Annotated in this window: 101 protein-coding genes, 1 tRNA gene, 4 pseudogenes and 1 riboswitch (1 of these 107 running past the window's edge); of the genes and pseudogenes, 55 read left to right on the forward strand and 51 right to left on the reverse strand. The window is 63.3% G+C overall.

Annotation, left to right across the window (positions count from 1 at the left end):
* Window positions 1–1,125 carry the 3' portion of a succinyl-diaminopimelate desuccinylase gene (gene dapE, locus ABRA89_RS01870; protein WP_349939744.1) on the forward strand. 87 nt of this gene lie to the left of the window's left edge, so only the last 1,125 of its 1,212 coding nucleotides appear in the window; its start codon lies off the left edge, out of view; it ends in the stop codon at window positions 1,123–1,125.
* Window positions 1,126–1,189: 64 nt separating this feature from the next.
* Entirely contained in the window at window positions 1,190–1,705 is a 516-nt protein-coding gene (locus ABRA89_RS01875; RefSeq protein ID WP_349939745.1) for a hypothetical protein, read from the forward strand.
* 22 nt (window positions 1,706–1,727) lie between these two features.
* Here the strand turns inward: ABRA89_RS01875 and greA are convergent, their stop codons facing one another.
* The 5 genes from greA to ABRA89_RS01900 all read right to left on the reverse strand — a co-directional run bounded on the left by greA (window position 1,728) and on the right by ABRA89_RS01900 (window position 6,131).
* Window positions 1,728–2,198, reverse strand: a complete 471-nt coding sequence (gene greA / locus ABRA89_RS01880; RefSeq protein WP_349939746.1) for a transcription elongation factor GreA — start codon at window positions 2,196–2,198, stop codon at window positions 1,728–1,730.
* A 195-nt stretch (window positions 2,199–2,393) separates the two neighbouring features.
* Complete coding sequence (locus ABRA89_RS01885; protein WP_349939747.1) at window positions 2,394–3,668, reverse strand: TRAP transporter large permease; 1,275 nt, start codon at window positions 3,666–3,668, stop codon at window positions 2,394–2,396.
* Window positions 3,665–4,246 carry a TRAP transporter small permease gene (locus ABRA89_RS01890; protein ID WP_349939748.1) on the reverse strand — a complete coding sequence of 194 codons (582 nt, stop codon included), beginning with the start codon at window positions 4,244–4,246 and terminating at the stop codon, window positions 3,665–3,667. The genes ABRA89_RS01885 and ABRA89_RS01890 overlap by 4 nt, the downstream gene beginning before the upstream one ends.
* Before the next feature lie 13 nt (window positions 4,247–4,259).
* Window positions 4,260–5,258, reverse strand: a complete 999-nt coding sequence (gene dctP, locus ABRA89_RS01895; protein WP_349939749.1) for a TRAP transporter substrate-binding protein DctP — start codon at window positions 5,256–5,258, stop codon at window positions 4,260–4,262.
* A gap of 186 nt (window positions 5,259–5,444) precedes the next feature.
* Complete coding sequence (locus ABRA89_RS01900) at window positions 5,445–6,131, reverse strand: GntR family transcriptional regulator (protein ID WP_349939750.1); 687 nt, start codon at window positions 6,129–6,131, stop codon at window positions 5,445–5,447.
* Window positions 6,132–6,209: 78 nt separating this feature from the next.
* Between ABRA89_RS01900 and ABRA89_RS01905 the strand changes: the two genes are divergently transcribed.
* On the forward strand, window positions 6,210–7,100 hold the full coding sequence (locus ABRA89_RS01905; RefSeq protein WP_349939751.1) for an isocitrate lyase/PEP mutase family protein: 891 nt from the start codon (window positions 6,210–6,212) through the stop codon (window positions 7,098–7,100).
* A 186-nt stretch (window positions 7,101–7,286) separates the two neighbouring features.
* Window positions 7,287–7,589: a putative quinol monooxygenase gene (locus ABRA89_RS01910; protein ID WP_349939752.1), complete on the forward strand. Its 303-nt coding sequence runs from the start codon at window positions 7,287–7,289 to the stop codon at window positions 7,587–7,589.
* A 129-nt stretch (window positions 7,590–7,718) separates the two neighbouring features.
* On the opposite strand, the gene ABRA89_RS01915 is transcribed toward ABRA89_RS01910, so the two are convergent.
* From ABRA89_RS01915 to dctP (ABRA89_RS01935), 5 genes are all read right to left on the reverse strand, one after another.
* Window positions 7,719–9,242, reverse strand: a complete 1,524-nt coding sequence (locus ABRA89_RS01915; protein ID WP_349939753.1) for a malonate--CoA ligase — start codon at window positions 9,240–9,242, stop codon at window positions 7,719–7,721.
* On the reverse strand, window positions 9,239–10,612 hold the full coding sequence (locus ABRA89_RS01920; RefSeq protein WP_349939754.1) for a malonyl-CoA decarboxylase: 1,374 nt from the start codon (window positions 10,610–10,612) through the stop codon (window positions 9,239–9,241). The genes ABRA89_RS01915 and ABRA89_RS01920 overlap by 4 nt, the downstream gene beginning before the upstream one ends.
* Window positions 10,609–11,937: a TRAP transporter large permease gene (locus ABRA89_RS01925; RefSeq protein ID WP_349939755.1), complete on the reverse strand. Its 1,329-nt coding sequence runs from the start codon at window positions 11,935–11,937 to the stop codon at window positions 10,609–10,611. The genes ABRA89_RS01920 and ABRA89_RS01925 overlap by 4 nt, the downstream gene beginning before the upstream one ends.
* Entirely contained in the window at window positions 11,937–12,485 is a 549-nt protein-coding gene (locus ABRA89_RS01930; RefSeq protein ID WP_349939756.1) for a TRAP transporter small permease subunit, read from the reverse strand. The genes ABRA89_RS01925 and ABRA89_RS01930 overlap by 1 nt, the downstream gene beginning before the upstream one ends.
* A 324-nt stretch (window positions 12,486–12,809) precedes the next feature.
* Complete coding sequence (dctP, locus tag ABRA89_RS01935; RefSeq protein WP_349939757.1) at window positions 12,810–13,799, reverse strand: TRAP transporter substrate-binding protein DctP; 990 nt, start codon at window positions 13,797–13,799, stop codon at window positions 12,810–12,812.
* A gap of 178 nt (window positions 13,800–13,977) precedes the next feature.
* On the opposite strand from dctP (ABRA89_RS01935), the gene ABRA89_RS01940 reads away from it, so the two are divergent.
* On the forward strand, window positions 13,978–14,652 hold the full coding sequence (locus tag ABRA89_RS01940; protein WP_349939758.1) for a GntR family transcriptional regulator: 675 nt from the start codon (window positions 13,978–13,980) through the stop codon (window positions 14,650–14,652).
* A 53-nt stretch (window positions 14,653–14,705) separates the two neighbouring features.
* Window positions 14,706–15,473: a 2-keto-4-pentenoate hydratase gene (locus tag ABRA89_RS01945; protein ID WP_349939759.1), complete on the forward strand. Its 768-nt coding sequence runs from the start codon at window positions 14,706–14,708 to the stop codon at window positions 15,471–15,473.
* A 3-nt stretch (window positions 15,474–15,476) separates the two neighbouring features.
* On the opposite strand, the gene ABRA89_RS01950 is transcribed toward ABRA89_RS01945, so the two are convergent.
* The gene (locus ABRA89_RS01950; protein ID WP_349939760.1) at window positions 15,477–16,148 is read right to left on the reverse strand and encodes a GntR family transcriptional regulator; all 672 of its coding nucleotides are present in this window, start codon (window positions 16,146–16,148) and stop codon (window positions 15,477–15,479) included.
* Between the two features lie 76 nt (window positions 16,149–16,224).
* Window positions 16,225–19,380 (reverse strand): FAD-binding and (Fe-S)-binding domain-containing protein, encoded by a 3,156-nt coding sequence (locus ABRA89_RS01955; RefSeq protein ID WP_349939761.1) that lies wholly within the window; start codon window positions 19,378–19,380, stop codon window positions 16,225–16,227.
* 163 nt (window positions 19,381–19,543) lie between these two features.
* Between ABRA89_RS01955 and ABRA89_RS01960 the strand changes: the two genes are divergently transcribed.
* The 7 genes from ABRA89_RS01960 (at window position 19,544) to ABRA89_RS01990 (ending at window position 27,043) form a co-directional block, all read left to right on the forward strand.
* Window positions 19,544–20,740, forward strand: coding sequence for a pyridoxal-phosphate-dependent aminotransferase family protein (locus tag ABRA89_RS01960; RefSeq protein ID WP_349939762.1), 1,197 nt, complete (start codon window positions 19,544–19,546; stop codon window positions 20,738–20,740).
* 98 nt (window positions 20,741–20,838) lie between these two features.
* Entirely contained in the window at window positions 20,839–21,810 is a 972-nt protein-coding gene (locus tag ABRA89_RS01965; protein WP_349939763.1) for a TRAP transporter substrate-binding protein, read from the forward strand.
* A 206-nt stretch (window positions 21,811–22,016) separates the two neighbouring features.
* Window positions 22,017–22,493 carry a TRAP transporter small permease gene (locus ABRA89_RS01970; RefSeq protein ID WP_349939764.1) on the forward strand — a complete coding sequence of 159 codons (477 nt, stop codon included), beginning with the start codon at window positions 22,017–22,019 and terminating at the stop codon, window positions 22,491–22,493.
* The gene (locus ABRA89_RS01975; RefSeq protein WP_349939765.1) at window positions 22,490–23,770 is read left to right on the forward strand and encodes a TRAP transporter large permease; all 1,281 of its coding nucleotides are present in this window, start codon (window positions 22,490–22,492) and stop codon (window positions 23,768–23,770) included. The genes ABRA89_RS01970 and ABRA89_RS01975 overlap by 4 nt, the downstream gene beginning before the upstream one ends.
* A 3-nt stretch (window positions 23,771–23,773) precedes the next feature.
* The gene (locus tag ABRA89_RS01980; protein ID WP_349939766.1) at window positions 23,774–24,556 is read left to right on the forward strand and encodes an enoyl-CoA hydratase/isomerase family protein; all 783 of its coding nucleotides are present in this window, start codon (window positions 23,774–23,776) and stop codon (window positions 24,554–24,556) included.
* Window positions 24,556–25,779 carry a CaiB/BaiF CoA transferase family protein gene (locus ABRA89_RS01985; RefSeq protein WP_349939767.1) on the forward strand — a complete coding sequence of 408 codons (1,224 nt, stop codon included), beginning with the start codon at window positions 24,556–24,558 and terminating at the stop codon, window positions 25,777–25,779. Before ABRA89_RS01980 ends, ABRA89_RS01985 begins: the two co-directional genes overlap by 1 nt.
* A 7-nt stretch (window positions 25,780–25,786) precedes the next feature.
* Window positions 25,787–27,043, forward strand: a complete 1,257-nt coding sequence (locus ABRA89_RS01990) for a glycine hydroxymethyltransferase (RefSeq protein WP_349939768.1) — start codon at window positions 25,787–25,789, stop codon at window positions 27,041–27,043.
* 82 nt (window positions 27,044–27,125) lie between these two features.
* Here ABRA89_RS01990 and ABRA89_RS01995 read toward each other — a convergent pair whose 3' ends face one another.
* The 12 genes from ABRA89_RS01995 to ccoN all read right to left on the reverse strand — a co-directional run bounded on the left by ABRA89_RS01995 (window position 27,126) and on the right by ccoN (window position 41,897).
* Entirely contained in the window at window positions 27,126–28,118 is a 993-nt protein-coding gene (locus tag ABRA89_RS01995; RefSeq protein WP_349939769.1) for a dihydrodipicolinate synthase family protein, read from the reverse strand.
* Window positions 28,119–28,653: 535 nt separating this feature from the next.
* Window positions 28,654–30,054, reverse strand: coding sequence for a 3'-5' exonuclease (locus ABRA89_RS02000; protein WP_349939770.1), 1,401 nt, complete (start codon window positions 30,052–30,054; stop codon window positions 28,654–28,656).
* A gap of 48 nt (window positions 30,055–30,102) precedes the next feature.
* Window positions 30,103–31,926 (reverse strand): DUF294 nucleotidyltransferase-like domain-containing protein, encoded by a 1,824-nt coding sequence (locus tag ABRA89_RS02005; RefSeq protein ID WP_349939771.1) that lies wholly within the window; start codon window positions 31,924–31,926, stop codon window positions 30,103–30,105.
* Window positions 31,927–32,050: 124 nt separating this feature from the next.
* On the reverse strand, window positions 32,051–32,191 hold the full coding sequence (gene ccoS / locus ABRA89_RS02010) for a cbb3-type cytochrome oxidase assembly protein CcoS (RefSeq protein WP_349939772.1): 141 nt from the start codon (window positions 32,189–32,191) through the stop codon (window positions 32,051–32,053).
* Complete coding sequence (locus ABRA89_RS02015) at window positions 32,188–34,488, reverse strand: heavy metal translocating P-type ATPase (protein ID WP_349939773.1); 2,301 nt, start codon at window positions 34,486–34,488, stop codon at window positions 32,188–32,190. The genes ccoS and ABRA89_RS02015 overlap by 4 nt, the downstream gene beginning before the upstream one ends.
* Window positions 34,485–34,979, reverse strand: a complete 495-nt coding sequence (locus ABRA89_RS02020; protein ID WP_349939774.1) for a FixH family protein — start codon at window positions 34,977–34,979, stop codon at window positions 34,485–34,487. The genes ABRA89_RS02015 and ABRA89_RS02020 overlap by 4 nt, the downstream gene beginning before the upstream one ends.
* 26 nt (window positions 34,980–35,005) lie before the next feature.
* On the reverse strand, window positions 35,006–36,598 hold the full coding sequence (gene ccoG, locus ABRA89_RS02025; RefSeq protein ID WP_463671235.1) for a cytochrome c oxidase accessory protein CcoG: 1,593 nt from the start codon (window positions 36,596–36,598) through the stop codon (window positions 35,006–35,008).
* Window positions 36,599–36,839: 241 nt separating this feature from the next.
* Window positions 36,840–38,036: a GGDEF domain-containing protein gene (locus ABRA89_RS02030; RefSeq protein WP_349939775.1), complete on the reverse strand. Its 1,197-nt coding sequence runs from the start codon at window positions 38,034–38,036 to the stop codon at window positions 36,840–36,842.
* A 343-nt stretch (window positions 38,037–38,379) separates the two neighbouring features.
* Window positions 38,380–39,255: a cytochrome-c oxidase, cbb3-type subunit III gene (gene ccoP / locus ABRA89_RS02035; RefSeq protein ID WP_349939776.1), complete on the reverse strand. Its 876-nt coding sequence runs from the start codon at window positions 39,253–39,255 to the stop codon at window positions 38,380–38,382.
* Window positions 39,256–39,259: 4 nt separating this feature from the next.
* Entirely contained in the window at window positions 39,260–39,415 is a 156-nt protein-coding gene (locus tag ABRA89_RS02040; RefSeq protein WP_349939777.1) for a cbb3-type cytochrome c oxidase subunit 3, read from the reverse strand.
* Between the two features lie 12 nt (window positions 39,416–39,427).
* Complete coding sequence (gene ccoO / locus ABRA89_RS02045) at window positions 39,428–40,225, reverse strand: cytochrome-c oxidase, cbb3-type subunit II (RefSeq protein ID WP_349939778.1); 798 nt, start codon at window positions 40,223–40,225, stop codon at window positions 39,428–39,430.
* Window positions 40,226–40,238: 13 nt separating this feature from the next.
* Window positions 40,239–41,897, reverse strand: a complete 1,659-nt coding sequence (ccoN, locus tag ABRA89_RS02050) for a cytochrome-c oxidase, cbb3-type subunit I (protein ID WP_349939779.1) — start codon at window positions 41,895–41,897, stop codon at window positions 40,239–40,241.
* A gap of 165 nt (window positions 41,898–42,062) precedes the next feature.
* Here ccoN and ABRA89_RS02055 point away from each other — a divergent pair, with 165 nt between their 5' ends.
* The 8 genes from ABRA89_RS02055 to ABRA89_RS02090 all read left to right on the forward strand — a co-directional run bounded on the left by ABRA89_RS02055 (window position 42,063) and on the right by ABRA89_RS02090 (window position 50,912).
* Window positions 42,063–42,611 carry a hemerythrin domain-containing protein gene (locus ABRA89_RS02055; RefSeq protein ID WP_349939780.1) on the forward strand — a complete coding sequence of 183 codons (549 nt, stop codon included), beginning with the start codon at window positions 42,063–42,065 and terminating at the stop codon, window positions 42,609–42,611.
* The gene (gene hemN, locus ABRA89_RS02060) at window positions 42,604–43,971 is read left to right on the forward strand and encodes an oxygen-independent coproporphyrinogen III oxidase (protein WP_349939781.1); all 1,368 of its coding nucleotides are present in this window, start codon (window positions 42,604–42,606) and stop codon (window positions 43,969–43,971) included. The genes ABRA89_RS02055 and hemN overlap by 8 nt, the downstream gene beginning before the upstream one ends.
* A gap of 514 nt (window positions 43,972–44,485) precedes the next feature.
* Window positions 44,486–45,472 carry a sugar phosphate isomerase/epimerase family protein gene (locus tag ABRA89_RS02065; RefSeq protein ID WP_349939782.1) on the forward strand — a complete coding sequence of 329 codons (987 nt, stop codon included), beginning with the start codon at window positions 44,486–44,488 and terminating at the stop codon, window positions 45,470–45,472.
* Between the two features lie 70 nt (window positions 45,473–45,542).
* A complete protein-coding gene (locus ABRA89_RS02070; RefSeq protein WP_463671244.1) occupies window positions 45,543–46,586 on the forward strand; it encodes a sugar ABC transporter substrate-binding protein in 1,044 nt (347 codons plus the stop codon).
* A gap of 66 nt (window positions 46,587–46,652) precedes the next feature.
* Complete coding sequence (locus tag ABRA89_RS02075) at window positions 46,653–48,203, forward strand: sugar ABC transporter ATP-binding protein (RefSeq protein ID WP_349939784.1); 1,551 nt, start codon at window positions 46,653–46,655, stop codon at window positions 48,201–48,203.
* A 5-nt stretch (window positions 48,204–48,208) separates the two neighbouring features.
* Complete coding sequence (locus tag ABRA89_RS02080; protein ID WP_349939785.1) at window positions 48,209–49,180, forward strand: ABC transporter permease; 972 nt, start codon at window positions 48,209–48,211, stop codon at window positions 49,178–49,180.
* The gene (locus ABRA89_RS02085; protein ID WP_349939786.1) at window positions 49,177–50,046 is read left to right on the forward strand and encodes a MurR/RpiR family transcriptional regulator; all 870 of its coding nucleotides are present in this window, start codon (window positions 49,177–49,179) and stop codon (window positions 50,044–50,046) included. Before ABRA89_RS02080 ends, ABRA89_RS02085 begins: the two co-directional genes overlap by 4 nt.
* Window positions 50,043–50,912 carry a PfkB family carbohydrate kinase gene (locus ABRA89_RS02090; RefSeq protein WP_349939787.1) on the forward strand — a complete coding sequence of 290 codons (870 nt, stop codon included), beginning with the start codon at window positions 50,043–50,045 and terminating at the stop codon, window positions 50,910–50,912. The genes ABRA89_RS02085 and ABRA89_RS02090 overlap by 4 nt, the downstream gene beginning before the upstream one ends.
* A 195-nt stretch (window positions 50,913–51,107) precedes the next feature.
* Here ABRA89_RS02090 and ABRA89_RS02095 read toward each other — a convergent pair whose 3' ends face one another.
* The 8 genes from ABRA89_RS02095 to ABRA89_RS02130 form a co-directional block, all read right to left on the reverse strand.
* Entirely contained in the window at window positions 51,108–51,893 is a 786-nt protein-coding gene (locus ABRA89_RS02095) for a Crp/Fnr family transcriptional regulator (RefSeq protein ID WP_349939788.1), read from the reverse strand.
* A 148-nt stretch (window positions 51,894–52,041) separates the two neighbouring features.
* A complete protein-coding gene (locus ABRA89_RS02100) occupies window positions 52,042–53,196 on the reverse strand; it encodes an iron-containing alcohol dehydrogenase (protein ID WP_349939789.1) in 1,155 nt (384 codons plus the stop codon).
* A gap of 199 nt (window positions 53,197–53,395) precedes the next feature.
* Window positions 53,396–54,439, reverse strand: coding sequence for an L-idonate 5-dehydrogenase (locus tag ABRA89_RS02105; protein ID WP_349939790.1), 1,044 nt, complete (start codon window positions 54,437–54,439; stop codon window positions 53,396–53,398).
* A gap of 8 nt (window positions 54,440–54,447) precedes the next feature.
* The gene (locus tag ABRA89_RS02110; protein WP_349939791.1) at window positions 54,448–55,725 is read right to left on the reverse strand and encodes a TRAP transporter large permease; all 1,278 of its coding nucleotides are present in this window, start codon (window positions 55,723–55,725) and stop codon (window positions 54,448–54,450) included.
* A 15-nt stretch (window positions 55,726–55,740) separates the two neighbouring features.
* Complete coding sequence (locus ABRA89_RS02115; RefSeq protein WP_349939792.1) at window positions 55,741–56,277, reverse strand: TRAP transporter small permease; 537 nt, start codon at window positions 56,275–56,277, stop codon at window positions 55,741–55,743.
* An 11-nt stretch (window positions 56,278–56,288) separates the two neighbouring features.
* Window positions 56,289–56,777, reverse strand: coding sequence for a GNAT family N-acetyltransferase (locus tag ABRA89_RS02120; RefSeq protein WP_349939793.1), 489 nt, complete (start codon window positions 56,775–56,777; stop codon window positions 56,289–56,291).
* Window positions 56,778–56,808: 31 nt separating this feature from the next.
* Window positions 56,809–57,783 carry a TRAP transporter substrate-binding protein gene (locus tag ABRA89_RS02125; RefSeq protein ID WP_349939794.1) on the reverse strand — a complete coding sequence of 325 codons (975 nt, stop codon included), beginning with the start codon at window positions 57,781–57,783 and terminating at the stop codon, window positions 56,809–56,811.
* Between the two features lie 43 nt (window positions 57,784–57,826).
* On the reverse strand, window positions 57,827–58,543 hold the full coding sequence (locus tag ABRA89_RS02130; protein WP_349939795.1) for a GntR family transcriptional regulator: 717 nt from the start codon (window positions 58,541–58,543) through the stop codon (window positions 57,827–57,829).
* A 101-nt stretch (window positions 58,544–58,644) separates the two neighbouring features.
* Here ABRA89_RS02130 and uxuA point away from each other — a divergent pair, with 101 nt between their 5' ends.
* The gene (uxuA, locus tag ABRA89_RS02135; protein ID WP_349939796.1) at window positions 58,645–59,874 is read left to right on the forward strand and encodes a mannonate dehydratase; all 1,230 of its coding nucleotides are present in this window, start codon (window positions 58,645–58,647) and stop codon (window positions 59,872–59,874) included.
* Window positions 59,871–61,352, forward strand: coding sequence for a mannitol dehydrogenase family protein (locus tag ABRA89_RS02140; protein WP_349939797.1), 1,482 nt, complete (start codon window positions 59,871–59,873; stop codon window positions 61,350–61,352). Before uxuA ends, ABRA89_RS02140 begins: the two co-directional genes overlap by 4 nt.
* Before the next feature lie 170 nt (window positions 61,353–61,522).
* On the opposite strand, the gene ABRA89_RS02145 is transcribed toward ABRA89_RS02140, so the two are convergent.
* A complete protein-coding gene (locus tag ABRA89_RS02145; RefSeq protein ID WP_349939798.1) occupies window positions 61,523–62,872 on the reverse strand; it encodes a GntP family permease in 1,350 nt (449 codons plus the stop codon).
* Between the two features lie 528 nt (window positions 62,873–63,400).
* On the opposite strand from ABRA89_RS02145, the gene ABRA89_RS02150 reads away from it, so the two are divergent.
* The 12 genes from ABRA89_RS02150 to ABRA89_RS02205 all read left to right on the forward strand — a co-directional run bounded on the left by ABRA89_RS02150 (window position 63,401) and on the right by ABRA89_RS02205 (window position 76,693).
* The gene (locus ABRA89_RS02150; RefSeq protein ID WP_349939799.1) at window positions 63,401–64,405 is read left to right on the forward strand and encodes a Gfo/Idh/MocA family protein; all 1,005 of its coding nucleotides are present in this window, start codon (window positions 63,401–63,403) and stop codon (window positions 64,403–64,405) included.
* Entirely contained in the window at window positions 64,392–65,984 is a 1,593-nt protein-coding gene (locus tag ABRA89_RS02155) for an acyl CoA:acetate/3-ketoacid CoA transferase (protein WP_349939800.1), read from the forward strand. The genes ABRA89_RS02150 and ABRA89_RS02155 overlap by 14 nt, the downstream gene beginning before the upstream one ends.
* A complete protein-coding gene (locus ABRA89_RS02160; protein WP_349939801.1) occupies window positions 65,981–66,748 on the forward strand; it encodes an enoyl-CoA hydratase/isomerase family protein in 768 nt (255 codons plus the stop codon). The genes ABRA89_RS02155 and ABRA89_RS02160 overlap by 4 nt, the downstream gene beginning before the upstream one ends.
* Window positions 66,749–66,992: 244 nt before the next feature.
* Window positions 66,993–68,273 carry an ABC transporter substrate-binding protein gene (locus ABRA89_RS02165; protein WP_349939802.1) on the forward strand — a complete coding sequence of 427 codons (1,281 nt, stop codon included), beginning with the start codon at window positions 66,993–66,995 and terminating at the stop codon, window positions 68,271–68,273.
* 115 nt (window positions 68,274–68,388) lie between these two features.
* On the forward strand, window positions 68,389–69,291 hold the full coding sequence (locus tag ABRA89_RS02170) for a carbohydrate ABC transporter permease (RefSeq protein WP_349939803.1): 903 nt from the start codon (window positions 68,389–68,391) through the stop codon (window positions 69,289–69,291).
* Window positions 69,291–70,211, forward strand: a complete 921-nt coding sequence (locus ABRA89_RS02175; protein WP_349939804.1) for a carbohydrate ABC transporter permease — start codon at window positions 69,291–69,293, stop codon at window positions 70,209–70,211. Before ABRA89_RS02170 ends, ABRA89_RS02175 begins: the two co-directional genes overlap by 1 nt.
* Window positions 70,212–70,218: 7 nt before the next feature.
* Window positions 70,219–71,328 carry an ABC transporter ATP-binding protein gene (locus ABRA89_RS02180; protein ID WP_349939805.1) on the forward strand — a complete coding sequence of 370 codons (1,110 nt, stop codon included), beginning with the start codon at window positions 70,219–70,221 and terminating at the stop codon, window positions 71,326–71,328.
* Window positions 71,329–71,331: 3 nt separating this feature from the next.
* Window positions 71,332–72,816: a GMC family oxidoreductase gene (locus tag ABRA89_RS02185; RefSeq protein ID WP_349939806.1), complete on the forward strand. Its 1,485-nt coding sequence runs from the start codon at window positions 71,332–71,334 to the stop codon at window positions 72,814–72,816.
* Window positions 72,813–73,571: a 3-ketoacyl-ACP reductase gene (locus ABRA89_RS02190; RefSeq protein ID WP_349939807.1), complete on the forward strand. Its 759-nt coding sequence runs from the start codon at window positions 72,813–72,815 to the stop codon at window positions 73,569–73,571. Before ABRA89_RS02185 ends, ABRA89_RS02190 begins: the two co-directional genes overlap by 4 nt.
* A 39-nt stretch (window positions 73,572–73,610) precedes the next feature.
* Window positions 73,611–75,203 (forward strand): GMC family oxidoreductase, encoded by a 1,593-nt coding sequence (locus tag ABRA89_RS02195; RefSeq protein WP_463671236.1) that lies wholly within the window; start codon window positions 73,611–73,613, stop codon window positions 75,201–75,203.
* Window positions 75,200–75,514 (forward strand): Dabb family protein, encoded by a 315-nt coding sequence (locus ABRA89_RS02200; RefSeq protein ID WP_349939808.1) that lies wholly within the window; start codon window positions 75,200–75,202, stop codon window positions 75,512–75,514. Before ABRA89_RS02195 ends, ABRA89_RS02200 begins: the two co-directional genes overlap by 4 nt.
* A gap of 15 nt (window positions 75,515–75,529) precedes the next feature.
* On the forward strand, window positions 75,530–76,693 hold the full coding sequence (locus ABRA89_RS02205; RefSeq protein ID WP_349939809.1) for a dihydrodipicolinate synthase family protein: 1,164 nt from the start codon (window positions 75,530–75,532) through the stop codon (window positions 76,691–76,693).
* Between the two features lie 10 nt (window positions 76,694–76,703).
* Here ABRA89_RS02205 and ygiD read toward each other — a convergent pair whose 3' ends face one another.
* Together ygiD and ABRA89_RS02215 are read right to left on the reverse strand one after the other, a co-directional pair.
* Window positions 76,704–77,534 (reverse strand): 4,5-DOPA-extradiol-dioxygenase, encoded by an 831-nt coding sequence (gene ygiD / locus ABRA89_RS02210; RefSeq protein ID WP_349939810.1) that lies wholly within the window; start codon window positions 77,532–77,534, stop codon window positions 76,704–76,706.
* 80 nt (window positions 77,535–77,614) lie between these two features.
* Window positions 77,615–78,037, reverse strand: coding sequence for a DoxX family protein (locus ABRA89_RS02215; RefSeq protein ID WP_349939811.1), 423 nt, complete (start codon window positions 78,035–78,037; stop codon window positions 77,615–77,617).
* Window positions 78,038–78,179: 142 nt separating this feature from the next.
* Between ABRA89_RS02215 and ABRA89_RS02220 the strand changes: the two genes are divergently transcribed.
* From ABRA89_RS02220 to ABRA89_RS02240, 5 genes and pseudogenes are all read left to right on the forward strand, one after another.
* Window positions 78,180–79,076, forward strand: coding sequence for a LysR family transcriptional regulator (locus tag ABRA89_RS02220; RefSeq protein WP_349939812.1), 897 nt, complete (start codon window positions 78,180–78,182; stop codon window positions 79,074–79,076).
* Between the two features lie 125 nt (window positions 79,077–79,201).
* Window positions 79,202–79,747, forward strand: a pseudogene (locus ABRA89_RS02225) (IS3 family transposase); the annotation flags it as partial.
* A gap of 141 nt (window positions 79,748–79,888) precedes the next feature.
* Window positions 79,889–79,963 (forward strand) — tRNA-Val (locus ABRA89_RS02230).
* A gap of 549 nt (window positions 79,964–80,512) precedes the next feature.
* Entirely contained in the window at window positions 80,513–80,869 is a 357-nt protein-coding gene (locus ABRA89_RS02235) for a helix-turn-helix domain-containing protein (protein ID WP_349939813.1), read from the forward strand.
* Between the two features lie 51 nt (window positions 80,870–80,920).
* Complete coding sequence (locus tag ABRA89_RS02240) at window positions 80,921–81,343, forward strand: transposase (RefSeq protein WP_349939814.1); 423 nt, start codon at window positions 80,921–80,923, stop codon at window positions 81,341–81,343.
* Window positions 81,344–81,509: 166 nt separating this feature from the next.
* Here ABRA89_RS02240 and yjfF read toward each other — a convergent pair whose 3' ends face one another.
* The 4 genes from yjfF to ytfQ all read right to left on the reverse strand — a co-directional run bounded on the left by yjfF (window position 81,510) and on the right by ytfQ (window position 86,105).
* A complete protein-coding gene (gene yjfF, locus ABRA89_RS02245; RefSeq protein WP_349939815.1) occupies window positions 81,510–82,490 on the reverse strand; it encodes a galactofuranose ABC transporter, permease protein YjfF in 981 nt (326 codons plus the stop codon).
* On the reverse strand, window positions 82,487–83,515 hold the full coding sequence (locus ABRA89_RS02250) for an ABC transporter permease (RefSeq protein WP_349939816.1): 1,029 nt from the start codon (window positions 83,513–83,515) through the stop codon (window positions 82,487–82,489). The genes yjfF and ABRA89_RS02250 overlap by 4 nt, the downstream gene beginning before the upstream one ends.
* Window positions 83,515–85,035: a sugar ABC transporter ATP-binding protein gene (locus ABRA89_RS02255; RefSeq protein ID WP_349939817.1), complete on the reverse strand. Its 1,521-nt coding sequence runs from the start codon at window positions 85,033–85,035 to the stop codon at window positions 83,515–83,517. Before ABRA89_RS02255 ends, ABRA89_RS02250 begins: the two co-directional genes overlap by 1 nt.
* 119 nt (window positions 85,036–85,154) lie before the next feature.
* On the reverse strand, window positions 85,155–86,105 hold the full coding sequence (gene ytfQ, locus ABRA89_RS02260) for a galactofuranose ABC transporter, galactofuranose-binding protein YtfQ (RefSeq protein ID WP_349939818.1): 951 nt from the start codon (window positions 86,103–86,105) through the stop codon (window positions 85,155–85,157).
* Window positions 86,106–86,686: 581 nt separating this feature from the next.
* On the opposite strand from ytfQ, the gene ABRA89_RS02265 reads away from it, so the two are divergent.
* Window positions 86,687–87,664, forward strand: a complete 978-nt coding sequence (locus tag ABRA89_RS02265) for a LysR family transcriptional regulator (protein WP_349939819.1) — start codon at window positions 86,687–86,689, stop codon at window positions 87,662–87,664.
* A 130-nt stretch (window positions 87,665–87,794) separates the two neighbouring features.
* Here the strand turns inward: ABRA89_RS02265 and ABRA89_RS02270 are convergent.
* Window positions 87,795–88,345 (reverse strand): annotated as a pseudogene (locus tag ABRA89_RS02270) (recombinase family protein).
* Between the two features lie 401 nt (window positions 88,346–88,746).
* A riboswitch (FMN riboswitch) is annotated at window positions 88,747–88,878 on the forward strand.
* 75 nt (window positions 88,879–88,953) lie between these two features.
* Between ABRA89_RS02270 and ABRA89_RS20400 the strand changes: the two are divergent.
* Together ABRA89_RS20400 and ABRA89_RS02280 are read left to right on the forward strand one after the other, a co-directional pair.
* A complete protein-coding gene (locus ABRA89_RS20400) occupies window positions 88,954–89,187 on the forward strand; it encodes a 6,7-dimethyl-8-ribityllumazine synthase (protein WP_463671237.1) in 234 nt (77 codons plus the stop codon).
* Window positions 89,118–89,504: pseudogene (locus ABRA89_RS02280) on the forward strand (SDR family oxidoreductase); the annotation flags it as partial. The gene ABRA89_RS20400 and the pseudogene ABRA89_RS02280, both read left to right, overlap by 70 nt.
* Window positions 89,505–90,099: 595 nt before the next feature.
* Here ABRA89_RS02280 and ABRA89_RS02285 read toward each other — a convergent pair.
* The gene (locus ABRA89_RS02285) at window positions 90,100–90,603 is read right to left on the reverse strand and encodes a GNAT family N-acetyltransferase (RefSeq protein WP_349939820.1); all 504 of its coding nucleotides are present in this window, start codon (window positions 90,601–90,603) and stop codon (window positions 90,100–90,102) included.
* A 9-nt stretch (window positions 90,604–90,612) separates the two neighbouring features.
* A pseudogene (locus ABRA89_RS02290) lies at window positions 90,613–90,917 on the reverse strand (DUF3088 family protein); the annotation flags it as partial.
* Window positions 90,918–91,108: 191 nt separating this feature from the next.
* On the opposite strand from ABRA89_RS02290, the gene ABRA89_RS02295 reads away from it, so the two are divergent.
* The gene (locus tag ABRA89_RS02295) at window positions 91,109–92,002 is read left to right on the forward strand and encodes a GGDEF domain-containing protein (protein WP_349939821.1); all 894 of its coding nucleotides are present in this window, start codon (window positions 91,109–91,111) and stop codon (window positions 92,000–92,002) included.
* Between the two features lie 249 nt (window positions 92,003–92,251).
* Here the strand turns inward: ABRA89_RS02295 and ABRA89_RS02300 are convergent, their stop codons facing one another.
* The 9 genes from ABRA89_RS02300 to rhmD form a co-directional block, all read right to left on the reverse strand.
* Window positions 92,252–93,190 (reverse strand): 2-hydroxyacid dehydrogenase, encoded by a 939-nt coding sequence (locus ABRA89_RS02300; RefSeq protein WP_349939822.1) that lies wholly within the window; start codon window positions 93,188–93,190, stop codon window positions 92,252–92,254.
* Window positions 93,187–93,603 (reverse strand): VOC family protein, encoded by a 417-nt coding sequence (locus ABRA89_RS02305; RefSeq protein ID WP_349939823.1) that lies wholly within the window; start codon window positions 93,601–93,603, stop codon window positions 93,187–93,189. Before ABRA89_RS02305 ends, ABRA89_RS02300 begins: the two co-directional genes overlap by 4 nt.
* Before the next feature lie 538 nt (window positions 93,604–94,141).
* Window positions 94,142–95,287: an alpha-hydroxy acid oxidase gene (locus ABRA89_RS02310; RefSeq protein ID WP_349939824.1), complete on the reverse strand. Its 1,146-nt coding sequence runs from the start codon at window positions 95,285–95,287 to the stop codon at window positions 94,142–94,144.
* A 205-nt stretch (window positions 95,288–95,492) separates the two neighbouring features.
* On the reverse strand, window positions 95,493–96,329 hold the full coding sequence (locus ABRA89_RS02315) for a fumarylacetoacetate hydrolase family protein (RefSeq protein WP_349939825.1): 837 nt from the start codon (window positions 96,327–96,329) through the stop codon (window positions 95,493–95,495).
* 30 nt (window positions 96,330–96,359) lie between these two features.
* Complete coding sequence (locus ABRA89_RS02320; protein WP_349939826.1) at window positions 96,360–97,103, reverse strand: SDR family NAD(P)-dependent oxidoreductase; 744 nt, start codon at window positions 97,101–97,103, stop codon at window positions 96,360–96,362.
* Between the two features lie 43 nt (window positions 97,104–97,146).
* A complete protein-coding gene (locus ABRA89_RS02325; protein WP_349939827.1) occupies window positions 97,147–98,433 on the reverse strand; it encodes a TRAP transporter large permease in 1,287 nt (428 codons plus the stop codon).
* Window positions 98,430–98,975: a TRAP transporter small permease gene (locus ABRA89_RS02330; protein WP_349939828.1), complete on the reverse strand. Its 546-nt coding sequence runs from the start codon at window positions 98,973–98,975 to the stop codon at window positions 98,430–98,432. Before ABRA89_RS02330 ends, ABRA89_RS02325 begins: the two co-directional genes overlap by 4 nt.
* The gene (locus ABRA89_RS02335; RefSeq protein ID WP_349939829.1) at window positions 98,972–99,967 is read right to left on the reverse strand and encodes a TRAP transporter substrate-binding protein; all 996 of its coding nucleotides are present in this window, start codon (window positions 99,965–99,967) and stop codon (window positions 98,972–98,974) included. The genes ABRA89_RS02330 and ABRA89_RS02335 overlap by 4 nt, the downstream gene beginning before the upstream one ends.
* A 56-nt stretch (window positions 99,968–100,023) precedes the next feature.
* Complete coding sequence (gene rhmD, locus ABRA89_RS02340) at window positions 100,024–101,208, reverse strand: L-rhamnonate dehydratase (protein WP_349939830.1); 1,185 nt, start codon at window positions 101,206–101,208, stop codon at window positions 100,024–100,026.
* A 73-nt stretch (window positions 101,209–101,281) separates the two neighbouring features.
* Here rhmD and ABRA89_RS02345 point away from each other — a divergent pair, with 73 nt between their 5' ends.
* The 11 genes from ABRA89_RS02345 (at window position 101,282) to ABRA89_RS02395 (ending at window position 113,400) form a co-directional block, all read left to right on the forward strand.
* The gene (locus ABRA89_RS02345; RefSeq protein WP_349939831.1) at window positions 101,282–102,244 is read left to right on the forward strand and encodes a LysR family transcriptional regulator; all 963 of its coding nucleotides are present in this window, start codon (window positions 101,282–101,284) and stop codon (window positions 102,242–102,244) included.
* A 295-nt stretch (window positions 102,245–102,539) separates the two neighbouring features.
* A complete protein-coding gene (gene denD / locus ABRA89_RS02350; RefSeq protein ID WP_349939832.1) occupies window positions 102,540–103,526 on the forward strand; it encodes a D-erythronate dehydrogenase in 987 nt (328 codons plus the stop codon).
* A 36-nt stretch (window positions 103,527–103,562) separates the two neighbouring features.
* Window positions 103,563–104,813 carry a 3-oxo-tetronate kinase gene (otnK, locus tag ABRA89_RS02355; protein ID WP_349939833.1) on the forward strand — a complete coding sequence of 417 codons (1,251 nt, stop codon included), beginning with the start codon at window positions 103,563–103,565 and terminating at the stop codon, window positions 104,811–104,813.
* The gene (otnC, locus tag ABRA89_RS02360; protein ID WP_349939834.1) at window positions 104,810–105,460 is read left to right on the forward strand and encodes a 3-oxo-tetronate 4-phosphate decarboxylase; all 651 of its coding nucleotides are present in this window, start codon (window positions 104,810–104,812) and stop codon (window positions 105,458–105,460) included. Before otnK ends, otnC begins: the two co-directional genes overlap by 4 nt.
* Window positions 105,457–106,236, forward strand: a complete 780-nt coding sequence (locus tag ABRA89_RS02365; protein WP_349939835.1) for a hydroxypyruvate isomerase family protein — start codon at window positions 105,457–105,459, stop codon at window positions 106,234–106,236. The genes otnC and ABRA89_RS02365 overlap by 4 nt, the downstream gene beginning before the upstream one ends.
* A 210-nt stretch (window positions 106,237–106,446) precedes the next feature.
* Entirely contained in the window at window positions 106,447–107,478 is a 1,032-nt protein-coding gene (locus ABRA89_RS02370) for a LacI family DNA-binding transcriptional regulator (RefSeq protein WP_349939836.1), read from the forward strand.
* A gap of 135 nt (window positions 107,479–107,613) precedes the next feature.
* Entirely contained in the window at window positions 107,614–108,672 is a 1,059-nt protein-coding gene (locus ABRA89_RS02375; protein WP_349939837.1) for a sugar phosphate isomerase/epimerase family protein, read from the forward strand.
* Between the two features lie 11 nt (window positions 108,673–108,683).
* Entirely contained in the window at window positions 108,684–109,865 is a 1,182-nt protein-coding gene (locus ABRA89_RS02380; protein ID WP_349939838.1) for a Gfo/Idh/MocA family protein, read from the forward strand.
* 10 nt (window positions 109,866–109,875) lie between these two features.
* Window positions 109,876–111,393 (forward strand): sugar ABC transporter ATP-binding protein, encoded by a 1,518-nt coding sequence (locus ABRA89_RS02385; protein WP_349939839.1) that lies wholly within the window; start codon window positions 109,876–109,878, stop codon window positions 111,391–111,393.
* Window positions 111,394–112,410: an ABC transporter permease gene (locus tag ABRA89_RS02390; RefSeq protein ID WP_349939840.1), complete on the forward strand. Its 1,017-nt coding sequence runs from the start codon at window positions 111,394–111,396 to the stop codon at window positions 112,408–112,410.
* Between the two features lie 27 nt (window positions 112,411–112,437).
* Window positions 112,438–113,400: an ABC transporter substrate-binding protein gene (locus ABRA89_RS02395; RefSeq protein ID WP_349939841.1), complete on the forward strand. Its 963-nt coding sequence runs from the start codon at window positions 112,438–112,440 to the stop codon at window positions 113,398–113,400.
* Window positions 113,401–113,452: the final 52 nt, after the last annotated feature.

Genomic DNA, 113,452 nt, shown 5'->3' on the forward strand with positions numbered 1-113,452 from the left:
GCCTTGTCGACGCTCGACGCGATGCTGACCGAACTCGGCTTCGATGTCGCGCGGCCTGTGTTCTCCGATGACGATACGCCGGATATCGAGAACCTCTTCGCGGCGAGGGGTGCAGGGCCGCATCTCTGCTTTGCAGGGCATACGGATGTCGTGCCAACTGGCGACGAGAGCGACTGGAGCCTGCCGCCGTTTTCCGCCGAAATCCGTAGCGGCGAGCTTTATGGCCGCGGTGCGGTGGATATGAAGGGTGGGATCGCCGCCTTTGTCTCGGCCCTTGCGCGGCGCAGAGCGCGCGGCGAGGCCTCCGACGGACGTCTCTCCCTGCTGATCACCGGCGACGAGGAAGGCCCGGCGATCAACGGCACGATCAAGCTGCTCGATTGGGTCGCGCAACGCGGCGAAAAGCTGGACGCCTGCATTGTCGGCGAGCCTACGAATCCCGAAAAGCTGGGCGACATGATCAAGATCGGGCGGCGTGGCTCACTTTCGGCCAATGTCGTCGTCACTGGGCGGCAGGGGCATGTCGCTTACCCGCATCTCGCCGACAACCCGCTGCGAACGGTCACCGCGATCGCGGAGGTCCTGCTTGAAAAGCCGTTCGACGAGGGCACGGAGGCTTTTCCGCCGACCAATCTGGAGATCACCTCTATCGACACCGGAAACGACGCGACGAACGTCATTCCTGGCCGGGCGCGGCTGTCGTTCAATGTCCGCTTCTGCGATCTCTGGACGCCCGACACGCTCAAGGCCGAGCTTATTGCCCGCGTCGAAACGGCGCGAACAGGACTGAAATATCGAGCCGGCAAAGAACCCGCGGAGGTCTCGGTCGAGTGGCGCGGGCGGCCTTCGGATGCGTTCCAGACGCGCTCGGAAGACCTGATTGTGGCGCTTTCCGGTGCGGTTGCAGCGGTGACCGGGAGAACGCCACAGCTTTCGACGACGGGCGGAACCTCAGATGCCCGCTTTATCAAGGACTTCTGCCCGGTTGTGGAGTTCGGTTTAGTAGGTCAAACTATGCATATGACCGACGAGCGTGTGGCCTTGGCCGACCTAGAAGCTTTGACCGAGATCTATGACCGATTCATATCCCGCTGGTTCTCCGCAAACCCCGCGTCCCGCGCCTGATTTGAGCGAAGTCCTCAACAATTTCTCTGGCGTATGGGCGCTCATGATGGGCCGCAGGGAGGGGATGTCACGCCTCGATGTCTCGGCCGACGGTTTTTATCGCTCCTTCTCGGCAATTCTCGTCGCCCTGCCGGCGCTGATCCTTTCGTGGGTCGAATTCGAGGCGGGTAGCCGGAGCGATCAGACTGGCAATGTCGGAACGGCCCAGGCCTTCGGGGCGCACCTGCTCGCCGATCTGCTCGCCTGGATGCTGCCGATCGTCATCCTCATCCTCGTCGCCAAGCGCATCGGCTGGAGCCGCAAGGTCTCGCCGCTGGTCGTTGCGACAAACTGGGGCGCGGCCCTCGTTACATGGCTGTTCGCACCTTACCTCGCGCTCGTCCTGCTGGTTGGCATGGGACCGAATCTCGCCCTGATCGGCGCAGTCCTCTCTCTCGGCTCGCTCGTGCTCACCGCCCGGCTGTGCCGCACGATTCTCGACGACTGGCCGACGGCGATCTTCCTGACCGCCGCGATGCTGGCGACCGGCCTGTTAAGCTATGGCGTGGTGATGGACCTGACCGGCGTTCCGCTGATCTGACGTCCGCCCGAGCTTCGCTGTCTCAGCCGACGGCGATCGAGACGATCTCCGCGTTACTTGTTCCGGCCTTGATCTCATCCCCGACGCTCTTGCCGACGAGGTTTCTGGCGAGCGGAGACAGATAGGAGAGATAGCCCTCGCGCGGATCGGCCTCGTCGATGCCGACGATGGTGAAGGTCTGCTCCCGGCCGTCCTCGCGTTCGATCGTCACGCGCGTTCCGAACTGGACGGTCTGCGGATTCTTGTCGGGCTGAACGAGTTCGGCCGTGGCGCGGCGGGCGCTCCAGTAGCGCAGATCGCGATGGATCGTCGCCAAAGCAACCTTGTCGTTCGCCTCACGCGCGGCTGTGCGCTGTTCGTTGAGCGCCTGAAGTTCGGCGTCGATTTTCTTGAGACCGCGCGCTGTGACGATGTTCGGATCATTGCCAAGATCGCGGTCGGGCAGGACCTCGACCTGATCTTCGTTCGGTTCCTTGACGAAGGCGACACTCATAAAAAACCCTTTCGCCATGAACTGGCGATCATACGCCCGATTGAAGACCCGGCGTCTGAACCCGCGCCGTGCTTTGGCGTTCAGCCTATCCCGTTACGATCGAAAGTAAAAGAATCGGCGGATTCGGCTTTGCCCTGTTCAATGGAGACCGGAGAGCAAATGCCTTTCGCCCGAAAGGCTTTCTGGCGATGATGATCAGAGACTCGCCGGAATGAATGTGACGATCGCCGGGAACTGCCAGAGCAAGTAAATCGAGAGAAACATCAGCCCGATGAACGGAAGAACGCCGCGCACGACTTCGCCCAGCGTCGATCGCGCGACGGCCTGAATGACGAAGAGGTTGAGGCCGACCGGGGGCGTGATCAGCGCCACCTCGATCAGGATAACGAAATACATCGCGAACCAGATCGGATCGATGCCGAGTGCGAGGACCGTCGGAAACAGCACCGGCATCATGATCAGGAGCATCGAAAGGCTCTCGAGGAAGAGACCAATGAAGAGAAGGATCAGCCCTACGATGACGAGGAAGCCGGTTGCCGTCTGCGCGCCGGTATCGAAGAGTTGCGAGATCTGCGCGGGCACCTGATAGAGCGTCACCGCCTTGCCGAAGATCTTGGCGCCGATGACGATGAGAAAGAGGACGATCGTCGTCGACACCGTCTCGCGAACGGCTGTTACGAAGCCTTCCCGCGTCAGCGTGCGCAGGAGGAACGCGGTGATCAGAAACGCGAAAACGGCTCCGACGGCGGAGGCCTCTGTCGGCGTAAAGATGCCGGTGTAGATACCGCCGATCATCAGCACCGCGAGCCCGCCGGTCGGCAGGGCGCGGATGGTCGCGCTGCGGCGGCGCTCGGCATCGACCTTTTCGGATGGCACGTAGGCCGTCGAGAACCGCGAATAGGCGACGCAGAAGATGCCGAACAACACCAGGAGCAGAATGCCGGGCCCGATGCCGGCGAGGAACAGTTTGCCGATGCTCTCCTCGGTGATGACGCCATAGACGATCAGCGGAATCGAGGGCGGGATCAGGATGCCGAGCGTACCGCCGGCGGCAAGCAGGCCGAGCGTGAAGGAGCGGCCATAGCCCCGCGCCGTCATCTCCGGCACGGCGACGGTCGCAACAGTTGCAGCGGTCGCGACCGAGCTGCCCGAGATCGCCGAGAAGATGCCGCAGGAGGCGAGCGCGGCGATGCCGAGGCCGCCGGGCCAATGGCCGACCCAGCTCTGCAGCGCGTCGAAGAGATCGCGCCCGACACCACCCTTCAGGAGGATGTTCGACATCAACAGGAAGAGCGGCACTGAAAGGAGAATGAAGTTGTCGACTGCGCCGTGAAGGTTCTGCGCCACCATCACGAGCGGCAGACCCTTCAGATAGAGCATCACGGTGCCGAGCCCGGCAAGCGCGAAGGCGACGGGAAGGCCGACGAAAAGAAGGACCAGAAGCGCGAGAACGACGACGACGAGCGTCATTGGGTCAAATGTCCATCACTCGAGGGCGCATGTTCTCCGCCTGACGAAAATTCAGGGGCCGGTCCGAAGGGCAGCCGGATCAGGTCGGCTAGCGCCTGGATGCCGAGCAGAAGGAAGCCAAAGACGACCGGGACTTCGACGATCCAGTTCGGCATTTCCAGCATGGTCGGCTGCCGGCGTCCGAGCCGGATGGAATCGACGACCACGTCGATGCCGTAGACCACCGCGACGATGCAGAAGGCGAGGATCACGAGGAGCGCGAAGCCTTCTACGAGGCGGCGGAGAAACGGGCCTGCAAGCCCGACAAGGGCTGTGATCCTGATCAGCTGGCGCTGCCTCAGGACATAGGCCATGCCGATATAGGTGAACCAGACCTGACAGGCGATCGCCACATCCTGGGCCCAGATCGTGGGGGCATTGAACAGGTATCGCGCGGCGACTTCGAAGAAGAGCATCAGCGCGATGGCGACCACCAGCATATCACCGAGCCGGGCGCAGAGCGCGCCGGCACGGTCGATCCATCTCAGGACGGCGGGACCGGCCGATTTCTCGGCCGGTGCACGGGCTGGAAGCGCCATCGGACTGTCTGGCTCAGTTCAGCGACTTGACGGCTTCGACGAGCTCTTCGCCTTCTTCGCCAGCCGACTCGATATAGGCGTCGACCGCGGGTGCCGCGGCTTCCTGCCAGGCCGCAAGCTGCTCGGGCGTCAGTTCCTGAACCTGCATCTCGGTTTCGTCAGCGATGAACTTCTGCGAGGCGAGATTGTCTTCCTTTGTTTCGGCACGCATCTTTTCTTCAGCCGCGAGCGCCGCCTCCTGCATCCACCCTTTTTCCTCTTCGCTCATGGAATCGAAGGTGGAGTCGTTCATGACGACGAGGAATTCTGTCTGGGCGTGATTGGTGATCGTGACCCAGTCCATCACCTCGAACAGCTTGCGGGACTGGATCGCGGTCGTGCCCGTCATACCCACATCCACGGTGCCGCGCTGATAGGCGAGGAACTGCTCGGAGCCGCCGATCTTCACCGGGACGCCGCCGACCGCCTCGATGAAGTCGCCGGACGGCTTGCCGAGGACGCGGACCTTCTTGCCCTCCATCTCGTCGGGCGTGACGAGCGGTGCGTCTTTCGAGAGAAGCTGGACCGGGCCGTAGTCCTGCCACCACATCACGCGCGTGCCGGTCTCGCGGATCATCTCGTCGATCTTCTTGCGCACTGGGCTGTCAGGACCGGCCGCCTTCGCGAGAACGTCGTAGTCGGGGAACATGAAGGCGACGGAAAAAAGCCCGGTGGCCGGGATCGTGCCGGTATATTCGTCGATCAGGACAAGACCCATGTCGATGGCCCCCGACGAGACCGCCTGGGGCACTTCGCTGCCCTTGTAGAGCTGTGCAGAGTCGTAGACTTCGATCGTGATCTCGCCGCCGGAAACTTCCTCGACCTTCTCCTTGAAGAATACGATGTTCTGCCCGACGGGGTGGTTGGTCGGCACCTGAAGCGTCAGGCGCAAGGTGCGCTCCGCATGGGATTGCCCGACGCCGGCGCCGAGCGCAGCCAGAGCGATTACGGCTGTTGCAGCCCAATGTTTCATCTGTCTTCCTCCCAAATTCTCGATCGCCGCCCGGTGGTTCGCAAGCGGTGCATAATCTTGTCCGCATCGCCTCCCAGAGATGCGGGTAAGCGGAAGTCGTATACAATCGAGGGCCGCTGTCAAGAAGAGCAGTTTGGCCGTGCCCGGATTTTTCAGTCTGGTCGATGAGGCCGTCACCGTTGCGAGCTAGAGGCCGGCGTCACGCATCATCGCGACGTAGCCGGCATGGATGTGCGAGCGCATGACCGCGCCGGCCCAATCGACATTTCCGCTGCTCAGTGCTGCGACGAGTTCGCGATGATGGCCCATGCTGCGCAAGACCTCTTCTTCGCGATAGCGCCGGAAAGTTCTGAGAACCATCGGTGCTGAGGTGACACTGGCGAGCAGTGGGGTCAGCCTGTCGTTTCGTGCGGCCTCGACGATGACCGTGTGAAAACGGTCGTTCAACGGGGTCAGTTCGTCCCGCAGTTCCGGTGAACCGAGGCTTTGCTGGACGATAGAGTCCATGGCGTCGCATAGCTCGGCAAGCCGGTCGATCTCGGTCCGATCGATGCGCGAGGCCGCGCGGCGCGCAGCATAGGTTTCGAGCTCGATCCTGAGATCGAAGATCGAATCGATATCGTCCCGGCTCCAGCCGCGCACGCGGCAGCCGACATTGGCGGCGTATTCGAGAAAGCCCTCGTTGACGAGGCGGCGAAGCGCGTCGCGGATTGGCGTGCGACTGACGCCGATACGTTGGGCGAGCTCGTTTTCCAGAAGTCGTGTACCTGCTGGCCATTCGTCCATTAGCAATGCGCTGCGAATGATCGAATAGGCGCGCTCGGCGGAGTGGCCGTGCCCGGCGTTTCCGTTCTCGCTTTGTCGGCTTGCCATAACGACTCCGGTCAAGATTGTGTACAATATGACCCTATGCTAGCCGATGCAATGAAGAATGATTGCGGGAGGCAGAGGATGACACGGACCAGCGAACTCACGGCAGGCGAAAAGCGGCGTATTCTGCGCACGCGTCTTCAGGAAAAACCGATCGTCTCGGCGCCCGGCGTTTTCGAGATGATCTCTGCGAAGATCGCCGACGGGATGGGCTTCGACGTCCTCTACATGACCGGATACGGCGCTGTCGGATCGGCACTTGGGCTGCCCGATGCCGGTCTTGCGACCTATACCGATATGCTCGGGCGGGCCGCGACCATCGCCAAAGGCACGGTGACGCCGCTGATCGCTGACGGCGACACGGGCTATGGCGGGCTTCTCAACGTCGCTCACACGGTGCGTGGCTACGAAGACGCTGGCGTCGCAGGCATCCAGCTCGAAGATCAGGAGTTTCCAAAGAAGTGCGGACATACGCCGGGTCGCCGCGTCATCGAAAGCGCCGACATGGTCAAGAAGATCGAAGTCGCCGTGGATGCCCGCAAGGACGATAACTTCCTGATCGTTGCGCGTACCGACTCGCTTGCCTCAAAGGGCATGGACGAGGCTCTGCGCCGGGCGCAGAGTTATGCGGATGCCGGCGCCGACCTGATCTTCGTCGAAGCACTTGAGTCAGTTGAGCAGATGAAGCGGATCTGCGGGACGATCGAAAAGCCGCTCGTCGCCAACATGGTCGAGGGCGGTACCACGCCGGTCCTGCCGCGCCGCCATCTCGAGGACCTGGGCTATAGTCTCGCGATCTATCCAGCCACCGGTTTTCTGGCGATGGCAAAGACGCTCACGAAGGTCTACGGCGCCATTCGGGACGAAGGGTCCTCGCTCCCCGTCGCGGACGATCTCTACGAGTTCCGCGAATTCAGCAAATTGATGGGTTTCGAGGACATTTGGGCGTTCGATGCCAGGTGGGCCGATTGATGCTCCGGCGTCATTATTCGCCGGCGGTCGGATCACGCCCGAATGACGGATGGCGTTTGATCGTTCTATGACGGTGAAAGTCCGCCTGTTGATTTGCCCGGATTGATCTGGGCGCATGTCTTGCGCCGCCGCTTGTTGACGGGACAATCGCTGAGCACCAGCCAACGAACAAGGACAAACACTCTCATGATCATCGTATCGGGCATCTTGAAGTTAACGCCGGAAGATCTTGCGAGAGTGCGGAGCGCTGCGCAGGCCGTGATCGCGGCGACCCGTGCCGAGCCGGGATGTCTCGTCTACTCCTTCGCCGACGATCTGATGGAGCCGGGCCTCGTTCGCATCTACGAGGAATGGGAGAGCCGCGAAGACCTCAGCCGCCATGGAAAGTCGGATCATGTCGCAGAATGGCATCGGGCGCTGGAAGGCGTCACGGTTCTGGAGCGCAGGCTGGAGATCATCGACGTCGCATCGCGGGAGCCGCTGGACTGACGAGCCGCTGAAAGCCGTGCCTCGGCCAGAGAAGAACTCAGGCGCGGGTCGAGCTGCCAACGGTCATCTGAAAGCGATGCTTGCAAATGGCCGTTGGTAGTAGATTTGCCGACCCACGCGTACGCGCGATCAGCCTTTGAACAGGTCCGAATAGGTGTCGCGCAGGATGTTCTTCTGCACCTTGCCCATGGTGTTGCGCGGAATCTCATCGACGAAGATGATGCGCTTGGGCTGCTTGTATTTGGCGAGCTTTTCCTTGAGCGGCGCGATGACTTCCGCTTCTTCCAGCGGTTTTTCCGCCACCACTACGCCGACCACACCCTCGCCGAAATCGGGATGTGGCACGCCGATCACCGCGCTTTCGACCACGCCGTCGAGTTCGTCGATCGCAAGCTCCACTTCCTTCGGATAGACGTTGTAGCCGCCCGAGATGACGAGGTCCTTGTCGCGGCCGACGATGGAAACGTAGCCGTCCTTATCGATCTGGCCGAGATCGCCGGTGATGAAGAAGCCGTCGTCACGGAATTCCGACTTGGTCTTCTCCGGCATTTGCCAATAGCCCTTGAAGACGTTGAGCCCCCGCACCTCGATCGAGCCGATTTCCCCTTGTGGAAGTTCCTTCCCATCCTCGCCGACGATGCGCAGCTCGGTGCCCTTCAACGGGAAACCGACGGTGCCCGCACGGCGCTCGGCGTCGTAGGGGTTCGAGGTGCTCATATTCGTCTCGGTCATGCCGTAACGCTCCAGAATGCGCTGGCCCGTGCGCTTTTCGAAAGCGCGGTGGGTTTCGGCAAGGAGCGGCGCGGAACCCGAGGTGAAGAGGCGGATATGTCCTGCGGTGTCCTTGTTGAGGCGCTCGTCGTCCAGCATGCGGGTGTAGAAAGTCGGTACGCCCATCATCGAAGTCGCATCGCCTAGATATTCGAAGACTGTGTCGAGATCGAACTTCTCGAGGAAGATCACAGAGCCGCCGGCGATCAGAACAGTGTTCGTCGCGACGAAAAGGCCGTGCGTGTGGAAGATCGGCAGGGCGTGGAGCAGCACGTCGTCGCTGGTGAAGGCCCAGGTCTCCTCCAGAACCTGTGCATTCGACAACAGGTTGTCGTGGGTGAGCATCGCGCCCTTGGAGCGGCCCGTCGTGCCGGACGTATAGAGAATAGCGGCGAGGTCGTCGGCCTCGCGTGAGACTGGTTCGAAGCCCGCATCGGCTTCCGCGCTCTTTTCGGCGATCGAGCCCGCGGGCGGTTCGCCCTTGCGGCTGACGCCGAGGGTTTCGAGCTTGGCACCGGCCTTATCGGCGACGGGCGTCAGCGCATCCTTCTTCTTCGGCGCGCAGACGAAGACCCGCGGCTTGGCGTCTCCGAGGAAATATTCGATCTCGTTCGGCGTATAGCCGGTGTTGAGCGGCAGGAAGACGCCGCCGGCGCGGACTGTCGCGAGGTAGAGGAAGAAGGCCTCGATCGATTTTTCCACCTGCACGGCCACCCGGTCGCCCGGTTCGACGCCGAGGCCGATGAGGACATTGGCCATCCGGGCCGTCGCGGCGTCGAGATCATCAAAGGTGAAGACGCGCCCGTCGGTGAGTGTCGCGAAGGTTTTCTCGCGGGATCTCAGCCCCTTCTTCAGGAGACCTTCGAAAAGATGGTTCGTCATGCTGCTTGGCCCTTGGTATTGTCCCGCTTGGATGCCCGCTCCGCGCTCGACGGCAGGAGAGACGTCACCTGCCGGCTCGCCGCCACCGTGCTGGCATCGGCATAGGCTTCGTGGCGTTCTTCGACGCGGGGAAGATCGTAGAGATAGTTGACCATAAGGCCGGACGCCCGTGACAGCCCGCTCTGGGAAATGTCACCGCGATGCATGATGCGGTTCAGCATGGCGCCGTTGCCGAGATGGAACCGCGCCACCGGATCGACGGGCTGGCCGTCGCCGCGCTTGGCGAGGAGGAAATAACGGGCCGCGAGGGAGAGAAGGCCGGGTCTGGCTGCTTCCGCCTTGGCCTCGTCGAAGGCCCAGCCGTCTTCCTCGATGATCGCGAGCGCCCGCTTCTCACTCGCCTCCAGTCGGTCCTTCTGGGCCTCGTCGAGCTGGTTCAGCCAGGCCGTGAAGGTCGGGACGGGAGAGAGCGTGACAAAGGTTTTCAGGCTAGGCACGCTTTCCTTGAGGTCCTCGGCCACCTGCTTGATCAGGAAGGAACCAAAGGTGACACCGGCGAGCCCTTTGTGGCAATTCGAGATCGAATAGAAGGTCGCGGTCTCGGCCTCGTTCGCGGCGAGCACGACGCGGTCGTCGGCCAGCACCTCGCCAATCGAGGCGGGGATTTCGCGGGTCAGCGCCACCTCGACGAAGATCAGCGGATCGTCGGGGATCGATGGGTGGAAGAAGGCGAAGCACCGCCGATCGCTCGGTGCGAGCCGTGAGCGCAGCGCGTCCCAGTCGCTGATCGCGTGGACCGCTTCGTATTCGATGATCTTTTCGAGAATACGCGCCGAGGTATCCCAGTCGATGGGCTTGAGGACGAGAAAGCCCCGGTTGAACCAAGAGCCGAAGAGATGGCGCAGGTCCATGTCGACGGGTTTGAAGGTTTCCCGGTCCTTGGCGACGAGGGGAAGCAGCTTTTCGCGCAGCTTCACGAGTTCGGCCGTACCGCCCGGCGCGAGATTGAGCCGCCGGAAGAGCTCCTGCCGCGGCGGCTCGGCTTCGTCCTGAAGGCGGGCGAGAGTGCTTGGGCCGGGATCGGCGGCGAAGGCCTTCGCGGTCTCGACGAGCGCCTTCGGATCGGGCGCGAAGTCTTCGGCGAGCATGCGGAAGAAGCCTTCGCAGCGGGCCTCGTCCAGCGCACGCACGCCGGCGAGAATGTCTGCCGCTATCCGCACTCCCGTCGCTTCGCCGCGCGAGCGGACCAGTTTTCGGCAGAGCGTCTTCAGTTCCTCGACGCTCAGAGTGCGATCCGAGTCCCGGTCCGTGAACCAGGATCGCGGGGCGAAGGAGCCGAGAAGGTCGGAGAGAAGCGAAACGCGGCTCATGTGGCAGGTCCCATGATCAGGTCTGGCAGGAAGAGCGCGATCTCCGGAAAGATGCAGAGCGTCACGATACCGAGAACCATGCAGAGGACATAGGGGATCGATCCGCGGAGAATCTGGCCGAGCGTGATGTCCGGCGCGATCCCGTTGATCACGTATAGGTTGAGCCCGACCGGCGGCGTGATGAGCCCGATCTCCATGTTGATCGTCAGGATGACGGCGAACCAGTACGGGTCGAAGCCGGCTCCGGTGATGATCGGCAAGAGGATCGGCGCGGTCATCAGGATGACGCCCACCGGCGGCAGGAAGAAGCCCGCGACCAGTAGAAAGACATTGATCACGCCCATCAGCACCCAGCGATTGACGTCCATGTCGGCGATCGTCTGGGCGATCGTCTGCGTGATGAACATGGAGGACAGCGCGAATGCGAAGATTTCCGCCGCACCGATGATCAGCATGATCATCACGCTCTCCCGCAGGGTGTCGCGGAAGATGATCGGCATCTGGTTGAATTTCCAGCTCTTGGAGAAGATGCCGTAGACGATCGCGACGAGGAGGATGCAGAAGAGCGCGCCGACGCCCGCTGCCTCGGATGGCGTCGCGATGCCGCCGTAGAGGACGTAGAGCACCGCAACGATGATCGCGAGGAAGGGTAGCACTCGCGGGAGCGCGGCGAAGCGCTCGCGCATTGTGAAGCTCTCGGTCAGGTCCGACAGCCCGAGACCCTGGCGTTTGCAGGCGATGATCGTCCAGATCATGAAGTAGATGGTCAGCATCAGCCCCGGCAGGAGGCCGGCGAGGAAGAGCCGCCCGATCGAAGTTTCTGTTGCGATGCCGTAGACGATCATCGTCACCGATGGCGGGATGAGGATGCCGAGCGTGCCGCCGGCGGCGATGGAGCCGGCCGCGATCTCGGCCGGATAGCCGCGCTGGCGCATCTCCGGAATGCCCATCTTGCCGATCGCCGCGCAGGTTGCGGGCGAGGAGCCGGAGAGAGCGGCGAAGATGGAGCACGCCCCGAGATTGGAGAGGACCAGCCCGCCCGGCACGCGATTGAGCCAGCGGTCCAGCGCCTCGTAGAGATCCTTGCCGGCGGGCGAGGAGGCGACGGCCGCGCCCATTAGGATGAACATCGGGATCGAGACGAGACCGAAGGAGGCGATCGAGGAGAAGAACTGTTCGCCGAGCGTCTCGAGGAAGAACGGCCCGTAGCTGACGAAGAGCGCGCCGAGCGCGACGAGGCCGAGGGCGAAGGCGATTGGCGTTCCGACCGCGAGAAGCGCGAACAGAACCAGCATCATTACGAGGCCAGAGGCGAGCGGACCCATCAGGAGTTCTCCGTGGTGTCGGCGAACAGTTTCGTCTGTTCGGCCACGATGCCCTGGCTTTCCTTGGGTCCGTCGAGGACAAGGCGCAGGATTTCGGCGATGTATTGAACGGCGAGCCAGACGAGACCGACCACCATGGGCAGGGTCGGCATCCAGAGCGGCACCGCCCAGACAGTTTCAGATCGCCATCCGAAGGCGATCGTCTCGTGCAGGTAGAAATAGGCCGCATAGGCAACGAGCACCGCGAAGGTGAGCGAGGCGAGGCCGGAGATGATTTCGAGGATCATTCGGACGCGGGGTCCGGCCGCGATCTGCAGGAGATCGACGTTCACGTGGCCCTTCACGAGAAGGGTCCAGGGCGCGCCCAGGAAGGTGGCGCCGACGATGGCGTAAATGGTGTATTCCGTCTGCCAGACTGTGGAGGCGTTCAGCACATAGCGAACGAAGACCATATGCGTGACCGACAGGACCGCCGAGAACAGGAGCAGGCCAGCGATGACGCCGAGCACGCGCGAAATGGCGGACACTCCGGAAATGAAGGCGCGCATGGGGTGAAGGGTCTCCTTGCAGGCAGGCGGAGGTCTGGTGCGATCGGATCAGACGCGAGGCGGAATTCCGGAGGTCTTCGCTTGAGACGACAGAACTCTCCCGAGAGTTCGAAGCCATAGGCCCCGGACCGAAAAATCCACCAGAAACGGTCCCGCTTCGGACGTCATCGGGCGCCGAGGCGAAAATCGAAGGTTATCACCCTGATTGCCGTTCAGAGGTTGCGATTGCTTTGAGTGCGAGGTCCGCAACCCCTGAAGGGCATCCGGTATTCCTGAATGGCAGAGGGGCCGGCTCTATAAGAACCGGCACCGTTCCAAGTCTGATTATTCGACGGCGAGCGCCTGATCGATCAGTTCCTGACCGTTCGGCACCTTCTCGGCGAAGTTCTTGTAGGACGTCTCCTTGGCGATCGCGAGCCAGGCGTCGTAGTTCTCCTTGGTCATCTCGACCACTTCGACATCAGCTTCCTTATAGGCCTCGACGAGCTGGTCATCGAGCTTGGCGGCCTCTTCGGCGAAGAAATCCTCGGCGACTTGACCGGCGTCCATGATCGCCTTCTGCTGCTCTTCATTGAGGTTATCGAAGGAACGCTTCGACATGAGGATCGGCTCGTACATGAACCAGAGAGCGTTCTCACCCGGCTGGGTGAGGCAATTGGCGACCTCGTAGATGCGATAGGAGACGAGCGAGCCCGACGAGGTGTTCGCACCCGTCAGAACGTTCTGCTGCATCGCCGTGTAGATTTCCGAGGACGGCATGGAGGAGATCGATGCGCCCGCGCCGACGAGCATTTCCTCGAAAGCGGGACCTGCTGCGCGCAGAACCTGACCCTTGGCAGATTCAGGCGTCGTGATGCAGGTCTCGTTGGAGACGAAACCACCGGCGAGCCAGGCATCGGAGATGACCATCGCGCCCGCTTCGTCAATGATCGCCTTGATCGATTCCATGAATTCGGAATCGTTGAGGCGCTGGGCCCGCTCATGGCTACCGACGAGGCCGGGCATCAGCGTCGCTGAGAATTCCGGATGACGGCCCGAGGCATAGTCGAGCGGGAAGGCGGTCACGTCCACCTGTCCGCGGGTCACCGCCCCCCACTGGTCACGCGGCTTGAACAGCGACCCACCCGGGAAAATCTGCATGGCGACGCCGACATCGGCCTTTTCGAGCTCGTCAGCAATGATCTGAACCATTTCGTCGCGCACGTCGCCACCGCCGCCGGGCCACTGGTGCGAGGCGCGGAGCGTCACGTCCTGGGCGAGCGCGGAACCGGTGAGCGCAAACGCGCAGACGGCCGAAAGCAATGCAGTCTTCATGATATTCCTCCCGTTGAAATGTCGCGCCTCCCAGCGCGTTCGGAAGCAACACATCAAATATTGCATGCGATGTCAAATCGATTGTATACGAAATTGAACGATTGAACCAAAACGAGGCGCGTGCCGTCCGCTCTGGGTGTGATAGACACGCCTGTGCCGGACCGGGAGGAACAGCTTGGTGAAGGGATCTGGGACACGCATTCGCACCGGTGATATCCGCGACTGTCTCGAGCACGAAATTCTCACCGGGGAGCGGTTGCCGGGCCAGCGGCTCGACGAACAGGCGATCGCCCGGCGGTTCGCGGTATCGCGCACGCCTGTGCGCGAGGCGCTGCAGCAGCTGGTCGCGACCGGCCTCGTCGAGCTCCAGCCCTATCGCGGAGCCTTCGTGAAGGAGGTCTCGCTCAGCGAGCTCGTTCAGATGCTGGAGGTGATGGCCGAGCTCGAAGGCATGGCGGGCAGGCTTGCCGCCAAACGTGCCGAAAAGACTGCGATCGAGAAGCTGAAGGCGAGCCTTTCTGCCTGCGAGGATGCCGCGCGATCGGGTGATCCGGACACTTATTACGCTGAGAACAGCGTCTTCCACGAGGCGATCTATGACGGCTGCGGAAATGATTTCCTCGCCGCGGAGGCCAAACGCCTGCACCAGCGCCTCAAGGCCTATCGCCGGCTTCAGCTGCGCGTGCCGAAGCGAATTGGGCAGAGCCTCGAAGAGCATCGCCGCATCGTGGATGCGATCGAAAACGGCAAGGCGCGCGCTGCCGAGCTGGAACTGAAGAAGCATATCAGCGTCCAGGGCGAGCGCTTCACTGAATTCGTCAACACTATGAGCCGGTCCGACGCCGCCGAGTGATTTCCAAGTGGGCCCAAAATGGCGATACGCCACCAACAGACGAGGATGACATCGTGACAGGACCGACGAATGAGAGAGCGGCGCAGCTCGCCGAGAAGCTGATCGAAGCGCGGCGGAGCGGGGCACGCCTCTCGCGCGCCGAAGCCGATGCTGTGGGTGCGGGCTTTGAAACGGCCGATGCCTATGCGGTTCAGTCGCTCGTCTGTGAGACGTTCGGCCCGGCGGGCGGCTTCAAGACCGGGCGCAAGGTCGAGGGCGCTCCGGTGCTGGTCGCACCGGTCTATGCGGATGTTCTGCGGCCCTCAGGCGCGGAGTTCACCACGAGCGACGTGAAGAGCTGCGGAATCGAACTCGAAATCGCATTCCGCCTTGATCGGCCCCTGCCGAATTTCGACGTCGAGGACTTCGCTGAGAAGGCCCGCGCCTGCGTCACCGCGCTGCCGATCATCGAGATCGTCGACGGGCGGATCGAGGATTTCCCGACGCTGCCGGACGCCGTCAAGCTTGCCGACAATCAGTTGAATGGCGGGCTCGTCTGGGGCGAGCCGGAAGCCGGGAGCGGGCCGGATTTCGTCGAGCCGACGGTGACCCTGCGCTTCAATGGAGAGACGGTCGTCTCAGGCCTGCAGAAGGTGCCGGGCGGCGATGCCTTCCAGACCTTCCTCGCCTTCGCGAAGACGATAGGCACCCATCTCGGCGGCTTCAATCCGGGGCAGATCGTGACGACCGGCACGCTGACGGGGATGCTGTTCGTCGAGCCTGGCACGGTGGTCGAGGGGCATATCGAGGGTCTCGGCTCGGTCTCGACGACCTATCGCTGAGGCTTACTCCGCCGCCATCACCCGCGTCAGCGCGTTCAGCTTGTGCATGAGATGTTCGCGCATCAGCTCGCCCAGAAGTTTTCCGTCGCGGGCTTCGAGCGCGGCCTGGATCGCTTCGTGCTCCTCGGTCGCGGCGAGCCAGCGGTCGGCGGAGAGATTGGCCTGATAGCGCGCCCGGAAGACACGGCTTGCGAGAAGCTCGTGATGCCGGGCGAGCGTCTGGTTGCCGGCCGCTTCCAGAATGCCGCCATGGATCTTCTGGTTGATCTCGAAATAGGCCGGCCGATCCGCCATCTCGTAGGCCTGCCGCAGCCGGACCACGAGATCGGCGAGCGCCGCGACCTGTTCCGCGCTCGCATTCTCCGCCGCCATCTCGCCGGCTGCACCTTCGAGAGCGGCGATCACCGGGAAGAGCTCACGCAATTCGGCGCTCGTCTGAAGCGCGACGATCGCGCCGCGGTTCTGGACGAGTTCGACGAAGCCCTCGTGGGCCAAAATCTTCACCGCCTCGCGCACCGGAGTTCGCGACACGCCGAAGCGCTCGGTCAGTGCCTTTTCCGGCACCTTCTCGCCCGGCTTCAGCTCGCCTTCCATGATCATGCGGCGCATGCGATTGCTGATCTCGGCCGAAAGCGCCGGGCGCACGAGGGGCTTTTCGAGGTCGAGAAGGCTCATCGGTGGGTCCTGCCAGTGCTCATGTCTATACGCCGGTCTTTATCCCGTCTTTGCCGAAGCTGGACGCGCGGGTCCATCACTTTTGTTGCGAAATGATTCTCGCGGGCTCCTCTAGAGCCATTGCGAGCACTTCCGCCACATGGATCGCCTTCCGCCCGGCTCCGTCATGGATCTGATGCCGGCAGGAGGTCCCGTCGGCGACGATCAACGCGCCCTCCGGTGCCTCGCGCACCGCCGGCAGAAGCGAGAGTTCGCCCATGGCGAGCGAGACGTCGATCGTCTCCGCATCATAGCCGAACGCGCCCGCCATGCCGCAGCACGAGCTTTCGATCACCGTCAGATCGAGACCGGGAATGAGCCGCATCGCCTTTTCGACAGCGGGCATCGCGCCGAACGCCTTCTGGTGACAGTGGCCGTGCAGATAGGCCTTCTGGCCGAGAGATTTGAGCGGCAGGGACAGCCCGCCTGCGCTGGCTTCCTTCGCGAGAAACTCCTCCAGAAGTAGCGCGCTTGCGGCGAGATCGTCGGCGTCCTTGCCGGGGACCAGCGCCGGAAACTCGTCACGCAGGGTTAGGAGGCAGGAGGGCTCCAGCCCGACGATCATGCGTCCGGCCCGCACATGGGGGATCAGCGCTGCAATCGTGCGCTCGGCCTCTTCCTTCGCCCGATCGGCCATTCCGCTCGCGATATAGGTCCGCCCGCAGCAGAGCGGCTGCTTGCCCGAGGAGGGGCGGGCGGTCTCGACGGAATAGCCAGCGGCAGAGAGCACCTTCACTGCTGCCCGAAGTGTCTGCGGATCGAACCACCGCCCGAAGGTATCGGCGAAGAGCACGACGCCCGGCTTGGCCGAAGCGATGTCCGCGCCGTTCGCGACTGACCCCGCCGTTTCCGTGTGCTCGACGCCGCGAGTGCTGGGCGCGTTGACCGGCGATCCGGTCGCCGTATCTGCGCCGGCTCCCTCCGGATTGAGCGGAACTCCGCCATTGGCTTCACTGGTATACGGTGTCGCACCGTTTGCGGCAAAGTTCGTCCGGCCAGTCGGGCGACCGTTATCCATCGCGCCGCCGACATCCCCTTCTTCGTCCCGGAAGAAGTCCCTGCGAAACACCGGAAGCGTTCGCCGCGACGAGAAGCCGAGAAGCTTTTCCGACAGAGCCGCCAACGGCGAAATCCTGTCGCGCAGGCCGAGGAGTCCGCCCATTCTTGCCGCATAGGGCGCCATGCGCGGAAGATCCGCGATCAGCCTGTCTTTGCGCGAATAGCCATCACGCTTACCGCGCTGATAGAGTATCTCGGCTTTCATCTTGGCCATGTCGACGCCGGTCGGGCATTCGCGGCGGCAGGCTTTACAGGAGACGCAAAGCTTAAGCGTCTCGGCCATCTCGTCGGAATGCAGCGCGTCCGGGCCGAGCTGCCCAGAGATCGCGAGGCGCAGCGAGTTCGCACGGCCGCGCGTCACGTCCCGCTCGTTTCGGCTGACGCGGTAGCTCGGGCACATCACGGCACCGGCCGATTTCCGGCAGGCTCCGTTGTTGTTGCACATCTCGACCGCGCCCTGGAAACCGCCCGCCGAGCCTGTCCAGGCCGACCAGTCGAACGCTGTCTGGAAATCCTCCACCGCGTAGCCCGGCGGATAGCGCATCAGGTCGCGGTCATCCATTTTCGGCGGGTTCACGATCTTGCCGGGGTTCAGCAGGCCGGAAGGATCGAAGGCGGTCTTCACCTCCTTGAAGGCCCCGGAGATGCGCGGGCCGAACATCGCTTCGTGGAATTCCGAGCGCACGATGCCGTCGCCGTGCTCGCCCGAATGGGAGCCCTTGTACTCGCGAACCATTGCGAAGGCCTCCTCGGCGATCGCCCGCATGGTCGCGACGTCCTTTTCCAGTTTCACGTTCAGAACGGGGCGCACGTGCAGGCAGCCTTCGGAGGCGTGGGCGTACCAGGTGCCGCGCGTGCCGTGCGCCGTAAAGATCGCGGTCAGCCGGTCGGTGTAGTCCGCGAGATGTTCGAGCGGTACCGCGCAGTCCTCGACGAAGGAAACGGGCTTCCCCGCCTCCTTCATGGACATCATGATGTTGAGGCCCGCCGCGCGCAGTTCGGCGATGGCGCTCTGAAGTTTCGCGTCGCTCACCGTGACGACGCCGCCTTCGTGTTCGCCGCCCCGGCCGAAGCCGTAGCCGAGGTCGCTCATCACGTCTTCGAGCCTGGCGATGCTCGCGGCGTTCTCGTCAGGATCATCGGCGAATTCGGTGAGGAGGAGGGCGGCCGGCTTGCCCTCGACGAAGGCCTCCAGCGTCGGCCTGAACATCGGAATGTCGCCGGCGAGCTTCAGCATCGTCTCGTCGACGAGTTCGACCGATGTCGGCTTCAGCGCGACGATGTGCTGGGCCGCTTCCATGGCCGCGCGGAAGGTCGGGAAGTGGCAGACGCCGAGGCGCTTGTTCGCCTTCGGCAGCGGCGAGAGCTTGATCTCGATCGCCGTCGAAATACCGAGCGTGCCCTCCGAGCCAACGAGCAGATGGGCGAGATTGACCGGCATGTCGCCCTGGACGAGCGCATCGAGATTATAGCCCCCGACCCGCCGCTGAACGTCTGGAAACCGCTTGGAAATCTCGTCCGCCTCGCGTCGGCCGAGCGCCAGCATGGAAGCGATCAGATCGCGAGGCGGCTCACCGGACGCCTCCTGATCGAGCCGCGCGAAGCGGCCATTCGTGCCGTCGGCGAGAATGGCGTCGATGGCGATGACGTTGTCCCGCATCGTGCCATAGCGCAGGGAGCGCGAGCCGCAGGAATTGTTGCCCGCCATGCCGCCGATCGTCGCCCGAGAGGCGGTCGAGACGTCCACCGGAAACCACAGCCCGTGCGGCTTCAGCAGCCGATTCAGATCGTCGAGCACGATGCCCGGTTCAACGAGCGCGCGCCGGCCCTCGACGTCGAGCTCGATGATCCTGTTCATGTATTTCGACGTGTCGACGATCAGTCCGGAATTGACCGTCTGCCCGCATTGCGAGGTTCCGCCGCCGCGCATGGTGAGCGCGATCCTGTCCTCGCGCGCCGCATCGAGCGCCGCAGCAACGTCATCGGCCGTCTTGGCGACGACGACGCCGGCCGGCATCATCTGGTAGATCGAGGCATCGGTCGCATAGCGGCCGCGCGAGAAGCGATCGAAAAAGACGTCGCCGGCGGTTTCCTTGCGCAGGCGGCGTTCGAGGCCCGGTCGAAGAATTTCCATGTTCGGGTTCGGCCCTCCCTCGGCACTTTTTTCATTTCGCCGCTTGACTGAATAATGAATTCATAATCCAATCTACCCCGAAAGAACAGCGCGTCAAAGAGCGTGTGTCGATAAGTGGAGCCGCTCATTACGAAGCGGTTCGGATGCCTCGGGAGGCGCACTCGTGTCCTATCAAGCCGGCCGTCATTTCCTTCAGATTCCCGGTCCCACCAATGTGCCGGACCGTGTCCTGCGTGCAATCGACATGCCGACGATGGATCATCGCGGCCCGGAATTCCAAGCGCTGGGAAAACGGGTTCTCGCCGGCATCCGCACGATCTTCCAGACGAAGAATCCTGTGGTGATCTATCCGGCCTCGGGGACGGGGGCATGGGAAGCCGCGCTCGTCAACACGCTCTCGCCGGGCGATCTCTGCCTGATGTACGAGACCGGCCACTTCGCTACCCTGTGGAAGAAGCTCGCCGAGCGGCTGGGTCTGCGCACGGAGTTCATCGAGGGCGACTGGCGGCACGGGGCAGACGCCGCCGCGATCGGCGAGCGGCTGAAGGCCGACATCCAACACGAGATCAAGGCGGTCTGCGTCGTCCATAACGAGACCTCGACGGGCTGTGTCTCGCCGATCAAGGCTGTGCGCGATGCGATCGATGCGGCGGGTCATCCGGCGCTGCTCCTCGTCGATACGATCTCATCGCTCGCTTCCATCGACTACCGGCACGACGAATGGGGCGTCGACGTCACGGTCGGCGGTTCCCAGAAGGGGCTGATGCTGCCGCCGGGCCTCTCCTTCAACGCGGTCTCCGACAAGGCGCTGGAAGCGCAGAAAAACGCGAAGCTGCCGCGCTCCTACTGGGCGTGGGACGAGATGCTGGCAGCCAACGAGAACGGCTTCTTCACCTATACGCCGGCGACGAACCTCCTCTACGGCCTCGATGCTGCGATCGAGATGCTGCACGAGGAGGGTCTCGACAACGTCTTCGCTCGCCATCGGCGCCATGGTGCGGCGGCCCGCGCGGCCGTCGATGCCTGGGGCCTCGAAGTCCTCTGCGCAGAGCCCGCCCATCATTCCGGGTCGCTGACCGCGGTGCTGATGCCGGAGCGCAAGGGCGCGGACGCCTTGCGCAAGGTCATCCTCGATCGCTTCGACATGTCGCTCGGGGCAGGGCTCTCCAAGGTCGCCGACCAGATCTTCCGGATCGGCCATCTCGGTGATTTCAACGATCTCACGCTCATCGGCACGCTGGGGGGCGTGGAGATGGGTCTGAAGGCGGCAGGTGTCGCCCATAAATCCGGGGGCGTGGACGCTGCGATGGCGGTTCTCGGGGAGACCGAGACCGCCCGCTATCGCCAGGCTGCGGAATAAAACGGGACCAAGAAGAAGACCCGAAAAGGGGCTGTCACGGCGGCGGGAGGAGCTGCCTCTACCGTACTCGAACTAATTATCCTTGGGAGGAAAACCAGATGAAGCTCAAGTCCATCCTACTCGGCACCACCGTCGCGGCCTTCTGCGCGGGCAGCGTGCAGGCGCAGGAAAGCCTCGATCTCGGCCATGTCGGCGATCCGGGTTCGCTTTATGAAGCGACCACCAACAACTTCGCCGAATGCGTGAACGAGACCGGCCTTGCCGAGGTCAACGTCTACGGGTCCTCGCAGCTCGGCAATGACGAGGAGATGCTCCAGAAGCTGAAGCTCGGCCAGATCGGCTTCTCGCTTCCCTCCTCGGTGATGAGCTCGGTCTCGCCGACCTTCGGCGTCTTCGAGATGCCCTACATCATCCAGAACCGCGACCATATGCGAAACGTTCGCGATAACATGCGCGACACATTCGTTAGCGCGGCTGAAGAGCGCGGTTACCGCATTCTCGGCTTCTGGGAGAATGGCTTCCGCAACATCACCAACAATGTTCGGGCGATCAACACGCCGTCGGATCTCGAAGGCATCAAGCTGAGGACGCCCAAGGGCGAATGGCGCGTGAAGATGTTCCAGAGCTACGGCGCGAACCCGACGCCGATGGCCTTCTCGGAGGTCTTCACCGCCCTCCAGACCGGCGTGATCGACGGGCAGGAAAACCCGCTGGCACAGATCTATTCGGGCCGCTTCCAGGAGGTGCAGGACTACCTCTCCATGACCGGCCACGTCTATTCGCCGGCCTACCTCACCACCTCGACCCGCAACTGGGACAGCTGGGACGAGGAGCTGCAGACCGCCGTTCAGGACTGCGCCACCAAAGCCAGTGACTTCGCCTATGAAACCTCGGCCCAGATGGACGAGGACCTCATCGGCGAGATCGAGAAGGCCGGCACCAAGGTGAACGAGGCCGACAAGGAGGCCTTCATCGAAGCTTCCAAGCCGATCTACGAGGAATTCGGCAGTCAGGTCGAAGGTGGCCAGAAGCTGATCGAGGACATCCAGGCTCTAGCCTCGGGTTCCTGACCTGAAAAGTGGGATTCGGCACGGCCTCTCGACGGCCGTGCCGGCATCTCGCTTCTTCTGTCAGGGCGGGACTTGGCTACCGAGCCCCGCCCTCTCTCCACAGAATGGTAACGGCGGGCGCTTTCCGTGTGGAGGGCGTGGGAGGAACGGTGCGCCAAGCGTCAAAAATCTTAGGTGAGATCCTGACCTGGGTGGTCATCTCCCTGATGGTCGGTCTCACGGTCATCGTCGTCGCCGCCGTTGTCTGGCGAAAGCTCGGTGCGTCGCTCTCTTGGTACGACGAAGTCGCCGGGATCATGCTCGCCTGGATCACCTATTACGGAGCATCGCTGGCCGCCCTGAAGCGCAGCCATATCGGCTTCGACGACGTGCTTCTCGCCTTGCCGCACAATGCGCGGCGCGTGGCGATCATCGTCGCCGAAGTGCTCGTCATCGGCTTTTTCGCTACCCTCGCCTGGTCCGGCCTTCAGGTGCTGATGATCCTGCAGGGCGAAAACCTCGTCAGCCTGCCCTGGGTGCCGATCGCGGTCACCCAGTCGATCATCCCGATCGGCGCGATCCTCTTCATCATCGCCGAACTCCTGAGCCTTCCCGACTACTGGCGCGCTGTCATGGCCGGACGGTCGACCGAACATCAGCCGCTCGCCCACGGCGAGACCCCCGAGAAAGGTGACCGGTCATGATCGTCCTTCTCATGTTCCTCGCTTTGGTCGCGATGGTCTGCATCAACGTGCCGATCGCGGTCGCCCTCTGCCTTTCGGCGGTTCTTGCCATCATCATCGACGACGGCACGGGCGCACTCGTGACCATTGCGCTCGACATGTACAACGGCGCGCGGTCCTTTTCGCTGATCGCGATTCCGATGTTCGTGCTCGCTGGCGCGATCATGAACGCGACGGGTATCACCCGCCGCCTCATCGCCTTCGTTTCGGCCGTGATCGGCTTCGTGCGCGGCGGCCTTGCCATGGTGAACGTCGCCGTCTCGCTGTTCTTTGCGGAAATCTCGGGCTCTGCGGTCGCCGACGTCGCGGCCATGGGCTCGATCATCATCCCGGAGATGAAGAAGCGCGGCTATGGCGCGCCATTCTCGGCCGCCATCACCTCGTCCTCGGCCTCGCTCGCTATCATCATCCCGCCGTCGATCCCGATGATCCTCTATGCGGTGTCGGCCGGCACCTCGATCGAGCAGCTGTTCATCGCCGGTATCGTGCCGGGCCTCATCGGCGCGGCCGGCCTGATGAGCGTCGCCTATTACTACGCCGCCAAATACAACCTGCCGACGGAAGAAGCCTTCAACCTCAAGCAGCTGCGCAAGACCTTCCTCGAAGCCCTGCCGACCTTCTCTCTGCCGGTCATCATTCTCGGCGGTATCTTCGGCGGCTACGTCACGGCGACGGAAGGCGCGGGAGTCGCCGTCGTCGCGGCCATCCTCGTCGGCGCATGGTATCGCGAGATCGACTGGAAGCAGCTGCGGCTCGCCATGCTGGAAGGTGGCATCCAGACTGCCGTCGTCATGCTGCTCGTCGCGGCCTCGGTGCTGATGGGCTCCTACCTCACCCAGGCGCGTATCCCGCAGCAGCTGGCCGCGGGCATTCTAGACATTACGACCAATCAGGCGTTGATCTTCCTCATCCTCAACGTCTTCTTCCTGGTGATCGGCCTCTTCCTCCACTCGGCCGCCGCGATCATCCTCGTCGTGCCGATCATCGTGCCGCTGATCAATCAGGCGGGCATCGACCCGGTCCATTTCGGTCTCGTCGTGACGCTCAACCTTGCGATCGGCCAGCAGACGCCGCCGGTCGCCTCGGTTCTCATCACGGCCTGCTCCATCGCAAAAGCGAATATCTGGGAAGTGTCGAAGGCGAACCTGCCCTTTGTGGGCGTGCTCCTCTTCGTCCTGATGCTCTGCACCTATGTGCCGTCGATCCCGATGTTCCTCGTCGAAACATTCTACAGGTAAGCCATGTCCGACAACGAACTCCTCTACGAGATCCGCGACGGCGTCGGCTGGGTGACGCTCAACCGCCCGCAGGCCCGCAACGCGCTCACCTTCGCCATGTATGAAGGCCTTGCGGATATCTGCCGCAACGTGCCGACCGACGGCTCGGTCAAATGCCTCGTCGTGATCGGTGCCGGCGAAAAGGCGTTTGCGGCGGGTACGGACATGACCCAGTTTCGCGGCTTTTCGACCGAGCAGGACGCGCTCGACTACGAGCACAGGATGGATGTGGTGCTCGGCGCGGTCGAAGCCTGCCCGGTGCCGATCATCGCCGCCATCTGCCGCGCCTGCACCGGTGGTGGTGCGGGCATCGCCGCGGCCTGTGACATCCGCATCGCGACCGCCGATCTCAAGTTCGGCTTTCCGATCGCCCGCACGCTCGGCAATTGCCTGTCGATCGCCAATCTGTCGCGGCTCTCGGAACTGATGGGCGCAGGTCGCGTCAAGGAGATCATCTTCACGGCACGCCTCGTCGGCGCCGAGGAAGCCAAATCCGCCGGGCTCATCTCCGAGATCGTCGAGGATTACGATGCTCTGGTCGCCCGCGCGGCCGAACTCGCCGAGACCCTCAAGAGCCACGCCCCGATCACGCTCCGCACCACCAAAGAGGCGCTCCGCCGCCTGCGCACCGAAGGCGCTGCTGCCGACGACCGCGACCTCGTCGTCCAGGCCTATATGAGCGAGGACTTCAAGGAAGGCATGGAAGCCTTTCTCGGCAAGCGCAAACCCGAATGGAAGGGCAAGTGATGGCCGAGAATTTCGGGCCGCTCGCCGGCATGAAGGTGGTCGAGCTGGCGCATATCATGGCCGGCCCGGTCTGCGGCATGATGCTGGCCGATATGGGAGCCGATGTCGTGAAGGTGGAAAAGCCCACCGGCGACGACACCCGCCGTTTCCTGCCGCCGGACATCGAGGGCGAGTCCGCCGCCTTCATGATGATGAACCGCAACAAGCGCGGCGTCGTCCTCGACCTGAAGAGCGAGGACGGCAAGGCGGTGCTGCGGCGCATGCTGGAAAAGGCCGACGTCGTCATCGAGAACTATCGCATGGGGACGATGGAGAAGCTCGGCCTCGGTTATGACGAGCTGAAAAAGGTCAATCCGGGTCTCATCTATTGCGAGATTTCCGGCTTTGGCCGGACCGGGCCTTATGCCTCGCGCGGCGGCTTCGATCTCATAGCGCAGGGGATGAGCGGCCTCATGTCGATCACGGGGGAGGGGCCGGGGCGACCGCCGGTGAAATCGGGTGCTCCGGTCTCCGATATCACCGCCGGCATTCTCGGCGCACTCGGCTGCGCGGCGGCTTACGCCCGCAAGCTGCAGACCGGCGAGGGCCAGAAGGTCGACACATCGCTCTTCGAGGCCGGCATCACCCATACCTACTGGCAGTCCGCGATCACTTTCGCGACCGGTAAATCGCCCGGTCCCCTCGGCTCGGCCCATCCGCTGAATGCGCCGTATCAGGCATTCGAGACGCAAGATGGCTGGATCACGCTCGGCGCGGCGAACCAGAAGAACTGGGAGCGGATGCTGACCGTCATCGGCGCTGAGGATCTGGCGAGCGACGAGCGCTTCGCCAGCAATTCCGGCCGCATGGGCAATCTGTCGGTACTGGAGGAAATCCTGAACGAATATTTCAGGACGGACACCTCCGAAGCCTGGCTGCAACGCCTCGAAGATGCCGGCGTGCCAGCCGGCCCTGTCCTCGGGATCGGCGAGATGCACGAAGACCCTCAGGCCCGAGCACGCGACATGATCGTCACGACGAACCATCCGAATGCCGGCGAGGTGAAGGCGATTGGCCTGCCGATCAAGTTCTCCGAAACGCCGGGCCAAGTGGTCCGACCCGCACCGCTCCTCGGCCAGCACAACCGCGAGATCCTCGCCGAGACCGGCTATTCGGAGGATGAGATCGATAAGCTGATCGACAGCGGCGCGGTGATCGAGCCTTCTGCCTCTTCCGGACGATAACCGCGATATGACCCGGCCTGACCGGTTCGACGATCTCGACGGCTGGGGCGCCGATGCCGTCAAGGCCGCTCTGACCGAGCGCGTGGCCGGTCACGCCCGTGCGCTGCATGAGGATTATCTCGTGCTCTATGCCGGGGCGAATATCCTCACGCCGTCTCTCAAGGCTTCCTTCGATCCGACTCTCAGCCTGATGCCGGCCATGGGCCCGCTCCGTGACAAGGAACAACCGGGCAGCGACTTCGTCGCCTCGCTTGAAACCCTCGCGGCGCGTCTCGCGGGACAAGTCTTCGGCGCGGCTTGGGCGGATTGCCGGCTGCCGAGCTGCACGATCGCGAATCTCGCGGTCATTTCCGCTTTCGCCTCGGCCGGCGACATTCTTCTCGCCCCGGCTGGCAGCCATGGAGGGCATCTCAGCCAGCGGCGCGGCGGAACGCCATCGATGCGTGGTCTCGAAGTTCGGGATCTGCCTTTCGACGCGCAGCGTCAATGCCTCGACAGCGAAGCGGCTGCCGACCAGATCCGGCGCGAGAAGCCGGCCATGGTCATGCTGGGGCGCAGCGTCGTCCTCGGGCCCGACGATCTCGAACCGGTCGTCACAGCCTGCCGCGAGACCGGTGCGCTTTCGGTCTACGACGCTTCCCACGTCGCGGGCCTGATCGCCGGAGGTGTCTTTCCGAACCCGCTTGAAGCAGGCGTCGACCTGATCACCACCTCTACCTACAAGACACTCGCCGGCCCCACCGGCGCCATCGTCATGGGCCGCGAGCCCGGCAACGGCGCCCGTTTCGCCGACTTCCTCGACGCCAATCTTCTCGCCAACCAAAACGCCGCGCGGCTTCCGCCGCTCTGCGGTGTCCTTGCCGAATTTGCCGAGACTGGCGCCTATGCGGAAGCGACAGTGCAGCTCGCCACTTGCCTGAAACACTGCCTTGTCGAGGCCGGACTGCCTGTTCTCCTGGAAGACCGCCCTGCCGAAACCCATCAGGTGGTCGTCCCGATCGGCGATCTTGCTGCGTCGAAGACCGTCATGGCGGAACTTGAAGCCGCGAATATCCTCGTAGGTCGCTGTCCCGTACCCGGCCGCCCGGGTGAGCATGGCTTGCGCTTCGGCAGCCAGCTCATTGCCCGGATGCTTTATGACGAGCCCGATCGCGAACTGGTCATGCCGTTGCAAGCCAAGAGTGCATCGAAAAGTGCGATCACCGAACAGCTGCTTGCCGCGATCGAGCGATTTGTCGAGGACGTAAACTCACCTAGCGATTGAACAATTCGGCATCTCGGCACCTGCGGTTCAACACATCATGGTCGAGTGACCTGCCTCAGCAAATCCGTACAGGCATTGTCGGCTACGAGGTCCGATAGCCAGTGTCGCTGATCTCAAGGAAGTCAGCGGCATGGGTTTCGACCTCCGCGACAAGTTCGGCCGAAAGCGCCGAGCCGTCCACCTTGAGAGCAGCAGGTGCGTCGCGCCAGCTCCGGCCGTACGCGCGCAGGTGGTCCATGGCGCGATTGGCGTTGGAAAAAGCGTTCGCACCGCCTTCGTTTGCGGCGGCGGCGAAGACGCTTTCGACGGCTTTTGAGATCGCCCCGGAGAGCTTGGCTGCGCCCGCCCCGTCCCCGGTTCCGTTCAGCTGAAGCACCCGGCGCAATGGACCGGCAAGCGCGTTGCCGGTGCTGAGGAGCCAGCCGTGGTATGGCCCTTTCGGTTTCAATGCTTCGAGATAGCCGCCTTCCGCGCCGCGCACCATGACGACGCCGTCATAGCCGTCCCGATCATTGGCGACGACATCTTCGCCGCTGCTGTCCTTGAACATGATAACGCGGGGATTTTCGGCGAGGGCGGCGAGCGTATCCGGCGCGATCGCGCACTGGGTCACCTGCGGCAGTTGGTAGACCGCGACGGGGAGGGTGCTTGCGGCGATGACGTCCTCGAAGTGCTTGCGGATTGCGTCCTGATTGGCGTTCGGATCGACGGGTGGGCAGATGGCGACACCCCGCACGCGGGTTTTCAGGCGCGGATGTGCATCGAGGCGGCTTTCGAGATGCTGGAGCCGGGCGAGGACCTCCTCGGTCGACGGCCTCAGAATGCCGAACAGAAGAGCTGCGCCTTCCGGCAGATCGGGTGAATCGCCGAGATCGATCAGCGCATCGAAGCGCTCGTCGTCCAGCTCCCAGCCGTCGCCGGTCGAGCCGGCCAGCATCACCTGTCGAACGTTCGGCGAAAGGCTGTGCCAGTGCTGAAGCATCCGCGAAGCATCGACCTCGCCGCCCGGCGTGTAATGCGTCAGAATCGGGACCCAGAGCGGGTCGGCGATGTCGGTGCGAAGGTCGAGGCTCATGTGGGGAGCTCCTGTCGTCAGCGGATGGAATCGTTCGCCTACAGCTAGCCTGTTCCTGCAGATTCACAAGACGGAGAACCACGGTGTCATCGCCCTATCGTGGCGGCCACCTGGGCCTTCAGCCAGCCCACGCGTCACAATTAGCCTTGCTCTTCAGACTGTCTCCGGGGTCGCCCGTTTCTTGGGAGAAGGCAAGCGCGAAAGCTTGTCGATCTTGTGCCTCGAGCCACTGAGGGCTGCACGGCCCCCAGCCAGCTTCTGGTCATCGGCGGACTCAACCGGCCGCCCCCACCGTCGCCATGATGGCCACGATTGCAATGCCGAGCGCCCTGGCTGGCTTGCAAGGCCACGGCTTCGGTAAGTTCATCATCTTCAAATCGTGCCATCTGCACAAGAAGAAGGTCTTCGCCGGCTACAACCAAGTGGGGCCACGAGATCTTCAAGTGCAGGTTTGTGAAGCTCCGCCACCGAGCCAATGCAGACATATCGGAGAAAGGTCCCGGTCGCATCGGCGCGGGGCTCTTTTCGTGTGCGCTCAATTCAGGTCAGCGACGAGCCGGCCGTGCTTGCGCGTTTCGGTGAGGAGCTTGCCGAAGGTGTCGATGCCGCGGGCTTCGAGGAGCGGGATCATCCGCTTCATGGCTTCGGCGGTGACACGCGCATCGCCGAGGGCGGTGTGGCGATCCTTCTTCTCGATCGAAATGCCCAGCCGTTCGCAGACGGCATCGAGCATGTGGCTCTCTGTCATACCGAAGACGACGGCGGAGACGAGCACCGTGTCGACGATCGGATGGTCGAAACTGACGCCGATATTCTTTTCGTGCCGGCGCAGGAAGCTCATGTCGAAGGGCGCATTGTGGGCGACGAGCACCGAGTCCTTCGCAAATTCGAAAAACCGGCGTCCGGCCTCGGCGATCTTCGGCTGACCCGCCACCATCTCGTCTGAGATGCCATGGATCTTCGAGGAGGCCCGGGGGATCGGGCCTCCGGGATCGACGAGCATGTCGAAGGTTTCGCCTTCGACGAGCTTGCCGTCGACGATCCGGATTGCGCCCATCTGAACGATCTCGTCGCGATGGGGGATCAGCCCGGTCGTTTCCGTGTCGAAGACGCAATAGACGAGATCGCGCAAAGGCGCCTCGATGAGGGTTGGCGGGGGCGCCCGTTCGAGCAGTGAAAAATCGTAGACGAGGGGGCGAGCGGCGTCCGGCGCGAGCTGAATATCCGCGTTCTGAAAGGCGAGAAGATAACCGCCGTCGGCGAAGGCGCGCATCACCGCCGAATGGGTCACGCTTCGCGCGGCATTGGAAACCTCGAAATTGATCTTGTTGCCGTTCGGTGCAAGAGCCTGCTTGGCGCTGGTAATGGCATCACCATCGAGATAGTCCGCAATCGGGGCATTGAGACGGGGTGTCGCGGTCTGAGCGAGGATTTCGGCGGCCTGTCCATCATAGAGGACAATCTTATCCGTTGCGCTGACGACGATCGTCGCCACCGGAATTTCGGTCAGGCACGCGGTGAGGCGCTGGCGTTCGGCCTCCAGCCGGGCGGTTTCGCGGGCGACCGTGCCCGCCGTTTCGAAGGTCGCTTCGCCGAGCCGCCGCGTGACCGCGTCGGCCGCATGGGCGAAATCGCCGAGATAGTGCGTTTCGGCAAGGTCGAGTTCGTGGGAGGTGCCGCAATGGGCGCGTACCCGCATCTCCGCCGCGAGGCGATCGATCGGCCGGGCGATGTATTTGTCGAATGCGAACCATGCCGACATGACGAGACCAAGCAGAAGAAAGCCGGCGATGATGAAGGGGCCGATTGCGCTGTCGAATGGCACATCGCCGCGATAGACGCCCGAGTAGAGCGCGATCGCGGTCGCGCCGATGCATCCGACAGCGAGCGTCAGAAAAATCAAAAAGACGCGCAGGCGCAGGGAGAGAACCATCATCGGCTGCCTCCCTTTCTGCGGCAATGGTTCCTCCCTCCCATCGCCGGCCTATCCCAATGGTCCGAGCCGGTAGCCCATCGCCGACTGCAACCTTTTGATCACCACGAAGGCGTTGCGCAGGTGCGATCGGTCGAAATCCGACAATCGCCAAGGCTCCATGAAATTGTCCGGATCGCCGCCCGCCTTCACCCGCCGCATCTGGTGTTCGAGCCGCGTCTGGGCGATCAGGTCGTAGGCATCGAGCAGTGCCTGCCCGTCGCGCTGGACCACGATCTTTGAGGCGCTTGCCGCCTCCAGCCGCGCGCGGGTGTTCACCGGCGAAAGGCGGCCCCGGATCGCATATAGTCGGGCGAGATCGATCACCGGAACGACGCCGTTGTGCTTGAGATCGAGCGTGTTCTTGTGCTCGCCGGAGCGGATCGTCGCAAAGCCGCGGAAGAGCCCGAGCGGCGGTTGGTGCTTCAACGCGTTCGCCGTCATGTGCTTGACGAAGATCGAATTCTTCGAGGCGGCTTCCAGTGTGTCGTGCTGAAGAGCGTCGAACAGTTCGGGATCGCCGCCGATCGGGCGGAGGTCGAACATCACCGAAGCGAGCATCTGGGCCATCGGGTCGGGCCGGGCGATCCACTTGTCGAAATAGCCGCGCCAGACGCTGACTGTCTGTCGCCACTGCGGATTGGTCGCCATCATGTCGCCGGGGCAGTAGACATAGCCGCAGGCGTTCAGCCCATCGCAGACGAAGCGCGCGAAATCCTCGAACCATTTCATCGCTTCCGGGCCGGCATCGTCGGCAATGATCAGGCAGTTGTCCTGATCGGAGACGCCGGTCTGTTCCTGCCGGCCCTGGCTGCCGCAGGCAGCCCAGCAATAGGCGGTTGGCGCCTCGCCGAGTTCTTCCTGCGCCAGCTTGATGAGGCGCCGGGTGATGGCATCGGCGACGTCCGTGATCAGGCGTGTCGTGACCTCGTGCCGGTTGCCGGCCGCGACGAGGCTGACGAGGAGGCTTGGGATCTTCTGCGCGATCTCCGCCATCCGCTCGACATTCGGGGCGCTCGCGACCGCTGAGACGAAATCGGCGGAGGTGTCGGCCTGCCAACGTGTGAGGTTGGTCTGGGTGACGATGCCGACGAGTTCGCCGTGCTCGCAGATCGGCAGATGTCCGATGCCGCGCTCGACCATGGTGTGGAGGACGTCCGAGCCCAGCATCGAGGGTTTGAGCGTCACCGGTTTCGAAGTCATCACCTCGGAGACCGGCGTTGTCGGAGGAAGACCTTCGGCGACCACCTTGCCGGAGAGATCGCGCATGGTGACGATGCCGGAGAGCTTGCCGTTCTCGGTCACGCAGAGCGAGGAAATGCGGTGCTCGCGCATCCGTCGGGCGGCTTCCTGGACTGTCTCTTCCGGCAAACAGGTCACCGGGCCGCGCACCATCAGCTCCTCGATCCGGGTGGTTGCGAGAGTTCGCTGGGTCGGCCGGTCGCGCGGGGAACGGGCGAAGAACGCGCGGAAGGGCTCGTGATCGGCGACGAGCTGAGCGAATATCGGCGCGGGAAGGACGAGGAGCACCGTTTCGGCAATGGCCTTCGCGCGGGTCAGCGCCCGGCCATCCCCGACGAGACCGCGTTCGCCGAATGTATTGCGCCGTCCGAGAAGGGAGACCGGTGCGCCGTGCTCATCGACGATCTCCACTTCGCCGGACCAGACGACAAACAGGCCTTCGAGCTGGTCGCCCAGCGAATAGACCGTCGCGCCCTCGGGGACGGTCTTCACGCCCATGCCGCTGGCGATGACCTTGCGGACCTCGGTACTGAGGTCGGCGTAAGGGTGAAGCCCTTCGAGAAACTGCACGATCGCTTCGGTTGAGACTGTCATCCGTGCCCTTCGTCGTTCGGTCTGTGCCACGAAGTTATAGCGTGGATCGCACGGGATATCGAACCGCCTGGCTGCGATGGCGGGTGTTCGAGCAATTGCGGCGCAGGATTGCTTCTGGGCGTCCTCAGTCGTCCTCCATCAGAACCCGCTCCGCCGCACCTTCGAGATCGCCGTACTGACCGCTCCTCAGGCTCCAGAAAAAGGCCGCAAGACCGAGGCCGCCCAGGAAGAGCGCGAGTGGGATGAGGAAGAGGAGCAGGTTCATGCGGGCGCTCCGAATTCGCCGAGACCTCGTTCCGATCTGCTCACTTTTTCGCGGCCGTTCGCCCTGACGATTTGGCGATGGCCTGGAGCCGCGAGACGCAGGCTGTTGGCGACGACGAGGATCGAGGAGAGTGACATGGCGATGGCGGCCAGAAGCGGCGTCAGGAAGCCGGCCATTGCCAGCGGCACGGCGATGACGTTGTAGGCGAAGGCGAGGCCGAAGTTCTGGTTGACAAGGCGGCGCGAGCGGCGGGCGATGCGGAGCGCGATGGCGACGCTCGACAGGCCTTCGCGGGTGAAGACGAAATCAGCGGCAAGCCGCCCGACATCGCAGGCCGAGGCCGGGGCCATGGAGACGTCGCCGGCGGCGAGACTCGGCGCGTCGTTCAGGCCGTCGCCCACCATGAGCACGCGTTCTCCCTTCGCCTGCCGTGCGGCGATCGCGGCCATCTTGTCCTGGGGTGTCTGGCCTGCGGTGGAGGGGAGTGCGAGGTTGGCAGCGATGCGTGCGACCTGCGGCTCCGCATCGCCGGAAAGGATCTCGCAGGCGATGCCCTCGGCCTGAAGCGCCGCAATGGTTTCGCGGGCTTCGGGACGAAGTTGCTCGGTCAGTGTGATCGGCCGCAGAGGCTTGCCCTCGAAGGCAAAGGCGAGGCCCGATGTCGGTCGATCGGATTGACAGATGGCAATCCCGGAAACCCAGTCCGCTTGTCCGAGACGGATGCGCTGATCGTTAAAACGGCCCTCCAACCCGAGGCCCGGCAGCTCGCGGATGTCCTTGGCGTTAGCTGGCGAGACGCCACGCAGGTGGTATGCCAGAGCTTTCGATGCCGGATGGCTGGAGGCTCTCGCGAGCGACAACGCTAGCCCGGTTTCCTCTTCCGCGATCTCGCATCGGGCGACGGCCGGCTGGCCTGTCGTCAGCGTTCCGGTCTTGTCGAAGATCGCGCGAGTGACGCCGGCGAGTTTTTCGAGGCCGCCGCCATCCTTCATCAGGATGCCGTTCTCGAAGAGCCGGCTTGCCGCCACCACGTGGACCACCGGAACGGCAAGGCCGAGGGCGCAGGGGCAGGTGACGATGAGCACCGAAATCGCGGCATATGTCGCGGCGTAACAGCCATATCCGGCGATCATCCAGCCAAGAAAAGTGACGGCTGCCACAATGTGGACGGCGGGCGCATAGATGCGCGCCACCTCATCGGCGATCCGGCTGCGCCGGCCCCGGCCGGCTTCCGCGGCGGTCATCATCCGCTGGATTTCGGCAAAGAAGGAGGCGTCGGCGCGCTTGGTCGCCGTGACCTCGATCGGACCGCCGAGATTGACGACGCCGGCTTCGAGCGCCGTACCGGCTTCCGCCGCGACCGGATCGCTTTCGCCGGTGACCAGGGAGCGGTCGAGCGAGGCGGTTGTGGAGACGAGGATGCCATCGACGGCGAGGCGCTCCCCGGCGGTGAGCGAAAGTCGCATGCCGGGTTCGATCTCGTCGAGCGGCATATATCTGGCCTCGCCCTCTTCGAGCACTGTTGCGCCTTTGGCGGAGAGGCGGGCAAGGGTCGTGACGGCGCTTCTCGCCCGCTCGCGCATGCGCTCGTCGAGGGTGCGGCCGATGAGGAGGAAGAAGGTGAGCGTCAGCGCCGCGTCGAAATAGGCGCTCTCGCCATGGGTGAGCGTCTCGCCGAGGCTCATGCCGGTGGCGAGCAGAATGGCGAGCGAGATGGGGACGTCCATGTTGAGCCGCCCGGCGCGCAGGGCCGTGAGCGCGGAGCGGAAGAAGATGCGCCCCGAATAGCCGATGGCGGGCACGGCGATGAGCGCCGAAACGAGATGGAAGATATCCCGCGTCGCGGCATCCGCGCCGGACCAGACGGAAACCGAAAGAAGCATAACATTGGCGCTGGCAAAGCCCGCGACGGCAAGCGCCTTCAGGAGTTCGGACGAGCGGCGGTGGGTGGCAAGATCGTTGAGATCGCCGAGGTCGAGGACGGTCGCGGGATAGCCGAGCGCATCGAGCCGCTCCGCGATTGTAACAGGGTCGGTCTCGGGCGCGAGACGGACCGTGATCCGCTTCAGCGTGAGGTTGACGCGGACGTTTTGGACGCCCTCCTGCTGCGAGAGCGCGTCTTCGATCGCCGCCATGCAGGCTCCGCAATGGATGGCGGGCGCGGAGAAGACAACTTCGCTATCGCCGCCTTCCAGTTTTCGTGCGGCGTGGGTGAGCTCCTCGCGGCGGCGCTGGCGGTCCGGATCGGCATGGGCGAGGGCGACGTCGACCGTCGCAAGATCGGCGCAGCAACTCATTTCCCGGGTTCCTCGTCCTCCGGCACTTCGAAGCGGATAATCCGTTCGAGGCGTTCTCCGTCGGCGAGAACGGCCGAGACGTCGGCTTCCCATGCGCCGGGTGCGAGGGCAATATCGGCGGTGCGGGCGCTGCGGCCTGTGCCGTGGAGCGCGAGCGTTTCGACGGCGCCAACCGGGCGGCCGAGCTCGACCTTCACGCTTTCGATGGTCTTCGGTTCGCCGGCCTGTAGCGCCTTCAGCGAGAATACCCCGTTCTCGTAGCGCGCCGCCAGCTTGTAGCCGAGCGCGTTCTCACGGCGGCGCTCGGCGGCGTCCGTGTCGAAGTGCTGGCTTGCTACATAGCTGTTCTCGACGACGAGGCCGCTCCATGTGGATGAGGCGTAGATCGCCATCGTCACATTGACGCCGATGACCGTGCCGAAGAAGGCGAGCATCACAGCCAGCATGTGCCAGCCAGTGAATTCGCGGCGGGCGAGGATCGTGTCGAGCATTGATCAGGTCTCCTTCATGGCTGCCATCAAGGCCGGTCCGGCGCTTCGAAGATCGCGTCGTAGACATCGCGCTCGTCGGAGCCCGTGTCCTCGGCGATGATTTCGAAGTCGCTCGCACCAGCTTCGACACTCTCGGCCGGTTGGGATACAAAGACCTTGATCTGGCGCAAAAGATCGGGGTCCACGTCGACATCGGCGCTTTCGACGTTTTCGAGCCGCAGATCGGGGATTGCCATGGTCGCGCCGGGGAGGCCGTCGATCGAAAGCGCGATCGTGCGCGGCTCGGGCACCATGTTGAGGAGCTTCACCGTATACCCGTTGCGGATCGAGCCGTCTTTAAGCGTCACGAAGACCGGATTGCGGTCGTGCTGGACGTTGAGATCGAGCCGGTCGCGCAAGGAGAGCGCTGTGAGCAGTGCAAGGCCGATCGCGCACCAGGCGGCGAAGTAGATGAGCGTTCGCGGGCGCAGAATGATGCGCCAGTCGAAATGCCTCAGGCCTTCGACGAAGCGACCCGCGCCGTCGCGCACTTGGGCGGGCTCGATCCGGCCGGTCGCGCCGTTCGTCGCCATCGCCATGTTGTGGTTGTAGTCGTTGAAGGTCGCGTAGGCGATCAGGCCGCGTTCCTTGCCGATCTTGTCCATCACGCCGTCGCAGGCGTCGATGCAGAGCGCGCAGGTGATGCAGCCGAGCTGCTGGCCGTCGCGGATGTCGATGCCCGTCGGGCAGACCGCGACGCAGGCATTGCAATCGACACAGTCGCCGACAGGCTCGCCCCGCGCGATCGCCTTCTTCTGATGGCGCGAGCGGGGCTCGCCGCGCCAGTCGTTGTAGGTCACCGTCAGCGAATGCTCGTCGAGCATCGCCGCCTGAATGCGCGGCCAGGGGCACATATAGATGCACACCTGCTCGCGCATCAGCCCGCCGAGGGAATAGGTGGTGAAGGTGAGAACGCCGATCGTGCCATAGGCGACGAAGGGCGCGTTCAGCGTGACGACGTCGCGCAGAAGCGTCGGCGCGTCGGCGAAATAGAAAATCCATGCGCCGCCGGTGGCGACCGCGATCAGCAGCCAGATGCCATGCTTGATGGCGCGCTTGGCAATCTTGTTCGCGTCGTAAGGGGCCTTGTCCAGCTTCATGCGCTGGTTGCGATCGCCCTCGACCGCGCGCTCGACCCACAGAAACAGATCGGTCCAGACGGTCTGCGGGCAGGCATAGCCGCACCAGGCGCGGCCGACGACCGAGGTGACGAGGAAAAGACCGACCCCTGCCATGACGAGAAGGCCCGCGACGAAGAAGAATTCCTGCGGCCAGATCTCGATGAAGAAGAAGTAGAAGCGGCGGTTCGCGAGATCGACCAGCACGGCCTGATCCGGCGCATAGGGTCCACGGTCCCACCTGATCCATGGCGTCAGATAGTAGATGCCCAGCGTCACCGCCATGACGATCCACTTCAGTCGCCGGAACCGTCCCTCCGCGCGTTTGGGAAAGATCTTCTCCCGTTTGGCATAGAGAGGTGCGGACGAGCCGAGCGTATGCGTGGCGCTGTCGGCGAAGGTGTGGATCTTGTCGCTCGGTTCGGCGTCAGGGCGGTCTATGGTGTCGGGGCGCTGGTTCACGGGATGCGGCTCCGGGCTTTCGGCCCAAGGTTTCTCACATCCGCTCCATAGGCGGGGGCGAGGCAAGCCACATTGACCCAGATCAAGCTATCAAGAGACCGGTGGTCCTGTGTCGTTGGCGACCTTCAGCGCGCACGAGATCATCTGGCCCGAAGGCCAGCACGTGCATTTGTGAATACATGCGGAGATCGAGTTCTGGCGCGTCCCTGCTTGCGCCGCTGAAAAAGAAGCGGTGCGTGTTCTATCCCATCTGGAGAGCGGCTGCCGGTGGGAGCGTGGCGCGTAGTTCGTCGCCGGAGCGCCGCTTCGGCGTCCTTTCCGGGATATCCAGCAGATATCCATTCCGTCCGCTGTGTTTGACCCGGTAGAGTGCACGATCCGCATTAATCAGAAGATCGCCGAGGGATTGCGCCTTCCCATTAGCAGTAAACGCCACCCCGATGCTGGCGGTGACGATGTCGAGCGAGTCTGGCCGGGACGGATGGAAAATGCGGAGAGTCGAGATCGCCTGCACGAGCGATCGCGCCGCGCGCGCGGCTTCGACCTTGCCGGAGCAGGGAGTTACAAATGTGAACTCTTCGCCGCCGAAACGGGCGCAGAACGCGCCCTCCTGATCTGATGCGGCACTGGCCAGGGCATTCGCCACGCGTTGAAGGCACGCATCACCCGCGGGATGGCCCAGCGCGTCGTTATAGGCCTTGAAGTGGTCGATATCGATCATCATCAGAGCGAGAGATCGACCTTCCGACAGTCTTTCCTCAACAGCCTCGGCCATATGCCGCCGGTTGGGCAATTGGGTCAGTTCATCGGTTTGCGCCAGTGTCTGGAATTCTCGGCGGGCAGCGACCGCATGATCCGTCTGAAGCGTAGCTGCGAGCTTTTCCAGATAATCTGAACAGCGACGTCTTTCGATACGGTAGTTTGCAACGAGGCCGAAAGCGCAGGCGGTCGTAAATTGTGTGGCAAAGACCAATCCGAGCGAGGTCTCCAGTCCGTCCTTCGACGCGAGCACGAGAAACGTCAGGACCAGAGCGGTCAGGGTAACGACGATCGCGTTTGGGAAGCGCAATCCCAGGATAACGCAAGCGAAGATGATCGTCAGCGGGAGTTCGCCGAATGTGAAGAGGCCCAGCGGTTCATTTGTTGCCCAGAAGAGATAGGCAGGCGCCAGAAACGCAGCGATGACCCCGCCCGTGACAATCCACTCGGTCCAATATGATGGAGTGCGCCCGATCAACCAAGCGAGACCGAGCGAGAGCGGTGTGATGACTGCAAGCCTGAGGATGGCCGAGAACGTGAGAAGGTCGGCAATAAGGACAATGCTTGTCAAATTGTAGACGTTGTAAATCAACAGCCCGATCAGAATGCCGAATTGCAACTCTACTGTTCGGGAGGAACCATTCTCCGCGTCATATCTCTGCTGCAGGGGCGCGGCCATCCGAAGCCACCGATCGAGAGGTGGTCGTCCCCCAAGATCTACTGAGCCTTGAATGATTTGGGCGGCGCGGAACATCGATCTTCTCCACTTCGATCCCAAAATCATGGCAGCGAAAGATGAGTTCGATCTGAATGTGTCGGAAAGAGCGGGCCGCCGACGCCGGATACTTCATGCCTTGGTCAAAGAAAACTTCGCGGGAAGTCTAAAAATGTAAGGAACCGGTACCGGTGGGCTTCGTCGGAAAGGACGTTTCCGCGACAAATATACTTGAGCTGGGAGACCAACCCCGAAGCTTGCTATCCGGGATCGGTCGTTCTTCGTTTTTGGATGCGGCTGGGAGGGCCTATTCGCCTCCTCCCAGCGAGTGCACGTAGACGGCGAGTTCCTTCACCGTCGTTTCTCCGAGGCGATCGACCCAGCCGGGCATGACGCCGTGGCGAGGATCGTGGATCTGAGAGGTGATCTCCTTCACCGATCCGCCGTAGAGCCAGATCGCGTCGTTGAGGGCCGGGGCACCGACCTCCTGTCCGCCGCCGCCGTTTTCGCCATGGCAGGCCGCGCAGTTGTCCGCGAAGAGCGTTGCACCGCGTTTGGCTTCTTTGGTGTCACCCTCCTGACCGGAAAGCTGGCGGACATAGTGGGCGATGTCGGTGATCTCCTCGCGTTCGAGGATGCCGTCGCGGCCGAAGGCCGGCATTTCGGAGATGCGGGCGTCGTCGTCGGCTTCGTAACGGATGCCGTGCATGATCGTCTTGTAGATCGCATCCACCGAACCACCCCAGATCCAGTCGTCGTCGTTGAGGTTCGGATATCCGCCTCCGCCCGCCGCGCCGGAGCCGTGGCACTGGACGCAGTTGACCTTGAAGGCGGCCTTGCCGGCGGCGATCGCGTGAACGCGAAGCTTCTCGTCGGCGGCGACCTCCGCGGGCTCCAGCGCCGCAATTTTTTGAACAATCGCCTGCTTGCCGGCCTCGGCCTCGCTAAGCGATTTTTCGACGTTCACCCGGCTCGACCAGCCAAGGATGCCGGCGGTTGCCTGATTGACGAGCGGCCAGGCCGGGTAGAGCAGCGTATAGAGCGCCGCAAAGGCGATGGTCGCGTAGAATATCCAGAGCCACCAGCGGGGCAGGGGATTGTTCAGCTCCTGAATGCCGTCCCATGAGTGCCCGGTCGTCTCGACTCCGGTCACGTCGTCGACGGGCTTTTCGTGCTCCGCCATGGCTTTAGTCCTCCTTGAAGGGAATATCGGCCGCTTCGTTCGCGGAATGCCGCGAACCGGGGCGCAGAGTGATGACGAGGACGGCGAGGAAGATCGCCATCATGTAGAGGAGGCCCCAGCTATCCGCGAAGGTGCGGAGCGCCTGATAGTCGAAGTCCATCTTGTGTCCTCCTCAGCGACCGGCGGTTTCGGGTTCGAAAGTCGAGAAATCGACCAGAGTGCCGAGCATCTGCAGATAGGCGATGAGGGCGTCCATCTCGGTTACGGCGGAATTGCCGTCGAAGTCGCGCACGACAGCCTTCGGATAGCGGGCGAGAAGTTCGTCCGCGTCGGCGTTCGCACTCGCCTGGAGGAGGAGATCGGAGCTCGCGGCCTCGATCATCTCGTCGGTATAGGGCACGCCCACCGCGCGGTTGGCCCTCAGATGGCCTTCCGGGTCCTCGACGTTGAGTTCCGTCTCGGCGAGGAAGGCGTAGCTCGGCATGATGGACTCAGGCACGACCGAGCGCGGCTCGATCAGGTGCTCCACGTGCCATTCGTCCGAATAGCGGCCGCCGACGCGGGCAAGATCGGGCCCGGTGCGCTTGGAACCCCACTGGAAGGAATGGTCGTACATGGATTCGGCCGCCAGCGAATAATGGCCATAGCGTTCCACCTCGTCCCGGAAGGGCCGGATCATCTGGCTATGACAAACATAGCAGCCCTCGCGGATGTAGATGTTGCGGCCGGCTAGCTCGAGCGGCGAATAGGGCCGCATGCCCTCCACCTTCTCGATCGTGTTCTTCAGGTAGAAGAGCGGTGCGATCTCCACGATACCGCCGATGATGACGGTGATCAGCGAGAGGACGAGAAGAAGCGTGACGTTCTTCTCGATCTTCGCGTGGCGGGACAGCAGCGGCTTGGCGACCGGGTCTTTCTTCAGTTCTGGACGCGCTCCCTTCAGCGCGTCCTTTTCGGTATTGTCGGACATCGGTTTCGCCTCCTTACTCGGCCGGCTGGAGGGCGGTGCGGCCGCCCATCGGTTCCTCGACCCGCAGCTCACCGCGGATCGTCTTGTAGATGTTGAAGAGCATGATCAGCGCGCCGGAGAGGAAGACCACACCGGCGAAGGCGCGCATTACGTAGTAGGGATGCATGGCCTCGACGGTCTCCGCGAAGGAGTAGACGAGGTATCCGTCCGGGCCGTATTCGCGCCACATCAGGCCCTGCATGATGCCGGAGACCCACATTACCGCGGCGTAGATCACGATGGCGAGGGTGGAGAGCCAGAAGTGCCAGTTGACGAGGCGCAGCGAATAGAGCCGCTCCCGGTTCCAGAGCTTCGGAACGAGATAGTAGATCGCGCCGAAGGTGATCATGCCGTTCCAGCCGAGTGCACCCGAATGCACATGGCCGATCGTCCAGTCCGTATAGTGGCTGAGCGAGTTGACCGACTTGATGGAGAGCATCGGGCCCTCGAAGGTCGCCATGCCGTAGAAGGCGACGGACATGGCCAGCATGCGCAGGATCGGATCGGTGCGGAGCTTGTCCCAGGCCCCCGAGAGGGTCATCAGGCCGTTGATCATGCCGCCCCAGGAGGGCATCCAGAGCATGATCGAGAATACCATGCCGAGGGTCTGCGCCCAGTCGGGAAGGGCCGTGTAGTGCAGGTGATGCGGGCCGGCCCAGATGTAGAGGAAGATCAGGCTCCAGAAGTGGATGATCGACAGCCGGTATGAGTAGACCGGACGGTTCGCCTGCTTCGGAATGAAGTAATACATCATGCCGAGGAAGCCGGCGGTGAGGAAGAAGCCGACCGCGTTATGGCCGTACCACCACTGGGTGAGCGCGTCCTGAACGCCGGCGAAGGCCGAATAGCTCTTGGCACCCAGGAAGGAGACCGGCACGGCCAAATTATTGACGACGTGCAGCATCGCGATCGTCACGATGAAGGCGAGGAAGAACCAGTTCGCCACGTAGATGTGCGGCTCTTTGCGCTTCACCAGCGTGCCGACGAAGACCGCGAGATAGGCGACCCAGACGATGGTGAGCCAGAGATCGACATACCATTCGGGCTCGGCATATTCGCGGCTCTGGGTGATGCCGAGGAGATAGCCGGTCGCGGCGAGCACGATGAAGAGCTGGTAGCCCCAGAAGACGAACCACGGCAGATTGCCGCCCCACAGCCGCGCCCGCGTCGTGCGCTGCACGATGTAGAACGAGGTCGCGATCAGCGCATTGCCGCCGAAGGCGAAGATGACCGCAGACGTGTGCAGCGGGCGAACGCGCCCGAAATTGAACCACGGCTCTATATTGAAGTCCGGGTAGGCGAGCTGCAGCGCGGCTATGGTGCCGACGAGAAAGCCGACGACACCCCAGAGCGAGGTCGCGATCACGCCGTAGCGGACCACGTCGTCCTGATAGGCTGTGGCGGCGTGGGCGACTGCCGCGCCGGACCCGTCATCGGACGCGTTCGCGCGAACCGGAAGGGCTTTTTCGTCGGTGAACGAGACGCGGTTCAGCATCACGACGGATGCGGCCGCGAAGATGAAGAACAGGACCCAGGCATGGGCGGCAAAGCCGGCATCCTGTGCGAAGCCGGCCGCGACGAAGGCGGCTAGCGTCGCGACGAGCAGCGCGATCGCCTCTGTCGAATGTTTCATGGGGATCTCTCCGTAGCATCGGCACCGGTCCGTTCCCCCGCAAAGACACGGCAAGGGATTCGTCCGGCGTCGGTGCGTTTTGTGCATCGCGGCGGAGAGAGCCGCCTTGATCCAGGTCAAGGCGGCGCGTTCGACCTTTGGCGAGACTGGCGCTCAATCGAACCCATGAACGGAGCTTGGACCCCCCTCATGCACGGCGACGTCGTCATCCTCCATCGCAAGCCCGGCATGACCCAGCTGGCGCTGAAGCCGGTTCCAACCGGCACCGATCTCGCGGGCACCTTTCGCGAGGTTCTCGATCAACAGGAAAAGCTCTGCGCTCAGCTCGAAGCTTTCGCTGACGGGCTGCCCGGCAAGGTCTGCTTGCTGACCTGCCAACGGCTCTCGCAAACGCTCTCCACGCTCGTCAGAAAGGCTCATCGCTTCGAGGAGGAGCGCGTTTTTCCGCTCATCGCGCAGGGGCAGGACGCAGACGGCGTCAGGTTCCAGTCGCTGTTGCGCCTTGCCTGGGAGCATATCGAAGACGAAGGCTATGCCGATGAAGTGGCCGAGGCGCTGGCCGATCTCTCCGAGAACCCTGAGGCGGAGAAGGCGGAAAGCCTCGGCTACATGCTGCGCGGCTTCTTCGGCGCCATGCGCCGGCACATCGCCTTCGAGCGCGAATACATCCTGCCGATGATCGGCGCTGCAGAGGAAGGAGGCCTCCATGCCTGACCGCACGCTCGATCCCGCCGCTGTCACCAGTCGTTACGGCGAGCAAGTTCCCCGCTACACCAGCTATCCCACCGCGCCGCACTTCGCCGAGATCGGCGAGGACGATCTGCCGGCGCGCTTTCTTTGCGAAATCGACAGGCGCGAGCCGGTCTCGGTCTATCTCCACATTCCCTATTGCGACCGTCTCTGCTGGTTCTGCGGCTGCCACACCAAGATGACCAAGCGCTACGAGCCGGTGGCGCGCTATGTCGACAGTCTGGTTCAGGAAATCTCCGGTTTTCGAAAGAGGGCGGATGGACCCCTGACGCTCGATCGCCTGCATCTCGGCGGTGGATCGCCAAGCATCCTGAGGTCGGAGGATTTTCAGCGCATTCGCGAGGCTCTGGAGTCTAGCTTCGACATTTCGCCGGATGCTGAAATTGCCGTCGAAATCGATCCGTCGGATGTCACCGAGGACACGCTCGCCGGGCTGCGGCTGCTCGACGTGAACCGCATCTCCATCGGCGTTCAGGATTTCGATCCGGACGTGCAGGCCGCGATCAACCGGCCCCAGAGCTTCGAGGTGACGCGGGACGTGATCGAGGCCTGCCGGGCGGATGGGCTGACGGCGATCAATATCGACGCGCTCTATGGCCTGCCGCGCCAGACACCGGAACGGCTGATGAAGACGATCGAGAAGGTGATCCGGCTGCGGCCCGAGCGCATCGCGCTGTTCGGCTACGCTCACGTGCCGTGGATGAAGACCCATCAGAGGATGATCGACGAGGCCGATCTGCCGGACCAGCGCCAGAGGTTAGAGGATTGCGAACGGGCGGCGGGGTGCATCGCGGCCGCTGGCTACGATCCCGTCGGGATCGACCATTTCGCGCTGCATGGCGATCCGCTCGCCAAGGCGGCGCGCGCCGGCCGGCTGCACCGCAATTTTCAAGGCTACACGCCGGATGCCTGCGAGACCCTGATCGGCTTCGGAGCCTCGGCAATCAGCCGTTATCCGAGCGGCTTCGTTCAGAATGTCGCGCCTATCGAGACCTATCGGCGGGCGGTCGCGGCGGGAGAGACGCCGGCCTTTCGCGGTTATGAGACAACCGAGGACGATCGCATCCGCGCCCATGCGATCGAGCGGCTGATGTGCGATTTTTCGCTCGATCTCGGCGACCTCGACGCTCGTTTCGGTGCTGCGGCCCGGCCAGCGGTGCGCGGCGCGCTTGCGACGATGGCGGTCGATCCTTTCGGTCTGGTGGCCGTCGAGGACGGCGTTTTCCGGGTGACCGAGGCAGGGCGGCCCTTCGTCAGAACCGTCGCCTCCTGGTTCGACGCCTATCTCGACAGAGGAGCGGCACGGTATTCCAAGGCGGTCTAGGCGGCGCTCTTCGATCTGCGAACAGGGTGAGATGCCTTACCAGAAGATGAAATGCGATGGGTTCGAAGTCCCTCTTGAGATATTGGCTCTTTGTTAGTCGGCAGGTGTCGACCCTTCTGCGACCTTCACACTGTCGAGGTTGTGACCAAGAAGCAGACGCTCACATCGCCGAACACCTTTGGGGTCCGCTCGAAGCGGGAGATGGCGACCCATGCACCCGAATCGAACCTGCCTAGCTCTATCGCGCCTGTGCGCTACGCCGAACACACGCGTGTGCTCGCGACTGAACTGTGAGGCGCTGGCGTAGCCACCCGCACACGCGGCAGTCCTCAGGGTGTAGCTGTTCAAGACGGTGCGCTGCGGGCGACCAGAAGGCGAAGATTGCGCAGGTAGGCCAAGGGGCTAGCTTCAGAGCCTCTCCAGCCTACCGTCGCGGACACACCCCCCGCACCGAAAGCCTGCTTGACGACTATACGTAAAACCGTAAAGTAGAAAAAAAATTGATGGTACCCTCATGACCCTTACTAGATTCGCCACACGCCTGAACTCATTCGGCTCCGCGCCGCACCTCTTCTGGCCGGACCTTTCGGGCAAGCCTAGCTTCATGCAGATGGCCGAGCGCGCTGCGACGGCGAAAGGGTTGACGGACGTTGATCTGAACTACCCGGACCACGTGACGGACGACGCCGCGAGCGTAGGGCGGCGGATCGGCGACCTTGGTCTGACGGTCAACGGCCTTGCAATGCGCTACTATACAAACCCGGCGTTCAAGCTCGGCGCGTTCACAAATCCGGATAAAACCGTGAGGCGTGAGGCGATCGATATGACCAAGCGGGGCATCGACGCCGTACGTGCCATGGGCGCCGGCCTGATGACGCTCTGGCTCGGTCAGGACGGCTTCGACTACAATTTCCAGCTCGATTATGCAGAGGCGTGGGACCTCGAGATCGCCGGCATCCGCGAGGTCGCCGAGCACGATCCGAACTGCCACATTTCGATCGAGTACAAGCCGGACGAGCCTCGTGCTCATGCGCTTCTGCGCGACTGCGCGACGACACTTCTGGCCATCGACGAGATCGGCGCGCCCAACCTCGGTGTCACCCTCGATTTCGCTCACTCTCTCTATGCAGGCGAGCAGCCGGCCTATGCCGCCCACCTCATCCACCGGAGGTCGCAGCTTCTCGGCGTTCACCTGAACGATGGATACGCCAAGCGCGACGACGGGCTGATGGTGGGCGCAGTCCATCTGCGGTCCACGCTTGAACTACTGCGTCAGATCCGACGCGATGGCTATGGCGGCGCGCTTTACTTCGACACCTTTCCCGATGCGTCCGGACTCGACCCCGTCGCCGAGTGCGAAACAAACATCCAGACCGTCGATCGGCTCCTGGCCGTCGCCGACCGCCTCGACCGGGACAACCGTCTAGGCGAAGCGCAGGCCCGCCAGGACAGCGTTGCCAGCCAATCCATCGTCAACGCCGCGCTGATCGCAGCCCACTGACGATGCGTCTCAGCGGGCCGGACCGCTCGTTCCATCCGGCATTTCCATAGGAGGAAACTTGATGTTCCGCATGACCTCACTCCTGGCCGGCTGCGCCCTTTCGCTCTGCGCGACTGCCGCCTTCGCGCAGGAACTTGCGCCCCTCAACTCCGACACCGAGACTGACCGCATCGACTGGTCCGCCCTCTCGGACGAGTTCGGGGAGGTTCCGGCCGCGCCTGAAGACACGGCCGTCGGCGGCGTGTCCAAGACGCTGACCAACGAATACTGGCGCTCGCTTGGCGAGGGCTACGCAGCCTACGCCGAAGCCGCAGGCGTCGAGTTTGTCTATCAGGCGGCACAGAGCGAGGGCGATCAGCTCGGCCAGCTCTCGATCGCCGAGAACCTCATCAGCCAGGGCTTCGACGCGCTTCTCTTCTCCCCCCAGACCGACTCTAATCTCCAGCCAGCGCTCGAAAGCGCCGAGGCGCAGGATATTCCCGTCGTCAACGTCAACGACGCGGTGATCCCGGGTGCGCGGCACTATGTCGGCAACGTCCAGCGTGACAACGGCGTTCGGATTGCACAGTGGTTCGTCGAGAACCGTCCCGACGGCGGCAAGGTCGCCGTGATTGAGGGGCAGGCAGGGGTATTCGCCGCTGGTCAGCGCACCGATGGCTTCACCGCCACGATCGAGGAGGCCGGCAATTTCGATGTGGTCGCTTCAGTGCCCGGCAACTGGGATCGCCAGCTTTCCTACGACGCGGCTGCGACGATCCTTCAGCAGCATCCAGACCTTGTGGGCTTCTATGCCAACAATGACGGCATGGCGCTCGGCGTCGTCGAGGCTGTGAAGGCAGCCGGCCTTCAGGATCAGGTCGCGGTGTTCGGCACAGATGGCATCTCCGACGCTTACGATTCCATCCGGGCAGGTGAACTGACCGGTACGGTCGACTCGTTCCCCGTGCTCACCGGCGAAGTGGCGATGGAGGTCGCGCTTCGTCTCGTCGGCGGCCAAGACCTGCCGCGTGTCATCGCGACACCGCAGGCGCTGATCACGGCCGACAACGTCGAGGACTTCGCCGTCACGAGCGATGCGCTGCGCGAACGCCTGCTCGAAGACGCCGGCAACTGACGTGGGCGACGGGCGCGCGGCGGCCCGCCGCCCCGCGCCCGTCGCCGTCCAGGGAGGAACGGATTCATGCAGGACGCATCAGATCGTCTGACACTTTCGGGAATCGGCAAACGCTTCGGAACGCTTCAGGCGCTCGACGGCGTCGAGATGCGCGTACGCCCCGGCTCCGTCCACGGGCTCCTCGGTGAGAACGGGGCGGGCAAGTCGACGATCCTTCGAATCCTGTCGGGGGTTTTCGAGCCATCCGAAGGTCACGTCGAGATCGACGGCGTTCGCCTTTCCGGTCGCGGACCCGTGGCGGCTCGCAAGGCCGGCATCGCGATGATCCACCAGGAGCTTCAGCACGTGCCGGAGCTCACGGTGGCACAGAACATGTTCCTTGGCAGGCCGCTGAAGGCCGCGGGCGGGCTCTTCGTGGCGCGTCGGGTGCAGGAGCGCGCCGCCGCCGCCGCCCTTGCCCCGCTTGATGCGACCATCGATCCGGCTGCGCCGATCAAGACGTTGAAGGTCGCGCAGCGCCAGATCGTGGAGATCGCGCGCGCGATGATGGAGGACGCCAAGGTTCTCGCCATGGACGAGCCCACCTCCAGCCTGACGCCGGCGGAGTTCGACCGCCTTGCGGGCCTCATCGGCGAGCTGGCGGCCAAGGGCGTGTCGATCATTTATGTCAGCCACAAGATGGACGAGGTGTTCCGCGTCTGCGACGCCGCGACCATCCTTCGTGACGGGCGCAAGGTCGCCGACGTCGAGATGGCGTCCACAAGCGAGTCGGAGGTCATCTCGCGCATGGTCGGGCGTGAACTCGCCCATGCCGCGCATGCCGGCTTCGCGCAGAGCGAGACGGTCCTTGAGGTGACAGACCTGTCACGCGGCAAAGCCGTCCACGGTGCGAGCTTCACGCTTCGGCGTGGCGAGGTGCTGGGCATTTCCGGCCTCGTCGGGGCCGGGCGCACGGAGCTTCTCCGCCTGATTGCCGGTGTCGACAAACCTGACGGCGGAACCGTGTGGATCGAGGGCAAGGCGTTGCCGCTCGGCAGTCCGCGCGCGGCCATCCGCGCCGGGCTCGGCCTTCTGCCCGAGGAGCGCAAGCGAGACGGCATCGTCGCGCGCCGCTCCGTGCGCTCCAATATCGGCCTCTCCTCCATGCGCCGGTTCTCGCAGTTCGGCTTTGTGCGACGCCGGGCGCTGAAGCACGAAAGCGAGACGCTGATGCGCGAACTCAATCTGCGCCCCCTCGATGTCGAGCGACCGATCGGCCAGTTCTCCGGCGGCAACCAGCAGAAGGCGATCATCGGCCGCTGGATCGCGGCGGGCGCGCGTATCCTCCTGTTCGATGAGCCGACGCGCGGCATTGACGTCGGGGCGAAGGCTGAAATTTACGCGCTCATTGAACGGCTCGCGTCGGAGGGACGGTCCATGATCGTCGTCTCCTCCGAGCTGCCGGAAATCATGCGGGTCTCCGACCGCGTCCTCGTAATGCGTGAGGGCCGTGTCGCCGGCATCCTCGACCGGGCGGACGTCAGCGAGGAGGCGATCGTCGCCCTCGCCGTACCGCGCTCTGAACAGTCGACCTCTTCGACCGCGCCTGCGGCCCCCCACCTCTCTTCAGGAGCATGATCCTCATGTCGAGCCAAGCCTCTGCCGCCCCGACACACCGCGGCCTCTCCTTCGGCTTCGGCCTGCGCGACGCCGGAACGCTGATCGGGCTGGTCCTGATCGTCGTCGTATTCGCGATCCTGACGCCGAATTTCCTGACCGAGCGCAACCTTCTCAACATCCTTCAGCAATCGTCGATCAACGCCTGCATCGCACTCGGCATGACGTTAGTCATCATTTCCGGCGGCATCGACCTGTCGGTCGGCCCGACCGCGGCGATCGCGGCGGTTGCCGCGGCCGCCATGATGGTAGGCGGGGCGCCGATCGTTCTGGCAATCCCAGCCGCGCTTCTGTTCGGCATGGCCTGCGGAGCGGTGAACGGCATCCTCGTCGCCTATGGCGGGCTCCAGCCCTTCATCGTGACGCTCGGCACGCTCTCGCTCTACCGCGCCTCCGCGCTGATCTACACTGGCGGCAACCCGATCCTCGGCGTGCCGCCGGAGTTCCGGGCGATCTTCAACACGGCCATCTTCGGCGTACCGAGCCCGGTCGTGATCGTCGCGGCGCTGGCGTTTCTCGTCTGGGTGCTTCTGAACAAGACGCCGCTCGGCGAGTATCTCCTCGCGGTCGGCGGCAACGAAGAGGCCTCACACATCGCCGGCGTCCCCGTCGCACAAACCAAGATCGCGGCCTACGTCATCTCTGGAGGCCTCGCCGCGACGGGCGGACTGATCCTCGTCGGGCGCCTTGGTGGTGCGGACCCGACGCTCGGCAATCTTTGGGAACTCGACGCCATCGCCGCCGCCGCGATCGGCGGCGCCTCACTCATGGGTGGCAAGGGATCGGTGGTCGGCACCATCCTCGGGGCCATCATTCTCGGCGCGCTACGCAACGGTTTGACGTTGATGAACGTCCAGGCCTTCTATCAACTTCTCGCCACCGGCCTTATCATTCTGGCGGCGATGTTGGTGGATCGGGTGACGAGGGGCCGGGGATGAACATGAGTTTGGCGGACCCGCGGACTGTCGGACCGCGTATCCGAATGATGATGCCGCTCCTGACGCCCCTTGAGGCGCGGGTCGTCGACAACATCCTCGGGCGAAGCGACTTCGACGAGACGACGGCACTGAAGACGGTTGCCGAAGATGCGGCTGTCTCCGAGGCAATGATCGTCAAGGTCGCCAAGAAGCTGGGCTTCTCAGGTTTCAAGGATTTTCGCTCCGGCATCGCCGACTACAACCGCCTTCCAACCGCCGAACTGCACCAGGAGCTCTCGCCTGACGACACGGGGCCGCTGATCGCGCAGAAAGTGTTCCGCACCTCCATTCATGCGCTCGAGGAGACGCTCTCCATACTCGATCCGGAGGCCTTCGAGCGGGCCGCGGACCTCATCTTCGCGGCGCGCCAACGCGACCTCTACGGCATCGGGGGATCGGCGCAGATCGCACGGGACGTGGCGCACAAGTTCCTGCGCATCGGCGTGCGCACCAGCGTCTTCGACGATTCCCACATGATGTTGATGTCGGCTTCGCTCCTCGGCGACGGCGACGTCGCCATCGCCTTCTCCCATTCAGGGACGACCAGCGCAGTGATCGAGCCGTTGGAACTTGCCCGAAAGAGGGGAGCGCGGACCATTGCGCTGACCAACTACTCGACCTCGCCGCTCGCGGGCGTGGCCGATGTCGTGCTCTGCTCTACGGCGCAGGGCTCGCCACTCCTCGGCGAGAACGCCGCCGCGCGCATCGCCCAGCTCATCATCTTCGACGCGGTCTTCGCCGCCGTCGCCCAGCGCGACCTCGGGGCCGCTGAACGCAATCTTGCCGCCACGATGGGCGCCGTGAAGGAAAAGCGACGGATCTCATGACCGAACAGCCCGTCATCGTCGTCGTCGGCAGCCTACACTACGACATCATGGTCGACGCGCCGGACCGGCCGCGCAAGGGCGAGACGGTCACCGGTCACGCATGGCGGCCGAAGTTCGGCGGCAAGGGCGGCAATCAAGCGGTTTCAGCGGCTCAGGCCGGCACCCGGGTCCGCATGGTTGGCGCGGTCGGCGACGACGCGTTCGGTAGTTTCCTTCTCTCCATGCTAGTTGATTCGAACGTCGACGCCAGGCGGGTCAGGCGCCTGTCCGGTTCCAACTCGGGAATGAGCGTCGCGATCTCTGATGCCGAGGGCGATTATGGTGCCGTGATCGTATCAGGTGCCAATCTAGCTATCGACATAGCAGCCCTCTCGAGTGAGAACCTCTGGAGAGACGCGAAGGCGTTGATCCTCCAGAACGAGGTTCCGGATGCCGTAAACCTGGTCGCCGCCGGAGCTGCGCGCGAAGCAGGCGCGACGGTCTGCCTGAACGCGGCACCTTTCCGAGCGCTCCCGAGCGAGCTTGCTTCGTTGGTGGACGTCCTCATCGTCAACGCGATCGAGGCCGAAGAACTTTGCGGACTTCAGGTCGAGGACCTGAAGTCCGCCGCTGCCGCGGCGAAGGAACTCGCAACACGCTTTCCGCGTGTGGTCGTGACCGCCGGAGGGGCAGGTGTCGCGGGCGCCCGATCCGGCGATGCTCCCGTAGCGCTGGAGGCCCTGCCCGTACGCCTCGTCAGCACCCACGGTGCAGGCGATGCATTCGTCGGGGCTCTCGTCGCTTCGCTCGCCAACGGCGCGCCATTCGCCAAGAGCCTGTCTGATGCGAACGAAGCGGCTGCACGGCATGTTTCCGCTCGGTCATGATGGGCGTACCCCATCACTGCTGACAAGCCTTAAGCGGCGGCATATGCGATGCCAAATGGTACGATAAGCAGCCAAGGGTCTGCTTCCTTTGTCGGATGACCGAAACCGGACAGTCGCCTTCCCACCCCTTCCAGCCATTCGCCCATGCGATTTTGAAAAAAAGGTCGCCGAGGCTTTGTCCGGGCGTGAAGAGGACTATTCCTCGTCTACCGCGCAGGCCGCTTCCAGCCGGCGGAGGTTCGGGACGGTCACCGTGCGGTTCGCTTCGATCGAGATGATGCCCGCCTTGCGCAGCTTGGTAAGCTGGCGCGACACGGTTTCGATCGTCAGGCCCAGAAAGTCGGCGATATCGGCGCGCTTGAGCGGCAGGTCGAAGCGGATGCCGCCATTGGCGGGGTCGATCTCCGGATCGATATGGGTGGCGATGAGATAAAGGAAACTCGCCACCTTTTCGGCGGCCGTCTTGCGGCCAAGGGTCAGCATCCAGTCGCGCGCTTCGTCCAGTTCTTTCAGCGACTGTTCGTGCAAGCGATGGCCGAGTTCGGGTGACTCCTGGACCATATCTTCCAGCGCCTTGCGCGGGAAGGCACAGACTTCGAGTTCCGTCGCAGCTTCCGCGGCGATCTCGTTCGTCGACTTGAACGGCCTGCCGAGGAAATCCGGTGCGAATTGGAGGCCGACGATCTGCTGACGCCCGTCCGGCATGAGCTTGGTGAGCTTCACGACGCCGGCGAGAATATTGGCATAGGTCGCCACCGGCTCATCCGGCGCGACGACCTCGGCGTTGGGGTCGTATCTGTGCTTGGTGGTATGCCGGCTGAGGCGCGACAACTGGTCGGGATCGAGCGCGCCGCAGATGCCGCGATGGCGCGCCTCACAGGCGCGGCAGATTTTCGGAATGGCGGAGTTGTGGATGTCCAGGCGATCGTCGTCGTCCGGAAGCGCCGCCGCGTCGAGGGGTGCCGCTGTCGCCTTGCTCATGGTCTCTCCCTGTCGCTGCCGATCACATAACCGATTGGCGCGATTGGAAAAAGTGTTGCGTGGGTGCGAAGGGCACAAACCTGCTTCGCACGCCGCAGTGGGGGCGTGTGAGGCTTTGAGATAAAACGGCTTTTCCCGTTTGCCCCTCTCAAAGCGCCTTTTCGTAAATGGCGAGCGCGGCGTCGTAGGTCATGGTGCGCGGATTGTTGACCAGCAGACGCTCCTGCTTCATCGCGTCCTCGGCGAGCTTGGGCAGATTGTTATGGCTGACGCCCACATCCCGCAGCTGCGTCTTCATGCCGAGTTCGGGCCCAAGCGCGCGAAAGCCTTCGACGAAGCCGTTTGCGGCGTCGGCCTGCGATTTTCCTGCAAGCTCGGGAAAAACGATCGGCGCGAGTTCGGCATAATGCGCCTCGGCTTCCGGCATGTTGAATTCGAGGACATGCGGAAGGACGAGTGCGTTCGAGAGGCCATGCGGGACATGAAAATGTCCGCCCAGCGGATAGGCAAGCGCATGGACGGCCGCGACGGGCGCATTGGCGAAGGCCATGCCGGCGAGCATCGAGCCGAGCAGCATGTCGCCGCGCGCCTTGCGATCCCCCGGCTGTTTGCAGGCCGTGCGGATATTGCCGCCTAGAAGGGCGAGCGCCTCGCGGGCGAGGCAGTCCGAAACCGGGTTCTTCTTGTGCGCCGAGGTATAGGCCTCGATGGCGTGCACCATGGCGTCGATGCCGGTCGCTGCCGTCACCGGCGCGGGCAGGCCTATGGTGAGTTCGGCATCGAGGATCGCCCAGTCGGGCAGAAGCTGGGGCGAGACCACGCCCTTTTTCTCCGCCTCGCCAGTGGTGACGATCGCGATCGGCGTCACCTCCGAGCCGGTGCCTGCGGTCGTCGGCGCGAGAACAAGCGGCAGCCGCTCGCCCGTCACCTGTCCGACGCCGTAGATTTCATCGATCGCCTGTTCGCCGGCGAGAAGCACCGCGATGAGCTTTGCCGTATCGAGCGAGGAGCCGCCGCCGACCGAGGCGACGCCGTCACAACTGGCCGCGCGGGCCTTGTCGACAGCGGAGAGAACCATCGATTCCGGTGGATCGGCCTCGACCTCCGAAAAAATGACGGTCTCGACGCCCGCCTTCTTGAAACCGGAAAGCGCTGCTTCCGCGAGGCCGAGATCGAGTATGCCCTTGTCGGTGACGAAGAAGACCGCCTTGCAGCCCTTCTTCGCCATGATCTCGCCCATCCGCGCGGTCGAGCCGACTTCGGAGAGAATGGACGGTGTGGTTTGGAAGACGAAGCTGCTCAACGGGTTCCTCCTCGCGCAGGGCGTTCGGTCACCCTGGCTTTCTGGTTCGTCTCCCGCAAGCGATTGGACGCGCCGGAAGAGCCGGAGCATCGGCACATTGCGTGAAGATTCGTGCCCGTCATGAAATCATCTTTGGCGCGGCGTGTCATGGCCGCGCGCCTCTTCGCGTTGCGCCGCTATCCAGGGTGAGAGAGGATCCTCAGACGTTGAGGACGATCTGCGCCTTCACCGCCTGGCTGCGATCGCCTGCGATCTGGAAGGCCTCTTCGAGCTGGTCGAGGCCGAAGCTGTGGGTGACCATATGCGCGACCGGGATGACCCCCCGATTGATCGCGTCCACGGCTTCGGCGAACTCCTCATAGAAGCGGTGCGTTCCGACGAGTTCGATCTCCTTGCCGACGAGGACGTTGATTGGCAGGGCCAGATCGCCCGTGACGCCGACCTGCACGATCCGTCCACGGGGGCGGACGGCGTGGATGGCGGAGGCGAGTGCAGGGGCAGCCGCGGAGCATTCGAAGGCGATGTCGAAATGGCCTTTGTCGGCGGCATAGCCAGCCATGGCCTCGCGATCCTCGGCGACGTTGATCGTGCGTGTTGCGCCCATCTTGGCGGCGACGGCAAGCGCGGCGTGCTGAAGGTCGGTGACGACGATTTCGGTCGCGCCTGCGGCCTTCGCAACCGCCGCGCAGAGGACGCCGATCGGGCCGGCTCCGGTGACGAGGACGCGTTTGCCCGAGAGGTCGCCGGCGCGTTTGCCCGCGTGAAGGCAAACCGCGAGGGGTTCGGCGCAGGCTCCTTCCGACAGGCTGCGTTCGCCGGCGAGCGGCACGCATTGTGCCGCCGGGGCGACCAGCCATTCACGGAAGAGGCCCTGTTCGTGCGGAAAGCGCAGGGCCGATCCCGAAAAGCGCATGGCGAGGCAATGGATCGGCATCCCCTCGGCGCAGTATTTACATTCACCGCAGGGGCGGCTCGGATTGACGGCGACCTTTTGGCCGACCGTGAGCCCGGAGACCCCGTCGCCCAGTGCCTCGATCGTGCCTGCAGCCTCGTGGCCGAGAATGATCGGCTCCTTCACGCGGATCGGGCCGAAGCCGCCGTCGTGAAAATAGTGAAGGTCCGAGCCGCAGATTCCGCCGGCTCCCATGCGCAGGAGCACCTCGCCCGCGCCGGGCCGGGCGGTGTCGAGCTCTTCCAGCCGGATGTCGTGCTTGGCGTGAAGGCGGGCGATGCGGGTTCGCATGGGTGATCTCAGTTGTAGAACAGGGAGGGAAGCCAGGTCGCCAGCGGCGGAATGTAGGTGACCAGCATGAGGATGATAATGTTGGTGATGATGAAGGGCGTGATTGCCCGGATCACCGGCGCGAGCGGCAATCGTGCGATGCCCGCGCACACGAAGAGGCAGACGCCGACTGGAGGCGTCGTCAGGCCGATCATCAGGTTGAGGACGGCGATCACGGCAAAGTGTAAGGGATCGACGCCGACGCTCGTCACCAGCGTGAGCAGCGGCACGAAGAGCACGATGAGCGCTGCGATCGTCTCCATGAACATGCCGATGAAGAGCAGGAAGAGGTTGACCAGCAGGAGGACGATGATCGGATTGTCGGTCACCGAAAGGACGGCAGAGGCGATCGCCTGCGGAATGCGCTCGGAGACGAGGATCCAGCCGAAGACGTTAGCGAATCCGACAAGAGCGAGGATCGCGGCCGAGGCGACGGCGGACTCGATCAGGACACGCGGCACCTTCTTGAGCGGCAGATCGCGGTAGACGAAGGCTCCGACGATGAAGGCATAGAGGCTGGCAACGACGGCGGTCTCGGTCGGCGTTACTTGCCCCGTCAGCAGGCTGCCGACGATGAGCCCGGTCATGAAGAGCGCCCAGAAGGCATCGAGGAAGGAGCGACCGAGCTCACCGACGCCCTGCCAGGGCTGGCGCGGGAAGTTCTTTCTGACGGCGATGATGTAGGTGGTCACCATCATGGCGAGACCGAGCAGGATTCCCGGCACTGCGCCTGCGATGAACATCTGGCCAACAGAGATGCCGGAGAGCGAGCCGACGATGATCATCGGAACGGACGGCGGGATGATCGGTCCGACGGTGGAAGAGGCGGCGGTGACGGCGGCGGAGAAATCGCCCGGATACCCGGCCTTCTTCATACCCGGGATCATGACGCCGCCGATCGAGGCGGAATCGGCGACGGCGGTGCCCGAAATTCCGCCGAAGAGCATGGAAGCCGCGACGTTCGAGAGACCCAGCCCGCCGCGCAGCCAGCCGACGAGGGCGTTGGCGAAGCGCACGATCCTCTCGGTGATGCCGCCATGGTTCATCAGATTGCCGGCGAGGATGAAGCCGGGGATGGACAGCAGCACGAAGCTGTCCATGCCGGCATACATCTTCTGCGGGATGACGACGAGCGGAATGCCGGCGACCAGAAGATAGGCCATCGAGGCGACGCCGAGCGTGACGGCGACCGGCAGGCCGATGACGAGGCCGAGAATGAACGTGCCGAGAAGGATAGCGAGGTCCATGGGGTGTCGTCCTCGCTATTCGATGTCTGGGAGGGCGTTCGCCCGGCCGTCACTTGCCCCCGTCAGCATCAGGACGACGCGCATGGCGGCGAAGATGCCGAGAAGAACGAGCAGGCCGAGAACGCTCATATGGATGAAGTTCATGGGGATCTTCAGGACGGGCGAGGTCTGCATCGCGCCGATCGAGGTGAAGCGCCAGGCCGAGGTGACGAGGGCGGCGCAGAAGCCCACCGTGATGATCGCGGAGGCGAAGCGCAGCACCCACGGTCCTTTGCCGGGCAAGGCCTCGGAGATGATGTCGACATTCACGAGATCGCCGGTCTTCAGCGAAAGCCCGGTGCCGAAGGCGACGAGCCAGAGAAGGGCGTAACGCGTCAGCTCCTCCGTCCATGCCGGCGAGTCGCTCAGGATCGAGCGGCCGACCACCTGGGTGAGAACGGCATAGATGAGAACGGCGAAGGAGAGGAGGACACCGGTCCGGCAAACGAATGTCAGCGCGCGGTCGATGAGGGTCAGCGGCGTTCGGTTCGTGATCGAGGAGCTGTCAGTCATAAGCTTACCGTTCAAAGCGCCTTAGCGAGAAACAAGCATGGATTGGGCGGCTCTCGCCAGAGTGTCATGAATTCTTCGAGCGGCGTGAATCCGAACGCCAGATAGAAAGACAGAGTCGCTGCGTAGGCGGGGTCCTGCTTGCTCGGTCCCAGCGTCTTCACAGTGAGAAACTTCGCTCCATTCACCCTCGCGTATCCCTCGGCAGTCGCGAGGAGACGTCGGCCATGGCCCTGCCGGTGATATTCCCGAAGAAGACCGAGAGAATGAAGTTCGACAGTCTCCAAGCCGTGCCATTTCAAGACGACGAATCCGACTTCGTTTTCGTCATCGACAAGCGCGATCGATGGCGAGTTCCGGGCCTCTAACGCGTATCTCTCGATGGCCGAAGGGTCCCCAAACCACTCGGGGAGCCCTTCGAGAACTTTTCTGCAGACCGCCGCAGGATCGGTTGGCCCGATGACGATCGCAAGGCCGGGCTCCGGCAGTCGATCATTGATCATCGCACACTTCTCCTGCGACGGTCCGCTTGTCTCAGCGGTTGAAGAGCTCTTCGACCGTCGGCTTGATCTCGTCGTTGACGTTGGAGAGAACGGCGTCCTTGGCCTTTTCGGCGAAGGCGGCGTTGTCGACCTCGACGAACTCCATGCCCTTGTCTTCAAGGGTTTTGACGAGTTCCTCCTCGGCGGCGAGGAAGAGTTCGCGCTCATATTCCTGCGCGGCCTGTCCGGCTTCCATCACGGCCTGCTGGTCTTCTTCCGAGAGCTCGTTCCAGGTCATCTCGGAAATCGTGAGGTAGATCCAGGAGCGGACGTGCTCGGTGCGGTTCACATAGTCCTGCACCTCGGCGAAGTTGGCCGAGTCGATCAGCGCCAGCGGGTTTTCCTGGGCATCGATCGTGCCGTTCTGGAGCGAGGTGAAGACCTCGGAGAAAGCCATCGGGGTCGGTTGCGCGCCCAGCGACTGCCAGGTGTCGACGAAGAGCGGCACATTCGGCACACGCAGCTTCAAGCCGTTGAGATCGTCCGGCGTCTTGATCGGGCGGTTGGAGGTGAGGTTGCGCGGTCCGCGTGCGAAATAGGCGACTGGACGGATCTGTGCCTTCTCGATGATCTGGGCCTCGATCTCGTCGCCGGTCTCGCCGCCCGCGATCTGGTCCATGTCTTCGAGCGAGCGATAGGCGTAAGGCACGGCGAGAAGCGCGGCCATGGGTGCCCAATTCTGCAGGGATTCACCCGTGATCGTCATGTCGGCAGTGCCAAGCTGCATGCCGTTGATGACATCCATCTCCGCCCCGAGGGATTCGTTCGGATAGACCTCGACGGCGATGCGGCCGTCGGTACGGGCGGAGAGCTCCTCGCCGAACTTCACGGCGGCCTTGTGCCAGGTGTTGTCCTCGTTCGCGAGATGGCCGAGCTTCAGCGTGCGCTCCTGGGCGAGCGCGGAGCCCGAGACGAGGAGCGCGGCGAAGCTCGCCGCGACGGTGGTCTTGATCAGTGTCTTCAGCATGGTGGTTCCTCCCGTTTTGCTGATGGTCGTTTGTCTCTGGTGTTCAGGAAACGGCGACTTTCGCTCCCGCCGTCTCGAAGAAGAGGGGATGAGCCGCGTGGATCGTAGGCAGATCGTCGAGGATCTTGCGTAGATGGCCGCGCATAGCGGCCTCGGCCGCGTCGGCATCGCCCTTTTCGATGGCCCTTGCGATCGCCTCGTGTTGGGCGATCAGCTTGGCCTTCGGGAATTCTGCCGCCGTCAGATAGCGGACCCGGTCCATCTGCGCCTTGATTTGCTGGAGCACGCTCCAGGCGCGGCCGTGGCCGCCAGCCTCGGCGATCGCCCGGTGGAAGGCTTCGTCGAGAGGCATGAAGGCTTCCGCGTCACCTTCTGCGACGTCGCTTTGCAGCGCGATCAGCCGGCGGAGTTCTCTCACGAGGCTTTCGTCCAGACGTTCCGCCGCGAGCCGCACGATGTCGGCCTCGATCGCCTCGCGAATGAAGCGGGCATCCTTCACCTCATCCGCGGAAATGCGCCGAACGAAGGTGCCGCGCTGGGGGCGGATTTCGAGAAAGCCCTCTTCGGCAAGGCGGATAAAAGCTTCGCGCACCGGCTGGCGGGACAGGCCGTAATGGACCGCGATATCCTTTTCGGAAAGTCTGAGGCCGGGTGCCAGTTCGGTGCGCACGATGCGCCCGCGCAGGCTTTTGAGGAGCTGCGGTCCGATCGGTGCCGCGGCATCCAGCATGTCGTCGATGGGCCTGACGGCGACGGACATCCATGTTCCTCCTCGCTTGCATCATGAACGGAACTACCATACTAGTCAACGATAATTTTGTCTGCTATCCCTTCGGCGAGCGAATGAAGGGGAGGAATGGCATGCGGCAGACTTGGCGATGGTTCGGACCGAACGATCTGGTGTCGGTCGACGACATGCTCCAGGCCGGCGTCGAGGGTGTCGTCTCGGCCCTCCACCACGTGCCGACCGGGGCCGTCTGGAGCCTCGAAGAGATCGAGCGCCGCAAAGCCGAGATCGGCACGCGGCGCGACGGCACGCCGTCCGGCATCGGCTGGGAAGTGGTGGAGAGCCTGCCGGTCTCGGAAGACATCAAGAAGCAGCGCGGAAACTGGCGCGAGCACGTCGCGAACTACAAGGCGAGCCTTCGGAACCTGAGGGCGGCCGGCATCGAGACCATCTGCTACAACTTCATGCCGGTGCTCGACTGGACGCGGACCGATCTTACCTATCGCGTCGCCCATGGCGGGACCGCGATGCGCTTCGACATCTATGATTTCGCCGCCTTCGACATTTTCATCCTGGAGCGAAAAGGCGCGCGCGAGAGCTTTCCGGAGGAGATCGCAGCGAGCGCCGAAGAGCGTTTCCGGGCCATGGACGAGGCGCGCAAGGAACAGCTCGCCGGCAATGTCGTCTTCGGCCTTCCGGGGGCAGCCGAGCGGTTTAGCCTCGCCGATGTGCGCGAGCATCTCGCCGAATATGCCGAGATCGGCGAGGACCGGTTGCGCTCGCATTTCGTCGGGTTTCTGGAAGAGGTCGCGCCGGTCGCGGAAGAGCTCGGCATGCGGCTTTGTTGCCATCCGGACGATCCGCCGTTTCCCCTTCTAGGCCTGCCGCGCATCATGTCGACGGAGGCGCAGTACAAGGCGATGATGGACGCGGTGGATCTGCGCGCCAACGGAATCACGCTCTGTTCGGGCTCGCTCGGCGCGCGGGCCGACAACGATCTGCCGGGCATGATGCGCCGGCTCGGAGACCGGGTGCATTTCCTTCATTTGCGCAACACGAAACGCGAGATGGAGGGGCTCTATGCCTCCTTCCACGAGGCGGAGCATCTCGCTGGCGACACAGACATGGTTGCCCTGGTTGCGGCCTCGCTCGCTGAGGAAGCCCGACGGCGAGGCGAGGGGCGGGCGGATGCCCAAATTCCCTTCCGGCCCGACCACGGACAGGATATCCTCGACGATCTTTCCCGTAAGGCTCAGCCCGGCTATCCAGCGATCGGCCGGCTGAAGGGCCTCGCCGAACTGCGCGGCCTCGCTGCCGCGCTCTCGCACCGGGAAGCGCGCGCCTTCGCGGAGGCCGCCCGGTGACGCGGCTCGATCGCGAGAGCCTGGGGCATCTGAAGGCGGGCGCTGTCGGTCCCGCCTATGATTCTGCGGCGCATGGTACCGGCATCGTCCATCTCGGCTGCGGCAATTTTCACCGCGCCCATCAGGCGGTCTACACCGATGACGCGCTGGCGAAGAGCGGTGGCGACTGGCGCATCGCTTCCGTCAGCCTGCGATCGACGGACATCGCCGATGCAATGAATCCGCAGGACGGGCTCTTCACGCTGGTCGAGGCCGGCCCGGAGGGGCCGAAGGCGAGGGTGATCGGCTCGATCGCCAAGGTGATCGCCGCCGCCCGCGAATCTTGCGCGGTGGTCGAGGCGCTGAGCGATCCGGCCATTCGCATCGTGACGATCACGGTCACGGAAAAGGCCTATGGCATCGACCGCGCGGTGATGGATATCGACGAGGGCCATTCGGCGATTGCGGCCGATCTCGAAAACCCTCGCGAGCCGTCCGGCGTCATCGGTCTCCTTGTCGAAGGCCTGCGGCGTCGGTTCGACGCCGGCCTCGAACCCTTTACCGTCCTCTGCTGTGACAACCTCCCAGAAAACGGCCAGATCCTCCGCGCGGGCGTCGCCGGCTTTGCCCGCCGCGTCGATCCCGCGCTGGCCGAGAGGATCGCGGAGGAGGTCGCCTTTCCCTCCTCCATGGTCGACCGGATCACGCCGGCTTCGACCGACGAAACTTTCTCGACCGCCGAACGCCTCACCGGCCTCGAAGACAAGGCCGCCGTCGAGACGGAGCCCTTCCTCCAATGGGTGATCGAGGATCATTTTCCGCAAGGCCGCCCCGACTGGGAGGCCGGTGGCGCGCTCTTCGTCGATGACGTCGCGCCCTATGAGGCGATGAAGCTGCGCATGCTGAACGGCGCGCATTCCATGCTCGCCTATGCCGGTTTCCTCGCCGGCCATACTTTTGTGCGCGACGTGATGGCGGATGCCGATCTCGCATCGCTCGTGCGCCGCCACCTCTCCGCGGCCGCGGGTACCCTCGACCCGCTCCCCGGCATCGACCTCGATCAATACGCCGACGATCTCGCCGCGCGCTTCGCCAACCCCGCTATTGGCCACCGGACCTATCAGATCGCGATGGACGGCAGCGAAAAGCTGCCCCAGCGCATCGTCGCCCCGGCCCTCGACGCACTCGATCGTGGCCAATCCATCCGCCCCTTCGCCTTCGCAATCGCCGCATGGATGCGCTACTGCCTTGGCCGGACTGAAGAGGGCGACGCCTACGAACTCCGCGATCCGCGCGACGTTGAGATCGTGCGCAGGGTCGAGCAGTCCGGCGATGCCGCACAGGCGCTCGTGGTCAATCTTCTGGCATTGCCGGGGGTGTTCGATCGCCGGTTTGCCGCAAACGCGTCCGTGCGGAGCACGATCGAAGAAATCATCTCTACGATGATCGAAGAGGGAATTGGCGAGGCCATTCGGCGCGAAGTGTCAGCGGGCCCCTGATTCTCGAAGCCAGGTTCGCACGCAGACCAAGGGTCAGTGTCTTCGACGGATGCCATACCCGAAAGGTTTTCCTTCGTGCCTCATGAAGGTGGTCGGGAGACCCCCGTCAGTCGCTCTATCGGGTTGCGTCATGGCTCGGGCGGTTCGGTGCCGCGCTCACCGCCTTCCAATCAGAGGATCAGGCTGAGGAGAAGCACCGTGATGATCCCGGTAATACCCGCGATGAGGGTGGCGGTGGTGTAGAACTTGTAGCCTTCCGAAACACTCATGCCCGAAAACTGAGTGACCACCCAGAAACCGCTGTCGTTCGCATGGGCGACGACGGCAGAGCCGGAACCGATGGCAAGCGTCGCCAGCGCGAGATCGGTGCTGGATTCAAGGCCGAGCGAGCCGGCGAGCGGCGCGATGATCGAGGCCGTTGTCACGATGGCGACGGTCGATGACCCCTGCGCCGTCTTCAGAGCCGCAGCGAGCAGGAAGGGCAGGCCGAGTCCGAGTCCCGAAAGGGCCAGATTGTTCGCAAGGAAATCGGTGATCGGCGTCGCCTGAAGCACTCCGCCCAGAGCTCCGCCGGCCCCCGTGATGAGGATGATCGGACCTGCCACGCGCAGGGCGTCCATAACCGCATCCTGGGTGATCGACTTCCCGCCGCCGCTTACGGTGACGTAGAGCGCTGTGAAGGCGCCGATGAGAAGAGCCGTGTTCGGATCGCCGATGAAGGTCAGGATGCTGTAGACGAGGCCTTCGCCCAGCGGACTGCCTTCGAAGGTCGCGATCGAGTTGAGGCTGATGAGGACGATCGGCAGCAGGATCGGCAGGAACGCGCGGAAGGGGGAGGGCGCCGGGCCGGTCTTCTCGCTCTCGACGTCGGGAGCGTTGGTGACGGAGATCGATTCAGGATCGATATAGTACCGGTTGCCCATGAAGATCGCGTAGAAATAGGAGACAGCGACCACGGGCACCGTCACGACGAGACCGAGCAGAATGACGATGCCGAGATCCGCTCCGAGAGAGCCGGCGGCGGCGACGGGACCCGGTGTCGGCGGCACGAAGATGTGTGTCGCCATCAGTCCCATGGAGAGCGCCAGCGCATAGGTTACCATGGACGTGCCCGATTTCGCCGCCAGCGAGCGCGCGAGCGGTGAGAGGATCACATAGCCTGAGTCGAAGAAGACCGGGATCGAGACCACCGAGCCCGTGATGCTCATGGAGAGGACCGTTCGCGCCTTGCCGACGGCACGCACCACGGTGTCGGCCATCACCTGCGCCCCGCCGGTTCGCTCCAGCGCGACACCGATTATGGTGCCGGCTGCGATGATGATGCCGATCTCGCCGATGGTCTCTCCGAAGCCCGCCACCAGCGCCTCGATCGTATCCGCCGGCGAGATGCCGGCGAAAAGTCCCAGGCCGTATGATGCGACGAGAAGAATGAGGAAGGGATGGATGTGAAACTTGGCCGTGCCGACGACGATGAATGCGATCGCAAGCACGAGGAGAAGGATCAGAAAAATGCCGGACAAGTGCTTCCCTCCCAGTCCAGGCGCACCTCAGCGGTGCGGGGCCGGTCACCAAGGAGGGCGGCCCTCATGGGCCGAAGAGATCCGGCACAGGCACCCGCCGAGCAGGCCATCTAATGGCAAAGAAATGGGCGCGGCTGCTGAATGGTTCCGCTGGAGTATGTATTTAAACAAGAATTGTTTTTCTAGCTTAGGTTTCGATCGGAATTTCTTCCTTTAATTTGAGGAAGTTTTCACTTGAGACTGCTGCCTTCAAGCATCGTTAGATCTGTTGCCTGTCCAGCTTATGGTAATATTGCATTACGATGCGTCGCGCCGCGATTTCGTCGGCCCCGAAGACATGGGCTCCAACGCCTGAAGCTCGGCACGCATCGCCGACTGCCTCCTGCCGTCATATGCATCTGGGCCAAAGCGTTTCAGGTGCCGCGCTTGACTGTTTTGGAACGTTCCAGTAGCCTTCCTAGCAAGCAAACTTGAATGAGCAGGACCCGAAGAACCGGTCGGGAAAGATCGGCGGGTCCGATGGGAGGAATGATGCGCTGGGCACTGATAGGTGCGAGCCGGATTGCGGCCAATTACATGATCGGTGCGATCCGTTCGGTGGAGGGATCGGAGATCACGGCGGTGCTCAGCTCGGACGAGACGCGCGGGGCGGATTACGCCAAGACGCATGGGATTGCGCAGAGCTATACCGAACTCGACCGACTGCTCGGCGAGGCCGAGGTGGATGCGGTCTATATCTCGACGACGAACGAGAAGCATCACGCGCAGGCGCTGGCGGCGATCGCGGCGGGCAAGCACGTGATGTGCGAGAAGCCGTTGGCGATGACGGTGTCGGATGCGGCCGACATGGTGCGCAAAGCCACTAATGCCGGCGTCGTGTTCGGCACGAACCATCATCTGCGCAATGCTGGCAGCCATCTGGCGATCCGCGATCTGCTCCAGAGCGGTGCGATCGGGGATGTCCTGAGTGTTCGGGTGTTCCACGCGGTCTCGCTGCCGCAAGTGCTTCGCGGCTGGCGGATCGACAATCCCGGCGCGGGCGGCGGGGTTATCCCTGATATCGTGGTGCATGACGCCGATACGGTGCGCTTCCATCTGGGTGAGGACCCGGTGGACGTGGTCGCCAAGCAGGCAGCCTCCGGTCTCGGGCAGGGCGTCGAGGATAGCGCAATGTCGCTCTGGTCGATGCCGTCGGGCACGATGGTCCAGACCCATGAGAGCTTCACGCATAAGTTTGCCGAGACGGGGATCGAATTCCACGGCTCGAAGGGCTCCCTCGTGGCAAAGGGCGTGATGACGCAGAATCCGGTCGGCGAGGTCTGGCTCACCGACGAGAGCGGCCGCCGGGCGGTGGAATACGACACGCACGGGCTCTACGAGCGTTCCATGGGTCTGTTCGATGCCGCGACGCGCGGCGAAGGGCGGCCCTCGGCCGATGGCGTCGACGGGGTGAAGTCGCTGGCCGTCGCAATGGCCGTGAAGGTCGCCGCAGACAGCGGGCAAACGGTCGCCGTCGACTATGCGGGGTTCTGAGGCCGTGGCATCGAAGCTCGTCAGCGCCGAGCAGGCTGTTGCGCGGATAGCTGACGGGGCGGTGGTGACCGTCTCGTCGTCCTCCGGCCTTGGTTGTCCGGACAAGGTGCTGGCGGCGCTCGGCAAGCGCTTCGACGGCGAGGGCCATCCGCGCGATCTCACCATGCTGCATCCGATCGCGGCGGGCGACATGTACGGGATCAAGGGAATCGACCACATTGCCAAGGACGGGCTGATCAAGCGCGTCCTGGCGGGGTCCTATCCGTCGGGGCCGTCGTCACTGCCGATGCCCGAAATCTGGAAAATGCTGACGGAGAACCGGGTCGCGGCCTATAACGTGCCCTCCGGCATTCTCTTCGACATGCATGCCGATGTGGCCGCGCGGCGACCGGGCGTCATCACCAAGGTCGGGCTCGACACCTTCGTCGATCCGATCCGCGAAGGCTGTGCGATGAACGAGAAGGCGGCCGAAAGCCCGATCGTCTCGCGCGTGGAATTCGGCGGCGAGACCTGGCTGCATTTCCCCAACATCGTGCCCGATGTCGCCGTGATCCGCGCGACGACGGCGGACGAGCGCGGCAATCTCACATACGAGCATGAGGGGGCTTATCTCGGCGCGCTGGAACAGGCGATCGCGGTGCGCAATCACGGCGGACTCGTCATCGCGCAGGTGAAGCGCGTGACGGCGTCGGGCTCGCTCCGGCCGCACGACGTGCGCGTGCCGGGCCATCTGGTGGACCTGATCGTCACCGATCCCGACCAGCTGCAGACGACCGGTACGCCCTACGATCCGGCGATTTCCGGCGAGATCATCCGACCATGGGACAGTTTCTCGACGCCCGAGTTCGGCGTCGAGAAGATCATCGCGCGGCGGGCGGCGATGGAGCTGAAGGCTGGGCAGACGGCCAATCTTGGCTTCGGCATCTCGGCCATGGTGCCGCGTATTCTGGTGGAGGCTGGGCATCATCAGGCGGTGACCTGGGCGATCGAACAGGGCGCGACGGGCGGCGTGCCGCTTCTGGGCTTTGCCTTCGGCTGCGCCTCCAATGCGGATGCAATCATGCCAAGCCCGCAGCAGTTCACATACTTTCAGGGCGGCGGGTTCGATATGTCGTTCCTCTCGTTCCTGGAGGTGGATGCCGAGGGGAATGTGAACGTCTCCAAGCTCGGCAAGAAGCCCTATCTGACCGCCGGCTGCGGCGGGTTCGTGGACATCACGGCGCACGCGAAGAAGATCGTCTTCTCCGGCTTCTTCGAGGCCGGGGCGGAGTTCGATGTCTCGGCCGATGGTTTGCGGATTTCCAAGCCCGGCAAGTTCACAAAGATGGTGGATCAGGTCGAGCACGTAACCTTCTCGGGCAAACGCGCGCGGGAGATCGGGCAGGACGTTCTCTACGTGACCGAGCGCTGCGTGATCCGGCTTCTGGAGGACGGGCTGACGGCGACCGAGATCATGCCCGGCATCGAGCCGGAGCGCGATATCGTCGATGCCTCCAAGGGTAGAGTGAAGGTCGCGGCAGATGCGATGACCATGCCGACATCGATCCTCGGCGAAGGTCCGATGGAGCTGTCCCTATGAGCACGGTCCATCTCAAGCGGCATGGGACGATCGCCGAGCTTCGGCTGGACAACCCTGAAAAACTCAACGCCTTCACCGTGCCGATGCTCGAAGCGCTGGAGGCCCATTGCGCCGAGATCGACCGGGACGCCTCGGTGACGGCCGTCGTGCTGACGGCGGAAAGGGCGAAAGCGTTCTGCGCGGGGGCTGATATCGTTGCCTGGGGGGCGCTCTCGCCGGCGGAGTTCGCGCGGGAATGGGTGCGCGACGGACATCGCATCTTCGATCGGCTGGCCCGGCTTTCCAAGCCGGTGATCGGTGCGATCGGTGCTCACGCCTTCGGCGGCGGGCTGGAGCTTGCGGCGGCCTGCGATCTGCGGGTCATGGCTCCGCGAGCGACGCTCGCCCTACCGGAGGCCGGGGTCGGCATCGTGCCCGGCTGGTCCGGAACGCAGCGGCTGGTTCGGCTTCTGGGTGAGCCGGTGGTGAAGGAAATGGCGCTCTTTGGGCGGCGGATCGATGCGGAACGTGCGGCGGCCTGCGGCTTTGCGGCGATGATCGCGGAAGATGCCGATGCTGCGGCCTTCGAGATCGCCGAGGCCCAGTCCCAGCGCTCGCCGCGTGCCGTGGAGGTGGCGAAATACATGATTCATGCAGCGGTGGATGAGGATCGCGCCGCGATGGTCGAAACTCTAGGGGCGGGGATGATCTCGGCGACTGCCGATCGGGAGGAAGGTGTCGCGGCTTTTCGGGAAAAACGAAAACCTGTGTTTTCAGGTGCATGAAGGTGAATATTGGATTATTCAGCCCCGCCACGCCGGAAGTGCAGGGCAGACGCGCATCCTTGAGGGTCGCACCGCAATAAGCCTACTTTTGTGAAATATGGAGGCAAAGGACTAGACGGCACGGTTTTAGTCGATACGCTGCGAATTCGGGAGGGAGATTCCAGAGTAACGGAATTTGAGGTCCGTGCTTCAAGGAGCCTCACCGCGACCGACATTTTTTGACACGCATTCCGGGAGGAAATTCATGCGTTATCTTGCGACTACAATGACGGCGGCTGCCGCGCTCCTGAGCGCCTATGCCGCAAATGCCCAGGACGCCGAAAAGGCCGAAGGCCAGGCATCGGGCTCGAACGTCGAGGTCCTGCACTGGTGGACCGCTGGCGGCGAGGCTGCTGCGCTCAACGTTCTGAAGGAAGACCTTCAGAAGCAGGACATCGGCTGGCAGGACATGCCGGTCGCAGGCGGCGGCGGCACCCAGGCCATGACCGTGCTGCGCGCCCGCGTCACCGCCGGCAACGCGCCGACCGCCGTGCAGATGCTTGGCTTCGACATCACTGACTGGGCCCAGCAGGGCGCGCTCGCCAACCTCAACGACATCGCGTCGGAAGGAAACTGGGACGAGGTCATTCCGGCCGCGCTCCAGAAGTTCTCCAAATACGAGGACCAGTGGGTCGCAGCTCCCGTCAACGTCCACTCGACCAACTGGGTCTGGGCCGACAAGTCCCTGATGGACGAGCTCGAGATTCAGCAGCCGGAAAGCTGGGAAGACCTCATCGCCGCCATGCAGAAGGCCAAGGACGCCGGCTACACGGCGCTCGCCCATGGCGGACAGCCCTGGCAGGACGCGACGATCTTCGATTCCGTCGCGCTCGTGACCGGCGGTCCCGAGTTCTACCGCAAGGCTCTGATCGATCTCGACGAAGAGGCTCTGACCTCCGACACGATGAAGCAGGTCTTCGATCGCATGACCGAGGTCCGCGGCTTCGTCGACGACAACTTCTCCGGCCGCGACTGGAATCTCGCGACGGCGATGGTCATCGAAGACAAGGCGCTGTTCCAGATCATGGGTGACTGGGCGAAGGGCGAGTTCCTGAACGCCGACCAGACACCGGGCGAGGATTTCGTTTGCTTCCGCTTCCCCGGAACCAGCGAACAGGTGCTGTTCAACTCCGACCAGTTCGCCTTGTTCGATCAGGGCGGCGAGGTCTCGTCGCAGCAGGCCGCGCTCGCCGAGGCGATCGTCAGCCCCGAATTCCAGATCGCCTTCAACAAGGTGAAGGGTTCGGTTCCGGCTCGCACGGACATCGATGTGTCGTCCTTCGACGCGTGCGGACAGCAGGCCTATGAGGACTTCAAGAATGCTGCTTCGAGCGACAATCTGATGGGGTCCTTCGCCCATGGCCACGCCAACAAGGCAGCCGTGAAGAACGCGATGTACGACGTGATCACGGCGCACTTCAATGGCGAGTACGATAGCGACACCGCCATGGACGAGCTGCTGACGGCCGTTCAGATCAACATGTAAGACCGCTTTTGCATTGAGGGCCGGCAGCAGGCCGGCCCTCAGTCTTTAGCCGTCGTGACCACCGGCCATTCGTGCCGGAGAGACTTTATCGACAGGCTCGATCGGGAGGATCGACATGGCCATTTCCGAGACCGCACGCCAGCGGGGCGTCGCGGACCGGCTGCGCGATTTCCTGCCGAAGATCGTGCTCAGCCCGTCGGTCGCACTCGTGGGCATTTTCGTCTACGGCTTCATTCTCTTCACGCTCTACCTGTCCTTCACCGACAGCCGCATCCTGCCGACCTACGGATGGGTGGGCTTCAGGAATTACGAGCTGCTCTTCCGTATCCGCGCCTGGGATACGGCGCTGACGAACCTCGTCATCTTCGGCACGCTCTACATCGTCATCTGCTGCGTGCTCGGCCTTCTGCTCGCGATCCTGCTCGATCAGCGCATCCGCGCGGAAGGCTTCATCCGGACCATCTACCTCTATCCGATGGCGCTCTCCTTCATCGTGACGGGTGTTGCCTGGAAGTGGTTTCTCGATCCCGGCATTGGCGTCGAGGCGATCGTGCGGGGCTGGGGCTTTTCGAGCTTCGAATTCAACTGGATCAAGGACTCCGACATGGCGATCTACACGATCGTCATCGCCGCGGTCTGGCAGACCTCCGGCTTCGTCATGGCGATGTTCCTCGCCGGCTTGCGCGGCATCGACAGCGAGATGATGCGGGCGGCCGAGATCGACGGGGCGTCCACCTTCGCGCTCTATCGCCGGATCGTCATTCCGCAGCTCAGGCCCGCCTTCATGTCCGCCTTCGTCGTGCTCGCACACATGGCGATCAAGTCCTACGACCTCGTCATCGCGCTGACGAACGGCGGGCCCGGCAGCGCGACGGAAGTGCCGGCGACCTTCATGTATTCCTACACCTTCACCCGCAACCAGATGGGCATCGGCGCCTCTTCCGCGGTGATCATGCTTATGACCATCGCCGCGATCATCGTTCCCTATCTCTGGTCCGAACTCCGGGAGAAGAAATAATGGCCGCTCCCACCGCGAATGCCGTAACGGCCGGAACCGGAGAGCCGAGCGCGACGGGTGCGACCCGCGCCGGGATCAACTGGCCGCGCATCGTCCTCTACGTGATCCTCGCGCTCTTCTGCATCTACTATCTCCTGCCGCTCTACGTGATGCTGGTGAACTCGCTGAAGCCGCTGCGCGAGATCACCGCCGGCGGCATGATGGCACTTCCCGAGGACTGGACCACCGCCCCCTGGCGGAGCGCCTGGTCGACGGCGCAGGTGGGCGTCGAGGCGACGGGCCTCAAACCCTATTTCCTCAACTCGCTGCTGATGGTGATCCCGGCCGTCGCGATCACCACGGTGATCGGCGCGCTGAACGGCTACGTCCTGACGAAGTGGAGCTTCAGAGGCGCGACACTGCTCTTCGGGCTTCTCCTCTTCGGCTGCTTCATTCCCTTCCAGATGGTGCTGATCCCGATGGCGCGGATGCTGGGTCTGATGGGAATCGCGGGAACCGTGAGCGGGCTCGTCTTCGTCCACATGGTCTACGGCATCGGCTTCTCGACGCTCTATTTCCGCAACTACTACGCCGCCTTCCCGAACGAGCTGGTGCGCGCCGCGCAGATCGACGGGGCGGGCTTCTTCACCATCTTCTGGCGCATTCTTTTGCCGTCCTCGGGTCCGATCGCGGTGGTCTGCGTGATCTGGCTGTTCACGAATATCTGGAACGACTTCCTGTTCGGGGCGTCCTTCTCCGATTTCGACAGCCAGCCGATGACGGTCGCGCTCAACAATCTCGTCCAGTCGTCAACCGGCGTGAAGGAATACAATGTTCACTTCGCCGGGGCGATCATGGCCGCCCTTCCCACTCTCTTCGTCTACATCGTCGCGGGCCGATATTTCGTGCGCGGCCTGATGTCAGGCTCCGTGAAAGGATAACGAACCGATGGGTTTTCTCGACATCGACGGCGTCACGAAATCCTACGGCGCGCTCAAGGTTCTGCACGACACCAACATCTCGGTCGAGGAGGGCGAGTTTCTCGTTCTCGTCGGGCCATCCGGCTGCGGAAAGTCGACGCTTCTCAACATGATCGCCGGGCTGGAGGAGGTCTCCAGCGGAGATATCGTCATCAACGGGCGATCCATGAACGGAGTGAAGCCGGCAGACCGGAACATCGCCATGGTCTTCCAGTCCTACGCGCTCTATCCGAACATGACGGTGCGCGGGAACATCTCCTTCGGCATGGAAATGCACGGCATTCCGAAGAAGGAGCGCGAGGAGAAGATCGCGCAGGTGGCCGAGCTCCTGCAGATCACCCCGCTTCTCGACCGTAAGCCCGGCCAGCTCTCCGGGGGGCAGCGCCAGCGCGTCGCCATGGGCCGTGCGCTGACGCGCGATCCGGACGTCTTCCTCTTCGACGAACCGCTGTCGAACCTCGACGCCAAGCTGCGCGTCGACATGCGCACCGAAATCAAGAAGCTGCACCAGAAGCTGGGAACGACGATCGTCTATGTGACGCACGACCAGATCGAGGCGCTGACGCTCTCGACGCGGATCGCGGTGATGTATGGCGGGCATGTGCAGCAGATCGGCACGCCCAAGGAGATCTATGACAATCCGGCGAACCTCTTCGTCGCCGGCTTCATGGGCTCGCCCTCGATGAACCTCTTCCCGGCGAAGATCGTCTCGGCGAACGGCTCGCCGGCGGCCGAGGTGACGCTGTCGGACGGGCGCAGCACGATCCTGCCCTTTGCCGGACGCGACGGGGCCGGCGAGGAAGGGCGCGAGATCACGCTCGGCATCAGGCCGGAGTCGATCACCGAGCCGGACGGGGCGGACCGCAATTCGCGCGCGGTGCATGTGGTGGAGTCGCGCGTCGAGATCACCGAGCCGGCGGGCTCCGACATCTTCGTCGTGACCCAGATGGGCGGCAAGGACATCACCGCGCGCTTCAGCTCGGACGTGCCGGTGAAGGCGGGCGAGGACTTTCCCTTCGCGATCAACATGGAAAAGGCCGTCGCCTTCGATCCGAAGAGCGAAGCCCGGATCATCTAAGCCATGGGCAGTCGGCCGGACATCGTGATCATCGGCTCCGGCATGGGCGGCGCGACGCTGGCCGCCGGGCTCGCGCCGTCGGGTGCCCGGATCGTGATCCTGGAGCGGGGTGAGCAAATCCCGGACGATGCGCCAGCGCGTGATCCGGCGCGGATCTATACCAACAGCGCATTCCGGGACGCGGAAACGTGGACCGATGCGGACGGCGAGCGGTTCTCGCCGGGCAATTACTATAACGTGGGCGGCAATTCGAAGTTCTACGGGGCGGTTCTCTTCCGCTACCGGGCCGAGGATTTCGAGGCGATGGAACACGAGGGCGGCGTCTCGCCGGCCTGGCCGATACGCTATGACGAGATCGCGCCGTGGTACGAGAAGGCCGAAGCGCTCTATCAGGTGAGGGGCGAGGCCGGGGGCGACCCGACGGAGCCGCCGCGCGTGGGGGGCTATCCGCATCCCGCCGTGCCCGAGGAGCCTGCGATCGCCGTGGTGCGGGCGCGGCTCGAACGGGTCGGGCTGAAGCCGTTCAGCCTGCCGCTGGGGGTCGATCTCGAGCGCTGGCTGAAGGCGGGCAAGACCGGCTGGGACGGCTATCCGGACCTTCGCTGCGGCAAGATGGATGCCGAGACCTGCGGGCTCGCCGAGGCGTTATCGTATGAGAATGTGGAGCTCGTCACCGGCGCGCGAGTTCGGTGGCTGAAGGCCGATAGCGAACGGGGGCGCATCTCGGAGGTCGTCTACGAGAAGAACGGCGAGACGGTGAGCCTCTCGCCCAAGGTGGTGGCGCTTGCTGCGGGAGCGGTGCAGTCGGCAGCGCTGCTGCTTGCCTCGGGGGTGGCGAATGCCAACGATCAGGTCGGCCGCTGTTTCATGAACCACAATGCGACGGCGGTGATCGCGATCGATCCGCGCTACAAGAATGATGCTGTCTACCAGAAGACCTTCGGGCTCAACGACTGGTATCTCTCCGATGGCAAGGGCGGATATCCGCTCGGCAATGTGCAGCTTCTGGGGCGCGTGACGCCGGAAATCCTCAAGATACAGGTGCCAAGTCTGCCCAAATTCGCCGCGCGCTGGATCTCGCACCACGCGATCGATCTCTACCTGATGACCGAGGACCTGCCCGATCCCGAAAGCCGCATCCGGCTGAACGATGGCGAGATCCAGCTGGTCTGGCGGCGCTCCAACTTGAAAGCGCACGAGAAGCTGCTCGCGGCTACGAAGTCGGCGATGCGCGCGGCGGAATTTCCGGTCGTACTCTCGCGGCTTTTCGACGGGCGGGTGCCCTCGCACCAGTGCGGCACTCTGCGGATGGGGGACGATCCGGCGAGCTCGGTGGTCGATCCGGAAAGCCGGTCCTGGCAGCATGAGAACCTCTTCGTCGTGGATGCGGGGGCCCTGCCAACCTCCGCGGCGGTCAATCCGGCGTTGACGGTGGCTGCGCTCGCCTTGAGGGCTGCGCCGACGGTCGAGAAGGCGCTTTCGGCATGAGCCGGGTCGCACTCATCACCGGCGGCCAGCGCGGTATCGGCTACGCCGTCGCGAAGGCTTTGACGGAGGCCGGATGGCAGGTGGCGATCGCAGCGCCGGTGCCGGGCGACGATGCAGACATCGTCGCGGCGCTCGACGGGCTTGGGGAGACCGCGCGGCATTACCGGCATGATGTGACGGATATTGCCGGGCATTCCGGACTTCTCGACCGGATTGCCGCCGATCTCGGACCTGTGACGACGTTCGTCTCCAATGCCGGCGTCTCGGCAAAGATACGCGGCGACATGCTGGACATGGCACCGGACAGCTTCGATGCGGTGATGGATGTCAATTTGCGCGGAGCGTTCTTCCTCGCGCAGGAAGCGGCGAAGCGGATGATCGATCTGCCGACGGAGCCCTATCGCTCGATCGCCTTCATCACCTCGGTGAGCGCCACCATGGTCTCGATCGAGCGGGCAGAATACTGCATCTCAAAGGCCGGCGCGGCGATGATGGCGCAGCTCTTCGCTGCGCGGCTCGCGCCCCACGGCATCGGCGTCTTCGAACTGCGGCCCGGCATCATCGAGACCGCGATGACCGCCGGCGTGAAGGATAAATACACCCCCCGGATCGAGGGCGGCCTCGTGCCCGCCGCGCGCTGGGGCCAGCCTGCCGACATCGCTTCGGTGGTCGTGCCGCTGGCGGAAGGGCGTCTCGCCTTTTCCACCGGAGCGACGATCCCGGTGGATGGCGGGCTATCGATCCCGAGGCTTTGAGGTTTCCTCGGCCCCGGACAACAAAGCTCTGAGGACAAGATGAGCGAGATGTTCGACTTCATCATCGTCGGCGGCGGAAGCGCCGGCTGCGCGCTGGCCGCGAGGCTTTCGGAAGACGAGGCCGTGAACGTGCTGCTGCTCGAAGCCGGCGGGCGCGATCGCAATCCGTTCTATCATATACCCGCAGGCTTCGCGAAGATGACCAAGGGCATGGGCTCCTGGGGCTGGTCGTCCGTGCCGCAGAAGCACATGCGGAACCGGGTTTTCAACTATACCCAGGCCAAGGTGATCGGCGGCGGCTCGGCGATCAACGCCCAGATCTACACGCGCGGCAACGCGCAGGATTACGACGAGTGGCGGCAGAAGGGGTGCGAGGGCTGGAGCTACGAGGACGTGCTCCCCTATTTCAAGCGCGCCGAGGACAACGACACCTACGAGAACGAATATCACGGCACGGGCGGGCCGCTCGGCGTCTCCCAGCCGCAGGCGCCGCTGCCGATCTGCGAGGCCTATTTCGAGGCCGCCGCCGCGCTCGGCATTCCGCGTAATCATGATGTCACCGGGGCGGAGCAGGCGGGTGTCGGCTACTACCAGTTGACCCAGCGCAATGCTCGGCGCTCGTCCGCCGCCATGGCCTATATCGCGCCAAACGAGGGCCGGCCCAATCTCACGGTGAGGACCGGGGTTCAAGTGCGGCGGCTAATCGTCGAGAACGGGCGGGCGCGGGGCGTGGCACTGGTCGACGGGACACGGCTTCTGGCGGGCAAGGAGACGATCCTCTCCTGCGGTGCGATCGGGACGCCGCGCCTGTTGCAGCTTTCGGGCATCGGGCCCGCTGAGCATCTGGAGCGCCTCGGCATCGATGTGGTGTTCGATGCGCCGGAGGTGGGTTCGAACCTGCAGGACCATCTCGACCTCTACTGCATCTGCGAGGTCACCGGCCCGCACACCTATGACCGCTATGCCAAGCCGCTGAACTCTCTGTTGGCGGGCCTGCGCTACATCTTCACGCGCAAGGGACCGGTGGCCTCCAGCCTCTTCGAGACGGGCGGGTTCTGGACGGTGGACGAGACTGCGCGCTCGCCGGATATCCAGTTTCATCTCGGCCTCGGCACCGGCATCGAGAAGGGCGTCGCGGCGATGCCCGATGGCGGCGTGACGCTCAACTCCTGCTATCTGCGGCCGCGCTCGCGCGGCTCGGTGCGGCTTCAGAGTGCGGATCCGAAGGATGCGCCGCTGATCGATCCGAATTATCTCTCCGACCCGCATGACCGGGAGATGTCGATAAGGGGGCTGAAGCTGACCCAGGAAATTCTCTCCCAGAAGCCGCTGGAGCCCTATATCCGCCGCGAGCAGCTTCCCGGGCCGGATGTGAAGACGGACGAGGACTATTTCGCCTTCATCTGCGACCACTCGAAGACCTCGCATCATTGCGCCAGCACCTGCCGTATGGGGCCGGATGAGCGCGCGGTGGTGGACCCGCGTCTGCGCTTCAACGGGATCGAGGCGCTGCGCGTGGTCGACAATGCGATCATGCCGAACGTGATTTCCTCGAACACCAATGCCGCCGCGATCATGATCGGGGAGAAAGCCTCCGACATGATCCGCGCCGATCATGGAATCCGGTCATGATCCGGCATATCGTTTTGGTTCGGTTTCGGCACGACGTCACCGAGGCGGGCATCGCCGAGTTCTGGCGTGACCTGCATGCAATCAAGCCCAAAGTGCCGGGCTTCCGCACTGTCGCCGCCGGGCGAAGCGAGAGCCCGGAGAAGATCGAGCGGGGGTACGTCCACGGCTTCGTCGCCGAGTTCGAAGACTGGGCGGCGCTCGCCGCCTATCAAGATCATCCCGACCACAAGGCCTTCGGTGCACGGCTCGTCGAACACGCTGTCGGAGGGTTGGACGGGATCCTCGTCTTCGACCTCGAAACGCCCGCCTGAGAGGAGGTTTCCAAGATGCTCACCCTGCCCACCTATGACGGGACGCTTGAACGCCATACGCTTTCGGGCGAGCCACTGGTGCCGCGTGCGCCGTCGGTGGAGCTGACGCGGACGGCGTTTGCGGCTGCCCATGTCGTCTCTGATCCGCTGACCGAGCGCGATCCCTGGGTGGGCTCGCCTTCCGTGGATTGGGAGAACACGCTCAAGTTTCGCCACTGGCTCTGGGATCAGGGACTGGGGCTCGCCGAGGCGATGGACACGGCGCAGCGGGGGATGGGCGTCGATTGGCCGACCGCGAAGGAACTGATCGAGCGCACCATGGCCGAGGCGAAGGCGCATCCGCTCAAGCCGCGGGTCGCCTGCGGGGCGGGGACGGACCAGTTTCCGCCCGAGGAATTGAAAACGCTCGACGCGATCAGGGCCGCTTATTCCGAGCAGATGGAGGCGATCGAGGCGGCGGGCGGTCAGGTGATCCTGATGGCCTCGCGCGCGCTCACCGCGATCGGTGCGAGCGGCGACGACTACGCGAAGCTCTATGGCGAGCTTCTGTCAAAGGCCTCGGGTCCGGTGGTGCTCCACTGGCTGGGCGACATGTTCGATCCCGCGCTCGCCGGCTATTGGGGCTCGTCGGATGTGGCGACGGCGAGCGATACGGTGCTCGCGATCATCGCGGCCAATGAGGACAAGGTGGACGGGATCAAGATCTCGCTTCTCGACAAGGAGCACGAGATCGCCTTCCGCGCCCGGTTGCCGGAAAGCGTACGGCTCTATACGGGCGACGACTTCAACTATGCCGACCTGATTTTAGGCGATGGCCAACGCCACAGCCATGCCCTCCTCGGGGCTTTCGCGGCCATCGCACCGGCAGCGAGCCAGGCGCTGGAGGCGCTGGCGAAGGGTGATGTCGACACCTATCACGCGCTATTCGAGCCGACCGTTCCGCTGAGCCGGGAAATCTTCAAGGCCCCGACGCGGTTCTACAAGGCCGGCGTCGCCTTTCTCGCTTGGCTGAACGGGGCCCAAAGCCATTTCATCATGCCGGGCGGTTTCCAGTCCTCCCGCGAGATCACACATTATGCTGAACTCTTCCGGATGGCGGACAAGGCCCGGCTTCTCTCGAAACCGGACCTTGCCGAAGAGCGCATGCGGCTTCTTCTTCGCCTCCACGGCCTCGGTTGACGAGTTACCCCTATCGGGCGTGGAAAACGAAGGAGCGCATTGAGATCGACGCCAGATCGATGGCGTCGGTCATGTAGGTGAGATCGTCGCTCTGGTCGGAGGCTCCGGCGATCGTCAACGCCGGCATGTAGTGGTCGACGGTCGGGTGGGCCATGGAAATCAGTGAGCCGAGTCCGTCGCGGTTGGCGAGCGTCCCAAAGTCCCGGTCGTTCAGGCGATCGGCGAAGAGGGCATCGAATTCCAGCGCGAAGTCGTGCGGCTGGCTGTTCTTCTCCCGCTTCAGCGCGCGCAGATTGTGCACCACATTGCCCGAGCCGAGGATGAGGACGCCCCGGTCGCGCAGGGCCGATAGCGTCCGCCCGATCTCCAACTGGTGGTCGAGCCCGCGGGACATATCGATCGAAACCTGGAACACCGGCACGTCTGCGCCGGGATAGAGGAATTTCAGCACCGTCCACGCGCCGTGGTCGAGGCCCCAGGTGTCGTCCTCCGCGGCATGGTGGCTGGAAAGGAGCGAGACCACCTCGCGCGCCAGGGTCGGCTCCCCCTCGGCCGGATACTGCTCGGCATAGAGCGCGTCCGGAAAGCCGTAGAAATCGTGGATCGTTTTCGGCATCGCCGAGACGTCGACCAGCGTCGTGCCGCGGGTCATCCAGTGGGCAGAGACGACGAGGATCGCCTTGGGTCGGGGGAGGGCACGGCCGAGCTCGCTCCAGGCGCGGCTAAATTCTGTGTCCTCGATGGCGTTCATCGGGCTGCCATGGCCGAGGAAGACCAGCGGCATCCGCTCGGAAGGAGAAAGGCTGGACTTCAGATCGTCCAGCGTACGGGTCACGGACATGGATCGGGTCTTTCGGTGTTGAGGATAGAACCGGGGGCGCTGAGACCCTTCGGAAGAATATCGCAGAATTTGCGTTTCGCTCAGGCGAACTGGCCGAGCCTGCGCTCGATCGCCGGGATGCGCACCGCATGGGCGCCTGCGCCGAGGAGCGCGATGGAGAACTGGACAACCGTCCAGAACAGCGGGAATTCCCAGCCGCCACCCTCGTTCGAGAACGTCCAGCCGTTACCGGAATGGGCCCAGGTCGCGCCGAGGAGAACCGGGATGAGCGCGAGCGAGACAAGGCGAACGCCCGTGCCGAGGATGAGCGCCAGCCCGCCGCCGAGTTCGGCTGCGATCGTCAGGTAGGCAATGAAGCCTGGCAGGCCGAGGCTCTCGAAAAAACCGACCGTGCCGGGAATCGTGAAGACCATCACCTTCATCAGCCCGTGGGCGAGAAAGAGGACGCCGCTCGAAACGCGCAGCAGCGTGGCGGCGTAGTCGGTGGTCGAGGTGGTGGTCATCGCATGTCTCCGTTCAGATGCTTCTTCCGTCTGTGGGCTGGAAGTCTCGTTGATCTGCGACAGAGATTAGCGTTTGCAGTTCATCCACAAAATGGCGATATCTGAGAATGACTTTCTCTAATTTGTTCGCAATAGGTGGCGCATGGATCTCGTCGACGAACTGAAGGCTTTCGTGACGACGGCCAAGACCGGCTCGTTCACCGCAGCTGCCGACCAAATCGGTGTCTCCAACCGGCTTACTTCCAAATATGTCGCCGAACTGGAGCGCCGTCTCGGCGTGCGCCTCCTTCAGCGCACCACCCGAAAGGTTGGGCTGACCCCTGCGGGCGAAGACCTGCTCGCCAGGGCTCCCGCACTTCTGGACGATCTAGATGAGCTGCTTGCCGAAGTCTCGGAAGGGTCGCGCGGCTTTACTGGCCTCATTCGGATATCCGCACCCGTAACCTTCGGCGAAGTCTATGTCGGCGACATGCTCGCCCGCTTTGCGGACGTAAATCCGGGCCTGATGTTCGATCTGCGCCTGCACGACGGCTTCGTTGATCTGGCGAGCGACGGGATCGATGTCGCCTTTCGGGTCGGCCAAGCCGACATGCTGTCGCTGAAAGCTCGGAAGCTGGGTGAGATGCGCTCGATCGCGGTCGCGAGCCCTGCCTATGTCGCGGAACATGGCGCACCGACGATGCCCGAAGACCTGAAGGACCATGCCTGCATCCTCGATACGAACCGCCGCATGCCGCGCCGCTGGGTGTTCCTGAAAGAGGGAGAAGAGCGCGCCGTCGAAGTGCGTGGCCGGTTTCACGTCAATTCGGCGCGGGCTGCGGCGAAGCTTGCCGCAGCCGGTCTTGGCATCGCCTACGCCCCCCGATTCGCGGTCCGCGACGGGCTGGAGAGCGGAAGGCTGGTACCGCTGATGGATGCATTCGAGAGCCCCGCGGCGCAGGTCAGCGCCGTCTATCTGGAAGGCCGCTTGCTCTCGCGCAAAATTCGCGCCCTGATCGACTTTGCCGTCGAGGACATCCGTCAGGCCGGCGTGTTGTGACCTTCTCCTGACGGAGCCGCGGAATTGGGAGAAAGTGTCGTGAGGAAGGGCCTGTCAGCGTTTGGGCATGAGCCTATTTCGGACGGAAAAGCGGCAGGCGACGGTGATTTTCGTCCCGCCGCCCCGCGCACGTTCGATCGGCGTTCGCCTTGTCTAACGAGGCGTGCGGGAGCCCGCGCATGGTACACGAACTGCGAGCTGACGGTCATACGGTCGGCCGCCGGCGTGTCGCCCGGATTATGTGTGAGAACGGAATGAAAGCTCGGCAAAAACGGAGCTTCAAACGCACGACCGACAGTCATCATGCGTTTCCGATCGCTCCGCGCCTCCTCGATCAGAACTTCGCAGCGACCGGACCGAACCAGAAGTGGGATGTCGACATCTGCTGTATCTGGATCTGAAAGGGATGGCTGTATCTCGCCGTCGTGATCGACCTGTCTGCCCGGCGTGTCGTTGGGTGGGCGACGAGTGATCGACTGAAAAAGGACCTGGCTCTGTCGGCGCTTCGCCGAGCCATTGCCGTACCCTCAAATCAGAGCTTGTCTGGCAGACCCGCTTTCGAGGCTGCCGCCGCGGTCGTTCGATACATCGACGGCTTCTACAATCCCATCCGTCTCCATTCGGCGCTCAACTTCATCAGTGCCCGTCAGTTCGAGAAACTGGCAGCTTAAAAATCGAAATGCTTTCTACTTTCGCGAAGCAAGTCCAATCAGTGGACAAATCCCGATCGCGCAGAGCCAAACAAGAGCCTGGAACATACAGCGAAACCGGTCTTGACGAGGAATAGCGGAAAGCCCTATGGCACGGGCACAGGGCGCGTAGCTCAGCGGGAGAGCACCTCGTTCACACCGAGGGGGTCACTGGTTCGATCCCAGTCGTGCCCACCATTTAAAATTCTGCAATCATTGATCTTTTTACTCATGCGCACGCCTCGCCAAGCCTGTGCGGGTCGGCCTAGAAACTCCCCAACAACAGAAAAATCGCCGTGCGACGATGCAAAGTCGCTCAACCCACCACTGGATCTCATCTCGAAAATAGTTGTCGCTTAAGTCGCGCGGGTACCGATTGCCCCCATGCGATGTTCGGCGATCTCTAGCTTGGGCTCCCTAACGCAGCGGTCCGCGCACGCGGCGCTTGACATGGGAAAATTTCCCTGTTCGCTGATGGCGCGGTTTGGCCCACACCCCGCCCATCGGCGGGTATTCACGGCACAAACTGGCAAGAGGAGGCCCGAGAATCGATGCGACCGGTTTAACGCCAGCTCCCGGCGTGCCGCAGCGCGGGCCGACGGTTGCAAAAACAAGTCTCACCTCACAGGGCCCCACCGGGGTCCTTTTTCATATCAGGAGCTCATGCCATCGGCCGCGATTTCTGACTCGGCATGGTTTCCCTTTCTGCTGGGCAGCTGACTCACTGCCATCGTATCATGGGAGGGTTTGATAGCGGTTGAGATCACTCGGACGAACTCTTCGCCGGCGGCGCTTCGCGCGGCTGCGGCGAAGAGTTCGGATGCGAAGGCGGCTCGGCGGATGCTGGCGATCGCGCTGGTTCTGGACGGCGTTGATCGCCGTTCGGCCGCGCAGACATGCGGCATGGACCGGCAGACGCTGAGGGACTGGGTGCACCGCTACAACAAAGAAGGTCTCGCTGGCCTTTCGAACCGGTTCCATGCCGGTCCGACCTCGCGGCTTGGTCCCGAACAGAAGGCGGAACTGGTCAAGATGGTCCGCGAGGGACCCGAAGTCCGATCCTGCGGCGCAAGAGACGTTCAAAAAACTTCGCCGCAACGGTAGCTGCCGCACTGCCTGAAGCAGCGCGCGGCAAACCTCTGGAAGTCTGGTTCCATGAGTGAGACGGTGAATGAAAACAGGCCGGTGACTGTTTTCCCGTCGAACGCGAGAATAGGGCAACAGGGAACGCTGACCCGCATTCGGGCTGAGCGCGGAAGCCGCCGCCGGGCACCGCGCGGCACCCGGTACGAGTGGGACTACATCTTCGGCGCCGTCTGCCCCGGTCGGGCCAAGACCGCGGCGCTGCACGTGCCGGACAACATCACGATCCTGACCCTGCCGCCCTACGCACCGGAGCTCAATCCGGTCGAGAACATCTGGGCCTACCTGCGATCGAACAAGCTCGCCATCAGCGTCTTCGACAGCTACGACGACATCGTCGATTGTTGCTGCGAAGCCTGGAACTTCTTCGCCAACGACCCAGACCGCATTCCATCAATCGCCGACCGACAGTACGCCAAAGCGGTCATCGGTTAGGGCCGTTGGTATCAGGACCCACAAGTGCTGCATGAACGACATCGCCAATTCACAAAAGATCGGTTGGCGAATCCTTCAACAAGAAGATCGTCGGTTTCGACACGGACGGTATCATCGAATCCGAGCCGTAAGGTTCCGGGCGCCAGCCGCCCTCTGCAAGCATCGGTTATGCGTGGCGGACGGATTGATTGGCGGAGGAGAGCCTCAAGAGTGCCTTCTGAAGCACGATGAAGAGGAGCAGGAGGAGGCCGATGACGATCTTCGTCCACCAGCTCGACAGCGTGCCGTCGAAGACGATGTAAGTCTGGATCAGCCCCATGGTGAGCACGCCAAAGAGAGTGCCGACCACATAGCCCGCGCCACCAGTGAGGATCGTCCCGCCGATGACGACAGCGGCGATCGCGGTCAGCTCCGTGCCGACGGTCGCCAGCGGATAGCCCGAGCCCGTGTAGATCGAGAAGACGATTCCGGAGAGGCCGGCCATGAAGCCGGAGAACGCGTAGATCAGAACCGTCGAGCGTCCGATCCGGACACCCATCAGTCGCGCCGTCTGCTCACCGCCGCCGAGGGCGAAGACGCTCGCGCCGAAGCGTGTGCGATGCGCGACGAGGGCGCCGACGAGAACCGTCAGCAGCATTACCCCCGCGATGACGGTGAGCCGGCCTTTGCCAGGCATGAGATAGTAGGACGACTTGATGAGGTCGTAGAACGGGTCGGAAATCGGCACCGAATCGATCGTCAGCATGTAGGCGGCCCCGCGCGCGAGAAACATGCCGGCGAGCGTGACGATGAAGGCCGGCATGGCGAGCGCATGGATGATCAGCCCCATCAGGGCTCCGAATGCCGTCGTCACCGCGAGCAGGAGGACGAAGACGGCCAGCGGGTGAAGTGAAGTCTCGCGCAGGACGACCGCGATGAATACGCCAGAGAAGGCGATCACCGAGCCGACAGACAGGTCGATGCCGCCCGAGAGGATCACTACCGTCATGCCGACCGCGACGATGCCGAGATAGGCGTTGTCGGTCAGAAGATTGCCGACGACCCGCGTCGAAAGCATGTTGGGAAACTGGATCCAGCAGACCGTATAGGCGACGAGGAAGATCGCAATGGTTGCGAACAGCGGATAGAAGCGCGGATTGACGGTCACGAGCTCAGCTCCTTTCGAGCCTCGTAGCTTCGTTCTCTCCTTCGGCGAATCTCGTCCTTTATGAAGCCCCAGCTCTGCGCGAGATTCGGCGACTGGACGACGAGGATGATCAGCACCAGCCCGGCCTTGATGACGAGATTGTATTCCGACGGGAAACCGGCGAGCAGGATGCCGGTGTCGATGGTTTGGATGATGATCGCGCCGATCACCGAGGCGGCGATCGAGAAGCGGCCGCCGAGCAGCGAATTGCCGCCGATGACCACCGCGAGGATCGCGTCGAGTTCGAGCCAGAGGCCGGTGTTGTTGGCGTCGGCCCCGCGGATGTCGGCGGTCGCAACGATGCCGGCGAACGCGGCGCAGAGACCGGCCGCCATATAGACGGCGATCAGGAGCACTCGCGCATTGACGCCAGCGAGCGCCGATGCCGAGCGGTTGACGCCGATCGCCTCGACCAGGATGCCGAGCGCCGTGCGCCGCATCAGAAGCGTCATCGCGATCGCGAGCAGCACCCAGAGCACCGCTGGAAACGGAATGCCGAGAAGCGTTCCGGAGCCGAAGAAGGCGAATGACGGATCGTTGAAGGTGAGGATGCGCCCTTCGGTGATGAGCTGGGCGATCCCGCGTCCGGAGGTCATCAGGATCAGCGTCGCGACGATCGGCTGGATGCCGATGATCGCGACGAGACAGCCGTTCCAGAGCCCGCAGAGAAGTCCGGCCCCGATCGCCAGAAGCAGCGCCGGCACGAGACCGAGCCCGGACGCAATCGCCCATGCGCCGACCGCGCCGGAGATCGCCATCACCGTGCCGACCGACAGGTCGATGCCCCGGGTCGCGATGACGAGGGTCATTCCGACAGCGAGAATCGCTACCGGTGCTCCGCGCTTCAGGACATCGATGATCGGGCCGACCAGACGTCCCCGTTCGTAGCCGATCTGGACGAAATCCGGAAAGAACGCTGTGACCAGAAGGATGATGGCACCGAGGGTGATCAGTTGCGGTGCGACCCGTGAGAGGGAGCGCAACATCAGGCGGCCCTTTCCGATTTCTTGCCGTTGTCGTCGGCGATGGCGCGGACGATCGGACCGGTGGCAATGTCATCGCCCGTGAGTTCGGCGACATGCCGTCGATCGCGCACAACAACGATCCGGTCGGAGACGGCGATGAGTTCGTCGAGCTCGGAGGAGATGACGAGGATGGACATGCCTTCGTCGGTGAGTTGGTGGATGAGGTTGAGGATTTCCGCGTGAGCGCCGACGTCGATGCCGCGCGTCGGCTCGTCGAGAATGAGGAAACGCGGGTTCATCGCCAGCCAGCGGGCGAGCACCACCTTCTGTTGATTGCCGCCGGAGAGCTGGCCGATCGGTTTTTCCGGGCCGCTGGTGCGGATGTCGAGTTTCCTGATGTAGTCGGCGGCGAGCCGGTCCTGCTCGGGCCGCGGAATCGGTTTTGCCCAGCCGCGCCGCGCCTGCATGGCGAGAATGATGTTTTCGCGGACGGAGAGCTCGGCGATGATGCCGTCGCTCTTGCGGTCCTCAGGCGCGAAACCGAAACCGGACGCGATCGCCTCGCGCGGATTGGCATGGGCGATTTTGCCGGTCTCGTCGCGCGCTTCGCCGGAAGCCGCCGTCTGCACCCCGAACATCAGCTCGGCGGTCTCGGTGCGTCCCGAGCCGAGGAGGCCCGCGAGCCCGATGACCTCGCCACGATGCACGGTAAGATCGAAGGGTTCGACGACGCCGGCACGCCCGAAGTTCAGGAAGCGCACGACTTCGAGCCGCGCGGCGGCATTCGGGTCGGTCTTCTTGCGCGCGGTTTCTTCGGTCTCGGACAGTTCTCGGCCAAGCATATGTTCGATGAGCCTGACCCGGTCGAGGCTCGCGGTCTCCTCTGTCACGATCTTCTGGCCGTTCCGGAGAACCGTCAGGCGGTCGGTCAGTTCGAACACCTGATCGAGAAAGTGGGAGACGAAGACGATGCCGAGGCCCTTCTCGCGCAAGGAGCGGATCACGTCGAACAGCATGCGCGTCTCGTCGGCATCGAGGCTGGCGGTTGGTTCGTCGAGGATCAGCACTTTGCCGGAGAGTTCGACGGCGCGGGCGATGGCGACGATCTGCTGGATGGCAACAGAATAGGCGCCTAGATCTCGGCCGACATCGATGTCGAGTCCGTAGCCTGAAAGCATGCGTTGGGCCTCGGCCCGCTGGGCGGTACGGTCGACGAAGCCGAAGCGGCGCGGCTCGCGCCCGAAGGTGAGGTTCTGCGCGACGGTGAGGTTCGGCAGGAGGTTGACCTCCTGGTAGACCGTGCCGATGCCGAGCGCCTGCGCCTCGGAGGTCGAGCTTGGCGAGATCGCCTCGCCATTCAGCGTGATGTCGCCAGCATCGCGACGGTAGGCGCCTGTGAGACACTTGATGAGGGTCGACTTGCCCGCGCCGTTCTCGCCGAGCAGGGCGTGGACCTCACCCGCCCGCAGGTCGAAATCGACACGGTCGAGCGCCTTGGCTCCGGGAAACGACTTGCTGAGGGATCGGATCGTCAGAAGCATCGGGGACCTTTTCGGCGCATCGGAGACCATCGGGAGAGGATCGTCGGGCGCGTCGTTTGGCGTTGAGCCCGCAATGGACCGGGGCATTGGGAGGCCCACCCCGGTCCGCTCGGGTCGGATCAGTAACCGAGGTCCTTGCGGGCCTCGTACTCCGCCTGAGGATCATCGCTCTGGGTGTAGAGCTTCGATTCGGTCTGGATGAACTTCTCCGGTTCGGTCCCGTCGTTCATGTAGGTTTCGAGCGCATCGAAGGCCGGACCCGCCATGTTCGGCGTCAGTTCCACCGTGGCGTTGGCTTCACCGGCCGCCATCGCCTGGAAGATGTCGGGGACGGCGTCGATCGAGACGATCTTGATGTCCTCGCCCGGCTTCAGGCCGGCTTCTTTAATGGCCTGGATCGCGCCGATCGCCATGTCGTCGTTGTGGGCGTAGAGCGCGCAGATGTCCTGACCGCCGTTCTCGGCCTGCAGGAAGCTCTCCATCACTTCCTTGCCGCCGGTGCGGGTGAAATCGCCGGTCTGGCTTCTGACGATCTCCAGATTTTCGTTGCCTTCGATGGCGTTGCGGAAGCCCTGGGCGCGGTCGATCGCTGGCGAGGAGCCGGTCGTGCCCTGAAGCTCGACGACGCGGCATTCGCCTTCGCCGGCATTTTCGACCAGCCACTGGCCGGCGACTTCGCCCTCATGGACGAGGTCCGAGCCGACCGCGGTCAGATAGAGGCTCTCGTCGGAATCGACCTTGCGGTCGAGGAGCACCACGGGGATCTCGGCTTCCTGGGCTTCCTGGAGCACGCTGTCCCAGCCGGTCGCAACGACAGGCGCAAGAAGAATCGCATCCACGCCCTGGGCGACGAAAGAGCGTAGCGCCGCGATCTGGTTCTCCTGCTTCTGCTGGGCGTCGGAGAACTTCAGATCGATCCCGCGCTCTTCGGCCTGTTGCCGGGTGATCGTCGTCTCGGCGGCGCGCCAGCCGGACTCCGAGCCGATTTGCGAGAAGCCTACGGTCTGGGCCGCGGCAAGTGTCGTCGCGCCAACGGAAATCGCGGCGGTCATCATCAGGGTCTTGATCATGCTTCACTCCTCCTTTGAAAAAACGCGGGAGCCAGCTCCAGCCGGCAGACATGCGTCTTTTGTTTCCCGGACCACCTCATCGGTGATCGCGGCATGGTTTTCACGGGCATCGCTCGATCTGAGCGAAAGGGCCCGGGAAATTTCGACTGATCAGAGAGTGCGCTTGGCGCGGGGCGGGTCTCGAACCGAGCGGTGCTCGGCTGCGTGCAGGCGACGGCGCGTTCGCGCCGATCGTTCGATCCGACCATCATTCCTCCCAAGGCCCTGCACGGACTGCGACCGACCCGGAGACGTGCGTCTCGACGCCAAACGCGGGCCGGCTCCTTCCTCCGATCCCACGTCGTCTTTTCCGGGCACTGCATGCGTGTTCGCCGCGCTTCGCCTTGAGTCATTCTTAGCCAAGCAGGATATATTTGAAAAATAGACTTTTGAGATTGCGATATACCAATCAAGGTATATCATCGTTGTGGCGATCGGAGCGAGGGGTCGATGCCGCTTACCCGACCGACAGCGCCATATGTTGCCGATCGTTCCGTCTGGGTCCGCTGAGGAGCCGGCCCACCTTCGATAGGAGGTCGGCAATGTCCGAGAAATACAAGTCGAAACAGGCCGACCATCTGGTTCGAAAGGGGCTCAAGTTCTCGCAGCTTCGGCTGCTCAATGCCTTGCGCGACTTCGAACAGATCGGAGCCGCCGCCCAGCACATAGGAATGACCCAGCCGGCCGCATCCCGTCTCTTGTCGCAACTCGAGGAGATGGTCGGCGTCCCGCTCTATACCCGTCATGTTCGGGGCATCTCGCTGACGGAAGCCGGCACGCTTCTGGCGAACCAGGCCGCGAGCGCTTTGCACGGCTTCGATCTCGTTCAGGAGCGCATCGGCCAGATGGCCGTCGGGGCGCGGGGTTTGGTCCGCATCGGAGCGGTCACCGGCCCCTCGCTTGAAATCTTGTTGCCTGCGGTGCGCGAGGCGCGTGCCGCCTATCCCGACGTCGATCTCTCGGTCCTGATCGATACGTCGGACAAGCTCTCGGAAGCGCTGCTCAACCGCGATCTCGACTTCTATATCGGGCGCATTCCGGCGGAGGCGGACGCCCGCGCATTTCGGATCGAAACCATCGGGCTCGAACCCGTGGCGCTGATCGTGCGCTTCGACCATCCGCTAACCCGGGGCCGGGACATCGCTCTCAAGGATTGTCTCGATTATGACTGGGTCACGCAGCCGCCGGGCGGACTCTTGCGGCGGACCCATGAGGAATATCTCCTCAAGCACGGTCTGGAACTTCCACGGCGCGTGGTCGGCACGACCTCGGTCCTCTTCACGCTGGCGCTCGTTAAGGAAACCGATGCGATCGCGCCAATGGCCCGGGCGGTCGCCGATCTCTTCATCGAGCGCGGTGCCCTCGCAAGCCGCCTCGGCCGCCTCCCGCTTGCCGACGACATGCGCGTCGCAAGCTACGGCCTCGTCACCCGCGCAGGAGATCCGCTGGGTCCAGCCGCAGAGCGACTCTTCGAGATCGTACAAAGCGTTGTGAAAGCGGACACGCGGAAAGTGCTGTAAGGTCTTATACTCGCCGCCAATTCTGCGTGGTGTCTTATTCCACCAGTTGGGACAGTCCCTCGGGGCGCGAATGTCAGCAATTAGGAACGGCTGCAAGAGGATCGGAACCGAAGAAAACGGCGCTAAGCCGTCATTTCTTGGGCTCGCCCAGAACTCGATAAATTTGCATTCGCGAACAGCCGACAGCCTTTGCGATAGCTGTTGAACCCAAGCCTGACGCACTGATCGCATCAATTTGCGCTCGGTCAAGGCGGCGCTTGCCGCCCTTGTATACGCCGTCGGCTTTTGCGCGCTCTATGCCTTCGCGCTGTCGCTCTTTTGTAAAGCGGTGTTCCATCTGCGCCTTTATACCACGCACCGTCAGTATGAGGTGGCCCATTCCGGCTCGATTCGAAACATTTGGTCGAGCACGGTGGCGAATGCACCGCGCTGCTCGCAGTCTTAGATGAGGTTCAACACGTCGCATGAGTCGCGACCGAGCCGATCGAGGTGCGTCACCAACAGTTCGTCCGCGGGGCGGATAAATTCGATGATGGCCGCCAGTTCGGCTCGACCATCACGGCTTGCTCCCGCCAATTTTTCAGATCGAATGATCTCGCACCCTTCGGCTTTCAGCTGCGAAGGCTGTAGGTCGAGGTCTTGATCGACGGTGCTGACGCGACCGCGATCAATGCGTGCCATATATCACCTCAAGCTTTAGGCATGAGGCTACACTATCACAAAATGCTGCCGTCAAGGACGATGTGACACCGAAATCAATAGGGTTCAGTGTTCGCCCCGTGTGTCGCTTTAGGGTGTTCCCTGAGGTTACAGCGGCTTCAGTCGGCTCTACGCCCAACTCAGCTACCCTTAGCGCCTTTGAACATTCCCGAAAGCGTACGGGCAGCGTATGCTCGCCAGGTCCTTACAGCGCGATATAAATAGACCTGTAAGGCGTTTCGCTATTTTCTGCTTTTCAGGTTCCAGTTATTTTGCCTGCGCTCCGTTAATGATAGCGTTCAACAAGAGAGGCAGCCATCCGCGTCCTTCATCGAAGCTATGCCGCGAATGATTGACAATCCTTCGCTATCGCTTCAGGAACGCCTGGTTCTCAGGGCGGGGTGAAATTCCCCACCGGCGGTGAAAGCCCGCGAGCGCCGTCTTTACGGGACGGGTCAGCAGATCCGGTGAAATTCCGGGGCCGACGGTTACAGTCCGGATGAGAGAGAACGAAGCTTTCGATCCCCAAGCGGATCGGGTGCTTTCGTGCGCTCTGGAATCCTGTCGTGTTTCAAGGGCCCGGAGCATTCATGTCGATCCCCCTAAAATTCGCCTTCATTCAGGCTGGCTGGCATCGTGATATCGTCGGTCAGGCCCATCTCGGCTTCATGCAGCGGCTAATTGAGCGGGAGGCCGGCATCGCGGTCGACCTCTACGATGTTCCAGGGGCGTTCGAGATGCCGCTTCTTGCCCAGAAGCGCGCGCCATGCTCGCCCATGGCAAGGGCGGTTCGATCGTCAACATCGCGTCCATGTCCGGCGTGATCGTCAACCGGGGCCTCAATCAGGTCCACTACAACGCCTCCAAAGCCGGCGTCATCCACATGTCGAAGTCGATGGCAATGGAATGGGTCGAACGCGGCATCCGCGTGAACTCCATCAGCCCCGGCTACACCGCGACGCCGATGAACACGCGGCCCGAAATGGTGCACCAGACCAAGGAGTTCGAGAGCCAGACCCCGATGCAGCGCATGGCGAGCGTCGACGAGATGGTCGGCCCCGCGATCTTTCTCCTGTCCGACGCCGCATCCTATTGCACCGGCGTCGATCTCCTTGTCGACGGCGGCTTCTGCTGCTGGTGAAACGAGCTTAGAGTATTGTGCATGAACAGTGCATGATACTTTTGCTATATATCGTGAGATAGGGAAAATTAGAGCAAGAGCCTAATTTCGACTGGGCCGATAGACGTTTTCTTGCGTTCGATTCTTCTGTAAACATAGTGGATCATTTTCTCGCGCCTGCCGATAGGGAGCGATGCCAGGATCCCGAAAGCGACCACCGAAAAGCGGAGACGGTAATTGGTGGGGAAATTGGGCCTCTCGCAAACTTTTCCGCTTAACTGTCTGCTGACGATGCTCGCTGATTTCAGGGCTCTCGATGATGCCGCTACCACATCACGGGTTGCCTTCGACCAACAGGGCAAACGGGCAATGATGCTCCAGCGCCAAATGCAAGGCTGCTTGCGCGCAGGCGACATGTAAGTCCGTCACGTCAGGTGCGGTCGCCTCCATGACATGAGCATCATTCGCAAGAGCCGCTTAACCTGATCGCCCTCCTCCGATCTCCGCCGGAGGGCGCGGCACGCTGAAACCGGCTGTCAGTTCAAGACAGATCGAGACGAGCCGCTCTTAAGGCTGCCATTGCTGAAGGGCCGGGTGCGCATCGTGCTTGGGCGAACTACTGTAACGGACCGGACGGCCGAAAACATAGGCGCTGACCATGATCCTCTCCGTCATCGTCCGGCCGCTTCCGTTGAAAGCTCGAGCCGATACACGTCGGTTTCTCGCCGCTCGAACCCGAGCCATTGGTAGAGCTGTTGGCGGCTTCCCGGGACGGCTGAGACGTCAGGTGGATCTTTTGAACACCAAGGGAAGCGGCCAGCTCGATCGCCGCCCGTACCAGCTTTTCCGCCAAACCTTTGCTCCTGTGAGCACCCCAAACGACCACATCGTCGATGAAGGCCCGAACACCTGTCACGACACGGAATGTAACGAGTGGCGTGATGCCGACGATCCCGCCTCCGGCGCCAACCGCCAAAATTTTGGTGCCAGGATCGGCAACCGTTGCCTCCAGCTCGGCGCGCGTGAAACGTGGCTCGCTGGATGATAGCTGTGCTAGCAGGGACGCGATGGCATCGGCGGAAGTCGCAATCTGGATGGATGCGGGATCGACATTGCGCATTGCGGCAAACTAAGGGTGGAGCAGGGGGATTCCATGCCTGTCGGATAACGCCGTGAGAATGTTGTTTTTATCTGAGATAAAGGCCCGCCCCTCATCGATCCCGGTTTGATGGGGGGATTTTTCCTCCTCGGCCAGAACGAACAAGGGCAGCGATTGATTGTTCTCGCCAACACTTCGATCGCTTCGCGGCGTGGCCGGGACCAGGCAATCCTTTCAACTTCGATACGTCTGGCAAGTTCGGGAAAAGAAGTCAGCAGACCTTCCATCATAACACAGTGCCAGCAATAAAATTTTTGACCAGGATAGGCGGGGTCTTCGAATCCCGGCTACAAGATGGTGAGCTTGTCGCGTTGCAAGTTTCATCCTTTCAGGGTTGGCAAATCAGCGCCAACCTTGCCGCCGCAATAGACCCTCAACCCGCGACACGACGGTTGTCGCACCATGTCCGGTTCGGACAGCCTCGATCGAGTTGCTGGACGGCTGATACGCGTCGAAACCGTAACCTTTGCTTTCCGGCTTTTGTGCTTGGTGGCAGTCGAAGGGCTTTCTAGATTTTTTTAGGCGGATCGTCACCAAAGCCCCGATACCCGCAGAATTTAACGCCTTTGTAGCGGAATACCGGCAAAATAAGACGATGTTCGGAACGCTACAACTTTTCAGCAATCTCAGAGTGCTGCTTTCGTTCACCTTTCTAGTGATGATCGGAGCGATCGGTTCTTCGATACTGCTCACCGGTCACATGAATGTGGCGATGCCCGAACCTTGGAGTCAGCAAAGCTTTGTGACGTCTTGGGTCGTTCCCTGCGTAATCGGCTTGCCGATTTGGATCATTATGGCAACGATACTTATTCGCAACGACCGTTTGCTTCGTAAGGTCGAAAACCTGTCCCGCTACGACGCCTTGACCGGGCTCCTCAATCGTCGAGCTTTTTTCGAGATCGGGTGTCAGGAGCTCAAGTTCGCGAGAAACAGGGGAAACCCGCTTATCGTCGTCGCGATGCTCGATCTCGATTGTTTCAAGGTGATCAACGACACCCACGGTCATCCTACCGGCGACGCTGCTCTTGTGGCGATGGCGCGGCTCTTTGGTCACTGCGACCTGCCGCAGACAGTCAATGCGCGCCTTGGCGGAGATGAATTTGTCGTTCTCTTCGCAGGCGCCTCCGCGCGTGCGGCCGAGGCGCATATGGAGCGGTACAGAGAACTGGTTTCGTCCCTCTCGATCGACAGTCCGTCCGGTGCATGTGTGAAGGTTTCTACCAGCATCGGACTTTCTAGCGTGCTGCTCGACGAGGGTAGCGATCCTAGAACAGAACTCGAAAAACTGCTCGCTGACGCGGATGGTGCGCTCTACGAAGCAAAGGTCGGCGGTCGAAACCGCGTCGCAACAGCAGCCTGATCTGCCGAGCCACATACGACTGACCGCGAAATTTCACTACTACCGCTTTTTCTCGCACTCGGCTTCGTCTATCGACCGACGCGGACGGCGCAAGCGTTCCGTGACAGGCACGAACCAGAATTGTGGCAAGCGAGCTGCGCTCACTTCCCCATAATCAGAAGTCAGCGACGTATAGCTTGAATGAGTCGAAAGCCGATCGGCAGCTTTTGCCGTCAAGGTGTTCAGAAGCCGGCAGTCTCCCTCCGGGGGCTAATAGCCAACGGTCCGATCGACAAACTCGGGTAAGTCGCCCCGCTCAAAGTAATCTCGGACGTTCTTGGCTGCGATCGCGCTTGCGCTCTTCTTGTTCGTCGGCGCCGCGACGTGGGGCATGACGGTGACTGAGGTATGCGTCCAGAAGGCGTGGCCAGGCGGAAGCGGCTCCTGATCGAAAACGTCGAGGACGGCGTGTTTCACGCCTCCGCCATCGAGGGCGGCAAGTAGAGCAGCGGTTTCGATGATCGGTCCGCGCCCGACATTGATAAGCGAAATACCGGGTGAACAATTGGCGAGAATTTTCGCGTCTATCAGACCCGCTGTCGCTTGGGTCAGCGGCAGGAGAACGACGACGATCTCCGTTGTTTCCAACACGCTGCTAAGCGAGGTATCGCCGGCATAGGTCTCCACGCCATCGATGTTTCGGGGCGAGCGCGACCAGCCGAGCACCCGAAATCCCGACGCCAACAGGCGCTGGCACGTCAAAGTGCCGAGTTCTCCCAGCCCAAGGACCGCTACCGTCCGCTCACTCGCAAGCGGCTGATCGAGCGGACGCCAGATCCCGGCCCGCTGCTGCGCAAGATATTCCGGCATGCGCCGATGAAGATAGAAGACATGGCTGAGGACCGCCTCGGCCATGGTCTCAGCGAGTACAGGATCGACCAAGCGGACGATGCCGATCTCAGTCGGAAGCGCAGTCACCAGACGCTCCACGCCGGCCCAGAGGCTTTGAACCCACCGAAGAGCAGGAAACCCTGCAAGATCTGCTGGGTGCGGGTTCGCGACGATTGCGACCTCGACGCTCTCCGCTTCTGAAGGGGAAAGCGAAACAGGGTCCGTCACGCGATGGTCCGGAAGGGCCGACTGCAGCTCTGCGCGCCATGCCTCGGCTTCGTTGCTTTCCATCGTGGTGACGAACGGTACTACGGTCATGCTGCCCACACCGCTTCTTCGTTGGCGAAACCTTTCAGCTCGATCGGATTGCCGGCGGGGTCGCGGAAGAACATCGTCCATTGCTCGCCGGGCTGGCCCTCGAACCTCACGGTCGGTTCGATGACGAATTCGAGTTCGGTTGCAGTCAGCCTGTCCGCAATCTCTCGCCAGATCTCCAGAGGAAGGACCGCGCCCAGATGAGGCATCGGCACCATATGATCGCCGACCTTGCCGGATTCGGCCGTCGCGAAGGGCTTGCCGAGGTGAAGCGAGATCTGATGGCCGAAGAAGTCGAAATCGATCCAGGTCTCGGTACTGCGACCTCTTCTGCAGCCAAGAAGGTGGCCATAGAAGTGGGCGGCGGCTTTGAGGTCGTCCACGTGGTAGGCGAGATGAAACAGCGGCTTGAACATGCGACGGTCTCCTTCATGACGTGCTGCAGGCCCTCGCTTTGGGCCGCCTAGCCCTTTCACGATCGTTCTCTTCGCAAAGCCTATCAAGCGCTTCGCGACCAGACGAGGAGATCGAGAAGCAGGTGCGAAGCTGTCGACATCCCGACGTCGCAGTGCGGCTCCATCGCGATGCAAGTGTGTTGGCAGCAAGCGGTTCGCTCGATACCACCACCGACATCATTCGATGCAGCGCGCTTAACCGTCAATTCCGAACGGCATTTCGCCCTCAGCTGGCAACAAGCATGACGGTGAATTGCCCGAACGGAAAGGGGGTGATGGGTAATGGAAGCCCCAGGAAGTATGGGTTACGAGTGTTTCTGGTAACCTCGTAGATGCCCAAGTACGTCGTTCACACCGAGGGGTCACTGCTTCGATCCCAGTCGTGCCCACCATTTCACGAAAATGCAATGTCGACAGCGATCGGTTCGCCGTGCGTGACGCTGGTCCTGATCGCTCTGCGCGTATCGTTCGAAACCTTCGTTTCGTGGCAATGCTCGCCTCAGCGGAAACGGAGTTTGTCTCTGGAGAGCTGGTCGATGCGGGTGCAGCCCATGAGGCGCATGTCGCGGACGAGCTCGTCGCGCATCAGGGTGAGGGCGCGTTCGACGCCGGGCTGGCCGGCGGCGGCGAGCGGGAAAAGGTAGTAGCGGCCGAGGCCGACGGCCTTTGCGCCGAGCGCCAGCGCTTTGAGCACATGCGTGCCGCGCGTGACACCGGAATCGAGGATTACGTCGAGCCGGTCGCCGGCGGCCTGCACGATCTCCTCCAGCTGGTCGAAGGACGAGCGAGAGCCGTCGAGCTGGCGTCCGCCATGGTTGGAGATGACGATGCCCTTGCAGCCGATTTCGGCGGCGCGAACGGCGTCTTCGGGGGCCATCACGCCCTTCATGCAGAAGGTGCCGCCCCAGAATTCGACCATTTCGGCTACATCGTCCCAGGTCATGCCGGGATCGAGCATTTCGGTGAAGTATTGGCCGATCGAGGCCGTGCCGCCGCCCATGTTCACATGCTGGTCAAGCTGCGGCAAAGAGAAGTTTTCATGGGTGAGATAGTTGATCGCCCAGGCCGGCTTGATGGCGAACTGGGCGATACCCTTCGCGTTCAGCCGGAATGGGATGGAAAAGCCCGTACGCTTGTCGCGCTCGCGATTGCCGCCGGTGATACTGTCCACCGTCAGCATCATCACCTCGACGCCCGCCTCCTTGGCGCGTTCCATCATGGCTCGGTTGAGGCCGCGATCCTTGTGGAAATAGAACTGATAGACCTGCGGGTTCTTGTGCTTCTTGCGCAGCTCTTCGAGGCTTACCGTGCCCAAAGAAGACACGCCGAACATGGTGCCGAACTTCTCGGCCGCGGCACCGACTGCCCGCTCGCCATCGTGATGGAAGAGCCGCTGGAGCGCCGTCGGCGAGCAGTAGACCGGCAGGTCGAGCTTCTGGCCGAGCACGGTGACCGAGAGATCGACATCGGCCACGCCGCGCAGGATGTTCGGCACGAGATCGACCTCTTCGAAGGCCGCCGTGTTGCGCCGATAGGTGGTCTCGTCGTCCGCCGCCCCGTCGATATAGTTGAAGATCGGGCCGGGAAGCCTGCGCTTCGCCAGTTTCCGGAAATCATCGAAGTTGTGGCAGTCGGTGAGGCGCATGTCGGCGGGGCCTTGAAGCTTGCGTTCGCGTTCGGGCTTAAGCGTCAGACGAACGTTGGCATTCGTCTGACGCTCCCGACTTATCTGATCGGCGCCGGTTCGTTGAAAAGCCCGCGCCCGCTTTTCGCCCGGAGCTCTAACGCTTCGTCCGCCGGCGGGAGGAGGACCGGGGACGAAGCGGCCAGCGGGGGTCGACCGGTGACGGTCAGGCCCGGCCGACCCTCTGGGTCTGCTCGCCGAGCCCCTCGATGCCGAGGCGCATGGTCTCGCCGCCCTTCAGATAGACCTGCGGTTTCTGGCCCATGCCGACGCCGGGAGGCGTGCCGGTGGAGATGACGTCACCCGGCTGCAGCGACATGAACTGGCTGACATAGTGGACGAGATGGGCGACGCCGAAGACCATGGTCTCGGTGGTGCCGTCCTGATAGCGGTGCCCGTCTACCTCCAGCCAGAGAGCCAGCTTCTGCGGGTCGGCGACTTCGTCCTTCGTGACGAGCCAGGGGCCGATGGGCCCGAAGGTGTCGGCGCTCTTGCCCTTGATCCACTGACCGCTGCGCTCCGTCTGGAAGCCGCGCTCCGAGACGTCGTTGATGACGCAATAGCCGGCGACATGGTCCATCGCCGCGTCCTTCTCGATATAGACGCCGCCCTTGCCGATGACGACGCCGAGCTCGACCTCCCAGTCGCACTTCTCGGAGCCGCGTGGCACGAGAACCGTGTCGTTCGGCCCACAGACCGCCGAGGTCGCCTTGCCGAAGATCACCGGCTCCTTGGGCAGATCCATGCCGCTCTCGGCCGCGTGGTCGGCGTAGTTGAGGCCGATGCACAGAAACTTGCCCACATGACCGACGCAGGCACCGATCCGGCCTTCGAGGACGGGCAGGCTCGAAAGATCGGCCGCGCGAATGCGCTCCAGACCCTCGGGCGTCAGCGCCTCTCCGGAAATATCGGTGACGATGCCGGAGAGGTCGCGCGCCTTGCCGTCGCCGTCGAGAATTGCGGGCTTTTCGGCTCCGGGTTCGCCGATGCGCAGTAGTTTCATGGGTTCAAAGGTCCTCTTGTCCTGTCGTGATCAGTATGTTGCGCGCCCGCCCGAAAGGTCGAACACGGCGCCCGTCGTAAACGAATTTTCCGCGCTCGCCAGCCAGGCGATCATGTTGGCCGCCTCGTGAACTTCGAGGAAGCGGCCGCGGGGGATCTTGGAGAGCATATAGTCGATATGCTCCTGGCTCATCTGGTCGAAGATGCGCGTGCGGGCGGCGGCGGGCGTCACGCAGTTCACCGCGACGTCCACATCGGCGGTCTCCTTGCCGAGGGACTTCGTCAGCGCGATCACACCGGCCTTGGAGGCGGAGTAGGCGCAGGCGTTCGGATTGCCTTCCTTGCCTGCGATCGAGGCGGTGTTGACGATGCGGCCATAGCCGCGCTCCACCATGCCGCGCACGATGGTGCGATTGAGATGGAAGACACCGTTGAGATTGATATCGACCACCCGGCGGAATTCCTCCGGATCGTAATCCATCACCTTGGCGTTGGCGCCCGCGATCCCCGCATTGGCGATGAGGATGTCCGGCGCGCCGAACTCGGCCTCCATGGTCTTCGCAGTTGCTTCCACGGCCGAAAGATCGGTCTGGTCCACCTGACGGAATTCGACCTTGTCGCCGAGTTCGCTGGCGGCCTCACGCCCGAGATCGCCGTCACGGTCCCAGATGGAAACGCCGCGCGCGCCCGCTTCGAGCATGCGCTCGACGACGGCGCGGCCTATCCCTTGCGCGCCCCCGGTAACAATGGCGATGCGGCCTGAAAGATCGGTCATGGTCGGGTCCTGTATGACAGTGTGTGTTGGGTGGGCAGGCGGCTCAGCCGCCATATCCGCCGAAGTATCGAGGGACGAACAGCGTCACCTGCGGCACGAAAGCGATGACGAGAAGCCCGACGAGGAGAATGAGGAAATAGGGCATGAAGGGCCGGATCGCCTTCGCATAGGCCACTTCCCCGATATTGCACGCAAGGATCAGGATGATCGCCACCGGCGGGGTGATGGAGCCGAGCAGCACGCAGACGATGATGACGGTTGCGAAATGGATCGGGTCGAGACCGTAGATCTGGGCGATCGGCGCAAGCATCGGCGTGACGAGGATCAGTGCCGAGATCGTCTCGACGAACATGCCGAGGACGAGCAGCGCGGCGATGATGAGGAGCAGCGCCAGATACCTGTCTTCGGTCAGCGACTGAAGCCCCTGGGCGAGCTGGGCCGGGAAGCCCTCGCGGGCGATGATCCATGAAAACAGCGCAGCGCCGCCGAGGATGATCAGGATCGAGGACGTCGAGATCATCGCCTCCTTGAAGAAGCGGAAGGTGTTCCTGAACTTCAGTTCGCCCGCGAAAATCCCGAAGAGAAGGGCGTAGACCACGGCAAGAACGCCGGCCTCGGTGGGCGTGAAGAAGCCCGACTGGATGCCGCCGATGATAAGGACCGGCAGGAAGAGCGCCGGCAGCGCAACGAGGAAGCTCTTGCCGACCTCGCCCATGCCGGAGCGCGGATGCTGGGTGCCGCCGATCCGGTCCGCCGTGAACCAGACCCAGGCCATCAGCATGGCTGCCAGCGTCAGGCCCGGCAGGATGCCGGCGAGGAAGAGCGTGCCGATGGAGAGGCCGGTCATCGCGCCGTAGAGCACCATCAGGAGGCTCGGCGGGATGATCGGCCCGAGCATGGCGGAGGCGGCGGTGATCGCGACGGAATGTTCCGGCTTGTAGCCCTCGCGGCGCATGCCCGGGAGGAGCATGGAGCCGACGGCGGCGACATCCGCCGCGGCCGAGCCGGAAATCCCGGAAAACAAGACCGAGGTCATGATGTTCACCTGACCGAGGCCACCGCGCACATGGCCGATCGCGGCCCGCGCGAAGCGCACGATCGCGGTCGTGATGCCCGACACGTTCATCAGGGAGCCCGCGAGGATGAAGAGCGGAATCGCCATCAGCGGGAAGCTGTCCAGCGAGGAAAAGAAGCGCTGGGGAAGAACGAGAAGTGGCACGGTCGACGTCGTCACGAGGATGACTACCGCCGAGAGCCCCATGGCGAAAGCGATCGGCACGCCGATGACCAGGAGGATCGTGAAGAGCAGGAAGAGGAGCGCGACCGTCATTTCATGAGGCTTTCGGAGCTTTGATCGGTCGCGGTCGTGCCGGTGTCCTCCGTTTCGTCCTCATCCGGCCAGGCGGCCGCGCGGTCCTCCGCGCGAAGCAGGAGGGCGAGGCAGCCGAGGGCGGCACCGAGCGGGATGGAGGCATAGATCCAGGCGCGGGAGACCCCGAGCGTGGGGGATGTGAAGGCCCCGTTGCGGGCCGTGAAGGTCCAGCCCTGCCAGGCGAGGATGGCAAGGAAGATGAGGCTGAGCACCATTGCCAGCCGCAACCGCCAGCGCGCGGCGACCGGGGGCACGGAGAGGATGTCCACCAGGATCTCATCGTGCCGGTAGAGCACCACCGGCAGGCCGATCATCACGCACCAGACGAGGAGCGTGCGCACGACTTCTTCGGTCCAGAACCAGCCGATGCCGACGAAGCGGTCGACCACCTGGATGAAGACGAGCGTCACCATCGACGCAAATGCCAGGACCACCGCCGCGGCAAGCACGGCGAAGGCCCTGTCGATGAGCTGTCTCGCTTGGGACGGGACGCGGATCATTCGCCGGAGGCGGACCGGATCTCACCGATCAGATCGGTCGCGCCGGCCTGTTCGGCGAACTTGTCCTGAAGGTCGCTGAGGGCCTCGCGGAAGGGTTCGAGATCCATTTCGTGGATTTCGATGCCCGTCTCGGCGAGCTTGGAATCCCACTCGTCCTGACGACCGGCCCATTCGTCGCGCTGCTGCTGGGCGACTTCGAGAGCGGCCTCGGTGACGATCGTCTGCTGGTCCTCGGTGAGCGTGTCGAGGAACTGGCGGCTCGTGACGAAGCTGCCGTCGAAGAAGATGTGGCGCGTCTTGTTGTAGTGCTTTGCCACTTCGTAGATGTTGTTGGTGTAGGCCGCTTCCGGCGTTCCCTCCATCGCACCGACGACGCCCGTCTGCATGGCGGTATAGACCTCCGGGAACGGGATCGGCGTCGGCTGGGCGTTCAGGGTCGAGAAGGTCTCGACGAAGACCGGGCTTTCCGGAACGCGGATCTTCAGGCCCTCGAAGTCGGACGGCTGCTGGATGACCTTTTCGGTGGTGAAGGTGTCGCGATAGCCGGCCTGGATCCAGTTGAGGACGACAAGGCCCGTCGCCTCTTCGAGCTGCTCGTTGAGGCCGTTGCCGATGTCGCCGGTGACGACGTTCTGCCAGTGGGCCGGATCGTCATAGAGGTAGGGCAGGGTCAGGATGCCGTAGGCCGGCACGTAGTTGGCGTAGAGCCCGCTCTCGCCATAGCCCATTTCGAGCGTGCCGAGCTGGACGGATTCGATGATCTCGCGCTGCCCGCCCAGCTGCCCGCCGGGCAGGACCTCGACCGAAATGCTGCCACCGGACTTGTCCTCGACGATCTCGGCGAAGCGCTCGGCCGCGATGTGCTGCTCGGAGCTTTCCGGCAGGTGGTGAGCGAAACGCATCGTCACGTCCTGCGCGAAGGCCGTGCCCGAAAGCATGGTCGCGCCGAGGGCGAGTGCCACGATGGTCTTGAGTTTACTAATGTTGGTCATGTCTTTCCTCCCAATAGCGGAGCGGGGACTTACAGGCACCCGCCCCAGTCATGAATTCAGTGGTCGTAGGGACGGTTGAGGGCGAGATCCTCGGAGAGGGTCACGCCGAAGCCCGGCTTTTCGAGATCGGACGCCTTGATGCGCCCGTTCTGAGGCACCGGCTCGCCGAGCAGCATCGGCGCGAACATCGGCTGGATGCGGTCGGCCTTGGGGGCCATCATCAGGAATTCGGCGAACGGGCTGTTCTGCCGCGTGATGACGAAGTGGTAGCTGTAGACGCTCGAGCCGTGCGGGATGACCATCTTGTTGTGGGCATCGGCGAGCGCCGAGATCTTCAGAAGCTCGGTGAGGCCGCCGCACCAGCCCACATCGGGTTGGATGAAGTCGCAGCAGTCCATTTCGAGGAGCATGCGGAAGCCCCAGCGGGTCGCCTCGTGCTCGCCGGTGGTGACCAGCATGCCGGGCGGCACGTTGCGCTTCAATTCGGCATAGCCCCAGTAATCGTCGGGCGGCAGGCACTCCTCGATCCATTTGAGACCGAATTCGGACGCGCCCTGCGCGAGCCGCGAGGCATAATCGACGTTTAAACTCATCCAGCAGTCGAGCATCAGCCAGAAATGCTCGCCGACGGCCTCGCGCATCTTTTCAAGGCGCGCAAATTCGGTCGCCATGCCCTCTTCGCCCTGTGCCGGCCCATGCTGCAAAGCCATCTTGCCGCCGAGAAAGCCCATGCCTTTGGCGAGGTCCGGCCGTGCGCCTGTCGCGTAGAATACCTGCTCGTCGCGCACCGGACCGCCGATCATGGCTGAGACCGGCTCCTGCCGAACCTGACCAAGCAGGTCCCAGAGCGCAAGATCGACACCGGAGATCGCGTTGAGGACGAGACCGCGCCGCCCGTAATAGAGCGAGGCGTTGAACATCTGGTCCCAGATCACCTCGATATCGGTGACCTTGCGGCCCTCGACGAAGCGGGCGAAGTGCTTTTCGACGATAAAGGCCGCCGGCTCGCCGCCGGTCGTGACCGCGATGCCCTTGACGCCCGTATCCGTCTCGACCTCGACGACAAGGGTGCCGAGAACGTTGATGCCGAAGGACTGCCGGCTTTTGCGATAGGCGGGATATTTCGACATGGGCGTCGAAATGTTGTCGTCGATCCAGTGGCCTTCGCCCTGATCGTGATAATCCGCGCCGCCTCCACGCACCGTGAAGGCCCTGATGTGCTTGATGATCGGCGTGGCCACCGAAGCCCCTCCCTTGAATTTCGGCTTGATCGTAAGCGCGGCACCGATCATGATCCAATGAAAGAAATCCGTATTGCGATCGCAGAAAACGATCGCATGGCAGGCTCCGATGGTCCCAAAGCTCGAACACCACCTGAAAATCAGGCACTTCATGCTGATTGCAGCACTCGACGATCACGGCACCATGCATCGGGCGGCCGAGGCACTGAACATGACCCAGTCGACGGCTTCCAAGATGCTGGGCGATCTGGAAATCCTGCTTGGCGCAAAGCTCTTCGAGCGGGCGCCAAGGGGGATGACGCCGACGGCGCTCGGCCGCTACGCTCTCTCCATCGCGCGGGCCGAGCTGACGCGGATCGAGCGGTTTTCAGAGGAGTTCGCCGCCCGGCGGGATGGCGGCTACGGCACACTGTCAATCGGCGCCATCATGGGCGCAGCGCCAGATCTCGTCGCCCATGCGGTGGCTGACCTCAAGCGCTCCCAGCCTAAGCTGACCGTGCGGCTGCTCGGCGAGACAAGCGACCATATCCTCGACATGCTGGAGACAGGACGGCTCGATCTCGCCGTCGGCCGCTTCACCAATCCGCGTCACGGCCAACTCTTCGAGTTCGAGCCGTTGGCGGAGGAAAAGCTGGTGCTCGTCGCCCGCGCGGGGCATCCACTGACCGACGGCTTCGACGGCGATTTGAAGGTCCTCGCCGACTGGCCCTGGGTGCTCCAGCCGCCGACGACGCCAACCCGTTATCTCCTCGACGACGCCTTTGCCGAAGCAGGGATCGACATCCCGGACAACGTGGTCGAGTGCATTTCGATCTTTGCAATCCTCAATCTCGTCCAGGCCTCCGATGCCGTCGCGGTCCTGCCGGTCTCGGTGGTCGACGCCCATTTGCGCGCCGGTCTCCTCGCCCCGCTCGCGATGCGTCCGCAGATTACAGTGAGCGGCTTCGGCATCGTGACCCGCAAGAACGAGTTGATCGGAGAAACGGCTGAGCTATTCGCGGACAGCCTGCGCCGTCATGCCCGCGGTCATGCTTGAAGCTATCGGCCTCTCTCAGGTTCTCCCGATTAGAGGCGGCGTTCCCTCCGAACGGCTTTGGTAAAGCCTGCTTGACATCGCCCCCGGAAGCAAACATTTTTGCCCAACTGGTCTAGTTGTCAAACCAGTCTTAGAGTGGAGGCTGGACAGGCAACACGTCGAACTTTCGGATCAATCCTGACGGACTCCACCCAATCAGGATGCCTTGTTTCCAACGGCAAACGAGACATGTCTTCGAGGGCCGTCCGGACCCGCGCACCACCACCGGCAAAACAGACAAACAAAGGCTTCCGCCATGAAAATCGTCATCATCGGTGCCGCTGGCATGATCGGTCGGAAGCTTGCCGAGCGGCTCGCGGCGGATGGAAAGATCGGGGAGACGCCGATCGAAAAGCTGCATCTCGTCGATGTCGTGTCTCCGCCTTTGCCCGAAACCACCAGTGAGGTGATTGGTGAAACAGCGGACCTCTCCCAGAGCGGCACGGCTGAAACGCTGATCCGTGAACGCCCGGACATCATCTTCCATCTCGCTGCCATCGTGTCCGGCGAAGCGGAGGCAGATTTCGAGAAGGGCTATCGGATCAATCTCGACGGCACGCGCGATCTGTTCGAGGCGATCCGAACTGCGCACCAGACTGATGGATACACCCCGCGCGTGATCTTCGCGTCCTCCCTTGCCGTCTTCGGCGCGCCGTTCCCGGACGAGATCCCGGACGACTATCACCTGACGCCACTGACGAGCTACGGCACGCAGAAAGCAATCAGCGAACTGCTTCTCTCCGACTATTCAAGGCGAGGGTTCCTTGACGGGATCGGCATTCGTCTTCCGACCATCTGCATCCGGCCGGGTACGCCCAACAAGGCGGCCTCGGGTTTCTTCTCGAACATCCTGCGCGAGCCGATCAACGGTAAGAGTGCGGTGCTTCCCGTCGATGAAAGCGTGCGCCACTGGTTTGCGAGCCCGCGCTCGGCGGTCGGCTTCTTCGTCCATGCCGCCAGCCTCGACCTGTCGAAGCTCGGCGCCCGGCGCAACCTGACGATGCCCGGCCTTTCGGCGACGGTCGGCGACGAGATCGAGGCTTTACGGCATGTCGTCGGGCAGGAAGCCGTCGACCGGATCGAGCGCGAGCCGGATGCAACGATCGACAAGATCGTAGAAGGCTGGCCCACCAGCTTTGCGGCAAAGCGCGCCGAAGAGCTCGGCTTTACCGCTGAGGCGAGTTTCGACGAGATCGTTCAGGTCTACCTCGAAGACGAGATGAACGACGCGGCGCGTTCCTGACAGACGATCAACCCCGAACAAAGGTCTCGGCAATCAATGCTACTTGGCTGCATCGGCGACGACTTCACCGGCTCATCAGATCTTGCGAACACGCTCGCCAAGGATGGCATGAATGTCGTCCAGTACAGCGGCATTCCCAAGAGCGATGCGGAGCCGGATGTTGAAGCGGGTGTGGTTGCGCTGAAATCGCGAACCATCCCGGTCGACGATGCCGTCCGCCTGTCGCTCGAAGCACTGGAATGGCTGCAGTCTCAGGGGTGCAGCCAGTTTTTCTTCAAATACTGCTCGACCTTCGACTCGACGCCTGAAGGCAATATCGGCCCGGTGATCGATGCGCTGATGGACAGGCTCGGCACCGATGCCACCATCGTCTGCCCGGCCTTTCCGGCAACAGGGCGCAGCCTCTACCAGGGCCATCTCTTCGTCGGCGACAAACTTCTCTCCGAATCCGGCATGGAGGACCACCCGCTGACCCCGATGCCCGATGCGGATATCCGCCGCTGGCTCGGACGCCAGACCAAGCGGGCCGTCGGTCACGTTCCGGCTTCCACCGTCTTCAAGGGAGCAGAAGCGATCCGCTTGGCGCTCGGCTCGGAGACCAAAAACGGCCGGCCGGTCATCGTCACGGACGCCGTTCGTGACGAGGATCTTCGAGCGATCGGCGCCGCCTCGAAAGAGTTGAAACTGATCACCGGCGGATCGGGGATTGCACTCGGCCTCCCGGCCAATCTTCTCTCAGCCGATGACCGACACTCGCCAGACGAATGGAATGGCCATGATGGACCGGCGGCGCTCATCGCGGGTTCTGCCTCGCGGATGACCCGCGCCCAGGTGAAGCGTTACGCGGCAGATTGCCCAAGCATGGAGATCACCGCGGACGACGTAATGAACGGCACGGTCTCGCCTGAGGATGCGGCGCGCGAGGCGCTCGCATCGGCTGAGCCAATGTTGATCTACTCGTCCGCTGAGCCCGATGTCGTGAAGGCCGCTCAGGACAAATACGGCCGTGAGGTGATCGCGGAAAAGCTCGAAGGGTTCTTTGCGAAAACCGCGGCGCTGCTTGTCGAGGGCGGCGTCACACGGCTGGTCACCGCCGGTGGAGAAACCTCCGGCGCTGTCATCGAGGGTCTCGATCTGACCGCGCTCAGGATCGGCCCTGAGATCGCGCCCGGCGTTCCGGCGGTTCGGGCCGAGGGTCGTGACCTCGTCCTCGCGCTCAAATCCGGCAATTTCGGAGACGAGGATTTCTTCGCAAAGGCCCTCGATATCCTGAAGGGGAAGCCATGAGCGAGATCAACGATTTACGAGAGAGTATCGTCACCTTCGCCGGATCGCTTTTCGACCGCGGACTGACCCATGGCTCGACGGGCAACATCTCCGCCCGCACGCCCGATGGCGGTCTGCTGGTCACGCCGACCGGCTCATCCTTCAAGACGCTCGATCCGGCCAAGCTAAGCCATTTCGATGCGGAAATGAACCTGATTGCCGGAGACAAGCCGACCAAGGAAATGCCGCTGCATCAGGCCTTCTACGATACGCGCTCCGCAGCGGGCGCAATCGTGCACCTGCATTCAGCCCATTCGGTCGCGCTGTCGATGATGCCGGATGCGGATGAGGACGACTTCCTGCCGCCGCTCACGCCATATCCGATCATGAAGCTCGGCAAGGTGAAGCTGCTCCCCTATTTCATGCCGGGCGATGCGGCGATCGGCGATGCCATACGCGGGCTCGCCGGTAAGCGCTCGGCGGTCATGCTCGCCAATCATGGGCCCGTCGTCGCTGGCAAGGATGTCGAGTCGGCGGTCTATGCGATCGAGGAACTCGAAGCCTCGGCCCAGCTTGCCATGCTGACGCGCGGCATGAGCCCGCGAGCGCTCACGCAGGATCAGATCATGCATCTCGTGAAAAGCTTCGATGTGGAGTGGGACGCATGACGCTTCTCTCCGCCAATCTCGGTTTTCTCTGGAAGGACCGGTCACTGCCCAATGCCATTCGTGCTGCGAAGGCAGCAGGGTTTGATGCGGTCGAATGCCACTGGCCCTACGAGGAAGACGCCGGCGCGGTGAAGGCCGCGCTTGAGGAAACAGGTTTGCGCATGCTCGGCCTCAATACGGTGAAGGGTCCGCGAGATGGAGATACCGGCCTAGCGGCCCAGCCGGGACGCGAGGACGAAGCCCGCAAGGCGATCGATCAGGCCTTCGATTACGGCGTGGAGATCGGCGCGGGCGCAGTGCATGTGATGGCCGGTGGAAGCGGCCCGGACGAGGCGGCTTCGATGGCAAGCTTCGCAGCCAATCTCGGCCATGCCTGTGATCGGGCTCGCGACGCCGGGATGACAGCGTTGATCGAGCCGCTGAACCCTTACGACAATCCCGGCTACTTCCTGATCGGTTTCGAAAAGGCGAAGCGCGTTCTCGACGCGGTCGGCCGCGACGAGCTGAAGATCATGTTCGACTGCTACCACCTGCAGATCACCGACGGCGATCTTCTGCGCAGATTTCGAAACAACCTGGACATTGTCGGCCACGTGCAGTTTGCCGGCGTTCCCGATCGCGGCGAGCCGGACAGAGGCGAAGTCGCCTATGATCGTCTCCTGCCGGCGATCGCCGATGCCGGCTTTTCGGGGCCCTTCGGCGCCGAATACAAGCCCACAGGCGAGACCGATGCGAGTCTTCGGTGGATGCATGCATTTCGCAAAGATACGACGTGAGAACGGTTACGTTGACTGTCGTCGCCTGACAGACCTGCAACAAACGCCGTTGAAGCCCGCCGGATCAAAACATCGCATCATCCAGACATCCCGCGTTTTCTAGATTACCTGACAGACTGAGGCGATAGAGCGAAACCGAAGGCGTCGAAAACGAAATTTCGGTCAGTATTTTGAGTTGCGCACCTCAACGTGGCATGCTTCAAAGTTGCCATGAATTCGGTCCCGACACTTTCCGACGTTGCCAGAAAGGCCGGCGTATCTCTCGCCACCGTCGATCGAGTCATCAATGGAAGGCCGAACGTCAAGGCCCGTACGACCGACCGTGTTCGCGCCGCGATGGAGGAACTTGGCTACAGGCCGGACCCGCTGGCAGCCGGGCTCGCGCGCCGAAAGCGCTATCGCCTCGTCTATCTCCTTCCCGTCGGCCCGAACGCCTTCATGGTCGAGCTCGCGAACCAGATCAACGGCATGTCGGACTGGCTGTCGGGGAGCCGGGCTTCCGTCGAGACGGTCTATGCCGACGTCTTCGATCCGGGCACTCTGGCAAAGGCCATCGACGGGATCGATCGCGCGGTTGACGGCGCAGCGATCGTCGCTTTGGATCATCCTGAGGTTCGGGCGGCCATCGATCGGCTGACCGAAGACGGGGTTTCGGTCGTCACGCTCATTTCAGATGCACCCGCCTCGCGCCGCTCACGGTTCATCGGCATCGACAACCCCTCGGCCGGACGCAGCGCTGGCGCACTCGTCGGCCGGTTTTCGGGCGGGCGCACCGGTTCGGTTGCCGTGCTCGTCGGCTCGCTCTCCCTGCGTGATCACGTCGACCGTTGCTTCGGCTTCTCGCAGCTCATCGAGCGCAATTTTCCGCATCTCAAAATCCTGCCGGTTCAGGAGACCCGCGACGACCGCGGCCAGGCGGAGCGAGCGACGAGCGAGCTTCTCCGTACGCAGGACGATCTCGTCGGCCTTTACAATGCCGGCGGCGGCAATGTGGGCGTTGCGAAGGCGATCTGCGCCTTGAGCGGCCGGCAGCGGCCGGTAGTGATTGCCCATGAACTGACCCCGCGCTCGATCGAGGCTTTGAAAGAGGGCAGCTACGACGCGGTGCTCGCCCAGAATCCCGGTCACGAAGCGCGCTCGGCGGCGCGCATCCTGCTGGCCAGCGCAAACAGGACAAACGTGATCGAAGAGCAGGAGCGCATCCGCATCGACATCTTCATCCGTGAGAACTTGCCGGTCTGAACTGTTCGTGAGGTCGTTGATGTGCGCCCTTCAAAAGCAGGGCTGCCTGTGCAAGTCTCGCTGAAAATGATGCGACCCGCGGCGGCTGGCTGACGGGTCCAGCCGCAAAGTGGGCGGCAGCCTGGGAGGACAAGCATGCAGACGATCAAGGGGCCGGGCATTTTCCTCGCCCAGTTCGCCGGTGACGACGCGCCGTTCAACGATTTTTCCTCGATCTGCCGCTGGGCGGCTGGGCACGGTTACAAGGGCGTGCAGGTGCCCACCTGGGATGCCCGGCTGTTCGATCTCGCCAAGGCCGCCGACTCCAAAGATTATTGCGACGAGGTGACGGGCATTGCCCGAGAGGCCGGCGTCGAGATTACCGATCTGTCGACCCATCTGCAGGGGCAGCTGGTCGCCGTCCATCCGGCCTTCGACGAGGCCTTCGAAGGGTTCGCCGCTCCGGAAGTGCGCGGCAATCCGAAGGCGCGGCAGGAATGGGCGGTGAACCAGCTCATGATGGCCGCGAAGGCTTCGGCCCATTTCGGTTTCAAGAGCCACGTCACCTTCCCCGGCGCGCTCGCCTGGCCCTTCCTCTACCCCTGGCCGCAGCGCCCGGCCGGCCTGATCGACACCGCCTTCGAGGAACTCGCCAAGCGCTGGGTGCCGATCCTGAATGCCTTCGACGAGGCGGACTGCGATGTCGGCTATGAAATCCATCCGGGAGAGGATGTCTTCGACGGGGCGACCTTCGAGATGTTCCTGGAGGCGGCCGGCAACCATCCGCGCCTTCAGATCAATTACGATCCCTCCCACTTCGTGCTGCAGCAGCTCGACTATGTCGGCTTCATCGACGTCTATCACGAGCGCATCTGCGCCTTTCATGTGAAGGACGCCGAGTTCAATCCGACGGCCCGGCAGGGCGTCTATTCCGGCTTCCAGCCCTGGACGAAGCGCGCCGCCCGCTTCCGTTCGCTCGGCGACGGACAGGTCGATTTCTCCGCGATCTTCTCCAAGATGGCGGAATACGGCTATGCCTCCTGGGCCGTTCTCGAATGGGAATGCTGCCTGAAAAGTCCTGAACAGGGGGCCGCCGAGGGTGCGCCCTTCATCTCGCATCACATCATCGAAACAACCGACAAGGCCTTTGACGACTTCGCATCCGGGGGAACGGACGAAGCCGCCAACAGGCGCATGCTCGGCATCACGGAATAGGGAGGCTGGACATGGCTATCGAAGGACGCGACGACAAACGCGGCCGGCGCATCCGGCTCGGCATGGTGGGCGGCGGACAGGGCGCTTTCATCGGGGCGGTCCATCGCATGGCGGCCCGGATCGACGACCGGTTCGAGCTTGTCGCCGGCGCTCTCTCCTCGACACCGGAAAAGGCGAAGGCCTCGGCCGTCGAGATCGGGCTCGATCCGGCCCGCAGCTACGGCTCCTATGAGGAGATGGCAAAAGCCGAGAAGGAGCGTGAGGACGGCATCGAGGCGGTGGCGATCGTTACGCCCAACCACATGCACTTCCCCGTCGCGAAGACCTTCCTCGAAGCCGGCTATCACGTCATCTGCGACAAGCCGGTGACCACAACGAAGGACGAGGCCGAGAAGCTCGGCGAGATCGTCAAGCGCTCGGGCAAGGCCTTCGCGCTGACGCACAATTACACCGGCTATCCGATGATCCGGCAGGCCCGGGCGATGATCGATGCCGGCGAACTCGGCGCGATCCGGCTCGTGAAGGCCGAATACATTCAGGATTTCCTCGCAACCAAGGTGGAGGACACCGGGTCCAAGCAGGCGGCGTGGCGCGTCGATCCGGAAAAGGCCGGCGCGGGCGGCACGATCGGCGATGTGGGCACCCACGCCTTCAACCTCGCCTGCTTCGCGACCGGGCTCACGGTCGACAGTCTCGCCTGCGATCTGACGAGTTTCGGCGAAGGCCGCGTCCTAGACGACAACGCCCAGATGCTCCTTCGCTTCAAGGAGCGCGACGGCGTTTCCGCAAAGGGTTCGCTCTGGGCGAGCCAGGTCGCGGTCGGCCACGAGAACGGGCTCTCGCTCGTCATCGTCGGCACAAAGGGCGGCCTTTTTTGGCATCAGGAGGACCCGAACAAGCTCTGGTTCACGCGGATCGGCGAGCCCAAACAGCTGCTGACCCGCGCCGGTGCCGGCGGCCTCGACGCCGCGAACCGCGTCACGCGCGTACCCGCCGGACACCCCGAAGGCTATCTCGAAGGCTTCGCTACGCTTTACGCGGAAGCCGCCGACCTCATCGCTGCGCTCGACGAGGGCCGCGCCCCGCCGGAGGGCCTCCGCGTCGTCACCATCGAGGATGGGATAGAAGGGATGGCCTTCATCGAGGCCTGCGTGAAATCGTCGAAGGCGGACGGCGCATGGACGAAGCTGTGAGAAGAGCTGCATGAGCGCCCGTCCCGCCCCGATCCTCGAAGCTCGGCAGGTCCGCAAGTCCTTCGGTCCGGTCGAAGTTCTGCACGGCGTCGACTTCGCGCTGCGGCCTGGCGAAGTCCATGCGCTCGTCGGCGAGAACGGGGCGGGCAAATCGACGCTGATGAAGTGCCTCACCGGTTATCAGCCGGTCTCGGGCGGGAGAATCCTGCTCGACGGCGAGCCGGTCACTTTCGCCTCCAGCGACGAAGCCGAAAACCGGGGCGTCGTCCTCATCCACCAGGAGTTCAACCTCGCCGAGCAGCTTTCGGCGGAAGCGAACATCTTTCTCGGGCGCGAGGTGAAGAAGGGTTTCTTCCTCGACTGGAAGCACATGCGCCAGCGCGCCTCCGCGCTGCTCGAAGAACTCGCGACCCCGGTCGACACCCGCCGCCCGGTCTCCTCGCTGTCCGTCTCCCAGAAGCAGATGGTCGAGATCGCCAAGGCGCTCGCCCGCAATGCCCGCGTCCTCGTGATGGACGAGCCGACGGCCGTTCTGACGACCCGCGAGGCCAAGGTGCTCTTCGAGCAGATCGAACGCCTGAAGTCGGAAGGCGTCGCAATCCTCTACACATCCCACAAGCTCGACGAGATCGCGGCCCTCGCCGACGAGGTGACCGTCCTGCGCGACGGCTCCTTCATCTCCAATCGCCCCGCCCGCGAGACAGACGCTGACCGGATGGCCCGCGACATGGTGGGCCGTGAGCTGAGCGATCTCTTCCCGGAAAAGACCGCGCCCCGCACCGAGGCACCGGCTCTCGAAATCTCCGGCTTCTCCGTGCCGGGCTATGTCGAGGATATCTCCTTCAAGCTAGCCAAGGGAGAGGTGCTCGGCTTTGCCGGGCTCGTCGGGGCCGGCCGCACCGAGCTGATGGAAGGCATCATGGGCCTTCGCGAAAATTCCGGCAAGATCCGGCGCGATGGCAAGGATATAAAGATCGCAAGCCCGCGCGACGCCGTCGGCCACGGCCTTTCCTATCTGACGGAAGACCGCAAGGGCCGCGGCCTTCTCCTCAAATACGGGATGCGCGAGAACCTCACCCTTCTAGGCCTCGACCGCTTTTCCAAGCTCTTCGTCGACGAGGCCGCCGAGAAGACCGCGCTCGAGGAGGCGATCAAGCGCTTCGACATCCGCGCCGCCTCCCGCGAGGGCCCAGTCGGCAATCTCTCCGGCGGCAACCAGCAGAAGCTGCTTCTCGCCAAGACCATGCTCGTCGACCCGGAGATCGTCATCCTCGACGAGCCGACGCGCGGCATCGACATCGGCACGAAGCAGCAGATCTACCGCTTCATCCACGATCTCGCCGAAGAAGGCCGCGCCGTCATCGTGATCTCGTCGGAAATGTCGGAAGTGATCGGGCTCTGCCACCGGGTCGTGGTCATGCGCTCGGGCCGCATCACCGGGGAACTCTCGGGCGATGCCATTACCGAGGAAGCCATCGTCCGCCGCGCCATGGGGCTCGATTCCGAACCGCTCGAAAAGGTCGCCTGAATGTCATCCGCCGAAACCGAAACCACAGCGGCCAAATCGAAGGGTAAGAGCGCCCCCCGCTTCGATCTCCATGTCTGGGGGCCGGTGATCGCTCTCATCGCGCTCATCCTCTTCGGGATGTCGCTCAACGACCAGTTCCTCTCCGCCGGCAATGTGACGAACGTTCTGGCGCGCTCCTCCTTCATCGGCATCATCGCCGTCGGGGCGACCTTCGTTATCACCATCGGCGGGCTCGACCTTTCGGTCGGCTCAATGTCGGCCTTCCTCGCGGGGCTGACGATCATCGTCCTCAATGCCATGGTGCCTTCGCTCGGCATTTCGTGGGCGACGATCATCTTCGGCATGCTGGCATGCCTCGCCCTCGGCCTCTCCGCCGGTTTTCTCAACGGCATCCTCATCACAGCCGGGCGGATCGAGGCTTTCATCGTCACGCTCGGCACGCTCGGCATCTTCCGCTCGCTCGTCATCTGGCTGGCGGACGGAGGAACGCTGTCGCTCAATTTCGAGCTGCGCGAGGTCTACCGGCCGGTCTATTACGGCGGCCTTCTCGGCATCGCCTGGCCGATCATCATCTTCGCGCTCGTCGCGATCCTCGGTGAGATCGCCATGCGGAAGACCGCCTATGGCCGTCATGTGGCCGCCATTGGCTCCAACGATCAGGTCGCGCGCTATTCGGCGATCCCGGTCGAGCGCGTTCGCCTCATCACCTACATGCTGCAGGGTATGCTGGTGGGTGTCGCGACCATCATGTACGTGCCGCGCCTCGGCTCGGCATCCTCGACGACCGGCCTACTCTGGGAGCTCGAGGCGATTGCCGCCGTCATCATTGGCGGCACGGTGCTGAAAGGCGGCTTCGGCCGCGTCTGGGGAACCGTCATCGGCGTTCTCATCCTCAGCCTCATCGACAACATTCTCAACCTGACGGATCTGGTCAGCCCCTATCTCAACGGGGCGATCCAGGGCGTCATCATCATCCTGGCCGTCGTTCTCCAGCGCGGCCGGAAAGGCGGCGCATGAAGCGTCACCACAACGGGAGGTACTGACATGAAGAAACTGACGAAACTGGCGGCCGGGCTCGGCCTTGCCGCAGCCCTTGCCATTCCGGGCGCGGCCATCGCGCAGGACGAGGAAGGCGCGACGATCGGCGTCTCCATTCCCGCCGCGACCCATGGGTGGACCGGCGGCGTGAACTATCACGCACAGGCCGCCATCGACGAGCTGGAGGAGACCTATCCGAACCTCGACTTCGTCCTCTCCACCGCCGGGGATCCCGGCAAACAGGTTTCCGATCTCGAAGACATGCTGGCGACGCGTGATATCGATGCCCTCGTCATCCTGCCCTTCGAATCCGATCCGCTGACCGGCCCGGTCAAGCGCGTCGCCGATGCCGGAAAGTTCGTGACCGTCGTCGATCGCGGCCTCGCCCAGGAAGGCATCGAGGACCTCTACGTCGCGGGTGACAACACCGCTTTCGGCCGTGTTGCGGGCGAATACTTCGTCGAGAAGATGCCGGATGGCGGCAACATCGTCGTCCTGCGCGGCATCCCGACCACCATCGACAACGAGCGCGTCGAGGCCTTCCAGGCTGCGATCGAGGGCTCGGGCATCGAGGTCGTCGGCATGGAGCACGGCAACTGGAACCGCGACGAAGCCTTCGAGGTGATGCAGGACTTCCTGTCCCGCCATTCGGAGATCGACGCCGTCTGGGCTTCCGACGACGACATGGCGCTCGGCGCGATCGAAGCGATCAATCAGGCCGGTCGCGAGGGCGACATGTGGGTGCTCGGCGGTGCCGGCATGAAGCAGATCGTCGAGCGCGTGAAGAACGGCGACGAGATGATCCCGGCCGACGTAACCTATCCGCCGGCGATGATCGCCACCGCGATCCGTCTGACGGCCGATCGCTTCGTCTCCCAGGCCCCGATGGAAGGCCGTTTCATCATCGGCTCGGTGCTCATTACCCAGGAGAACGCCGACCAGTACTACTATCCGGACTCGCCGTTCTAAGAGACCGTTTGAGAATTATTCGATCCAACAGGCAATGCCCGACATGCTCGCT

The sequence above is a fragment of the Fulvimarina thalattae genome (genome assembly GCF_040239565.1).
GTDB lineage: Bacteria > Pseudomonadota > Alphaproteobacteria > Rhizobiales > Rhizobiaceae > Fulvimarina.

What these genes read in the sequence shown, in the direction of transcription:
- ABRA89_RS01875 (WP_349939745.1), top strand. Translation starts at nt 1,190, where the DNA reads ATGTCACGCCTCGATGTCTCGGCCGACGGTTTTTATCGCTCCTTCTCG.
- greA (WP_349939746.1), bottom strand. Translation starts at nt 2,198, where the DNA reads ATGAGTGTCGCCTTCGTCAAGGAACCGAACGAAGATCAGGTCGAGGTC.
- ABRA89_RS01885 (WP_349939747.1), bottom strand. Translation starts at nt 3,668, where the DNA reads ATGACGCTCGTCGTCGTCGTTCTCGCGCTTCTGGTCCTTCTTTTCGTC.
- ABRA89_RS01890 (WP_349939748.1), bottom strand. Translation starts at nt 4,246, where the DNA reads ATGGCGCTTCCAGCCCGTGCACCGGCCGAGAAATCGGCCGGTCCCGCC.
- dctP (WP_349939749.1), bottom strand. Translation starts at nt 5,258, where the DNA reads ATGAAACATTGGGCTGCAACAGCCGTAATCGCTCTGGCTGCGCTCGGC.
- ABRA89_RS01900 (WP_349939750.1), bottom strand. Translation starts at nt 6,131, where the DNA reads ATGGCAAGCCGACAAAGCGAGAACGGAAACGCCGGGCACGGCCACTCC.
- ABRA89_RS01905 (WP_349939751.1), top strand. Translation starts at nt 6,210, where the DNA reads ATGACACGGACCAGCGAACTCACGGCAGGCGAAAAGCGGCGTATTCTG.
- ABRA89_RS01910 (WP_349939752.1), top strand. Translation starts at nt 7,287, where the DNA reads ATGATCATCGTATCGGGCATCTTGAAGTTAACGCCGGAAGATCTTGCG.
- ABRA89_RS01915 (WP_349939753.1), bottom strand. Translation starts at nt 9,242, where the DNA reads ATGACGAACCATCTTTTCGAAGGTCTCCTGAAGAAGGGGCTGAGATCC.
- ABRA89_RS01920 (WP_349939754.1), bottom strand. Translation starts at nt 10,612, where the DNA reads ATGAGCCGCGTTTCGCTTCTCTCCGACCTTCTCGGCTCCTTCGCCCCG.
- ABRA89_RS01925 (WP_349939755.1), bottom strand. Translation starts at nt 11,937, where the DNA reads ATGGGTCCGCTCGCCTCTGGCCTCGTAATGATGCTGGTTCTGTTCGCG.
- ABRA89_RS01930 (WP_349939756.1), bottom strand. Translation starts at nt 12,485, where the DNA reads ATGCGCGCCTTCATTTCCGGAGTGTCCGCCATTTCGCGCGTGCTCGGC.
- dctP (WP_349939757.1), bottom strand. Translation starts at nt 13,799, where the DNA reads ATGAAGACTGCATTGCTTTCGGCCGTCTGCGCGTTTGCGCTCACCGGT.
- ABRA89_RS01950 (WP_349939760.1), bottom strand. Translation starts at nt 16,148, where the DNA reads ATGAGCCTTCTCGACCTCGAAAAGCCCCTCGTGCGCCCGGCGCTTTCG.
- ABRA89_RS01955 (WP_349939761.1), bottom strand. Translation starts at nt 19,380, where the DNA reads ATGGAAATTCTTCGACCGGGCCTCGAACGCCGCCTGCGCAAGGAAACC.
- ABRA89_RS01965 (WP_349939763.1), top strand. Translation starts at nt 20,839, where the DNA reads ATGAAGCTCAAGTCCATCCTACTCGGCACCACCGTCGCGGCCTTCTGC.
- ABRA89_RS01970 (WP_349939764.1), top strand. Translation starts at nt 22,017, where the DNA reads ATGGTCGGTCTCACGGTCATCGTCGTCGCCGCCGTTGTCTGGCGAAAG.
- ABRA89_RS01975 (WP_349939765.1), top strand. Translation starts at nt 22,490, where the DNA reads ATGATCGTCCTTCTCATGTTCCTCGCTTTGGTCGCGATGGTCTGCATC.
- ABRA89_RS01980 (WP_349939766.1), top strand. Translation starts at nt 23,774, where the DNA reads ATGTCCGACAACGAACTCCTCTACGAGATCCGCGACGGCGTCGGCTGG.
- ABRA89_RS01985 (WP_349939767.1), top strand. Translation starts at nt 24,556, where the DNA reads ATGGCCGAGAATTTCGGGCCGCTCGCCGGCATGAAGGTGGTCGAGCTG.
- ABRA89_RS01990 (WP_349939768.1), top strand. Translation starts at nt 25,787, where the DNA reads ATGACCCGGCCTGACCGGTTCGACGATCTCGACGGCTGGGGCGCCGAT.
- ABRA89_RS01995 (WP_349939769.1), bottom strand. Translation starts at nt 28,118, where the DNA reads ATGAGCCTCGACCTTCGCACCGACATCGCCGACCCGCTCTGGGTCCCG.
- ABRA89_RS02000 (WP_349939770.1), bottom strand. Translation starts at nt 30,054, where the DNA reads ATGATGGTTCTCTCCCTGCGCCTGCGCGTCTTTTTGATTTTTCTGACG.
- ABRA89_RS02005 (WP_349939771.1), bottom strand. Translation starts at nt 31,926, where the DNA reads ATGACAGTCTCAACCGAAGCGATCGTGCAGTTTCTCGAAGGGCTTCAC.
- ccoS (WP_349939772.1), bottom strand. Translation starts at nt 32,191, where the DNA reads ATGAACCTGCTCCTCTTCCTCATCCCACTCGCGCTCTTCCTGGGCGGC.
- ABRA89_RS02015 (WP_349939773.1), bottom strand. Translation starts at nt 34,488, where the DNA reads ATGAGTTGCTGCGCCGATCTTGCGACGGTCGACGTCGCCCTCGCCCAT.
- ABRA89_RS02020 (WP_349939774.1), bottom strand. Translation starts at nt 34,979, where the DNA reads ATGCTCGACACGATCCTCGCCCGCCGCGAATTCACTGGCTGGCACATG.
- ABRA89_RS02030 (WP_349939775.1), bottom strand. Translation starts at nt 38,036, where the DNA reads ATGGCCGCGCCCCTGCAGCAGAGATATGACGCGGAGAATGGTTCCTCC.
- ccoP (WP_349939776.1), bottom strand. Translation starts at nt 39,255, where the DNA reads ATGGCGGAGCACGAAAAGCCCGTCGACGACGTGACCGGAGTCGAGACG.
- ABRA89_RS02040 (WP_349939777.1), bottom strand. Translation starts at nt 39,415, where the DNA reads ATGGACTTCGACTATCAGGCGCTCCGCACCTTCGCGGATAGCTGGGGC.
- ccoO (WP_349939778.1), bottom strand. Translation starts at nt 40,225, where the DNA reads ATGTCCGACAATACCGAAAAGGACGCGCTGAAGGGAGCGCGTCCAGAA.
- ccoN (WP_349939779.1), bottom strand. Translation starts at nt 41,897, where the DNA reads ATGAAACATTCGACAGAGGCGATCGCGCTGCTCGTCGCGACGCTAGCC.
- ABRA89_RS02055 (WP_349939780.1), top strand. Translation starts at nt 42,063, where the DNA reads ATGAACGGAGCTTGGACCCCCCTCATGCACGGCGACGTCGTCATCCTC.
- hemN (WP_349939781.1), top strand. Translation starts at nt 42,604, where the DNA reads ATGCCTGACCGCACGCTCGATCCCGCCGCTGTCACCAGTCGTTACGGC.
- ABRA89_RS02065 (WP_349939782.1), top strand. Translation starts at nt 44,486, where the DNA reads ATGACCCTTACTAGATTCGCCACACGCCTGAACTCATTCGGCTCCGCG.
- ABRA89_RS02070 (WP_463671244.1), top strand. Translation starts at nt 45,543, where the DNA reads ATGACCTCACTCCTGGCCGGCTGCGCCCTTTCGCTCTGCGCGACTGCC.
- ABRA89_RS02075 (WP_349939784.1), top strand. Translation starts at nt 46,653, where the DNA reads ATGCAGGACGCATCAGATCGTCTGACACTTTCGGGAATCGGCAAACGC.
- ABRA89_RS02080 (WP_349939785.1), top strand. Translation starts at nt 48,209, where the DNA reads ATGTCGAGCCAAGCCTCTGCCGCCCCGACACACCGCGGCCTCTCCTTC.
- ABRA89_RS02085 (WP_349939786.1), top strand. Translation starts at nt 49,177, where the DNA reads ATGAACATGAGTTTGGCGGACCCGCGGACTGTCGGACCGCGTATCCGA.
- ABRA89_RS02090 (WP_349939787.1), top strand. Translation starts at nt 50,043, where the DNA reads ATGACCGAACAGCCCGTCATCGTCGTCGTCGGCAGCCTACACTACGAC.
- ABRA89_RS02095 (WP_349939788.1), bottom strand. Translation starts at nt 51,893, where the DNA reads ATGAGCAAGGCGACAGCGGCACCCCTCGACGCGGCGGCGCTTCCGGAC.
- ABRA89_RS02105 (WP_349939790.1), bottom strand. Translation starts at nt 54,439, where the DNA reads ATGCGAACCCGCATCGCCCGCCTTCACGCCAAGCACGACATCCGGCTG.
- ABRA89_RS02110 (WP_349939791.1), bottom strand. Translation starts at nt 55,725, where the DNA reads ATGGACCTCGCTATCCTTCTCGGCACGTTCATTCTCGGCCTCGTCATC.
- ABRA89_RS02115 (WP_349939792.1), bottom strand. Translation starts at nt 56,277, where the DNA reads ATGACTGACAGCTCCTCGATCACGAACCGAACGCCGCTGACCCTCATC.
- ABRA89_RS02120 (WP_349939793.1), bottom strand. Translation starts at nt 56,777, where the DNA reads ATGATCAATGATCGACTGCCGGAGCCCGGCCTTGCGATCGTCATCGGG.
- ABRA89_RS02125 (WP_349939794.1), bottom strand. Translation starts at nt 57,783, where the DNA reads ATGCTGAAGACACTGATCAAGACCACCGTCGCGGCGAGCTTCGCCGCG.
- ABRA89_RS02130 (WP_349939795.1), bottom strand. Translation starts at nt 58,543, where the DNA reads ATGTCCGTCGCCGTCAGGCCCATCGACGACATGCTGGATGCCGCGGCA.
- uxuA (WP_349939796.1), top strand. Translation starts at nt 58,645, where the DNA reads ATGCGGCAGACTTGGCGATGGTTCGGACCGAACGATCTGGTGTCGGTC.
- ABRA89_RS02150 (WP_349939799.1), top strand. Translation starts at nt 63,401, where the DNA reads ATGATGCGCTGGGCACTGATAGGTGCGAGCCGGATTGCGGCCAATTAC.
- ABRA89_RS02155 (WP_349939800.1), top strand. Translation starts at nt 64,392, where the DNA reads ATGCGGGGTTCTGAGGCCGTGGCATCGAAGCTCGTCAGCGCCGAGCAG.
- ABRA89_RS02160 (WP_349939801.1), top strand. Translation starts at nt 65,981, where the DNA reads ATGAGCACGGTCCATCTCAAGCGGCATGGGACGATCGCCGAGCTTCGG.
- ABRA89_RS02165 (WP_349939802.1), top strand. Translation starts at nt 66,993, where the DNA reads ATGCGTTATCTTGCGACTACAATGACGGCGGCTGCCGCGCTCCTGAGC.
- ABRA89_RS02170 (WP_349939803.1), top strand. Translation starts at nt 68,389, where the DNA reads ATGGCCATTTCCGAGACCGCACGCCAGCGGGGCGTCGCGGACCGGCTG.
- ABRA89_RS02175 (WP_349939804.1), top strand. Translation starts at nt 69,291, where the DNA reads ATGGCCGCTCCCACCGCGAATGCCGTAACGGCCGGAACCGGAGAGCCG.
- ABRA89_RS02180 (WP_349939805.1), top strand. Translation starts at nt 70,219, where the DNA reads ATGGGTTTTCTCGACATCGACGGCGTCACGAAATCCTACGGCGCGCTC.
- ABRA89_RS02185 (WP_349939806.1), top strand. Translation starts at nt 71,332, where the DNA reads ATGGGCAGTCGGCCGGACATCGTGATCATCGGCTCCGGCATGGGCGGC.
- ABRA89_RS02190 (WP_349939807.1), top strand. Translation starts at nt 72,813, where the DNA reads ATGAGCCGGGTCGCACTCATCACCGGCGGCCAGCGCGGTATCGGCTAC.
- ABRA89_RS02195 (WP_463671236.1), top strand. Translation starts at nt 73,611, where the DNA reads ATGAGCGAGATGTTCGACTTCATCATCGTCGGCGGCGGAAGCGCCGGC.
- ABRA89_RS02200 (WP_349939808.1), top strand. Translation starts at nt 75,200, where the DNA reads ATGATCCGGCATATCGTTTTGGTTCGGTTTCGGCACGACGTCACCGAG.
- ABRA89_RS02205 (WP_349939809.1), top strand. Translation starts at nt 75,530, where the DNA reads ATGCTCACCCTGCCCACCTATGACGGGACGCTTGAACGCCATACGCTT.
- ygiD (WP_349939810.1), bottom strand. Translation starts at nt 77,534, where the DNA reads ATGTCCGTGACCCGTACGCTGGACGATCTGAAGTCCAGCCTTTCTCCT.
- ABRA89_RS02215 (WP_349939811.1), bottom strand. Translation starts at nt 78,037, where the DNA reads ATGACCACCACCTCGACCACCGACTACGCCGCCACGCTGCTGCGCGTT.
- ABRA89_RS02220 (WP_349939812.1), top strand. Translation starts at nt 78,180, where the DNA reads ATGGATCTCGTCGACGAACTGAAGGCTTTCGTGACGACGGCCAAGACC.
- ABRA89_RS02240 (WP_349939814.1), top strand. Translation starts at nt 80,921, where the DNA reads ATGAGTGAGACGGTGAATGAAAACAGGCCGGTGACTGTTTTCCCGTCG.
- ABRA89_RS02250 (WP_349939816.1), bottom strand. Translation starts at nt 83,515, where the DNA reads ATGTTGCGCTCCCTCTCACGGGTCGCACCGCAACTGATCACCCTCGGT.
- ABRA89_RS02255 (WP_349939817.1), bottom strand. Translation starts at nt 85,035, where the DNA reads ATGCTTCTGACGATCCGATCCCTCAGCAAGTCGTTTCCCGGAGCCAAG.
- ytfQ (WP_349939818.1), bottom strand. Translation starts at nt 86,105, where the DNA reads ATGATCAAGACCCTGATGATGACCGCCGCGATTTCCGTTGGCGCGACG.
- ABRA89_RS02265 (WP_349939819.1), top strand. Translation starts at nt 86,687, where the DNA reads ATGTCCGAGAAATACAAGTCGAAACAGGCCGACCATCTGGTTCGAAAG.
- ABRA89_RS20400 (WP_463671237.1), top strand. Translation starts at nt 88,954, where the DNA reads ATGTCGATCCCCCTAAAATTCGCCTTCATTCAGGCTGGCTGGCATCGT.
- ABRA89_RS02285 (WP_349939820.1), bottom strand. Translation starts at nt 90,603, where the DNA reads ATGCGCAATGTCGATCCCGCATCCATCCAGATTGCGACTTCCGCCGAT.
- ABRA89_RS02300 (WP_349939822.1), bottom strand. Translation starts at nt 93,190, where the DNA reads ATGACCGTAGTACCGTTCGTCACCACGATGGAAAGCAACGAAGCCGAG.
- ABRA89_RS02305 (WP_349939823.1), bottom strand. Translation starts at nt 93,603, where the DNA reads ATGTTCAAGCCGCTGTTTCATCTCGCCTACCACGTGGACGACCTCAAA.
- ABRA89_RS02310 (WP_349939824.1), bottom strand. Translation starts at nt 95,287, where the DNA reads ATGCGCCTCACCGACTGCCACAACTTCGATGATTTCCGGAAACTGGCG.
- ABRA89_RS02315 (WP_349939825.1), bottom strand. Translation starts at nt 96,329, where the DNA reads ATGAAACTACTGCGCATCGGCGAACCCGGAGCCGAAAAGCCCGCAATT.
- ABRA89_RS02320 (WP_349939826.1), bottom strand. Translation starts at nt 97,103, where the DNA reads ATGACCGATCTTTCAGGCCGCATCGCCATTGTTACCGGGGGCGCGCAA.
- ABRA89_RS02325 (WP_349939827.1), bottom strand. Translation starts at nt 98,433, where the DNA reads ATGACGGTCGCGCTCCTCTTCCTGCTCTTCACGATCCTCCTGGTCATC.
- ABRA89_RS02330 (WP_349939828.1), bottom strand. Translation starts at nt 98,975, where the DNA reads ATGATCCGCGTCCCGTCCCAAGCGAGACAGCTCATCGACAGGGCCTTC.
- ABRA89_RS02335 (WP_349939829.1), bottom strand. Translation starts at nt 99,967, where the DNA reads ATGACCAACATTAGTAAACTCAAGACCATCGTGGCACTCGCCCTCGGC.
- denD (WP_349939832.1), top strand. Translation starts at nt 102,540, where the DNA reads ATGAAAATCGTCATCATCGGTGCCGCTGGCATGATCGGTCGGAAGCTT.
- otnK (WP_349939833.1), top strand. Translation starts at nt 103,563, where the DNA reads ATGCTACTTGGCTGCATCGGCGACGACTTCACCGGCTCATCAGATCTT.
- otnC (WP_349939834.1), top strand. Translation starts at nt 104,810, where the DNA reads ATGAGCGAGATCAACGATTTACGAGAGAGTATCGTCACCTTCGCCGGA.
- ABRA89_RS02365 (WP_349939835.1), top strand. Translation starts at nt 105,457, where the DNA reads ATGACGCTTCTCTCCGCCAATCTCGGTTTTCTCTGGAAGGACCGGTCA.
- ABRA89_RS02370 (WP_349939836.1), top strand. Translation starts at nt 106,447, where the DNA reads ATGAATTCGGTCCCGACACTTTCCGACGTTGCCAGAAAGGCCGGCGTA.
- ABRA89_RS02375 (WP_349939837.1), top strand. Translation starts at nt 107,614, where the DNA reads ATGCAGACGATCAAGGGGCCGGGCATTTTCCTCGCCCAGTTCGCCGGT.
- ABRA89_RS02380 (WP_349939838.1), top strand. Translation starts at nt 108,684, where the DNA reads ATGGCTATCGAAGGACGCGACGACAAACGCGGCCGGCGCATCCGGCTC.
- ABRA89_RS02385 (WP_349939839.1), top strand. Translation starts at nt 109,876, where the DNA reads ATGAGCGCCCGTCCCGCCCCGATCCTCGAAGCTCGGCAGGTCCGCAAG.
- ABRA89_RS02390 (WP_349939840.1), top strand. Translation starts at nt 111,394, where the DNA reads ATGTCATCCGCCGAAACCGAAACCACAGCGGCCAAATCGAAGGGTAAG.
- ABRA89_RS02395 (WP_349939841.1), top strand. Translation starts at nt 112,438, where the DNA reads ATGAAGAAACTGACGAAACTGGCGGCCGGGCTCGGCCTTGCCGCAGCC.